This is a genomic window from Candidatus Poribacteria bacterium (assembly GCA_016866785.1).
Lineage (GTDB): Bacteria > Poribacteria > WGA-4E.
This window is the reverse complement of record VGLH01000003.1, coordinates 1-82,617: the sequence shown is the minus strand read 5'-3', so window position 1 is coordinate 82,617 and position 82,617 is coordinate 1. Positions and strand designations below refer to the sequence as shown.

Annotated in this window: 67 protein-coding genes and 1 pseudogene; 35 read left to right on the top strand and 33 right to left on the bottom strand. The window is 66.0% G+C overall.

The annotated features are described in order from the left end of the window. Nucleotides 1-917: 917 nt before the first annotated feature. From FJZ36_01190 to FJZ36_01135, 12 genes and pseudogenes are all read right to left on the bottom strand, one after another. Nucleotides 918-1,154 (bottom strand): annotated as a pseudogene (locus FJZ36_01190) (spore coat protein). A 571-nt stretch (nucleotides 1,155-1,725) separates the two neighbouring features. After that, entirely contained in the window at nucleotides 1,726-2,322 is a 597-nt protein-coding gene (locus FJZ36_01185; GenBank protein MBM3213524.1) for a 5-formyltetrahydrofolate cyclo-ligase, read from the bottom strand. Next, on the bottom strand, nucleotides 2,319-2,606 hold the full coding sequence (locus tag FJZ36_01180; GenBank protein MBM3213523.1) for an ethanolamine utilization protein EutN: 288 nt from the start codon (nucleotides 2,604-2,606) through the stop codon (nucleotides 2,319-2,321). The genes FJZ36_01185 and FJZ36_01180 overlap by 4 nt, the downstream gene beginning before the upstream one ends. Nucleotides 2,607-2,681: 75 nt before the next feature. After that, nucleotides 2,682-4,052, bottom strand: a complete 1,371-nt coding sequence (gene radA, locus FJZ36_01175; GenBank protein ID MBM3213522.1) for a DNA repair protein RadA — start codon at nucleotides 4,050-4,052, stop codon at nucleotides 2,682-2,684. A gap of 5 nt (nucleotides 4,053-4,057) precedes the next feature. Further along, entirely contained in the window at nucleotides 4,058-5,626 is a 1,569-nt protein-coding gene (locus FJZ36_01170; protein MBM3213521.1) for an MCE family protein, read from the bottom strand. A 45-nt stretch (nucleotides 5,627-5,671) separates the two neighbouring features. Beyond that, nucleotides 5,672-6,463 carry an ABC transporter ATP-binding protein gene (locus FJZ36_01165; protein ID MBM3213520.1) on the bottom strand — a complete coding sequence of 264 codons (792 nt, stop codon included), beginning with the start codon at nucleotides 6,461-6,463 and terminating at the stop codon, nucleotides 5,672-5,674. After that, on the bottom strand, nucleotides 6,460-7,338 hold the full coding sequence (locus FJZ36_01160) for an ABC transporter permease (GenBank protein ID MBM3213519.1): 879 nt from the start codon (nucleotides 7,336-7,338) through the stop codon (nucleotides 6,460-6,462). Before FJZ36_01160 ends, FJZ36_01165 begins: the two co-directional genes overlap by 4 nt. Then, nucleotides 7,335-8,681 carry a replicative DNA helicase gene (dnaB, locus tag FJZ36_01155; GenBank protein ID MBM3213518.1) on the bottom strand — a complete coding sequence of 449 codons (1,347 nt, stop codon included), beginning with the start codon at nucleotides 8,679-8,681 and terminating at the stop codon, nucleotides 7,335-7,337. Before dnaB ends, FJZ36_01160 begins: the two co-directional genes overlap by 4 nt. A 54-nt stretch (nucleotides 8,682-8,735) precedes the next feature. Then, nucleotides 8,736-9,191 carry a 50S ribosomal protein L9 gene (locus FJZ36_01150; GenBank protein MBM3213517.1) on the bottom strand — a complete coding sequence of 152 codons (456 nt, stop codon included), beginning with the start codon at nucleotides 9,189-9,191 and terminating at the stop codon, nucleotides 8,736-8,738. A gap of 95 nt (nucleotides 9,192-9,286) precedes the next feature. Further along, nucleotides 9,287-9,688, bottom strand: a complete 402-nt coding sequence (gene ssb / locus FJZ36_01145; GenBank protein ID MBM3213516.1) for a single-stranded DNA-binding protein — start codon at nucleotides 9,686-9,688, stop codon at nucleotides 9,287-9,289. A 29-nt stretch (nucleotides 9,689-9,717) separates the two neighbouring features. Beyond that, nucleotides 9,718-10,284, bottom strand: a complete 567-nt coding sequence (rpsF, locus tag FJZ36_01140; protein MBM3213515.1) for a 30S ribosomal protein S6 — start codon at nucleotides 10,282-10,284, stop codon at nucleotides 9,718-9,720. 199 nt (nucleotides 10,285-10,483) lie between these two features. Then, nucleotides 10,484-11,281 carry a phytanoyl-CoA dioxygenase family protein gene (locus tag FJZ36_01135; GenBank protein MBM3213514.1) on the bottom strand — a complete coding sequence of 266 codons (798 nt, stop codon included), beginning with the start codon at nucleotides 11,279-11,281 and terminating at the stop codon, nucleotides 10,484-10,486. A 466-nt stretch (nucleotides 11,282-11,747) separates the two neighbouring features. On the opposite strand from FJZ36_01135, the gene FJZ36_01130 reads away from it, so the two are divergent. From FJZ36_01130 to accC, 9 genes are all read left to right on the top strand, one after another. Continuing rightward, nucleotides 11,748-13,499 (top strand): hypothetical protein, encoded by a 1,752-nt coding sequence (locus tag FJZ36_01130; GenBank protein MBM3213513.1) that lies wholly within the window; start codon nucleotides 11,748-11,750, stop codon nucleotides 13,497-13,499. Beyond that, the gene (locus FJZ36_01125; protein MBM3213512.1) at nucleotides 13,496-14,752 is read left to right on the top strand and encodes a hypothetical protein; all 1,257 of its coding nucleotides are present in this window, start codon (nucleotides 13,496-13,498) and stop codon (nucleotides 14,750-14,752) included. Before FJZ36_01130 ends, FJZ36_01125 begins: the two co-directional genes overlap by 4 nt. Before the next feature lie 310 nt (nucleotides 14,753-15,062). Continuing rightward, nucleotides 15,063-16,490: a hypothetical protein gene (locus FJZ36_01120; GenBank protein MBM3213511.1), complete on the top strand. Its 1,428-nt coding sequence runs from the start codon at nucleotides 15,063-15,065 to the stop codon at nucleotides 16,488-16,490. 24 nt (nucleotides 16,491-16,514) lie between these two features. Further along, a complete protein-coding gene (aroC, locus tag FJZ36_01115; protein MBM3213510.1) occupies nucleotides 16,515-17,675 on the top strand; it encodes a chorismate synthase in 1,161 nt (386 codons plus the stop codon). Then, nucleotides 17,668-19,296: a 3-dehydroquinate synthase gene (locus tag FJZ36_01110; GenBank protein MBM3213509.1), complete on the top strand. Its 1,629-nt coding sequence runs from the start codon at nucleotides 17,668-17,670 to the stop codon at nucleotides 19,294-19,296. The genes aroC and FJZ36_01110 overlap by 8 nt, the downstream gene beginning before the upstream one ends. A gap of 23 nt (nucleotides 19,297-19,319) precedes the next feature. After that, nucleotides 19,320-19,766, top strand: coding sequence for a type II 3-dehydroquinate dehydratase (gene aroQ, locus FJZ36_01105; protein MBM3213508.1), 447 nt, complete (start codon nucleotides 19,320-19,322; stop codon nucleotides 19,764-19,766). Between the two features lie 55 nt (nucleotides 19,767-19,821). Then, nucleotides 19,822-20,379, top strand: coding sequence for an elongation factor P (gene efp / locus FJZ36_01100; GenBank protein ID MBM3213507.1), 558 nt, complete (start codon nucleotides 19,822-19,824; stop codon nucleotides 20,377-20,379). 75 nt (nucleotides 20,380-20,454) lie between these two features. After that, nucleotides 20,455-20,862, top strand: coding sequence for an acetyl-CoA carboxylase biotin carboxyl carrier protein (gene accB, locus FJZ36_01095; GenBank protein ID MBM3213506.1), 408 nt, complete (start codon nucleotides 20,455-20,457; stop codon nucleotides 20,860-20,862). Nucleotides 20,863-20,892: 30 nt separating this feature from the next. Next, nucleotides 20,893-22,266 (top strand): acetyl-CoA carboxylase biotin carboxylase subunit, encoded by a 1,374-nt coding sequence (gene accC / locus FJZ36_01090; GenBank protein MBM3213505.1) that lies wholly within the window; start codon nucleotides 20,893-20,895, stop codon nucleotides 22,264-22,266. 9 nt (nucleotides 22,267-22,275) lie between these two features. On the opposite strand, the gene FJZ36_01085 is transcribed toward accC, so the two are convergent. The 6 genes from FJZ36_01085 to FJZ36_01060 form a co-directional block, all read right to left on the bottom strand. Beyond that, a complete protein-coding gene (locus tag FJZ36_01085) occupies nucleotides 22,276-23,358 on the bottom strand; it encodes an Ldh family oxidoreductase (protein ID MBM3213504.1) in 1,083 nt (360 codons plus the stop codon). After that, nucleotides 23,303-26,440, bottom strand: a complete 3,138-nt coding sequence (locus FJZ36_01080; protein MBM3213503.1) for a hypothetical protein — start codon at nucleotides 26,438-26,440, stop codon at nucleotides 23,303-23,305. Before FJZ36_01080 ends, FJZ36_01085 begins: the two co-directional genes overlap by 56 nt. 140 nt (nucleotides 26,441-26,580) lie before the next feature. Further along, entirely contained in the window at nucleotides 26,581-27,945 is a 1,365-nt protein-coding gene (locus FJZ36_01075; protein ID MBM3213502.1) for a tetratricopeptide repeat protein, read from the bottom strand. Nucleotides 27,946-28,005: 60 nt separating this feature from the next. Next, entirely contained in the window at nucleotides 28,006-28,995 is a 990-nt protein-coding gene (gene rsmA, locus FJZ36_01070) for a ribosomal RNA small subunit methyltransferase A (protein ID MBM3213501.1), read from the bottom strand. Beyond that, on the bottom strand, nucleotides 28,913-30,055 hold the full coding sequence (locus tag FJZ36_01065) for a terpene cyclase/mutase family protein (protein ID MBM3213500.1): 1,143 nt from the start codon (nucleotides 30,053-30,055) through the stop codon (nucleotides 28,913-28,915). Before FJZ36_01065 ends, rsmA begins: the two co-directional genes overlap by 83 nt. Nucleotides 30,056-30,096: 41 nt before the next feature. Then, nucleotides 30,097-31,137 carry a TonB family protein gene (locus tag FJZ36_01060; protein MBM3213499.1) on the bottom strand — a complete coding sequence of 347 codons (1,041 nt, stop codon included), beginning with the start codon at nucleotides 31,135-31,137 and terminating at the stop codon, nucleotides 30,097-30,099. On the opposite strand from FJZ36_01060, the gene FJZ36_01055 reads away from it, so the two are divergent. From FJZ36_01055 to FJZ36_01040, 4 genes are all read left to right on the top strand, one after another. After that, nucleotides 31,022-32,542: a hypothetical protein gene (locus tag FJZ36_01055; protein ID MBM3213498.1), complete on the top strand. Its 1,521-nt coding sequence runs from the start codon at nucleotides 31,022-31,024 to the stop codon at nucleotides 32,540-32,542. The two genes, FJZ36_01060 and FJZ36_01055, sit on opposite strands and share 116 nt — an antisense overlap. 146 nt (nucleotides 32,543-32,688) lie before the next feature. Beyond that, nucleotides 32,689-32,901 (top strand): zinc ribbon domain-containing protein, encoded by a 213-nt coding sequence (locus FJZ36_01050; GenBank protein MBM3213497.1) that lies wholly within the window; start codon nucleotides 32,689-32,691, stop codon nucleotides 32,899-32,901. Between the two features lie 131 nt (nucleotides 32,902-33,032). Then, nucleotides 33,033-33,710, top strand: a complete 678-nt coding sequence (gene ftsE / locus FJZ36_01045; protein ID MBM3213496.1) for a cell division ATP-binding protein FtsE — start codon at nucleotides 33,033-33,035, stop codon at nucleotides 33,708-33,710. Then, nucleotides 33,707-34,564 (top strand): FtsX-like permease family protein, encoded by an 858-nt coding sequence (locus FJZ36_01040; protein MBM3213495.1) that lies wholly within the window; start codon nucleotides 33,707-33,709, stop codon nucleotides 34,562-34,564. Before ftsE ends, FJZ36_01040 begins: the two co-directional genes overlap by 4 nt. Here FJZ36_01040 and FJZ36_01035 read toward each other — a convergent pair. From FJZ36_01035 to uvrA, 6 genes are all read right to left on the bottom strand, one after another. Next, nucleotides 34,524-35,378 (bottom strand): aminoglycoside phosphotransferase family protein, encoded by an 855-nt coding sequence (locus tag FJZ36_01035; protein ID MBM3213494.1) that lies wholly within the window; start codon nucleotides 35,376-35,378, stop codon nucleotides 34,524-34,526. The two genes, FJZ36_01040 and FJZ36_01035, sit on opposite strands and share 41 nt — an antisense overlap. Beyond that, entirely contained in the window at nucleotides 35,378-36,592 is a 1,215-nt protein-coding gene (locus FJZ36_01030) for an acetate/propionate family kinase (protein MBM3213493.1), read from the bottom strand. The genes FJZ36_01035 and FJZ36_01030 overlap by 1 nt, the downstream gene beginning before the upstream one ends. Nucleotides 36,593-36,656: 64 nt before the next feature. After that, complete coding sequence (locus FJZ36_01025) at nucleotides 36,657-38,330, bottom strand: hypothetical protein (GenBank protein ID MBM3213492.1); 1,674 nt, start codon at nucleotides 38,328-38,330, stop codon at nucleotides 36,657-36,659. A gap of 26 nt (nucleotides 38,331-38,356) precedes the next feature. After that, complete coding sequence (locus tag FJZ36_01020) at nucleotides 38,357-40,072, bottom strand: CRTAC1 family protein (protein MBM3213491.1); 1,716 nt, start codon at nucleotides 40,070-40,072, stop codon at nucleotides 38,357-38,359. A 1-nt stretch (nucleotide 40,073) separates the two neighbouring features. After that, nucleotides 40,074-42,893 (bottom strand): DNA polymerase I, encoded by a 2,820-nt coding sequence (gene polA / locus FJZ36_01015; protein MBM3213490.1) that lies wholly within the window; start codon nucleotides 42,891-42,893, stop codon nucleotides 40,074-40,076. 20 nt (nucleotides 42,894-42,913) lie between these two features. Next, nucleotides 42,914-48,730, bottom strand: a complete 5,817-nt coding sequence (uvrA, locus tag FJZ36_01010) for an excinuclease ABC subunit UvrA (GenBank protein MBM3213489.1) — start codon at nucleotides 48,728-48,730, stop codon at nucleotides 42,914-42,916. A gap of 168 nt (nucleotides 48,731-48,898) precedes the next feature. Here uvrA and FJZ36_01005 point away from each other — a divergent pair, with 168 nt between their 5' ends. The 14 genes from FJZ36_01005 to FJZ36_00940 all read left to right on the top strand — a co-directional run bounded on the left by FJZ36_01005 (nucleotide 48,899) and on the right by FJZ36_00940 (nucleotide 60,222). Next, on the top strand, nucleotides 48,899-49,828 hold the full coding sequence (locus FJZ36_01005) for a fumarylacetoacetate hydrolase family protein (protein ID MBM3213488.1): 930 nt from the start codon (nucleotides 48,899-48,901) through the stop codon (nucleotides 49,826-49,828). Between the two features lie 9 nt (nucleotides 49,829-49,837). After that, entirely contained in the window at nucleotides 49,838-50,239 is a 402-nt protein-coding gene (locus FJZ36_01000) for a carboxymuconolactone decarboxylase family protein (GenBank protein MBM3213487.1), read from the top strand. A 24-nt stretch (nucleotides 50,240-50,263) separates the two neighbouring features. Then, on the top strand, nucleotides 50,264-50,632 hold the full coding sequence (locus FJZ36_00995) for a cupin domain-containing protein (protein MBM3213486.1): 369 nt from the start codon (nucleotides 50,264-50,266) through the stop codon (nucleotides 50,630-50,632). Between the two features lie 43 nt (nucleotides 50,633-50,675). Further along, nucleotides 50,676-51,371: a hypothetical protein gene (locus tag FJZ36_00990; protein MBM3213485.1), complete on the top strand. Its 696-nt coding sequence runs from the start codon at nucleotides 50,676-50,678 to the stop codon at nucleotides 51,369-51,371. A gap of 122 nt (nucleotides 51,372-51,493) precedes the next feature. Next, on the top strand, nucleotides 51,494-52,231 hold the full coding sequence (locus FJZ36_00985; protein ID MBM3213484.1) for a metallophosphoesterase family protein: 738 nt from the start codon (nucleotides 51,494-51,496) through the stop codon (nucleotides 52,229-52,231). 21 nt (nucleotides 52,232-52,252) lie between these two features. Next, nucleotides 52,253-52,909 (top strand): hypothetical protein, encoded by a 657-nt coding sequence (locus FJZ36_00980; protein MBM3213483.1) that lies wholly within the window; start codon nucleotides 52,253-52,255, stop codon nucleotides 52,907-52,909. Next, nucleotides 52,906-53,460 (top strand): ATP-dependent protease subunit HslV, encoded by a 555-nt coding sequence (gene hslV, locus FJZ36_00975; protein ID MBM3213482.1) that lies wholly within the window; start codon nucleotides 52,906-52,908, stop codon nucleotides 53,458-53,460. The genes FJZ36_00980 and hslV overlap by 4 nt, the downstream gene beginning before the upstream one ends. A 28-nt stretch (nucleotides 53,461-53,488) precedes the next feature. Continuing rightward, nucleotides 53,489-54,940, top strand: coding sequence for an ATP-dependent protease ATPase subunit HslU (gene hslU / locus FJZ36_00970; protein ID MBM3213481.1), 1,452 nt, complete (start codon nucleotides 53,489-53,491; stop codon nucleotides 54,938-54,940). Nucleotides 54,941-55,016: 76 nt separating this feature from the next. Beyond that, entirely contained in the window at nucleotides 55,017-55,562 is a 546-nt protein-coding gene (locus FJZ36_00965) for a hypothetical protein (GenBank protein ID MBM3213480.1), read from the top strand. A gap of 22 nt (nucleotides 55,563-55,584) precedes the next feature. Further along, the gene (locus FJZ36_00960) at nucleotides 55,585-56,727 is read left to right on the top strand and encodes an ABC transporter ATP-binding protein (protein ID MBM3213479.1); all 1,143 of its coding nucleotides are present in this window, start codon (nucleotides 55,585-55,587) and stop codon (nucleotides 56,725-56,727) included. Further along, the gene (locus tag FJZ36_00955; protein ID MBM3213478.1) at nucleotides 56,711-57,583 is read left to right on the top strand and encodes an ABC transporter permease; all 873 of its coding nucleotides are present in this window, start codon (nucleotides 56,711-56,713) and stop codon (nucleotides 57,581-57,583) included. Before FJZ36_00960 ends, FJZ36_00955 begins: the two co-directional genes overlap by 17 nt. An 84-nt stretch (nucleotides 57,584-57,667) precedes the next feature. Then, complete coding sequence (locus FJZ36_00950; GenBank protein ID MBM3213477.1) at nucleotides 57,668-58,282, top strand: RNA polymerase sigma factor; 615 nt, start codon at nucleotides 57,668-57,670, stop codon at nucleotides 58,280-58,282. A gap of 4 nt (nucleotides 58,283-58,286) precedes the next feature. After that, nucleotides 58,287-59,123, top strand: coding sequence for a zf-HC2 domain-containing protein (locus tag FJZ36_00945; protein MBM3213476.1), 837 nt, complete (start codon nucleotides 58,287-58,289; stop codon nucleotides 59,121-59,123). 34 nt (nucleotides 59,124-59,157) lie between these two features. Further along, on the top strand, nucleotides 59,158-60,222 hold the full coding sequence (locus FJZ36_00940) for a hypothetical protein (GenBank protein ID MBM3213475.1): 1,065 nt from the start codon (nucleotides 59,158-59,160) through the stop codon (nucleotides 60,220-60,222). A 118-nt stretch (nucleotides 60,223-60,340) separates the two neighbouring features. On the opposite strand, the gene FJZ36_00935 is transcribed toward FJZ36_00940, so the two are convergent. Continuing rightward, nucleotides 60,341-61,339 (bottom strand): Gfo/Idh/MocA family oxidoreductase, encoded by a 999-nt coding sequence (locus FJZ36_00935; GenBank protein ID MBM3213474.1) that lies wholly within the window; start codon nucleotides 61,337-61,339, stop codon nucleotides 60,341-60,343. Nucleotides 61,340-61,545: 206 nt separating this feature from the next. Between FJZ36_00935 and FJZ36_00930 the strand changes: the two genes are divergently transcribed. Beyond that, on the top strand, nucleotides 61,546-62,775 hold the full coding sequence (locus FJZ36_00930) for a hypothetical protein (protein ID MBM3213473.1): 1,230 nt from the start codon (nucleotides 61,546-61,548) through the stop codon (nucleotides 62,773-62,775). A 9-nt stretch (nucleotides 62,776-62,784) separates the two neighbouring features. Here the strand turns inward: FJZ36_00930 and FJZ36_00925 are convergent, their stop codons facing one another. The 7 genes from FJZ36_00925 to FJZ36_00895 all read right to left on the bottom strand — a co-directional run bounded on the left by FJZ36_00925 (nucleotide 62,785) and on the right by FJZ36_00895 (nucleotide 69,998). Beyond that, a complete protein-coding gene (locus FJZ36_00925) occupies nucleotides 62,785-63,771 on the bottom strand; it encodes a Gfo/Idh/MocA family oxidoreductase (GenBank protein ID MBM3213472.1) in 987 nt (328 codons plus the stop codon). 13 nt (nucleotides 63,772-63,784) lie between these two features. Then, complete coding sequence (locus FJZ36_00920) at nucleotides 63,785-64,981, bottom strand: ROK family protein (GenBank protein MBM3213471.1); 1,197 nt, start codon at nucleotides 64,979-64,981, stop codon at nucleotides 63,785-63,787. Beyond that, the gene (locus FJZ36_00915; protein ID MBM3213470.1) at nucleotides 64,981-66,204 is read right to left on the bottom strand and encodes an amidohydrolase family protein; all 1,224 of its coding nucleotides are present in this window, start codon (nucleotides 66,202-66,204) and stop codon (nucleotides 64,981-64,983) included. The genes FJZ36_00920 and FJZ36_00915 overlap by 1 nt, the downstream gene beginning before the upstream one ends. Nucleotides 66,205-66,281: 77 nt before the next feature. Further along, a complete protein-coding gene (locus FJZ36_00910) occupies nucleotides 66,282-67,031 on the bottom strand; it encodes a hypothetical protein (protein MBM3213469.1) in 750 nt (249 codons plus the stop codon). A gap of 98 nt (nucleotides 67,032-67,129) precedes the next feature. After that, complete coding sequence (locus FJZ36_00905; protein MBM3213468.1) at nucleotides 67,130-68,161, bottom strand: zinc-binding dehydrogenase; 1,032 nt, start codon at nucleotides 68,159-68,161, stop codon at nucleotides 67,130-67,132. Further along, nucleotides 68,158-68,928: a nitroreductase family protein gene (locus tag FJZ36_00900; GenBank protein ID MBM3213467.1), complete on the bottom strand. Its 771-nt coding sequence runs from the start codon at nucleotides 68,926-68,928 to the stop codon at nucleotides 68,158-68,160. Before FJZ36_00900 ends, FJZ36_00905 begins: the two co-directional genes overlap by 4 nt. 26 nt (nucleotides 68,929-68,954) lie before the next feature. Beyond that, the gene (locus tag FJZ36_00895; GenBank protein MBM3213466.1) at nucleotides 68,955-69,998 is read right to left on the bottom strand and encodes a formylglycine-generating enzyme family protein; all 1,044 of its coding nucleotides are present in this window, start codon (nucleotides 69,996-69,998) and stop codon (nucleotides 68,955-68,957) included. Here FJZ36_00895 and FJZ36_00890 point away from each other — a divergent pair. From FJZ36_00890 to FJZ36_00860, 7 genes are all read left to right on the top strand, one after another. Continuing rightward, entirely contained in the window at nucleotides 69,965-72,322 is a 2,358-nt protein-coding gene (locus FJZ36_00890; protein MBM3213465.1) for a hypothetical protein, read from the top strand. The two genes, FJZ36_00895 and FJZ36_00890, sit on opposite strands and share 34 nt — an antisense overlap. A 156-nt stretch (nucleotides 72,323-72,478) precedes the next feature. Then, nucleotides 72,479-73,189: a hypothetical protein gene (locus FJZ36_00885; protein MBM3213464.1), complete on the top strand. Its 711-nt coding sequence runs from the start codon at nucleotides 72,479-72,481 to the stop codon at nucleotides 73,187-73,189. Between the two features lie 6 nt (nucleotides 73,190-73,195). Then, complete coding sequence (locus FJZ36_00880) at nucleotides 73,196-73,951, top strand: hypothetical protein (protein ID MBM3213463.1); 756 nt, start codon at nucleotides 73,196-73,198, stop codon at nucleotides 73,949-73,951. Between the two features lie 14 nt (nucleotides 73,952-73,965). Beyond that, on the top strand, nucleotides 73,966-74,988 hold the full coding sequence (locus FJZ36_00875) for a hypothetical protein (GenBank protein MBM3213462.1): 1,023 nt from the start codon (nucleotides 73,966-73,968) through the stop codon (nucleotides 74,986-74,988). A 33-nt stretch (nucleotides 74,989-75,021) separates the two neighbouring features. Next, a complete protein-coding gene (locus FJZ36_00870) occupies nucleotides 75,022-75,738 on the top strand; it encodes a class I SAM-dependent methyltransferase (GenBank protein MBM3213461.1) in 717 nt (238 codons plus the stop codon). Further along, nucleotides 75,735-77,549: an ABC transporter ATP-binding protein gene (locus FJZ36_00865; protein ID MBM3213460.1), complete on the top strand. Its 1,815-nt coding sequence runs from the start codon at nucleotides 75,735-75,737 to the stop codon at nucleotides 77,547-77,549. Before FJZ36_00870 ends, FJZ36_00865 begins: the two co-directional genes overlap by 4 nt. A gap of 2 nt (nucleotides 77,550-77,551) precedes the next feature. Next, entirely contained in the window at nucleotides 77,552-78,691 is a 1,140-nt protein-coding gene (locus FJZ36_00860) for a hypothetical protein (protein ID MBM3213459.1), read from the top strand. 12 nt (nucleotides 78,692-78,703) lie between these two features. On the opposite strand, the gene FJZ36_00855 is transcribed toward FJZ36_00860, so the two are convergent. Further along, a complete protein-coding gene (locus FJZ36_00855) occupies nucleotides 78,704-82,603 on the bottom strand; it encodes a hypothetical protein (GenBank protein MBM3213458.1) in 3,900 nt (1,299 codons plus the stop codon). Between the last annotated feature and the right edge of the window lie 14 nt (nucleotides 82,604-82,617).

The window sequence follows — 82,617 nt, the reverse complement described above, 5'->3', positions numbered from 1 at the left end:
TGAATGTAGGGGTAGACGCCGTTCGACGCCGTGAACGCCTGGGAACCGCCTCGCCAGATGCTCAGCTCGAAGTCGGTCGGCGAGATGTTCCGGTTCCCGAGGCTGTAGACGTTGCGTAGCTCCGTGCCCCGAGTCGCGGTGTCCTTGATGACGACATAGCCGAGGAGTTCCCCTTCTTCGTCGATGATCCCGTCGCCGTTGTCGTCGAAGAAGACGTTCGCCGGGTCGCCGACCTTGCCGCCTCCGCCGCCGAGGTACTCGTACGCGACGACGATGGTCATGCGCGACGTGACGGTGCGGAGGAACTCGATGCGACCCGTCTGGTAGTCGATCGAGTAGTCTTCATTGGGGAACTGGCGGTTGAAGTAGCCGCGAGCGGTCTTTTGCCCGCCGACGTTGTTCGTACCGTCGTTGTCGTCGATGAAGACCTGTTCGCTGCCCTGTCGGATAGGCAGGTAGCCGTCGTGGAGCAGATTGTCGGTTCCCAGTTGGATCGCGTAATAGCGCTCCCGCAGGTAGCTCGTGTCGAGAATGGGCTGACCGATGCCCGCTCCGGCGCGTCTCGTCTCGCCGCGTGACCGCCACTTGCCGCGCAAGCCCTTCGTGCGCGACCCGAAGGTGGTGAACCGGACACCTGCGAGCTCCGCGATCAACTGCGCTCCGAACAGGTTGCGATTCACCTGCAGGAACCGCGCGTTCGGCAGTTCGAGTGTGATATCCCCGAACGCCGCCTTCTTGAGGATGTTCTCCTCGCCGCCCTCGTACCAGATGGCGATGCGCTGCTGCTTGTTGTCGAGCGCCGAGAAGTTCCCGCGATTGGCGTCGGTGTAGTCGACGGCGACGTGCGTGTGCTCGCCGACGCGCCCATTGATGCCGACCTGGAGCTCCTGCTGGATGTTGATGCCGTCGGCGCGGCTGCCGCCGTAGCCTCCGTACCCGCCATAGCTTCCGCCATAGCTGCTTCCGAAGCCGCCATAACCCCCGTATCCGCCGTACGACCCGAACGAGTCGCCGAAACCGCCGAGCCCACCGTAGGAGTCGTAGCCTCCGTACCCGCCGTAGGAATCGTAACTGTCGTAGGAGCCGTAGTCGTAGCCGGAATAGCCGGTGCTGAACCGCGTTCCGCCGAGGCTGGAGCCGTAATAGGGCGACAGCCCCGACCTGCCGAAGTACTTCGTCTGGTTGTACTGGAGCAGGAAGGACTTGTAGCCGGATATCTGCAGGTTCGAGTTCATCGGCAGATCGATGTTCTGCCCGCGCCGAGCGCCGCCGAAGGGCGTTTGAAGCCCTCTCAACGAGGTGTCGGCGGGTGTGAACGCAGCCGGCAGGTTGACGCCCTCGATAGGCTCCGAGGTCGATTCGGAGGTCTCCGGCGCTGCCGCGCCGTCGTTGGAGCCGGTGATCGAGCGAACTGTGTCGATGAGGGAGGAGGCGAGAGCGTTCTCAGTCGTTGGAGCCGGATGCGCGCTGGCGTTCGCTTCGGGTCGGGGCTGCCATGGGTTGACGCGAGGTCCAAACGCGACCTCTGTGGGCTCGGTTCCGTTGGTGGCTGGAGCCGTCGTCGGAGGGGCTGCGTACGACCCCGCAGCAAAGGCGATCAGGAACGAGCATGCGAGAACCGTTCGGGGTGTCGAGCCGCTGCCCACTGGAAAACTCCACATCCGCGCGCAGCTTGGCACCCGCCCACACGCGCTGAATCTGGAACGCGACGCCCATCGCGGTCGTTTACCGGCGATCCGGGAACGCCCGAACGCCGCTCTCCGTGACGAGACAGTCGAGCGGCTCGTCCCACTCTTGCGGGTGACAGCTCTCGATCCGCTGCATCTCGAACGCCAACCCGATGCGCCGCATCCGTCGATAGGCTCCCAGGAAGCGGTCGTAGTATCCCGCGCCGTGGCCTATCCGATAGCCGTCGTCGTCGAAAGCGACGAGGGGAACCAGCGCAGCGTCGATGTCATGCGGGTCTACGGCGGGGCATCGGGAGACGCGCGGCGTCGGGATGCCCCAGATGCCTCGCTTCAGGTCGCGCTCCGGGTCTTCGATCTCATGGCAGGTCATGTTCGGCGATCCCGTAGTCACGTAAGGCACGACAACGCGCCTGCCGCTTGACAGAAGATGATGCACGATTCCTAGCGTGGGAACCTCGTTCCCGAACGCGAGGTAGGTGAACACGGTCGTGGGGGATTCCTGCTCCAGGACGCGCTGGACGCAATCGGCGATCGCGTCGCCCCATCGTTCGACGTCTTCACGTGAGAGGGAGTCTCGCCGCGTTAGCGACGCCTGCCGTATCTCCGCGCGCCTCTGCTGGGCATCATGCGTCATTTGCGGTAGAGGACGACGCCACCGACTTCGAGCGTGTCGACGATCGCCATGATGACTGCGTCCACCGGTCGGTCCTTAGTCGCCTGCGTCAGCCGCGCGGAGCTCCCAGTGGCGACGAGAACGACCTCGCCTGTGCCGCACCCCACCGAATCGACGGCGACCGCGTAGCGCTCGAGCGGCTTGCCTTCCATGCTGAGCTCCTGGACGACCATCAACTTGCCGCCCGTGAGCTTCTCGTCCTTCTTCGTAGCGGTGATCGTGCCGACGACCTTGCCGAGCGTCATGGCGTCCGCTCCGTCTCGATGCGACCGTAGTGCGCCCAATCACAGGGTATCACGCGGAACCGGGCGGCGCACTGCCTAGATGAGAATGCCCAACGCCTGACCGACCGTATCGACGCCGACGACCTGTATGCCGCCCGATCCGTCGGAGGCTGACTTCGCCGCCTGGCTCTTCGGCACGACGGCGCGCTCGAAGCCGAGCTTTGCCGCTTCGGCAAGACGCTGCGGCAGGCGGCTGACCGCCCGCACCTCGCCCGCCAGACCGACCTCGCCGAGGAGCACCGTCTTGGGCGAGACTGGCGCATCTCGATAGTTCGACGCGATGGCGGCGACCATGCCCAGGTCGGCGGCGGGCTCGTCGAGCTCGACGCCGCCGGTCACGTTCACGAAGACATCCGCGTTCTGCAGGGCGATCCCGCCGCGCTTCTCGAGCACGGCGAGGAGCATCGCGACGCGGCTCCGGTCGAAGCCCGTCGAGACGCGCATGGGTGCTCCGTAACGCGCCGGCGCGACGAGGGCTTGCAGTTCCAGCAGCAGCGGGCGGGAACCCTCCATCGCGCAGACGACGACGGAGCCCGACACCCCCGCCGTTCGCTGGCTGAGAAAGAGCGCCGACGGGTTCGCGACCTCTGCGAGTCCGCGTTCCGTCATCTCGAAGACCGCGAGCTCGTTGGTCGAGCCGAAGCGGTTCTTCGTTGCGCGGATGAGCCGGTAGGCGTGGTGGAGATCGCCCTCAAACATCAGCACGGTATCGACCATGTGCTCCAGCACGCGCGGACCGGCGATGGTTCCCTCTTTGGTGACGTGACCCACGAGGAAGACCGGCGTCTCGGATGACTTGGCGAAGGCGATGAACGCCGCCGCGCTCTCGCGGATCTGCGCGACGCTTCCCGGCGCGGAGCGCACCGTCTCCACGCTCGCCGTCTGAATGGAGTCGATCACGACCGCGCGGGGCTGAGTCTCACGAAGGTGGGCGAGAATCGACTCGGTCTCCGACTCGCACAGGAGCAGCAGGTCGTCGGATCCGATGCCCAAGCGATCCGCGCGCAAGCGTATCTGCCGCGCGGACTCCTCGCCCGTCACGTAGAGCACTTTGCCCGCAGACGCGCCAATGGACGCGAGCGCCTGAAGCAGGAGCGTCGACTTGCCCATGCCGGGCTCGCCGCCCAGGAGCGCCACCGAGCCGCGAACGAGCCCGCCGCCGAGCACGCGGTCGAGTTCGGCGATGCCCGTTTGCAGGCGCGCCTGCTGGGTCGTCGATACGTCTGCCAGGCGAACCGGGGCATTCGAGTCGGGGTCGACGGCGCGGCTTCGACGTTCAGGAGCGGCTCGGGCGGGCTGAGCGCGCTCTTCGAGGGTGTTCCAAGCGCCGCACTCCCGGCATCGCCCCAGCCAGCGCGCCGAGACGGCTCCACAGTCGGTGCAGACGAACTCGGTGCGCGTCTTCATTGGGGTCAGTAGGGGGTTCGGACGCCGAACATGAACCCGACGTCGTCGTTGATGACGTTCTCAGCGCCGAAGACGACATAGGCTTGCGGCAGCGGCTTGATGATCGCCTTGGCGTCGATGCGCGGGAGGACCGTCTCGTTGTCGCGGAAGAGGCGGCGCGTGATGCCGATCGCTTCTGCGCGAAGCGTGAGGAACCGATGCGGAGTCCAGTCGGCGCCGAGGGCTCCCTTGGACTCGATGAAGCCCGCTCGTCCGACCACGGGACCGACTTTCTGCCCGACGACGACATTGTAGACGCGCTTGCCTTCGCGGCTGGAGACGCCCGCCAGCAACTCGCGGCGCTTGTCGGGACGGACCTGAACGCCCAGTTCGCTTTGGAGCCCTTCGACGGTGCTCCGATAGGTCAGTTCGAATCCCACGTTGGCGAGCGGCGGACGTTCCGGCGCGGCAAGCCGTTCGACCGATTCTGAGAGCGCGTTGAGCCGCCGGAGCGCTGCGGTCGTCTCGGTGAGCGTGTCTTCGACCTTCGGCAGGATCGTGTCCTCCTGGCTGAGGAGCCGGCTGATCGTGCCGTCGCCGTGTTCGACCCTGTCGGCGATGGTTCCCAGGCGCGCCGCGAGAGTGGTCGCCTGCGCGATGCCTTCATCCAGCTTGGCGAGCGTCTCGTTGAGACGCGCCTTCTCGTCGGTGATCGTCTGCGTCGTGGTTTGGGCGGCTTGCGAGACATCCTGCCGGAGCGACTTCGCCTCGTCTGAAAGCGTGTTCAGGAGATCGCGCGTCTCGCGGACGCCCTTTGAGACGTCGGCGAGCAGTTGGTTCGTGTCGCGTCGCGTGTCGCCGATCCATGCGCGCGCATCCGCCGCCAACTCGCGGGCGTCGCCGCCGATGGCGTCGATCTCGCCGTCGGTTCGCGTCAGCACTTGGTCGGCATGGTCGAGCACGGCGGGCAGACGCTTCTCCGCGAGGTCGGCGAGTCTCGCCGCACGGGTCAGGATGGGGTTCATCCGGGCGACGAAGCTGTCGAGATTCCTCAGTGTACCCCCGGTCATGTCACGGACGGCGGCGGCGGTCGATAGGAGCTCGGCGCGGCTGGTTTCGAGCGTCTCCTGGGCGGTCGCTACAAGCGCGCTCACTTGGCTCAGCGCCTGATCCACCTTCTCGATGAGACTGGCGATGGCGGCTGGCGACGTACCCTCGATGGGGTGCGACCAGTCGTATGGGGGATTGGTCGGGGGTCCATTGCGGAGCGCGATGTAGGCTTCTCCGATCATGCCCAGCATCGAAAGCTCCGCCGTGACGCCCTCCCGGATGACGACCGGGGCGTTCACGCGTCCCTTGACGACGGCTCCCAGCCCGTCTTCCCGTAGTTGAACGTCCGTCACTTTGCCGACGAACACGCCTGCCAGGTGGATCGCCGCGCCGCGCTTGAGGTCGTTCAGATTGTCGAAGTGGAAGGTCGCCTCCTCGCCGGGCGTGGCGATGTTCCAGTCCGAAGCCATCGTCAGCAGGATCGCCAAGATGATGATGGCTCCCACGACGAGGATGCCGACCTTCAGTTCCGACTGCCAGCGCATCGTGCCTCCTTCGAACCGGAATCCGCCGAACCGGTCGCTGCTCCGCTAGGCGCTCGCAGGAAGTTGGGATTCTTGGAAGAACTGCCGAGCCAGCGGAACGTCCGAGCCGCGAACCTCGTCGGGCGTGCCCTCGAGAACGATCTTGCCGTCCACCGTCATGGCGATCCGGCTGCCGACGTAGAGGGCGCTCTCGACATCGTGCGTGACGACGATGGAGGTGGTTCCCAGCCGCTGGTGCAGGTCGCGGATCAGGCGATTGATGCCGCGCGCCGTGATGGGGTCCAGTCCCGTCGTCGGCTCGTCGTAGAGGATCAAATCCGGGCGCATGACGATGGCTCGCGCCAGCCCGACGCGCTTGCGCATCCCGCCGCTGAGCTCCGCCGGCTTCAGGGCGTGAGTTCCGGGCAGCCCGACGAGCTCCAGCGCTTCGGAGACGGCGCGAGCCATCTCAGCGGGGCTCTGGCGCGTGTGCTGGCGGAGCATGAACGCCACGTTCTCCTCGACCGTCATCGAATCGAAGAGCGCCGACGACTGGAAGAGCATGCCCATGCGCTGCCGCAGGCGATTGAGCGCTCGTCGCTTGAGCCTTGGGACGTTCTCGCCGTCCACCCAGACGTTGCCGCGATCCGGGCGCATCAGACCGACGATCAGCTTGAGCAGCACGCTCTTGCCGCAGCCGCTGGGTCCCATGATGACCGTCGTCTCGCCGCGCGGGATGTCGAGCGACAGCCGATCGTGGACGAGTTTCTGTCCGAACCGGACTTCGACGCTCTCGATGCGCGCCTTCACGTCGCTCCACGAGGACCCGTCGCGGGTTGTGGCGTCCTGAGCCGTCATATCCCGAAGATCTCTTGCTTCACGAAGTTGATCAGGAAGTCGAACACGAGAATGAGAACGAGCGAGATGACCGCGCAGTTCGTCGTCGCTTTGCCGACGCCCTCCGCGCCCGTGGTCGGCGGCACGGAAAATCCCATGTAGCAGCCGATGGTGGCTATGACCATGCCGAAACTCGACGCCTTCACAAAGCCGGAGAGCAGGTCTTCCACATCGAAGCCGCGCGTCGAGCTGGCGATGGCGATGAAGTACTCGCCGTTCATCCCGCTGTGACCTCCCGCGACGTTGAGGAAGGTCACCGAAACCAGGTAGCCGCCGACGATGCCGAGGATGTTCGAGTAGGTCGTCAGGATCGGCAGCATGACGGCGCACGCGAGGAAGCGCGGCACGACGAGATACTGCACCGGGCTGGTGCCCATCGCCTCGATGGCGTCGATCTGCTCGGTGACCTTCATGGTTCCGAGCTCCGCAGTGATCGCCGCCCCGATGCGCCCTGAGAGGACGAACGCCGTCAGCATGACGCCCAGCTCCTTGACCGTCGAGCTGCTGACAAACGAGCCGATCATCCCTTCGGCTCCGAGGAGCTTGAGCTGCGCGTAGCCCTGCAACGCCAGCACCATGCCGACGAACACGCCCGTGATCGTCACGACGGGGAGCGAGTTCACGCCGACGTTGGCGAACTGCGTCATCAAGTTGTGAACGAAGAAGGGGCGCGCGAACGTGTACCGGATCGTAGACAGCACGAGGAGCGTCGCCGAGCCGATGTGGTTCAGGCGGTACACGATGCCGCCGCCGACTTCGCCCATGAAACGGGCGAGCCCGCTCGGCTGCGCAGCGGCTTCCGGCGCAGGGACTCCGTCTGGGATGGGAGTGCTCAAGAGTAGTCCGTCTTCACGTCCTCGTAAGATCGGAACAGCAGGTACTGAGGATGGAACGCCAGCGTGATGGTTCCCAAGGGCCCGTTGCGATGTTTGCGTACGATGAGCTCAGCCTGTCCCGCGTTCGACGCGTCCGGATTGTAGTACTCGTCGCGGTAGAGGAACATGACGATGTCGGCGTCCTGCTCGATGGCTCCTGACTCTCGGAGGTCCGCCAACTGCGGGCGCTTGTCCGGGCGGCTCTCGACGGCGCGGTTCAACTGGGAAAGCGCCAGGACGCTCACCTCCAGCTCGCGCGCCAGTTCCTTGAGCGACCGCGAGTACTCGGAAATCTCCTGTTCGCGGCTCTGAGCCGTCTTCGCCCCGCCCTGCATCAACTGCATGTAGTCGATGATGAGGACGCACAGGTCGGGATGGCGCATCTTGAGGCGACGGCTCTCCGCCCGGATCTCCATGAGCGTGATGCCCGGCGCGTCGTTCACGAAGAGCTTGCCGTGCTCCATCTTCCCGGCAGCTTCCGACAGTCGCCGCCAGTCATCCGTGTTGAGAGCCCCCGTGCGGACGCGCTGCATATCGATCCGCGCCTCGGTCGCCAACATGCGCGTCAGGATTTGCTCGCGATCCATTTCCAGCGTGAAGAGGGCGACGGACTTGCTCTCGCGGAAGGCGATGTGCCCGGCGATGTTGTGCGCAAGCGCGCTCTTACCCATCGACGGTCTGGCTGCCAGCACGATCAGGTCCGACGGATTGAGCCCGGACAGCAGCCGATCCATTTCCGGCAGACCCGTTGGAACGCCGAGAAGCGTGCCCTTCCGCTGGTAGAGCGATTCGATGTAGTCCATCGTCTCGCGGAGCATCTGGTCCATGTCCGCGAAGCCCCGGCGCGCCGGGTCGTGGTTCACATCGAAGATGAGCCGCTGCGCCTGGTCCACGACCTCTTCGACCGTGGCGTCGTCGCGGACAGCCCGCGATCCGATCTTCGCGGCGGCATCGACGAGTTCGCGACGCACCGACTTCTCGCGGACGATGGTCGCGTAGAACTCGACGTTCGCCGCCGAGGGCGTGCTCTCCTGCACCTCGTAGAGGTAGCGGACGGAGCCCGCTCGCTCCAGATCGTCGGAGCGCTTTAGTTCATTGGTGACCGTGTAGAGATCGATCGGGTCGCTGCGGCGAGACAGCCGCAGGATCGCATCGTAGATGACCTGATGGGCGACCTTGTAGAAGACGGTGGTCAGTTCGCCCAGGACGGGCAGAACCGCGTGGATCGCGTCGGGATCGAGCAGAAGCGAACCCAGGACGTGGCGCTCGGCGTCGAGGTCGTGAGGCATTGCGTCCGTCGCCACGGTACTCCTCCGATAGCGCGCCTCCGCTCCCGCCGAGCGCCGAGCCCACCACGACTACGCCTCGTTGGCGATGACCTCGACCTGGATCGTCGCGACGACCTCCGGGTGGAGGCGCACGGGAACCGGGTAGACGCCCAGCTCTCGGATGCTCTCGGTGAGCTCGATGCGCCGACGGTCGATCGTGATGCCCTTAGTCGCCAGGTTGTCGGCGATGTCGGCGGCGTTGACGGATCCAAAGAGCCTGCCGTTTTCGCCAGCGTTCGCGGCGATGATGCAGACGATACCTTCGAGACGGCGCGCGGAGTCTTGGGCTTCCTCGAGCTCCTGCGCCATCTGCGCGACGCGAACACGCAACTGCGCGTCGAGCCGACGGCGATTCGCCTCGGTGGCGTGGACAGCGAGATCGCGCGGCAGCAGGTAGTTGCGCGCGAATCCAGGCGCGACGCGCACCACCTCGCCCGCTCTGCCAAGTCCCTGAACGTTGTCGGTCAGAATCACCTCAACAGGCATGTCTTCGGTCCTCGTCGCCCTGGCGAGCGCCAGGGCTCACTGGAGATGGAATACGTCGTCCGGAGCCACGTCGGTACATCGTTCGCGGCAGTCCGTCAGAAGGGGATATCGTCATCGTCACTGACAGTCGCGTTCTGCGTCGTGCCCTGCTCAGCGGTGTCGCCACGGTCGAGGAACTGGACGGAGTTTGCGCTGATCTCGTGGACGCTGCGCTTGTCGCCGCTCTCCGTCTCCCATTGGCGGTAGATGAGACGACCCTCGATCAACACCAGTCTGCCCTTGGACAGGTACCGATGGCAGGTTTCGCCGAGGCGACCCCAGACATCGACGTTGACGAAGAGCACTTCCTCTTTGCGCTCGCCGGACTGGGAGTCGTTGTACGAGCGCGACGATGCGATGCCCAGCTTGGCGACTGCCGTGCCCGAATCGAGATAGCGCAGTTCCGGGTCTCGCGTCAGCCGTCCGAGAAGAATCACGCGGTTGAATTCCGCTGCCATACGCGTCCCCTTTCCCTCAGACGGGCGGGCTATTCGTCGTCGCCGTCAACGTCCGAATCGTCATCGTCGGCATCGTCATCATCGTCCGAGTCGTCGTCGTCATCATCGTCCGAGTCGTCGTCGTCATCCGCGTCGTCGCGCTGAGCGCGGGCGGCTGCCTCTCGCTCTTCGTCTTCGGTACGGGTGCGCTTGAAGTGCTTGGGCTTGCGCTCTTCACCGCGCCGATCATCGCCGGAATCTTCCAGGGTGAAGGTCGGGGCTCCCTCGACGGGCGCTTCGCACTTGATGGTGAGGAACCGGATGATGTCCTCATTGATGCGGTACCGCCGGTCCAGTTCCGTGATGAAGGACGGCTCGCCGGAGAAGAGGAAGAAGGCGTAGGTTCCCTCGGAAAAGCCTTCGATGGGATATGCCAGTCGGCGGCGTCCCCACATCTCGGTCTTGGCGATGGTGTTCCCGGACGACTCGATGAACGTCCGAATCGTCTCGACCTCTTCGCGCAACTCGCTCTCGGAGAGGTTGGGGCGGAAGATGATCACGGTCTCGTAGTGGCGCAGCGGGTCGTAGTGCTTCAACACGTGCCTCCCTGTGGACATGAGGCTCTCAGAGCCGCGCGAGGCGCCCTGCCACGTCAATGGAGACGCGGCGACGCGATGTAAAGCCGCGGTCGCGCCGCGGCTGGGCAGACCTCAGCCCTGAGAGCAGGGCATGGATGATGATAGCCCACGAGCGGCGCGCGATTCAAACGCGGATGCCCGTCGATCCGACTTCCATGAAGGTCTGTCGGAGCGCCCGCTACATCGGGATCGCCGGGTCGTAGCCGTGGTTGTAGCCCGTCGATGAGGTCGCGATGTAGTGGCAGATGAACGACATCCTGAACCGGTCGCGCGACGTGTTTGGCGGGGAGCCGTGGATCAGGTGCCCGTGGAAGAAGAGCGTGTCGCCCTTCGCCATATCGACGCCGAGGCGCTGGTACTGCGCAGGAGGAGTGACCGCCGTCTCGGTGAAGCTCTTGTTCACGTCGGTCGGGGTCATCTCGAGGATCGGCTCCTGCTGGGAACCGGGGAAGACGCCCATGCCGCCGTTCTCGTCGTCGATTGGCTCCAGCGCCGTCCATGCGGCGATGCACGCGCCGGGCTCCGTGCGGAGGTAGTAGTCATCCTGATGGAACGCCTGCCCGCGCGCGCCCGGCGGCTTCCAGTAGAACATGCTCTGCAGCGCGGTGACGCGGTCGCGCAGCAAGCCGCTGAGCACGGAACCGATGCGCGGATGCGTCAGGTAGTGTAGACAGCGTTCATCGACACGGTGCGGGTGCATCATGCGCGGGTACACGCGCAACGGGTCGCCGCCGGACTCCGACTCGTCGACGCGCGAGAAGCACCCGGGCACGTGCTTGCGTCGGTGGAGCTCGTGGGCGCGTGCGATGATCTCGTCGCACTCCTCGTCGGTCAGGCAGTTGGGAACCAGCAGGTAGCCATGTTCGTCGTAGTGCCGAAGCTGCTCGTCAGTCAGAGCGGTCGGGGGCATTCGCGTCACCTCGTTCGGAGTCGGTCCATGAAGCAGGATCGAGAACCAACGGCTGCATCTATGCATCGGTCTGCCGCCGAAGTCAAGGATCGAGCGGGTCTCCCTCGACAGGACAAGTTTGTACCGTTATCCTCGTTGTGCGACCTGACGTTGACGGCGAGCCCATCTCGCGGCTCGCCTGCGCCCTTGCCCATACCACGATAGGGGCGTCCATGGGAATCGACGCCTGGATCCACGGACTCTACACGCTGACCGCCGTCTTCGGAGTCGGCGTGACTGCGGTCGATATGCTGGGGTTGCTCGCTACGGACTCCGACACCGACGGCGACTCCGGCGATGGTGGAGACGACGGCTCGGGTCACGATGGCGGAGCCCACGACCATGGCGGCGATAGCAGCCATGACCACGCGAGTCACTCCGGCGTACTGTCCGTCCTCCGCTACCTGCGCACCCTGATCTACTTCTCGTTGGGCTTCGGTCCAACCGGGCTGGTCGCCGAACTGATGGGCAGAGGCGTCTTCGGCAGCCTGATATGGGCTGTGCCGGGAGGCGTTGCGTCCATGCTCTTGGCGCGAGCCTTCTTCAGGTTCCAGCAACGCGACGTCGATTCGAGCCTCAAACCCGAAGACTTGCTGTTCGAGCCGGCAACGGTACTCGTATCCCTGTCGCACAAGGACATGGGCAAGGTGCGAGTCCGTGCCGGGCAGATCATCGCCGAACGATACGCGCTCTCCTCGGACGCGGAAGACACGTTCCGCGTCGGCGAGGAAGTCGAGATCGTCGAAGTGACCGATCAATGCGTCTACGTGCGGCGACCCATGCCGCCGGAGCACGCGCTCGAGCCGACCCCTCCGGGCATCGACCCACCGAAGGAACCCCTCATATGAACCTCTCCAACTTGATCGGACCGGACGGTCTCTTGTCGCCGGTTGGCGGAGTCGTCGCGGTCATCGCGTTCGTGCTGGGTATTCGCCTTCTCAAGGCGCTCATCCGCGTGTGTCCGCCCAACCAGATTCTCGTCATCACGGGAACCAAGACCAAGACGCAGGGCAAGGAGTACGGCTTCCGAGTCAAGACCGGCGGGTGGACCTTCGTCCTGCCGTATTTCCAGCGCGTCCAGACCCTCGATCTGGGCATCATCCCGATCAACGTCCGCATCGAGGGCGTCAACTCCGCCAACGGCATCACCGTGGGAGCCGACGCGACCGCGTGCGTCTGCGTCGACGCGGACGACGAAGGGCTCCTCTACTCGGCGGTCGAACGCCTGATGGACAAGTCCCGCCTCGAGATCCAGGAGCAGATCCAGCAGACGATGGTGGGGAACTTCCGCGGTGCGCTCAACAAGACGACCCCGCTTCAGGCGATTGGGATGGTCGAGAGCGTGGACGACGCGGAGGCGCTTGGCGAAACGCAGCCGCCCGCCGTGCGGCAGCCTCAGGTTCCGGCGGAATCCGAGGACGAGGGCGAGCGCGCTCAGTTCCGACGCGAGCTGATCCGAGACAGCACGCAGGACTTGAGCACGTTCGGCATGGCGGTCGTGTCCGTCTCGCTTCAGAAGATCTGGGATACGTCGAACTACATCGCCAACCTGGCGAACAAGACGCTGTCTCGGAAGCGCCAGGAAGTGGAGATCGAGGAAGCTCGGCTTTACGCCCGGGCGGAACGCGCCGAGTCGGACGCCCAACGACGCGAGACGGTCGCCCAGAGCCAGGCGAACGAGAAGATCGTCGCTGCCCAGCAGGAACTGGAGATCATCCGCCGCCGCTGCGAGGCGGACGTAGAACGCGCGCGCTTGGAGGCGGACTCCGCCGTGATGAAGGCGAACAGTGAAGGCGAACGGGACGTCGAACAGGTGACCGTCGAGCTGCAACGCCTCAAGAACGCGTCGTACGTAACCGTGGAGGCAGAGGCGAAGCGCCGCGCCGCCGAGATCGTCGCCGAGGGCGAATCAGAAGCTGTCAACGTCGTCCAGCAGACGCGCAACGATCTGCTCAAGCAGAAGGCGGAGCTCGTCGCCCAAGCGGGCGGGCGGGGACGCGTCGCGCTCTTCGTGAACCAACAGCTCGCGACGCTCTTCGAGGCGTACCGCGAGCACGCGAAGGATCAGCGCATCGACACCGTTGTGGCGATGGACGACGACCGGGGGATCAACGGCGTCGTCAATCGCGGACCCGAGGCGATGGTGGATTTCCTGCGGCACTTGGAGCGTGGCTTCGGCATCAGCGTTCGCGATCTCCTGTCCACGTCCAAGCAGGGCGCAGCTTCCGAGGAGGCGGCGAAATGACAGGCTTCCTCTCTGTACTGCTCGTCCTGATCGTTCTGACGCTGCTGGTACAGCTCGTCACGAAGATGAAGATCGTCGGGGCGAATGAGCTCTCGGTCGTCGCCGGCAAAGGTCCCGATGGCTTCACGTCGCTGCGCGGTGGACGCGTGTTCGTCTGGCCACTCGTCCACCGGTTCTTCAAGATGGACCTTCGTCCGAGGACGACGTCGGTCAACGTCGAGTCTGCCATCGCGGCGGGGATCGTCCCGCTGACGGTCGTCGCGACGGTCAGCTTCGCCGTGTCGTCGTCTGGGCGCGGGATGCGCAACGCGATCCGACGCATCCTGACGATGATTCAGGACTGGGAAGAGCTGACGCACGTCGCGACGTCGATCATCGAGGGGCATCTGCGCGACTCCATCGCGACGATGACGCCCGAACAGGTGATGACGGACAAGGACATCCTCGTCCAGAACATGATCCGCGTCTGCAAGTCCGACCTCGACGGCATCGGTCTCGAGATCACGTCGATGAATATCGCGGACGTGGACGACCATCGGCTCGAAGGAGTGGCGGAACCGGAACTCTACATCGCTCTGCTCAAGCGCGTGCAGTCCGCCAACGCCGACACGCAGTCCCGCGAGGCGCAGGCGCTCGCGCGAGCGACCGCCAAGGAGCAGTCGGAGGCGCGCCGCGCCGAGGTGATCGTCCGCCAAGCCGAGAACGAGCGCGAGAGCCTGCAGGCGGAGACGCGCGTCCGCATCGCGTCCGAGAACCAGCGGGCAGCCATCGGTGTGCAGAAGGCAGTCCGAGACGCCGAAGCGCAGGTCGCGGGCGTTCGGGCGCAGATCGAAGCCGAGAAGCAACGCATCGAGATGCTGACGGCGCGGTACGAGGCGGACGTCATCACGCCGGCGCTCGCTGAGCGGGAGCGGCTCGTCCTGTCTGCCCGCGCGGAAGCGGCGACCATTCGAGGGCGAGCGCAGGCGGAGATCGACCAACTCCGACGCACCATCGACATCCTCGCCGAGGGCGGCGACTCGGCGCTCGATGCGTTCGTCATCGACAACTTCGAGCGGTTCATTAAGCCGCTGGCGCAGACGATGGACCTATTCCCGGTCGAGCACGCGACGGTGCTGACCGGCATGGGCGGTTCCCGCGCGCCGATATCCGGCATCCACCCGCACCCCATCGAGGAGGAGCGGGCCCGCCTGCTGCAGGAGGCGTTCGGCTCCATCGCGAGCGCGACGCGACGGGACGCCGACGCGACCTGATGTGAAGCGGATCCGGCGACCAGGGCAGTTTCATGAACGAGTCTCGCCGCCTGCTGCGCAGGTCCAACACTACCTGTCATTCCCGCGAGCCCCGCGAAGGCGGGGCTCGCGGGAATGACGGCGATAGAGGGTCAGCGCGTCGACGGATGCCGCAGCGCGCGGGCATCAGCCGGTTGCCTGGGGTGCAGAAGCGCGAGGCGAGGTGTGCTCATGAAACAGCCCTGATCCGGCGACCCGCGCGTTTGTTGCCTGGCGTCCCGGCGTGGTAGACTGGAACCGGTCCACCCCTGCTGTTGAGGTACTGTCGCCCTTGCCAGACCACGCTGTCCAGCGAGTCGCCGCCTGTTGCGCCGCCATTCTGTGGTGGATTGCGGGTGCGGCTACTGCCGAGCCGCGTGGCGGCGATATCGACGGGAAGGGCGTGCATGTCGTCGTGAGCGCAGCGGCTGACGGACAAGAGTTCCCGGTCGCCGTCCTCAAGGCGAACGGCGAGAGCTTCATCGTCTGGCACGACTTCCGCGCGGGCGACCGAGACATCTACGGTCAGCGGTTCGATGCCTCCGGGGCGCCGCTCTGGCAGCCGAACGGCAAGCCTTTGTGCGCGCTGGATGGTTCCCAGGGATGGCCCGACGTAGCGGACGACCCAAACGGCGGAGGCTTCTTCGTCGCGTGGGGCGACAGCCGTAACGGTTCCCAGGACATTTACGCGCAACGGTTCAGCGCCAATGGCGAGCCCCTCTGGGAGCCCACCGGTGTTCCCATCGCTGTGCACGCCACCGGCAAGGACGATCTGACGATCATCGCCGACGGCGAGGGTGGCTTCATCGCCGCATGGGAAGACTGGCGGAGCGGCGATCAGGATATCTACGGACAGCGCGTCGCGTCGACGGGCAAACCGCTGTGGGCTCCCAACGGGTCGCCAGTGTGCACGGCTCCGGCGCACCAGTACGACCCCATGATCGACCTCGATGGAACCGGCGGATGCGTCGTCACATGGTGGGACGTGTCGTCGCCCGAATGGCACGCGATGGCTCAGCGCATGTCGCCGTCGGGCGAGCGGCTCTGGGGACCGGAGGGAACCCGGATCAGCCTATCCGCCGGGAGCCAGGCGGGTCCGTTCGTCGTTGGCGATGGGGGCGGGGGAGCGCTGGTGTTCTGGACCGACTACCGGGACGACGACGGAACCTACTCGAACATAGACCTGTACGGGCAGCATGTGGCTCCAGATGGGTCGCGGCAGTGGGGGCACCTCGGGATGCCCATCTCGACCGCGCCGGGGAATCAGCAGAACGCGGTCGGTGCGAGCGACGGCAAGGGCGGAGCCGTTGTCTCGTGGGTCGATACCCGAGACGTCTTCGACGACATCTATGGTCAGCACGTGCTGCACGATGGGTCGATGGCATGGGAAGCCGACGGCAAGCATGTCTGCACCGCCGAGGGACGGCAGCGCGATCCGCGCATCGTGATCGACCGCGGAACCGTCGTCGTTGCCTGGCACGACTTCCGGCGCGAAACGGACGATGAGACACAGCAGGACATTTACCTCCAGCGGCTCGACCTGTCCGGCTCGCGTTTGGAACCGGGCGAGGGAATCGAGGTCCGCGTGGGAGCCGATCAGAGCTCGTGGCTTCGACTCCACGCCCGTCGTGGCGTGCTGCTTGCGGCGTGGATGGAATCCGGGACCGGAGACAGCGACGTACATGCATGGATCCGGCGCGTGGCAACGGACGCGCCATAGCGCATCGAAGGGGTTTTCGCTCGCATGTTCCGATGGATGACCGCTGGCGAATCGCACGGCAAGGGATTGACCGCCATCGTGATGGGCGTTCCGGCGGGGCTCCCGCTGGCGGCTGCCGACATCGACGTCGATCTGGCGCGCCGCCAGCTCGGATACGGGCGCGGCGGTCGGATGAAGATCGAGAAAGACGCCGTGCAGATCACGTCGGGCGTGCGGGCAGCCCGGACGCTGGGCAGTCCGGTCGCGCTCTACGTGCCGAACCGGGACTGGGAGAACTGGGAATCGGTCATGTCGCCCGACGCGGACGCGCAGACGGATCGACGGACCCTGACACGTCCGCGTCCGGGTCACGCGGACCTGCCGGGCGGCATCAAGTATGGGCACGATGACCTGCGGAACGTGCTCGAACGGGCGAGCGCGCGGGAAACGACCGTCCGCGTCGCGGTCGGAGCGGTCGCCAAGCGGCTGCTGGCGGAGTTTGGCGTTTCCATCTTCTCCGTCGTGACGCAGATCGGGCCCATCCGCGCCGACGTTGACGTGAACGCCCTCGACGGCAACGCAGCGTTCGACGAGTCGCCTCTGCGATGTCCCGACGCCGATGCCGAAGCCCGGATGATCGAGCACATCGACGCCGCACAGCGACGAGGCGACACCGTAGGCGGCGTTTTCACGGTCATCGCGCGCGGGCTGCCCATCGGACTGGGGAGCCACATCGCCTGGGACACGCGCCTCGACGCGCGGATCGCCGGAGCCATGATGAGCATCCAGGCGATGAAGGGCGTCTCCATCGGCTTGGGGTTCGACGCCGCCGGCATTCCCGGTTCCGAGGCGCACGACGAGATCTTCTACGACGCGGACGAATGCCGGTTCTACCGCGAGACGAACCGCGCCGGAGGGCTGGAGGGCGGCATCACGAACGGGATGCCCCTGGTCGTGAACGTCGCGATGAAGCCGATATCCACGCTCGGAAGACCGCTGCGGTCTGTAGACGTCCACACGAAGGAGCCCTTCGAGGCGCAGAAAGAACGCACCGATAGCTGTGCGGTTCCGGCGGGTGGCATCGTCGGCGAGGCGATGCTGGCGGTCGTGCTGGCGGAAGCGTGGCTGGAGAAGTTCGGCGGCGACAGCCTGTCCGAAGTGCGCCGGAACGTGGAAGGCTACTTGGAGTCCGTGCGTCGTGTCTGAGACTCGGTCTGACTCTCGCAACATCGTGCTGGTCGGCTTCATGGGCTCCGGCAAGAGCTCCGTCGGGGCGGAGCTCGCTCGACGGTTGGGACGCGAGTTGATCGACACGGACGAGATCATCGAGCGCTCCTCCGGGGCGACGATCCCGGAGCTCTTCGCGCAGCGCGGCGAGACGGCATTCCGCGACCTGGAGAGCGAGGCGGTACGCGAGGCTGCGGCGAGGCGCGGCGTGGTCATCTCGACGGGCGGCGGAGCGATCCTCCGGTTGGAGAATCTGCGGGCGCTGCGGGAGTCCGGGACGGTGGTCTATCTGCGCGCCACGCCGGAGTCGATCCACGACCGCGTGCGCGGCGAGACGCATCGTCCGCTCCTGCAGGTGGCGGACCCCACGGCGCGCATCCGCGAGCTGCTTCAGGCGCGGGAACCGTACTACGCCCAGGCAGATGCCATCGTCGATACGGACGGCAAGTCGATTGAAGCCCTAGCTGCCGAAGTCGCCAGCGCGACCGACTCGCGGGCAACCGCGCAGCCGCCCACGGAGATCGTCGTCCGGCTCGGATCGCGCTCGTACCCCATCGTGATCGGCAGAGGCGTTCTGGCTGAGTTGGCGTCGCGGCTATCGTTCGCGCGGCGCGGATCGAGAGTCGCGGTCGTCACGAGTGAGCGGCTCGCGGATCGTTATGGCGCTCGGATAGTCCGACACCTCGAAGACGCGGGATTCGCCGCGTGGCTCGCGTCGATTCCCGACGGCGAGGAGCACAAGAACCTGTCCACGGCGAGCCGCCTGTACGACCTGTGCGCGGAGCGCCGCATGGAGCGGCAGTCACCCATTGTCGCCGTGGGCGGGGGAACCGTGGGCGACATCGCGGGTTTCGTCGCGGCGACGTACATGCGGGGCGTGCCGTTCGTTCAGGTTCCGACGAGTCTGATCGCCCAGGTCGATGCGAGCGTCGGCGGCAAGGTGGCGGTCGATCATCCCAAGGGGAAGAACCTGATCGGCGCGTTCTACCAGCCGCGTCTGGTTCTCGCGGACATCGCGGCGCTGGCGACGCTGCCCGACCGCGAGTTCCGCGCCGGAATCGCGGAAGTGCTCCGATACGCCGTGATCGCTTCTCCGAGCCTGTTCGAGACGCTGGAACGGCGCATGCCGGAGGTCTTGGCGCGTGACGAGCGCCTGCTGACGGAGATCGTCGCGGCATCGTGCGCGATCAAGGCGCGGATCGTCGAAGAGGACGAGGACGAATCCGGCGTCCGCGCGACGCTGAACTACGGTCACACGTTTGGACACGCCATCGAGGCGGTCACTGGGTACCGCGACTTCCTCCACGGAGAAGCGGTCGCGTTGGGCGAGCTCTGCGCGGCGGAGCTGAGCCGCGCGCGCGGACTCGTCGATGGGTCGTTCTGCGACCGACAACGGGCGATCCTGACCTCGGCGGGGCTACCGACCGCTCTGCCGGCGCATATCGATCCTCGCGACGTGGCGGGGGCGATGTGGCATGATAAGAAGGTGGACGGCGGGCGGATCCGGTTCATTTTGCCGACCCGCATCGGCAACGTGGTGATTCGGGATGACTTCGCCGAGGACGAGATCGTGCGTTCCATCGAGGCAGCGCTGAGATGAGCGAATCGGCAACCGACGGAGCAATGAAGCACGTCTTGGTCCTGCACGGACCCAATCTGCACCTGCTGGGCAAGCGCGAACCCGCCATCTACGGAACGACGACGCTGGCGGACATCGACCGGGCTCTGGACGCGCAAGCGACTGGCTTGGGCATCCGATTGACGACGTTCCAGTCGAACCACGAAGGCGCGCTGGTCGATATCATCGGCGAGCACCTCGGGTCGGTGGACGGCGTTCTCATCAACCCGGCGGCGTTGACCCACACGAGCGTCGCCGTGCGCGATGCGCTCTCGATGCTCGGCGTTCCCGTGATCGAGGTGCATCTATCCAACATTGCCGCGCGAGAGTCTTTCCGCCATCATTCGTTCGTCGCTCCGATCGCGCTGGGAACCATCGCCGGCTTCGGCGCGGACAGCTACCGGCTCGCGCTCGACGCAATGGCAGCCGCTTTGGCGCGGCGCGGTCAGTGACTGGGACTCCGAGTTTCAGGATACGGCGCTTCTGATCGACTAGCGAAGGACCGACATGGCATCGACGGCGGATATTCGCAATGGGGTTGTGATTCGATTCAACGGGGACCTGCATCGCGTCGAGTGGTTCCAACACCACAAGCCCGGCAAGGGCGGCGCGTTCATGCGAACGAAGCTACGCCGCTTGTCTGACGGCGCGGTGTTCGAGAACACGTTCCGGTCCGGCGCCGACATCGAGCTCGTGCGGCTCGAGACGCGCGAGATGCAGTACCTGTACGCCGAGCAAGACCTCTACTACTTCATGGACAACCAGTCGTTCGAGCAGATGCCGATGCAGCGGGAGCTCCTCGGCGACGCCGCGCAGTTCCTCGCGGACAACATGCAGGTGAAAGTCCAGTTCGACGGCGAGACGGCGGTGACCGTCGAACTCCCGGCAGCCGTCGTGCTGACCATCGTAGAGACGGAACCGGGGTTCCGTGGCGATACCGTGAGCGGAGGCACGAAGCCAGCGAAGCTGGAGACTGGCATCACGATTCAGGTACCTCTGTTCGTCGACCAGGGCGCTCAGGTGAAGGTCGACACCCGGACGGGAGAGTACCTGGGAAGGGCGTGACCCGTGGTACGAGCCGCCGACGACAGACAGCGACGGCAACAGCTCGCGGCTGAGATCCGCGAGCTCGCCGACCTGATGCGCGAGTGCGGGCTCTCAGAGCTCGCCGTCGAGGAGGGGAAGGAGTCGCGCCGACTCTTGCTCCGGCTGCAGGGCGCTGTCGCTGCCCCGGCGCCGGTTCAGCCGATGGCGGCTCCTGCGGTTCCGGTGGTGGAACGCACACCGACGGAGATCGGCGGCGGCAACTTCGATGTCGTCGAAGCGCCGATGATCGGTACGTTCTACATCGCGCCGTCGCCGAGCGAGCCGCCGTTCGTCGCCGTCGGAGACCGCGTGACGATTGGCAAGACGCTCTGCATCATCGAGGCGATGAAGCTCCTGAACCAGATCGAGGCGGAGTTCGAGTGCGAGATCATCGAGGTGCTGGTGGCGAACGCGACCCCGGTCGAATACGGTCAGCCGCTGTTCCGCGTACGACGCGTTTAGGCTTCTCGCAGCCCGCAGACGAGTGACGCGATGTTCAAGAAAGTCCTGATCGCCAACCGTGGCGAGATCGCCCTGCGCGTGATCCGCGCGTGCCGGGAGATGGGGATTCGCACGGTCGCGGTCTTCTCCCAAGCCGACGCCGACTCGCTCCACGTCCGGCATGCGGACGAATCGGTCTGTATCGGTCCCGCGCCTTCCCCGAAGAGCTATCTGAACGTCCCATCGATCATCGCCGCCGCCGAAGTGACGAACGCGGACGCGATCCATCCGGGAACCGGGTTCCTTGCCGAGAGCGCCCACTTCGCGGAGGTGTGCCGCGAGTGCAAGATCGCGTTCATCGGGCCCAGCGTCGAAAACATCGCGACGATGGGCGACAAGGTTCAGGCGCGGCAGTCGGTCGGGAAGGCGGGGATCCCTCTTGTTCCCAGCGGAAGGCGTCGCCGTCGAGGCTTGCGCAGCCACCAGCACGAGCTTGCCGACACCGAGGACGAGGCGCTGGCGATTGCCCGTGAGATCGGCTATCCGGTGATGATCAAGGCGGCTGCCGGCGGCGGCGGTAGAGGCATCCGCGCGGCGCACAACGACGTCAGCCTGGTCGCCTTGTTCCGTACCACGCGGGCGGAGGCAAAGGCGGCATTCGGGCGAGAAGACGTCTACATCGAGAAGTTGGTCCAGGACGCGCGGCACATCGAGTTCCAGGTCATGGGCGACCAGCACGGGAACATCATCCACTTCGGCGAGCGCGACTGCTCGATCCAGCGCAAACACCAGAAGCTGGTCGAAGAGACGCCGTCGAACATCGATCCGAAAGTGCGCGACGAGATCGGGAGGCTCGTGCTGAGGGCGGCGCGGGCGATCCACTACGAGAACGCGGGGACGATGGAGTTCCTCGTGACGGATGACGGCGAGTTCTACTTCCTCGAAATGAACACGCGCATCCAGGTCGAGCACACGATCACGGAGCAGGTCTGCGGCGAGGACCTTGTCAAGTGGCAGATTCGAGTCGCCGCGGGAGAACGCCTGACCCTTGAGCAGAAGAACGTGACCCTCAAGGGACACGCGATCCAGTGCCGCATCAACGCGGAGGACCCGGACAAGGGGTTCATGCCGACTCCCGGCAGGATCGTCACCTATCAGACGCCCGGAGGACCGGGCGTCCGAATCGACAGCCACGCCTTCGCGGGGTACCTGATCCCGCCGTACTACGACTCGCTCATCTCGAAGCTCGTGACCTTCGGCGCGACGCGGGAAGAAGCCATCGCCCGGATGCGCCGCGCACTGGACGAGTACACGATTGCCGGCGTGAAGACGACCATCCCCTTCCATCGGCGCGTCATGGACGACACGGACTTCCTCGCCGGATGCGTCCACACGAGCTTCGTCGAGCGCCTCGGCATCGCCTGACGCCCTGCGTCACCACGGGCGCTCGATCCCGAGCTCATCCGCCAGCGCTTGCAGACGGCTCTGGTGATTCCTGCCGACCGGCACGCCCAGCTCACGATACTCGCGCTCCCTCACCGCCTCGATCCCGCCGGGCAGATACGACTCCGTGAATCCCTCGACGGGAGCCATCTGCCGCACCGCGCGGACGTACGCCGACGTCTCGCGCTCGAACTGCTCGACCGGCATGAACAAGTCGATTCGGAACATGATGACGAGCGACCCCTGGTTGGCTCCCGACCATGTCCGCGTGGCGCGGGACGGATCCAGCGGCACGCCTGCGAGAAGCGCCCCCCACGTCTGGCAGATCGCTCCAAGCCCGATGCTGCGGAACACGATGGCGGGAGCCAAGCGCGCGATTTCCTCGCGGTGCTGGTTCCCCATGTAGAGGTCGTGCATCGCGCCGAAGTCGAGGACGAACGGGTCTTGGTCGCCCGTCGGAAAGCTGAACGACATCGGCGAGCCTCCTCCGGCGTGGTAGATCGGGTTCCCCGGTGACAGACCGAGCTGGTGACCCGACGTGACGAACGCCAGCAACCCGTGCAGGAGCGCCTTCCGCGAGTAAATCCCTGCCGCCCCGAAATGCCCGTGGTTGCGGCTCAACCCGACCGCGATGCCGGACTGCTTCGCCAGTTCGATGACGCGCTCGGCGCTCCGCAGCGCCGGGAAGTATCCGAGCCCGCCGTCGCCGTCGACGATCACGCTGGTGGGCGTTTCGCGGACGATGTGGACGTTCGGCTTCGCGTTCAAGTGTCCGTCGCGCATCAGCGGCGCGTACCCTGCGATCTGCTGTGTACCGTGGCTGAAGACGCCGCGCAGATCGTTGGCGACCAGCGCGTCTGCCAGCACGGATGCTCTCTCTGGCGGCAAGCCGACCGCCTCGCCGGCGCGAGCGACAAAGGCGTGGAGCTTCTCGTGCGGAACTCGGATGAACTCGGTTGGCGGAGTGTTCAACGGGTCGTCCTTTCGATGGTTCTCAGACCACGTGTCGCGCCAGAAGTCAGTAGGGAACGGTCGCCCAGAGCCAAAATCGCGGCGTTCGTTCGTCGGTTCCACGAACCGGCAGCGCGATGTCCATCTGGAGCCGCTGGAACCCGAGGCGGCGCGTCAGCCTTGCGGCGGGCGGGCTCGCGTCGGAGGTCACGTCGATGCCCATTGAGATGCCAGCGTCGCCGTACCAATGCCGATCCCACTCGGGCTCGTCCGCCCACATGGTGGCGCCGGCATCTCCGAACGCGGCGAGGAACGCCGCTGCCCACGGCAGATGCCACGCGAGGTCCGCGCCGATGACGCCTCCGAGGTCGCCGACGAACTGCGATGTCTCGAACCCTCGGAGCGTCGCGGCTCCACCCAGCCACCATTGGCGCTGAATCGGCAGGCGTTGGCGCGTCCACTGACCCTGGCAACGGGCGGTGAGTTGGAGGCTGTCTCCCAGCGGCGCGTAGGCGGCGAGATTGCCCTGCACACGCACGAAGCGCATCGACGCTGCCCGGCGAAGCGAGCCGTCGTCCGGGAGCGCCGGAATGAATCGCGCGACTTCCGAGTGGACCTGCGCGAGAAGCCCGAGCCGCGTTCGTGGCGAGGGCTCGGGCTTCGGCTGGATCGCCATGTCGTCTTGCGTATCGACGTCGCGAAGGTCCAGCATGAAATCGAGCGACGCGTAGTGCGTCGTGCCGTCCGATGCGGGGCGGTTGGGTCGGATGCCTCCGCGCGTCAGAATGCTTCGGTCGAGCAGCGACCGGAGCGAGCGGTCGATGTCGGCGCTGATCCCCGCTTCGAGCTTGACGCGGCGATGCGGAGCGAACCACGTGAACGCTCGAACGCCGTCCGTCGTGTGGTAGTCCCCTGGCACGGAACCGTACGCGAGCGCTGTCAGGCTCGAAAGCACACCGGGGGAGCCCTGCCATAGCTGAGCGCGCGAGGCGCGTTCGGCGACACCCCCGATCACGAGCATGCCCTTCGTGTCGATGGCGTAGCGTGCTCCGACGCTGCCGTTCACGCGGTACGTTCGTCCGTCCGTTCTCTCCGCGTATTGGAGCCCGGACATGCGGATCGCCGTCAGCCATCGTCCGATGGGCTCATCGCGCAGCCTCAGAGTAGCTCCCAGTTCCCAGACGTGCACCTGCGTGAAGGCGACAATCGGCGCAACCGACACACCGACCCGGCTCCGCTCTTCCGCGATGACGGTCCAGACGACTCCGCCGTCCGCCCGTTCGGCGCCGCCGTCGCTCAATCCCATCAACTCGCGATGCCCGCGCGACAGTCGATCCGTTGCCGCTCGACAGTCGTCGACAGCGACCCATCGGTTGTAGGGCTGCCCTCGACTGGACGCGAGCTCCGATTCGATGTCGGCTCGCGGAACCGCGCGCGCGCCGACGACTCGGATCGCATCGATCCTGCCCTCGTCGACGATCAGGCGCAGACCGTCCGAGGACACGTCGGAGCGCACGGTCGCTAGCGCGTAGCCCTGCGCGCGGTAGGCGTTTTCCATGAGCCGCCGCCTCGACTCGATGGCGTCGTTGGCGATCCAGCCGTCGCGCCAATCGAAGGCGAATCGAAGATCGTCGGACTGCCAGACCGTCGCGCCATCGATTTCGGGAGAGTGCGTTCGCGTCGCCTGAAAGCCGGACGCCGAGAGGAGAGCGGTTTCTGTCTCGCCGTCCGACGTGAGCGACACGCCGACCTCGCGGAACCAGCCGAGACGCCGCGCGCGCGCTTCGACCGCCGGAAGATCGGACAGGCGGATCAGCCCATCGGCGGGCAGCCCGACCGCCTCCGTGATCTCATCTGCGGTGGCGTCGCCCTCTGCCTCGACCCGGATCGGAATGCGCTCTTCGCGTGGATCGCGTCGCTCGCCCAACACGAGGAGGATGTTCTGGTCGCCGGAACCGTCTTCTGTCCCGCCGCGCGACAGACGCACGGCTCCCGTGGTATCCGGCTCCAAGCCGTCGACGCGAACCGACATTTCGAGAACCCACCAGCCGGGCAGCAGTCGTATCGCGATCTCCAGACCATCGTCGTCCGGTTCGTCGTCGAGTCGGGTTCCCAGCGGGTTGACGATCAGTCCGAGGTGTCGCTCCAAGAGCGTGATGCCCCAACCGAGCTCATTGCCCGCGCCCTCGAAGTCAGGATCGTCCGGCAGAACCTTGAGCGCCAGCGACGCCCAGTCGCGCTGCTCGGCGGCAGCCGCGATGAAGAGATGCTCGTCATCCCACGCGAACTGGACGTGCGTCGATGGACCTGCTGTCGCGCTCTCGAAGCGCAAGTTGGGCGCATCGAGCCAGGGGGCTTCGAGCTCGCCGTCCACCGAGATGCCGCCCTCGATTCGGGGAGCGACGTACTGCGGAACCGTCGCTTCCGAGCTCTCCTCGTCATTGGCAGCGAGGACGTCGATACCGCCGTGGTCCGTCTGGAGCTCGACGAGAGGTCCGCCGGTTCCTAGCGTGCCGGCAACGCGGCGATTTCCGCCGCTCTCTTCGGGCGTCTGGATTCGTAGACCGATGGGCACTTCGATGTTGACGGCTCCGCCGTCGGCGCGGGCATCGAGCTCAGCGGCAAAGCCTGGCGGGATTCGCAGCGAGAGGTCTCCCTCGCCCGACTTGAGCACGAGCGGGAACGCGGCGGCGTCCAGCACGGCGATCTCGATGTCGCCTCGGTTGACCTGGAACTTCGAGGCATCGGCGAGGAACACGCGCGCGCTGACGTTTCCGCGATCGACCTGCACGTCGAAGCTGCCCACGGCTCTGTCGATTGTCAAGGAGCCGTCGACGAGTCGCAGACCCAGCGTTCCGTAGAGCCGCGTCACAATGACTTCGCCGCGCTCGACCGTCACATTGAGCCGGAGGTCTTCGGGACAGCGGATCTTCACGGCTCCGGCGTCGTCGGAACCGCCCTCCACGGCGATGGTTTCGTCGTCCCTCCCGACGGACAACGGCGAATCGGACTCGATCGACAACTCCGGCAGGTCGTGGCTGGTGATCCAGAGATCGACCGCGCCGAAGGTCATGCGCGCCGACCGGGCTCCCGTGGCGTCGATCCGACGGACGGGCTTGGCGGCTTTTGCAGGCGCGGAGTGCAGCGCCGGCAGAACGGTCACGAGGAAGGCGGTGATCGCTCGCAGGAGGGAGGAGGTCGCCATGCCCGCATTCTAGCGGGGGCACCGGCAGGCGACAACGCGCAGACACGACCGGTACAGCACGAAGGCTCCCTTGCGGGAGCCCTCCGCTGCGCCCTTAGGGGACGGGCGCTTTGTAACCGCCTCGTAGGTGGCGGCAGCCCTTACTTCGCCGTCGCCGTCACGCTGAACGAGGTGGCGTATTGCATGATGCCCCGCGCGATGGCTTCGGCGAGCGTCTCTCGGTAGCTGGGGGTGGCGAGCCTTCTGCCCTCTGTCGGGTTCGACAGGAACCCGAGCTCGACGAGCACGGACGGCACGCGAAGCCCCGCCAGAACGACGAATCCGGCTTCCTTGATCCCACGGTCGTTCGAGCCGGAGGCGTTCGCGAGCTCCTCCTGGACTCTCGCGGCGAGAGAGCGGCTCTCGGCGGTCTTGGCGGAGACGAGGATATCCGCCAGCAGGTCGTCGATATCGTGCATCTGGACGCTGCCCGCGTTTTCGCGCGCGGCGGCGCGTGCAGACCGCGCATCACGCGCCGGAGCGCATACCCACGTCTCCACGCCGTTGCCTGCGGGCGACTCGGCGGAGTTCACGTGGATGCTGACGAAAAGATCGGCGTTCCACTTCCGCGCCAACTCGTTGCGCTGGGCCAACGGGATGAAGGTGTCGTCCTTGCGCGTCATCAGAACGCGAAGACCTCGCTCTTCGAGAAGCGCGGCGAGGCGCGTCGATACGTCGAGATTGATCTCTTTCTCTGACGGCAGCCCGGGAGCCGTCGCGCCGTAGTCCTTCCCGCCGTGTCCTGGGTCGATGACGATCGTCGACACGCCCAATCCGAGCTGCTGCATCAGCGTCGGAGATGCCCCGATCTTAGGAGCCGTCTGCGTCGGCGGCTGAACGATAGGCTGTGACGGCGGCGTCACGACCACGGGCGTCGGCTCGCCTTTGGGAGGTGGGCTCACGTCGATCTTGGGCTTGGGCTTCGGGTCCTCGATGACGACGGTGCGAGCCGGCGCCACGGGCTTCGGTGGCGGCGGGGCGATGGCGTTCCACGCTTCAGCGGCATATGTGCTGGACGGGTAGTTGTTGACGAGCAACTGATAGTGACGGTGCGCCAGGGCTGGGTCGCCGAGCCTGCCATAGGCTCTGGCGGACCAGTAGAGCGCGTTCGGGGCGTGCGGCGATGTCGGGAACCGGTCGCGGAGCTCGCGGAACGCCTTGGTCGCTGCGGCGTTCGTCGCAGGGGTTCCCGCGTAGAAGTAGGAGACGCCCGCGCCGAACAACGCATCGTCCGCGTCGTCCGAGTCGGGGTTCTGCCGAACGAGTCCTGCAAAGTCGCGCGCCAGCGCCGTCCACTGATCCGGCGTCGCGCTGCCACGAGCGTAGGACTGCTGCACGGCGATCAGGTCGAGGAAACCTCGGTTCCCGGGCGCTCGAGACGCGCCCGCGCAGCCGAGGACGGCGGCGAGAGCGGCGACGGCAGCGAGGACGCGCGGACGCATCCATCCGAGGCGGGCTGAACGCATGTCCGCAGGTCCTCCGGCGGTTCGTTCCCTTGTCGTCAACTTCCGACGAGTAGAACGGCGTCAGGACTGCGCGGTTACGGGATTGGCTCCGAGCCGCGCGGCGAGCGCGTTCACGAGGCGGGCGAGCTCTTCCAGCGTCAGGGTCTCGCCCCGGCGCGATGAGTCGATACCGGCGAAGTCCAGCGCGGACGCGATCTCCGGGCGCGACGCCCCAAGCGATGACAACGCGTTGAGAAGCGTCTTGCGCCGTTGTCCGAATGCCGCGCGCGTCACGCGAGACAGTAGGAGCTCGTCGACGACGTGAACGGGCGGTGCGGAACGCGGGATGAGACGGATGACCGCCGACCGAACCCGCGGTGGCGGGTGGAACGCCCCGGCTCCGACGCGGAAGCAGTACTCGGCGACGCATCGATAGTGGATCCACACGGAGATCGAGCCGCAGCCGGGGCTTCCGGGCGGAACGGCGATGCGACGAGCTACCTCCTCTTGCACCATGAGCGTCGCGGCGGTCCAGGCGCGCGAGTCGTCGAGCAGGCGCTCGAGGATCGGGGTCGTGATGCTGTACGGAAGGTTGCCGACCACGGCGACAGGAGGCGCGACGCCGTTCGAGGCGAGGACGTCGGTCAGCGGCGCTGCAAGGAAATCGGTCGGCACCACCTGAACGGCGGGGAACCGTGTCGCGAGTTCCTCGATCTTCGGGATCAGGTCGCGGTCGATCTCGACGGCAAGGACTCGTCCGGATCCGCCCACGGCGGCGGCAAGCCGCTCGGTGAGCGCTCCGGGCCCGCTGCCGATCTCCAGCACCGTGTCGCCGGACTGAATCCCGGCAGCGGCGATGATGCGGTCGAGGACGCCCGGATCGTGCAGGAAGTGCTGGCTCAGCGCGCGCTTAGGACGCGGGCGCACCGGTTCCTTCACGTTCGATCCGGGCGTGGGCTCTCGGCGTCCGCGACGCGGCACGCGACTCCTACTTCGTCTTCGGGTAACCCGCCTCGAGGGCGAGAATGCTGTACGCCGTGACGAGCACCGGATCGCCCTCGTACCAGCGATCCGCTTCGTTGGGGGGCCACGCCCCGGTCGGCGTCTGAGACTTGATCAGTTGCTGCGACAGGGCTTGATACCAGTCGATCTTCTGCCCGGATGCCGTCGTGAAGGTCGGCGACCCGTAAGCGGCGAGCGCCTTCGCCATCGTCTGGTAGCCGTAGTAGAGTCCCTGCTTTCCGATGGGCTCGTTCTCTTCCAGGTTCCAGTGCTGGCTGAGCCACTTGACCGCCGCCTGAACGCGCGGATCGTCCCGTTTGACGTTGGCGTAGATCATGCTCATGACGCCCGCGTAGGTCATCGTCGCGTAGGAGCGGGGTCGTCCCTGGGCGTCGTTGCCCGCCTTGCTCTCCGGCGGCTCGTTCTTACCCAGCGCGTAGATGAACCCGCCGTCGTCGGTGGACCAGGACTCGTCGTTCGTCTCGCTGTTGTTCTGGAGACGGCTCAGGAACTTGATCGCCTTGTCCCAGACGGCGGCGTCCGCCGATGTGCCGCTGTCGCGCAGCGCCGTCAGCGCCATCGACAGGTTCGACAGGTCGTTTCGGTTCGGATTGCTGCCGTATCCGATCCCACCGTAGTTGGAATCCTCCGGCTGTGCGCCCTCTCCCTCATCGACTTGCGAGCGCATGATGTATTCCTGCGCGCGCCGGATCGCCGTGGCGTAGCGCGCGTTCTTGGAGGCAGCGAGCGCCATCAACGCCGTGGACGTGCTGTAGTTGGGCAGCGGGAGTTGGCTCTTGGCGTCGTAGATGGACCCGTCGGCGTTCTGGAGGCTGACGAACCAGTCGAGCGCGCGCTTCACCTGAGGGCTGTCCGCGGTGTACGTGCCCTTGGGATGGCGCAGGAACGCCGTTGCCACGAGCCCGGATACGCCCGGACCGTACTCGCTGCGCCAGATGCCCTTGGCGTCGCTCTGGGTCGCGAGCCACTTGAGCCCGTTGTCGATGGCGCGATCGACGGCGGCGAGATCGGCTCGGGTCTGCGCTTCGACGGGAACCAGCGACGCAACCGCGAACCAGGCGATGGCGGTCGCGATCCATTGCACGCGTTTCATCGGGTTCTCCCTCATGTGTTGGGTTCTCCCTCATGTGCAGGAGTAATGACCTCGCGTCAGGACCCGCGAGGTTCCTTCAGCTCGAACACGACCGGAATCAGGATTCGCAGCGAGTCCCCGGTTTGCTCGGCGGGGAACGCGGGGAACGGCGACGCCTCTCGGATCGCCGAAACGGCGGCATCGTCCAGCACCTTGGAGCCGGAGGACCCTTGCACCTCGACGCTGCTCACCGTCCCGTCGCGGCGGACGAGGAACAGGACGTTCGTTGTGCCCTCGAGCCCGGCTTCGCGCGCAAACCGTGGATACCGCTGGAACTTCTCGATGCGGCGTCGGATCGCGTCGAGATACTGGGGCGCGATGCGGTTCGCGGACGATTCGGGCGTTACCGCCGCCACCACGGACGAAAGCCCCGGAAACGCCTCGTCGATCCTCGCGGGCGCTGCCGAAACCGAGCGCGGAGCCCATGCCGGCGGTTGCGTGGCGATGGTCGCGACCGGACTCGTCGGAACGCGGGCGGGAGGTCGCATCGGCGACACGTCAGGAGCGCCCTGCGCGCGGACCAGCGCCGTCGGCGTATCGACCGACGCCGTGACGGCGGTGAAGACGGATCGAGTGTTGAAGATCGGCTGCCGACCGGGCGTCGGATCCGGCGTCGCGATGGATGACGTCTGTGCGACGAGGGGCGGCGGCGTCCGGCGATGGGTCATCATCCGCTTGACGACCTTGGGAGGCGTGGATGGCAGGACGTCCGCTGTGATCGCCGTGATGAGCTCAGACTTCTGGACGATGATCACGACGCTCAGCGCGAGGGCTCCCAGCAGGTGGAGGCACGCGGAGAGGACTGCCGCGATTGCCATGCGGCGCGAGCGTCGACGCACGAGGCTCTCCCAGTTCGGCGCACGGTCCGGCGCGTGCGCATCGACCGTATGATAGCCGGATGCCAGTGCCTGTAGAACCTCAGCCGCAGCGCTGTCGTTGACCATGATCCGAACACCTGTGCACAGATCGGGAACACGTTCCGAATGCGGCGAACACCGAGAACGAGGCGACGGCGCGTTCCCGCGCGATCCTTCGACCCGCCGTCCATCGGACAGCATTCAAGGAATGTGCCTGGCGCCAGGATCGGCTAATGTGTGGAGCACGGGGAAGTCGAACCGCCGCAATGGAGGAACCGACATGCGCGCCGCCGCGATCGTTCTGGGGATGACGTGCCTAGCGCCCGCTGCGATTTCCGCGCCGGACATCGTCTGGGACGTGGATTGGGCGAAGTCCGCGCCGCTGGAGGTCGAGGTGGCGTCCGAATCCGTGGAGCGTCACAACGACGTCGATCTCATCGTCCGTGAGCTGTCGTTCTTGTCTCACGAGTGGAACGGGACGGCGATCCGCATCGCCGGGCACCTGGCGGCTCCGGTGGCGGCGCGCACCACCCCGCTGCCCGCGATGGTCATGGTCACGGCGTCCCCGACGGACGCGCGGAACCTGGCGGCTTCGGGCGGCATCGTCGCGCTCGCCATCGACCGCGTTGGCGAAGGCGAATCGACGGGTCCGAAGGACATCTACGAGAACTGGCTCGATCTGGAGCCTGACAAGGACATCCGCAACAGTTGGATGTACCACTTCGTCATGTCGGCGATTCGGGCGGTGACCTATCTGACGACGCTGGACATGGTGGACACCGGGTCGATTGGGGTCACTGGCACATCGCGGGGCGGACTGTGCTCCCTCCTGACGAGCGCGGCGGATGACCGCATCGCGCTGGCAATGCCCGTCGCCGCGACCGGCGACTACGACCGGACGGTCAGCACGCAGGACAACTGGCTGGAGTCGCTGGTCATTCGCCCGACCGGGCGTACGCCCGAGTCCGTCGCGTGGAAGCGGTTCGTCGCGCAGTACGATCCGGCGCACTTCGTGGACCGGCTCCACGGGATGGTCTGGATCGTCAACGGAGCGCAAGACGAGTTCTTCCCCATCGGGTCTAACGTCCCGTTCGCGTCCGCGCCGCGCGTGCGGTTCGGCGTCATCTACGACGGCGATCATGGGTACTTCGGGCAAGCGTCGGGCATCTATGAGACGTATGACAACGGCAAGGCGATCTGGGTGCGCGTCGGGGCGAACCTGGCTCGTGGCGTCCATGCGGTGCTCCACGGGCGGGACGATCTTCCAGCGACTCCGGTGATCGAAGGCGCGCTGCGCGAATCGTCATCAGACGAACGCGTCCGCTTCGAGGTTCGCATCGACCGGAATGCTCGGGTCAGAGCGGCGCAGGGAATCTATAGCACGGACGGTTCGTGGACGTTCCGGCGCGTCCCTCTTGCGTTGGGAGACGACGGCTTGTGGCGTGCCGAGGGCGACGCGCCGGCGGGGTGTTCCATCGCGGCGTTCGTCGAGGTGGAGTACGGCGACGACGCCGGCTCGTACTACCTGACGTCCGTTCCGAAGCTGGTGCCTGGCGAGGGTGAGTCGGCGTATACGACGAGGATCCGTCCGGCGCCGACGTTCTAGTTGCCGTCAGCGCTCGGGCCCGCTGTCGCGCTAACCGCCGTGGAGACGCTTCGCCCGCAGGGAGCCGGTGTGATCGCGGCTCTGTCCGTCTGTCCTTGCGTGCGCTATCATGTAATCTGGTGATCAGCATTTGAAAGGGCATCCCTATGCCAATCTATGAGTACGAATGCGCGTCGTGCGGGAAGCATTTCTCACTGCTACGCCGTGTCTCGGATGACGACCGCACGATCGAGTGCCCCGAGTGCCAGACGGCTCACCCGAAGCGGCTGTACTCCACGTTCGCCGCTTCTGCCGGCGCTGCCAAACCGACGTGTTCGCTCTCGCCGAAGGGCTGCAGCCCAAGCGGGCCCTTCCGGTGAGCGTCCTGACCGTCGGGCGGTTCGCCTGACAGCACAAACCGGAAACACCGAGCTCACGCGCGTCGTTCGTACACGACGACGGCGGGTATCCCTCCCGGCGTCTGCACGCCGTCCGCCGGAGTGGATTCTGCATGAGCGCTCAGCCCATCATCCAGATCGAGCACGTCACGATGCGCTACGGACGGCATGAGCCCGTCCTGAACGACGTGTCGTGCGACATCCTGCCCGGAGAGTTCGTCTTCATCGTCGGCGCGAGCGGCGCGGGCAAGACGACGCTGCTTCGGCTCCTGTTCCGCGACCTGCTGCCCACGAAGGGGCGCGTCGTCATCGGCGGGCAGGACATTGATTCGCTCCGCCCCCGTCAGTTGGCGCACTTCCGTCGGCGCGTCGGGGTCGTGTTCCAGGACTTCAAGCTCCTGCCGCATCGAACGGTTCACCAAAACGTGTCCCTGGCGTTGCGCGTCGCCCGGAAGCCGCGCCGCGAGATACGGGAAGCCGTTGATCGCATGCTGACGCGGGTCAGCCTGACGCACCGGCGCGACGGCATACCGGAGGAGATCTCCGGCGGCGAGCAGCAGCGAGTCGCCATTGCTCGCGCCATGGTGGGGAACCCCGCCATCTTGTTGGCGGACGAGCCGACCGGGAACCTGGACCATCGGCTCGCGTCAGACATCTACGACCTGTTCGAGGGCTTCAACCTGCGCGGTACGACCGTTCTCATCGCGACGCATGACCTGTCGAGCGCCGTCGAACGGGGCAAGCGCGTCATCCGCATCGACCGCGGCACGCTCCGCGAGGGCTTGGCATGAGGTATCTCTTCGGCGAATCGCTCCTGAACATCCGGCACAGCGGCGCGGTCGGCGTGCTCGCAGTGTTCATCGTCGCGTTGACGACGGTGCTCTTCGGGGCGCTGAGCCTCATCCAGAACGTCGTGCGGGGCGAAGTGGCGCGGTTCGAAGACAATCCGGCGATGGTCGCGTTCATCGAGGACACGGTGCCGGACAGCGATGTGCAAGCGTTGGGAACCGCGCTGGAATCGCTGCCGGGCGTCGCGCGGATCGTCATCGTGTCGAAGGATCAGGCGCTTGCGCGCAGCCGCGACATCTTCGGTGAGCAGAGCGATCTGCTGCTCGAAGGCTTCGAGCGGGACAACCCGCTGCCACGATCCGTCGAAATCTACCCGCTGCCGCAGTCCCGGAGAACGCAGACGCTGGACGCCCTCGAAACACACTTGAAGACGCTGCCCGGCGTAGAGAGCGTTCTCTACGAACAACGCGACATCGCCATCATGCAGCAGGTGAAGGGCGTCGTGTTCCTTCTCGGCGTGCTCGTCGCGCTCATCTCGGTGGTGGTCATCTCGTTCTCGATCATGCTGACGATCTACGCGAGGCGCGATGAGCTGGCGATCTTGCAGCTCGTCGGCGCGACCATCGGCTTCATCCGCGCGCCCCTGGTGCTTCAGGGATGCTTCGAGGGGCTGATCGGCAGCGAGATCGGCATGGGGCTTTTCTACCTGCTGTTCCGCCGGTTCGGACCGGGCGTCGGCTTGGTCGAGTTCCTGTCGGCGGAGCAGATTCTCACAATCACCGGCGGAGCCACCGCCGTCGGGCTGATCGCCGCCCTCATCCCGCTGCGGAGCCATCTCCGACTCCAACCGAGCTAGCCTCGACCGCCTTGCGAACCATTCCCAGCAGGATGCCGCGCTCGACCTCGATGCGCTCGCTGAGTCTCCCTGCCGCAACGACGAGCCGCCAAGCCCCTACGTCTTGCGCTCCCACGCCGGTGGTTTCCATGTAGCGGCTCCGGTACTCTCGGATGAACCGCCGGATCGTCCGCGATACGACACTGGCGACGACTGGGGGTCGCCGATATCTCGCTGCGAGCTCCAGAATCAGGATCGACCTCGCCGCATCCGCCAGCCCGTTCCCCTGCGTGACACAATCGCAGTCGATGATCGTGGCTCCGGAGCGAGTCATCATCACGTTCTTGGGGTGGAAGTCGCCGTGGCAGAACACGTCGCCGGTCGGGAGGGCGGCGAGGGAGCAGAGGGCGGCGTCGCGCCACGCGTCGGGGAGCGCGTCGGCGTGCCGTATCTTCCGTTCAAGCAGGGGTCGCTGATCCGGGAGGCTGGGAGCCGACCGGGAGTGCATCTCGACGTGGAGATCGGCAAACGAGCGCGCGAGTCGTCGTACGTTCCAGGGCCGGATCGCCGCCGCCATCTCGCGACCGTGGACGCGCTCAAAGACGATACCGGCTCTGCCGCACGCCTCGACGACGCCGAGCGGCTGCGGCGTCGGGACGCCTGATTCCCACACCAACCGAGCGCGCCGCGCCTCGGACTCCGCTTCGTCCATGCCCCAGTCGGGGCGGAAGAGCTTGACGACGCGGCTCTCGTCAAGGGCAAACAGTTCCGCCATGCGGCCTTCGGCGATGCGCTTGCCGAGAACGACTTCGCCCAGCCCTCCGCCAGTGCCCATCAGCTTGCTGCCGCGATGAGCCGCGCGGTCTCGCGGGCGACGATCAGCTCTTCATTGGCGGGAACGACGAGGATCGGCACGCGGGAGTCGACGGAGGCGATGTTGCCTTCCCCCCGGAGGGCTCGGCTCTTGACCGCGTCGAGTTCAATGCCCAGGAACGCCAGACCGTCGCAGATCGCTTCGCGGTTCTCCCAGCCCTTCTCTCCGATCCCGCCGGTGAAGGCGAGAACGTCCACGCCGCCGAGCGCCGCCGCGTAGCCCCCGATGGTCTTCTTGACGCCGTAGTGGTAGGTGTCCAGCGCGAGCTTGGCGTCGGCGTTCCCCTCGTCGGCGGCTTTGATGATGTCGCGCATGTCGCTGCCGACCCCGGAGACGCCGGCAAGACCCGCGTCCTTCATCAGCGCGCGCTCGACCTCCTGGCGCGTCAGTCCGCCGACATCCATCACGTAGAGCGGCACGAACGGGTCCATGTCGCCGCAACGAGTTCCCTGGAGCACCCCGCTCTGGGCGCTGAATCCCATGCTCGTGTCGACCGACTTCCCGCCCCGGATGGCACAGAGCGACGAGCTCCCGCCGAGGTGGCACGAGATGACACGCAGACTCGCGGCGTCGTACGCGACGCCCTTTTCCGCCAGTATCTGCGGCACGCGCTGCGACACGAACCGATGGGACGCCCCGTGGAACCCGTACCGGCGGATGCCGAAGTCGCGCACCCAGGCTCGCGGGACGCCGAACTCGCGCGCGTAGTCGGGCATCGACTCGTGGAACCACGTCTCGAAGACGGCTCCGAGCGGCTTGCCCGGAGCGAGCTCTTGGAACGCCCGGATCGAGGCGATGTAGGCTGGGTTGTGGACGGGAACGACGGGGATGAGGGCTTCCATCGCTGCGATGACCGACTCGTCGATCAACGCCGAGGACGTGATGCCCTTGGCGAAGACAGTCTTGAACCCGACGCCGTCCACGTCGTCGAGGCTGGACAGGATGGGGTCGCCCTCAGACGCGTCGAGCAAGTAATCGACGGCGTGGCGGATCGCCGCGAGATGGTTTGGAGCGTCGATGGTTCCCTGGACTTCGGGCCCGCCCGAGTACTTGTACGCGGACGGCGCGTTTCCGATGCGCTCGACGCCGCCGCGCGCGAGGACGCGTTCCGTTGCCATGTCGAGAAGCTGGAACTTGTAGGACGAGCTGCCGACGTTCGAGACGAGGATCTTCATGGGGAGCCTCCGGGCGTTGGCGCGCGCCCGGATTGTATGCGATCCGGCGGGTCGGTCTCAACGATCACGAAGGCGGCGATGGCAGAGCGAGTTTCCTGCGGTAGAGCTGCATCATGCCGCGCTGAGGCGACGTGTAGATGAGCTCGTAGCCGTCGGCGAGCTGCTGGAGGATCGAGCGCGTGCAGTCGAGCTCCCGTTGATCCTCTCGCATGCCCCACAGGAGCACGTAGTCCACGTGCCCCTTCGTTCTCGTCGGGTACGTGGCGAAGTCGGCGCACGGCGGCTGCGCCTCCAGCCCTGGACCCACACCGATATGCCAGAAGGGGTTCACCTCGCCTCGGAACGTCAGCGGGAAGTAGCCCGTGTTCGCTTCGTAGTTGTCGAGCTCGACGATCCCGCGTTCTGCCGCGATATGCCCCGCTGCGTGCAGGAACAACCCGATCCGCGCCGACAGGACACGACCATCCGGCGAGACGCCCTGGTGCGAGAAGCAGAGCGGCAGCAGCGTCGAGTTCCGCTCGACCAGCGACTGACCGGACGTGTATTCGGCGAGGTAGTCGTTGAGCTCCGCGTACTTGCCGATGTGGAGCGTCACGAGCCCGAGCGCGATTGTACTGGCGGCGATCCGCGTCATCCACTTCGTCACGGCTCCTGCCCGACGAACCGCAAGCCAAAGCAGGAGCGTCAGGAACGGGTAGAGGTTCATCCGATGACTGATGAACCCGCCGCCCGACAAGCCATCCGGCGCCACGAAGTAGACCCACACGGACGCACCCACGACGACGGCAAGCCAGTCCCACCGCGACAGCCGATGCGCCCGCGCGAGCCGGTAGAGCGCCAGCGCCGTCAGACCGACGAGCACCCATACGAACGCTGCCGTCCACCCAAGCTCCGACTCTTGATAGGACACCAGCGATTCGAGCCGCCGCAGACGTATCCAGAGCGCCCCGCCCGGCGGCGACGGCGTCGTTCCTGCGCGGGCGACGAAGACTCCCGCCAGGATCGCTGTCGGGAGCAGGGCGTAGGCGGTCGTCAGCGTCCGCGAGACGATGGCAGGACGCGCCGCCCGCCAATCGTGGAAGCGGCGCAGGGCGATGCGTGCGGCGTCTCCTGCCGTCCATGCAATCGAAGGCGTCCCGATCAGCAGGACGAGCACGACGACCGAGACCAAGTGGCAGAAGTAGAGGAGCATCACCAGAAACGACAGAGCCACCGTCCGGCGCAACGTCAGTGCGTCGCCGTACCGGAACCAGTACCCAGCCGCGAAGAAGAACACGGGCAGGCTGAACGCGAAGTTGTAGAACCCCATGTGCAGCAGGTAGTTGTAGATGAAAGGGAACGCCAGCGCGGCGACGTAGCCGCTGTCGAGGTTGACCGCCCGCGCTGCGTACCGGACCGACCAGGGCAGGAGGAACACGTAGGCGCTCAAGAACACCTTCTCGGCGACGAGCGTCGGCAGGAGCAGCATCAATGCGCCGAGGACGATGTGCCCGAACCAGTTGGGGTCGGGCTGGCGGTTGATGACGTAGTACTCGCGGAAAACGGTCGCATCGGGGTCGTTGTAGTGGAAGAGCGCGTTGGCGTTGTTCAGGTGGGCAGGCCCGTCCTGCGCGGGGAAGTAGCGGAACCCCCAGATGGGGACTAGATGGATCGCCAGGAGCAGGATGAACAGGACGATGTCGGGGTCGCGAAGCCGAGGCTTGACCCCATGCCAGAGCGCGACGGCGTACGCTCGCACGCCTACCCTCCTCGACGTACCCCACGCTATCGTGTCTTGCGCCGAACCGCCCGCAGCTCCGTCACGCGCGAGCCGGCTCCGCGAACGAACTCGACCAGGTGACGCGACGGAACATCGGACGCCTGGGCAGTCGAGATATCGGGGAACCGGATGGCGACCGATGCCACGCGGTTGTCACCGAGACCGAAGAGCAGTCGGTCGTCGCGTGCCGATAGGTAGCTCCCTACGCCGCGGGCTTCTCGCGTCTGCGTGATGCCACCCGCCGTGACCGTCACACGCGCTCCATCTGCCGTTCGTTCCGCCGTGCCCACAACTCGGACCATCAGCCACTCGGACGCATCGGAGCCGTCGTTCCGCAGCAACGTCGGTGGCGCATTCGAGTTGACGACGAAGACGTCCGTGTCGCCGTCGTTGTCGTAGTCTCCGAGGGCGGCTCCTCTGCCGACCGTCGGCGGGAGCGCGAGCAGACCCGCCTCGCGCGCGACGTCCGAGAATGTCCCATCCCCTCGGTTCCGAAGCAAGGTCAGGCGCTGCGCGTACTGCTGATCCGTGAATTCCGCGATGTTGTCCTGCAGGTGGCCGTTCACGACGAGAATGTCGAGCCAGCCGTCCAGGTCGGCGTCGAACCACTCTGCAGACCACTTGAACCACGGCAGCGTCGCGACGGCGACCCCGGACTGCCAGCCCACGTCGGTGAACATGCCGTCACCGTCGTTGCGGTACAAGATCGCGGGCATCGACGACGCATTGCTGACCAGGAGATCGAGGTCACCGTCGTTGTCGTAGTCGCCGAACGATGCGCCCATGCCGCTACCGGGGATGCCGTTCTCGTCGTACCCCGTGCCGGCAGTCATTGTCATGTCGGCGAACGTGCCATCTCCGTTGTTGCGATAGAGCGTGTCGCGCTCCATGTCGTTGGCGACGGCGATGTCCGGGTCGTCGTCATTGTCGTAGTCGCCCACGGCGACGGCGAGCCCGATGCCCGGTCGGTTCACTCCCGCCGTGTCGGTCACGTCCGTGAAAGTTCCGTCGTGGTTGTTGCGGTAGAGAACCGGGGACTCCGGCACGAACTCGCTGCCGGGAAGCTGATCGACCGGGCTGCGATAGGTGGGCTGACCGGCGATCATCGCCGCTGCCGTGCCATGGAACTCGTACCGCATGTAGTTGACGACGAACAGGTCGAGCCATCCGTCGCCATCGTAGTCGCCAAAGGCGGCGCTCGTGCTCCACCGATCGTCCGCAACGCCGGCGAAGGACGAGACGTCCGAGAACGTCCCGTCGCCGTTGTTGCGATAGAGGACGTTCCGCCCCAAGTTGGTCACGTAGAGGTCGAGGTCGCCGTCGTTATCGTAGTCCGCGACGGCGCAGCCGAAGCCGTAGCCCGTGTCGCCCGTGCCGGAGGAGGCGGTCACGTCGGCGAAGGTTCCGTCGCCCAGGTTGCGGTAGAGGCGGTTCGTGGGAGGCGGGAACGTCGATGAGCCGGGCAGATCGGCTCCGTTGACGACGTAGAGGTCGAGCCACCCGTCGCCGTCGTAGTCGAAGAACGCCGCGCCGGAACCGAGTGTCTCCGGCAGGTACTTGCGCCCGGTTCTGCCGTCGAAATGGCGGAAATCGATGCCGCTCTCGTCCGTCGCGTCGACGAACGTCGGGAAGGACCGTGCGTCCGTTGGGACAGGGGAAACGCCGAGGAGCCAGAGAACGGAGAGCGCCGAGCTCAGCGAGTATCCGGCTGCGCGTCCCACGTCAGTGCGCGTCGAGCCAGTTGGCGCCGACTCCCATCTCGACGACGATGGGAACCGCCATCGGTATCGCCGACTTCATGCATCGTTCGACGAGTTCCATGACCTCGTCGCGCTCCGGCTCGTAGAGGTCGAACACGAGCTCGTCGTGGACTTGCAGAAGCATGAGCGTCCGCAGGTTCCGCTCTCGGAGTTCCCGGTGGATGTTCGCCATCGCAATCTTGATCATGTCGGCGGCGGTTCCTTGGATGGGCGTGTTGATGGCGTTCCGCTCCTCGCCGCTTCGCGCCGTGGCGTTCTTCGAGTTGATGTCGCGGAGGTAGCGGCGTCTTCCCAAAAGCGTTTCGACGTAGCCTTTTTCCCTTGCGAACTCGACGACGGATGTCATGTATCCTCGCACGCCAGGGTATTGAGCGAAGTACGCGTCGATGATCTCGCCTGCTTCCTTGCGCGGGATGTTGAGCCGCTGCCCCAAGCCGAACGCCGTCATGCCGTAGGTCACGCCGAAGTTGACCATCTTCGCTTTGCGTCGCTGCTCGGCGTTCACGTCGGACGTGGACACACCGAAGACGCGTGACGCTGTCTCGCTATGGATGTCCGCCTCGTTCCGGAACGCGGCGATCATCGCGTCGTCGTGGCTCAATTCGGCGACGATGCGGAGCTCGATCTGCGAGTAGTCCGCCGCGAGAATCCGATAACCGTCCTCGCGCGGAACGAACGCCCGCCGGATCTCCCTGCCGCGTTCCGTTCGAATGGGAATGTTCTGCAGGTTGGGCCCGTGGGATTGGATGCGACCGGTCGCCGTCACGAGCTGGTTGTAGTGCGTGTGGACGCGCCCCGTCTCCGGCGACACGCAGCCCGGAAGCATGTCCACGTAGGTCGACTTGAGCTTGCGGTACTCGCGGAACCGCAGCACCAACTCGACGATCTCATGCCGGTCGGCGAGGCGCGTCAGGATTTGCTCCCGCGTCGAATACTGACCCGTGCGCGTCTTTTTCGGCTTGTCTTCGAGCTTGAGGACATCGAAGAGCACTTCACCGAGCTGCTTCGGCGAGTCGATATGGAACTCCATGCCGGCGGCTTCGTAGATGCGCTTCTCCAGGTCGACGATCTCGACGGCGAGCGTCGCGGACAGGTCGCGCAGAGCCTGAACATCCAGACGGACGCCCGCGTGCTCCATCGAGACGAGCGCCGGCAGCAGCGGCGTCTCGACTTCGGCGAAGATGCGGCGCGCGTTCCTCTCGTCGATCAGCGGATCGAGCGAGCCCCGCAACTGGAACGTCACGTCGGCGTCCTCCGCCGCGTACTCCGCGACGGCGGGAATCGGCACGTCGCGCATCGACTTCTGCTCGGGACCTCGCTCTCCGATGAGCGACTCGATGGAGACCGGCTTGTAGCCGAGGTAGACCTGCGAGAGGTAGTCCATGCTGTGGCGCATCGACGGCTCGATGAGCGCGTGGGCGATCATCGTGTCGTAGAGCACCCCGGCGACCTCGATGCCTTGGCGTTTCAGCACCGCCAGGTCGAACTTGATGTTGTGACCCACCTTCTCGATGGCTGGGTTCTCGAAGACAGGGCGGAACGTCTCCAGTGTCGCCTGGATCGCCGACGGCTCAACGGGCAGTGGGACGTAGAAGCCGGTTTCCGGCGAATACGAAAACGCCAAGCCGATGGGTTCCGCCGACCGATGCAGACCCGTCGTCTCGATGTCGAAGCAGAAGCGCTCGCGGGTCGCCAGGTCATCGGCGAGCGCCCGACGCGCCTCGTGCGTGTCGACGACGGTGTACGTGTGGAGTGTGTCCTCGATGGTCCGCACGGGGCCCGTGATGGCGACCGCGTCTCCGGCTTCCTCATCGACGATCTCGTCTTCGCCCGCCTCATCGTCGCCGTTGGCGTCGTCCGCATCGTCGTCGGCTGCGGCAGCGGGAGCGGCGGTCGTGAGGGCGAGCTCGTAGGCGTCGCCGAAGACGCGCTTGCCCAGCGAGCGGAACTCGAGCTCATGGAAGAGCTCCAGGAGCGCATCGCGATTGGGTTCGCGAACCGTCAGATCGTCCATGCCGACAGTGACGGGCACATCGCAGTCGATGGTCACGAGCCGCTTGCAGAGCCGCGCCTGGTCGGCGAAGGCTTCGACATTCTCCTTCTGCTTGCCCTTCAGCTCGGCCGTGTTCGCCAGCAAGCCTTCGACGGAGCCGTACTTCGCGACGAGCGCCTTCGCCGTCTTCTCGCCGATGCCGGGAACGCCGGGGACGTTATCTGAGCTGTCGCCCCAGAGCGCGAGGACGTCGATCACCTGCTCGACGCGCTCGATGCCCCATTGCTCCAACACCTGTGGGATGCCGATGACCTCGGTTCCGTCGCCGGACTTGCCGGGCTTGAGCACGAACGTGTTCTCGTCGACGAGCTGGGCATAGTCCTTGTCGGGCGTGACCATGTAGGTCTGGAACCCGTCGCGTTCCGCGCGTCGGGCGAGCGTGCCGATGACGTCGTCTGCCTCGTAGCCCGGCATCCGCAGCGCGGGGATGTTGAACGCCTCGGTCAGCCGGAAGACGTAGGGCAGCGACGCGCTCAGGTCTTCGGGCATCGCCTCGCGCTGCGCCTTGTACTCGGGGTACTCGATGTGGCGCTGCGTCGGCTCGGGCGTGTCGAACGCGACAGCGATATGGGTCGGTTTCTCGTGTTCAAGCACCTGCAGGAGGGTCGTCGCGTAGCCGTGGATGGCGGCTGTGTTGAAGCCCTTCGAGTTGAGCATCGGGTTGCGGATGAACACGAAGTAGGCGCGGTAGGCGAGCGCCATGCCGTCGAGGAGATAGAGCTTTCTCATCCGCCGCAACCCTCCCGATGTCAGTGCCCGAGGATGGGTCGCAGGAACCGACCCGTGTGCGATGCGTCGATCCGCGCGATGTCCTCCGGCGTGCCGGTTCCGACGACGTAGCCTCCCGCGTCGCCGCCTTCGGGTCCAAGGTCGATGACGTGATCGCTTGCGGCGATGACGTTCATGTTGTGCTCGATGACGACGACGGTGCTCCCCTGATCGACGAGCCGGTGGAGCACTTCCAGCAGCTTGCGCACGTCGTCGAAGTGCAGACCCGTCGTCGGTTCGTCCATGACGTAGACGGTCCCCGCGCTCGACCGCCGGGCGAGTTCGCGGGCGAGCTTGACGCGCTGCGCCTCGCCGCCGGACAGCGTCGTTCCCGACTGCCCCAACTGGATGTAGTCGAGTCCGACATCGCAGAGCGTCTGGAGCTTCCGCGCGACCTTGGGGATCTTCGCGAAGTGCTCGCGCGCGTCGGCGGCGGTCATCTTGAGCACGTCGGCGATGCTCTTGTCGCGGTATCGCACCTGGAGCGTCGCCTTGTTGTAGCCGCTTCCGGCGCAGGCGTCGCACTCGATCCACACGTCGGGCAGGAACTGCATCTCGATCCGCGTGTAGCCGTTGCCCCGGCACGTCTCGCACTGACCTTCGGCGAGGTTCGCGCTGAACCGCCGCGAGTCGAAGCCCCTCGCTTGGGCGTCCGGCAGTTCCGCGTAGAGGTAACGGATGTCGGTGAAGACGTCCGTGTAGGTCGCCGGATTGCTCCGGGGGGTCTCGCCGATGGGCTTCTGATCGACGTTGATGACCTTGTCGAGATGCTCCATGCCCCGGATGGCGCGGTGCGCCCCTGCGTGCGTCGACGCCCCATTCAGCTTGCGCGCCAAGACCGGATAGAGCGTCTCCTCGATGAGCGACGACTTGCCGGAGCCCGACACGCCCGTGACGCAGGTGAGCGTTCCAAGCGGTATGGAGACGTCGACGTTCTTCAGGTTCCGATGGGTTGCGCCGATGATCTCCAGCGCCGCGTTCCTGCCGCGCCGACGCTTCGGGGGCTTGGGAATCGCCTCGACGCCGGACAGATACTGCCCGGTCAGCGACGACTTCGTGGACTCGAGGACCGACAGGGAGCCCTGTGCGACGATCTCGCCGCCGTGCGTGCCGGCTCGCGGTCCGAAGTCGAGGATGTGATCTGCCGTGCGGATCGTCTCCTCGTCGTGTTCTACCACCAGAACCGTGTTCCCCAGGTCGCGGAGCCGGTGCAGCGCCTTGATGAGCCGGTCGTTGTCGCGCGGATGCAGACCGATGGTCGGCTCGTCCAAGACATAGAGCACGCCAGTCAGCCCAGAACCCAACTGCGACGCCAGGCGAATCCGCTGCGCTTCGCCACCGGACAGGCTGGGAGCTGGGCGCGCGAGCGTCAGGTAGTCGAGCCCGACATCGCAGAGGAACCGCAGCCGGTTCGATATCTCCTCCCGCAAGTCGCGCGCCACGGCTTCGAGCTGACCCGTCAGCCGGAGCGACATCATCGCGTCGAGCGCCTCGCGGATCGTGATGCGCGTCCACTCGACGATCGTCTTGCCGCCCAACTGCACGCTCAGCGCAAAGGGCTGGAGCCGGGAACCCCGGCACGTCGGGCAGTCCACCTCGCGGAGAAACGGCCGGATATCCCGCGCGAAGGCGCCGCGCACGTGGACCCAGTCGGTTCCTCCGGCGGCTCCTCGGAACCGGGCTCTGCCGCCGTTTACGTCGAAGACCTCGCGCGAGCCGTAGAGGATGATCTCGCGGACTTCGTCCGGTAGCTTCTCGAAGGGCGTCGTCAGCGAGAAGCCCATCTTCTTGGCGAGCACGACCAGAAACGGCGACATCGGATGCTCCGACGTCACCTCGCCCCACACGAGGACGGCTCCCGCGCGGATCGACTTGCGAGGGTTCGGCACGATGAGGGATTGGTCGGCTCCGACGACCCGCCCGATGCCCTCGCAGCGCGGGCACATGCCCAACGGGCTGTTGAACGAGAAGTTCTTCGGCGTCAGCGGCTTGAAGCTCAGACCGCAGGGCACGCATGCGAAATGCTCGCTGAAGGACTCCGAGACGGGTGTCTCGTCGCCATCCTCGTTGGGCGACACGCCCACGATCCGCAGAACGCCCTTGCCCTCACGGAGCGCGACTTCGACGGCTTCCGAGAGCCGCGAACGCTCGTCTTTGCGCAGGATGACACGATCCACGACGATCCCGACGTCGTGCCGGATGCGCCGGTCGAGGACGACGGCAGTTGGGAGCTCCTCCACCTTACCATTGATCCAGACGCGGGCGAACCCGCGCTTTGCGGCGCGGTCGAAAACCTCGGCGTACTCCTCGCCGCGCGCCAACTGCACCGGCGCGAGGACGTGGAGCCGGCTCCCTTCGGGCAGGCGCAGGATGTTGTCGGCGATCTGCTGGACGGACTGGCTCCCGACGGGTCGATGGCACTCCGGGCAATGCGCCGTCCCCGCGCGGGCGAACAGCACGCGCAGGTAGTCGTAGACCTCGGTGACGGTTCCGACGGTCGAGCGCGGGCTCTTGCTGGGCTGCTTCTGGTCGATGGCGATGGCGGGAGAGAGCCCCTCGATGTGCTCGACGCGGGGCTTCTCCATCTGCCCCAAGAACTGCCGCGCGTAGGCGGAGAGTGACTCGACGTACCGCCGTTGACCTTCCGCGTAGATCGTGTCGATGGCGAGCGAGGTCTTTCCGGAACCGGACACGCCCGTGAACGCGACCATCTTGCCCTGGGGGATGTTGACGCTCACGTTTTGCAGGTTGTGCTCGCGCGCTCCGACGACGCGTATCTCGTCGATGAGCTCCGATCTTGGAGTCGAGTCGTCGGTGTGGTCGCTGAGCTCCGGTCGCGACTCGCCGTCGATGCCGAGAACCTGGCGCAGGATGCGCCCCGTCGCGGACGGGAGCTCTCCGACGACGACGCCGTGCGCGAGCTCTTCCGGCGTGCCGATCGCGACGAGATAGCCGCCTTCCTCGCCACCTTCGGGCCCCAGGTCGATGATGTGGTCGGCGGTCTTGATGACCTCCATGTTGTGCTCGATGACGATGACGGAGTTGCCCTTGTCCACCAGCTTGTGGAGGACTTCGAGCAGCTTGCGGACGTCCTCGAAGTGGAGCCCGGTCGTCGGTTCGTCGAGGATGTAGAGCGTGCGTCCCGTTGCGACGCGCGCGAGCTCCTTCGCGAGCTTGACGCGCTGGGCTTCGCCGCCGGAAAGCGTCGGAGCCGGCTGCCCCAGCTTGATGTAGTCGAGCCCGACATCGTGGAGCGTCTTCAGCACGCGCCGTATCTTCGGGATGTCGGCGAAGTGCGTCAACGCTTCCTGGACGTCCATGTCGAGGACTTCGGAGATGCTCTTGCCCTTGTAGAGGACGGCGAGCGTCTCGTCGTTGAACCGCGCGCCGTTGCATACTTCGCACTTCACCCACACGTCGGCGAGGAAGTGCATCTCGACGCGCTTGAGTCCGTTCCCTTCGCACGCCTCGCAGCGCCCGCCCTTCACGTTGAAACTGAATCGTCCGGGCTGGTAGCCGCGAACCCGGCTCTCCGGCAGCTCGGCGAAGAGATTGCGGATGTGATCGAACAGCTTCACGTAGGTCGCAGGATTTGAGCGGGGCGTCCGGCCGATAGGCGACTGGTCGATGACGATGGCTTTGTCGAGATGCTCGACGCCCTCGATGGCGTCGTAGTCGCCGGGCGTCTCCTCGGCGCGCATCAGGTCGCGCAGGAGCGCCTTCGCCAGGATGTCGTTGAGGAGCGACGACTTGCCGGAGCCCGAGACCCCCGTCACCGCCGTGAAGACGCCCAGCGGCAGGTCGATGTCGAGCGACTTGAGGTTGTTCTGCCGGGCGTTGCGGATCCCCAACCACTTACCGTTGGGAGCGCGACGGCTCTCCGGTATGGGAATCGCGCGCTGGTGAGCCAGGTACTGGCCCGTGATGCTCTCCGGCGTCGCAGCGACCTTGGCGGGAGAGCCTGAGACGACGAGATTACCCCCCTTGACGCCCGCTCCGGGACCGAAGTCGGCGATGAAGTCGGCGGCGCGCATCGTCTCCTCATCGTGCTCGACGACGATGATCGTGTTTCCGATGTCGCGCAGATGCTTGAGCGTGTCGAGCAGTTTCTTGTTGTCTCGCGCGTGAAGCCCGATGCTCGGCTCGTCCAGAATGTAGAGAACACCGACGAGCCCCGTTCCGATCTGGCTGGCGAGCCGGATGCGCTGAGCTTCGCCGCCGGAGAGCGTCGGAGCCGTGCGGTTCAGGCTGAGGTAGTGCAGTCCGACGTTCGACAGGAACCAGAGACGTCCCCGAATCTCCTTGAGCACTTGCTCCGCGATGGTCTCCTGACGCTTCGTCAGCGGCAGGTCGGTGAAGAACGCCCGCGCGTCCTGGACGCTCATCTCGGTCACGTCGAGGATCGTCTTGCCGGCGATGTGGACGGCGCGCGCTTCGGGTCGGAGCCTTGATCCGTGGCACTCCGGACACGACTGGGCGTCCATGAAGCGGGAGTACCACCGGCGGGCGTTCTCGTTGTCCGCGTCGAAGTAGTGGCGCTCCTCCGGCGGGATGACGCCTTCGTACCGGCTGTCATAGTGGAACTCGCGTCCCCGATGGTTCTTGTAGACGAAGTGGATGCGCTCGCGTCCGCAGCCGTACAGAACCGCCTCCCTCGTGGTCTCCGGGAGATCGCGCCACGGCGTGTCGAGCGAGAACTTCATGTGCACGGCTAGGCTCTCGGCGACGTGACGGACTCGGAGTGTTCCCAGATCGCCCCAGAAGGCGATCGCGCCTTGGCGGATCGACTTCGATGTGTCCGCGACGACTTTCGCTGGCGACATGCGGATCGTCTCGCCGAGACCGTTGCAGGCGGAGCACGCGCCCTTCGGGCTGTTGAAGGAGAACGCTTGTGGTGAGGGTTCCTCATAGCTGATGCCGCACTCGGCGCAGGCGTACTTCTGGCTGAAGAAGTGCTCCGTCCCGTCCATCAGGTCGGCGATCATCGTGCCGCCGGCGAGTTTCATCGCCGTCTCGATGGACTCGCTGAGCCGGTCGCGGATGCCTTCGCGGACCTGGATACGGTCGACGATGATCTCGATGTTGTGTCTCAGGCTGCGATCCAGATCGACCGTGTCGGTCAGCTCGAAGACCTGCCCGTCGATGCGGGCGCGAGCGAATCCCGCCTTGAGGGCGTCGGCGAGCTCCTCGCGGTACTCGCCCTTCCTGCCCTGAACGATGGGAGCCAGGATCTGGACGCGCTGACCGTCCGGGAGCTCCATCAACCGGTCGATGATCTCGTCGCGGGTCTGCATGCCGACGGGCTTGCCGCACTCGAGGCAGTGAAGCTCCCCGACGCGCGCGAAGAGGAGCCGCAGGTAGTCGTAGACCTCGGTGATCGTCGCGACGGTGGAACGCGGATTGTGACCCGTCGACTTCTGGTCGATGGAGATGGTCGGCGACAAGCCGCCGATGAAGTCGACGTCCGGCTTCTCCATCTGTCCCAGGAACTGCCGCGCGTAGGCGGAAAGGGATTCGACGTAGCGGCGCTGTCCCTCGGCGTAGAGCGTGTCGAACGCGAGGGACGACTTCCCGGAGCCGCTGACGCCCGTGAAGACGATCAGGGAGTTCTTCGGCAGGTCGAGGTCGATGTTCTGGAGGTTGTGAACCCGGGCGCCGCGCACGGAGACGACGTCGCGGTACTCGGTACGTCGGACGCTCAATGGGGTGCCCTCGGGAACGCCTGGCACAGCAGGCGCCGCAGTGATTCCTGTATTCGCGAGCGGATCGGTAGGGTTGCCGCTCGGGCCCCTCGGCACGCGAGATGCCCCTGTAAGTGTACACGGAAACGACCGATGTCAAGGCTCGGGTTCCACTTTTCCGAGTGCGCCGAGAGGCTTGGCGGCGCATTGTGACCGCACGCTCCGAGTGTTACCATGCATCCGAACCGATATGGAGGGTCGGAGGAGCACGTCAGGAGGCGACGCATGCGGCTCGTGAGCTTTCAGGGCAGATCAGGGACGCATCTGGGAATCGAGGTCGATGGGCGCGTTGTGGACGCGGCGCGGACATACCTCGCCAACATCGACGACGATGGTGGGCTCGCCCTGACGACGATGCAGACGCTGTTGGACGCCGGAGACGCCGGCATGGCTGCTGCCCGTCGAGTGCACGACCTGGCGGCTGCGTCACCCGCCAAGGCGCATTGGACGACGGCTCCCATCGCCGCGCCGGTTCCACGGGCTCCCAAGCTGCTCTGCCTCGCCGGCAACTACGCCGAACACATTCGAGAAGGCGGCGGCGAAGCGCCGGAGAAGAAGACCACGACGCCGCGCGTCTTCATGAAGCCGCCGGGAACGACGACCATCGCGCATGGCGAAGCCATCGTGATCCCTCGGTACGCCGGGTGGATCGACTGGGAAGGCGAGCTCGCGGTCGTCATCGGCAAGCGCGGCAAGTACATCGCGGCATCCGACGCCCTCGACTACGTCGCCGGTTACACGATCCTGAACGACGTCTCCGAGCGGAACCTGCTGCTCGACCGCGAACGCGAACCGCGCGAAGGCGATCGGTGGTTCGACTGGCTCAACGGCAAGTGGCTCGACACCTTCGCGCCGATGGGGCCCTGCCTCGTCACGCGAGATGAGGTTGCGAACCCGGATGACCTGCTGTTGACGCTCCGCGTGAACGGCGTCGAGAAACAGCGGGCGCGCACGAGCGAGATGATCTTCACCTGCGCCGAGCTGGTCGCCTGGATCACGCGCCATATTACCCTCGAACCAGGCGACGTCATCTCGACTGGTACCCCGTCTGGCGTCGGCAAGGCGCGCGGCGAGAAGCTGGCGCATGGCGACGTCGTCGACGTGGAAATCGAGGGGATCGGCGTGCTCTCCAACCCGGTCGTTCGCGAAGCATAGGACTTGCGCATGCCCACCGTGCGACTGGTTCCCGAATCGGAAGCGACCGGCAAGGTTCGCGAGGTGTTCGACGACATCAAGCGCACGCGGGGGCTGGATCGCGTGCCGAACATCTGGCGCGCGCTGGCGACCAATCCCACGCACCTGGAGACGAGTTGGGAGCGACTGAAGCTCATCATGGCGGATGGGGCGCTCGACCGCCGGACGAAGGAGATCATCGCGCTGGCGGTCTCGATCACCAACGGATGCGATTACTGCATCAACTCGCATACGGCGGCACTGCAGCGGCTGGGCTTGACGACCGAGGGGTTGGGCGAGCTGATCGCCGTCGTCGATCTGTTCAACGCGATGAACCGAGTCGCGGAAGCCTATCAGATCGAGCCCGACGTGCGACCCAAAGTCGATCCCTGAGGCGGTGTGAGAGAGGAGGCTTCGATGGCGGAAAGCCATGCGCTAGTGCGCGGTGATGAAGCGCTTGTGGTGCATCTCCCGCACACGGTGCTGCGTTGGCATTGCCACGCAGACAACACGCCGTCGCGGCATCTCGCGCTGGGAACGGCGACGTTCCCGGTGGGCGGGGGCCACGGGCGGCATCGGCATCCGAACGCCGAGGAGATCATCTACGTCGTGAAGGGCTCGGCACGCCAGGGTCTGGGAGACGATGAGTTCTCGATGGAGCCCGGCGACTGCATCCACATCCCGCAGAACGTCGTGCACTACACGAAGAACGTCGGCTCCGGCGAACTGGTCATCATGGTCGGGTTCAGCTCTTCGACGCCGGAGACCATCGAACTCGAGACATGATCGATCGGGCCCGTTCACGGCACGGCAACCCGGAGGACAGATCATGCTTCTCCATCTGATCGTCGCGGCAGCGGCGATGCTGTCGGTCGTTGCCTATGCGCAGAACATCACCATCGACGGGAAGATCGACGACTGGTCGAAAGTACCGGTCGCGGTGTCGGACCCCAAAGACATGACCGCCGCGAACATCCACGGCGACTACAAGGAGATCAAGGTCGCCAGCTCGGACACGACACTGTTCGTCCTCCAGACGGTCTACGGGACGGCGGCTCCCGGCGACGCGTTCCGCTACTACTACCATGTGCTGATCGATGCGGATAACAGCGCCGCCACCGGCATCAAGAACGACGCGTACGAAGGCACTCCGACGGGCGTGAAGGACGTCATCGGGTCCGAGTTCTATATCCAGATCGGACGACGCAACGGCGCAGACGACGGGATCGAGGTCTATCACCTCGAATCCGGCAAGGTCGTCTTCGCCGATTTCCCCCACGCCTACTCCGGCGACTCCATCGAGCTCTCGGTGGACTTCAACAAGTTCGTCGTGCCGCAGGGGTTCCAGCAGACCAAGATGTTCCAGAAAGGGCAGACGATCCGCATCGCCGCGTATCAGGAAGGCAACGCCGACGGGTGGGGCCCGATTGACTGGACGGAGCCGGCGTCCCATATCGTCGGCAAGCCCGCTGCGGTGGAACCGGGCGGCAAGCTGCCGCTGACGTGGGCTGTCCTCCGTCGATAGGCGATCCGCATCGGTGTTGGCTCATCTCGGCTGTAGCCCGCTGCGGAAGTGTCGCGCGGCGGGCTGCCACGATGTCTGTTCCGGTCGTCGCGGTCTGAACGGCGTGCGGTGAGGCGCTCTGCATGAGGGTCGGTATTCTCAGCGATATCCACGCCAACCTGCAGGCGCTCGATGCGGTGCTCCGGGACGCCGCCGCGAGGGATATCGACGGCTGGTGGGTTCTGGGCGACCTGGTGGGGTACGGAGGCGAGCCGACTGAGACGATCCGCCGAGTTGCCGAGTTGCCGATTCTCGCCTGCGTGCGCGGAAATCACGACAAAGTGATCGCGGGCATCGAGGAGCCAACGGGCTTCTCGGTGGACGCCCGAGAGGCGGCGTTGATGTCCCGCGAGCTCATCTCGCCCGAGTCATCGGACTTCCTGGCGTCGCTGCCGAAGGGCCCGGTCGCCGTCGGCGAGGGCGTGTCGATATGCCATGGCGGATGGCACGACGAGGACGCCTACCTGCTCCGCAAGGAGGAGATCGTTACGACGTTCGAGTCGATGCCGGACGACCTGCTGTTCTTCGGGCACACGCACCGGGCGTGCGTGTATGCCGAGTGGCGCGGTTCCATCGGCGAGCTGATCCCGGTTCCCGGTGAAGCCGTCGAGATCCGGTCGGATGCGCGGTATCTGGTGAACCCCGGATCCGTGGGTCAGCCGCGAGATCGGAACCCTCGCGCCGGCTACGCGGTCTACGATGACGAGACGCGGAAGATCGTGCTTCTGCGCGTTCCGTACGACATCGAGACCGCCCAACTGCGCATCTTCGAAGCCCAACTGCCCGCTACAAGCGCGCTCCGACTGGCGGAGGGCAGATAGCTCGTCATGTTCGTAAGACACGTGCCCGCTGTTGCAGGGGCGAGCCTCGTCGGTCTCGCGGCGATGTGGACCGGGAACCGGTGGGTCGTTCTCCTAGGGGCCCTCGTTGCGTGGGCGCTCCTGGGGCGCGTCGCGCTTGGGGCGATGCCACCGGTGCGGTCGGCGCTGGCGTCCGGCGTCGTCGCCGCCTGCATTGTCGCCATCGCTGACACGATGCTCGCGCAGAGCGGAGCGCTTTTCCACCTGAGACCGGAGGTTCCCGGAGCGCCCGTCGCCATCGGCGTCGAAGCCGTTCGGGGGGCGCTGCTCGCCGTGAGCCTGTTCGCCTACGTGACCGTGCGCGAGAAGTCGGGCGTCGCCGCCTCGTCGCTGACAGCCGGCGTCGTGGCGTTGGCGGCGGGAATCGCGTTCGAGGGGGTCGGTTCGCGCGTCGGGCTGTGGCACTGGAACGAATTCGGTGTGCCTGCGGGCTCCGGCATGGTTCCGATGTTCGCCGTGGGAGCGTGGGTCGTCAGCGGAGCGCTGGCGGGCTACCATCTGCGGGAGCCCCAGTGTTCGATCCCGTCTGCGGTTATACCCGTGCTGAGCGGGCTCCGGTCGGGCACGACCTTCGCCGCGTCGCTGCTCGTCCTTTGGGCAGCATTGATCCGATGGTCTGGAAGGGCTCTTTCGCTATGAGAACCGGCGTCGGCTCCGACCTCCGCGCCACGACGATCCTTGCCGTCCGGCGAGATGACCGAATCTCGCTCGGCGGCGACGGACAGGTGACGCTTGGGAGCACGATCGTCAAGGCGCAGAGCTCGAAGGTTCGTCGCATCCACGACGGCAAGGTGCTCGTGGGGTTCGCCGGTTCTGCCGCCGACGCGATGGCGCTCGTCGAGAAGCTGGAAGCCCGGCTCGAAGAGTACCGCGGAAGCCTTCGCCGCGCCGCCGTGGAGCTGGCGAAGGATTGGCGGAGCGACCGAGCCCTGCGCCGACTGGACGCCCAGGTGATTGCGTGCGACGAGAAGGAGTCGCTGCTCGTCTCGGGAACCGGCGACGTGATCGCTCCGGACGACGGCGTCCTCTCCATCGGCAGCGGCGCGCCCAGCGCGCTGGCGGCAGCCCGAGCTCTCGTGACGCACACGACGCTGCCGCCGGAGGAGATCGTCCGCGAAGCCCTACGGATCACGTCCGAAATCTGCGTCTACACGAACGGCAACCTGACGATTGAGAGCATTCCAGAGTGAGAGACCGGCATCCCTGGTGGACGACTCGATGATCGATGCCACACCGGCGACAACGCCTGCCAACCCGTCCGCCGACGAGGCGACGTTTCTCTCGTCGAGCTTGACCCCTCGCGAGATCGTCGCAGAGCTCGACCGATACATCGTGGGACAGGCGCGCGCGAAGCGGGCGGTCGCCATCGCGCTGCGGAACCGGTCGCGGCGCGCGATGCTGCCCGACGACATGCGCGACGAGGTGATGCCGAAAAATATCCTGATGATCGGACCCACGGGCGTCGGCAAGACGGAGATCGCCCGTCGACTGGCGCGTCTGGCGAATGCTCCGTTCGTCAAAGTCGAGGCGTCCAAATACACGGAGGTCGGCTACGTGGGTCGCGACGTCGAGTCGATGATCCGCGACCTGGTCGAGACCGCCGTCGTGCTCGTCAAGGCGTCGCATCGCGACGAGGTGCGGTCGCGCGCGGAGGCGGCTGTCGAGGATCGCCTGCTCGATGCCTTGTTCCCGACGCCGCCGTCCATCCGCGAGGAGATGGACTCGGAATCGGGATGGGAGAGCGACGACGCGGAGGGAGCGTCGGACGCCGACGCGGCGCGAAAGCGGTTCCAGCGGAGTCGTGAGCGGATGCGCGTCCGGCTCCGCAGCGGAGACCTCGAAGACCGGACCATCGACTTGGAGGTGCAGGTTCGACCGGCTCCGTTCATCGAGTTGCTGACCCCAGGCGGCGTCGAGGAGATGGACATCAACCTCAAGGAGCTCCTCGGCGGGATGATGCCCAAGCAGACGCGCCGACGGCGATTGACCGTCGCGGAGGCGCGCCCGATCCTGCTCGACGAGCTGTCCGACCAGTTGATCGACATGGACCGCGTCGTCTCCGAGGCGATCCAGCGGACGGAAGACCACGGCATCATCTTCCTCGATGAGATGGACAAGATCGCGGGCAGAGAGTCGCGGTCGGGTCCCGACGTGTCGCGGGAGGGCGTTCAGCGGGACATCCTGCCCATCGTCGAGGGATGCGCCGTGACGACGAAGTACGGCACGGTTCGGACGGACCACGTGCTCTTCATCGCGGCGGGAGCGTTCCATGTCGCGAAGCCGTCGGACCTGATCCCGGAGCTCCAGGGCAGGTTCCCGCTGCGCGTCGAACTGAATAGCCTGACCGAGCAGGATTTCTGCCGTATCCTGACGGAGCCCCGAAACGCGCTCGTGTCGCAGTACGTCGCGCTGATGGGGACCGAGGGCATCGACTGCACGATGACCCGCGACGCGGTAGAGGAGGTCGCCGCGTTGGCGTTTCAGGTGAACGAGCGCACGGAGAACATCGGCGCGCGCCGACTGCACACGATCATGGAGCGCCTCTTCGAGGAGGTCTCGTTCACCGCGCCGGAACGACGCGGCGAATCGGTCACCATCGACCGCGATTACGTGCGCCGCGAGCTATCGGACATCGTCCGAGACGAGGACCTGAGCCGGTATATCCTCTGACCCAGCGTGGACGCGTCCGCGCCAATCCAACCGGCTCCTGTCGGACGTACGGCGGCAGAGAGTAAGGAGGTGCGCCGTGGTTGTCGTTGGTGAACTGCTCGACTTCTGCGCCGACATAGAACTGCGCGTCGCCCGGCTTTACGCCGACTTCATGTTCCGCACCGGAACCGAAGACGACCGCGTCGCTCAGTTCTGGGAGACGATGAGCGTTCAGGAGTGGGGGCATCACATCGTCGTCCACTTCTCACGGTCTCTGTGCGAACGGGCAGAGATACTCCATGATGTCGTTCGTGGCATCGACCGCGACGCGCTCGCGCGAGTGGAACGGGACCTGGAAAGCTGCGAGGCGTCGGTCCGTGAGCCGGCGTTTAGCCTGGAGACGGCGTTCCGTGCTGCCATCGCCTTCGAGAGCGGAGAAGCCGACGCGATCTACCTGGGCTTGATCAGAACCGTGCGTCGAGCTGCCGAACGACTCGGCGAACGCCATGTGCTCGTGCGGATCGAGCGCACGGAAGACGGGATCGAGAAGCATGTCGAGAGCCTGGTGAAGGCGATCATCCGTCTGGGCGGGAGCCCGGAACTGGTTCGCCACGCCCGCCAGACGCTGAACGTGGTCGGCTGATGACCGCTGGATCGAGGTGTCCGTGAGTCGGGGTCGCGGCGAAGTCACGCTCGACGGCATCCGCAAGTCGTTCGGCACGGTCGCCGCCGCCGATGACGTATCCTTCCACGTCGAAGGCGGGCAATTCTTCTCGCTGCTGGGTCCCAGCGGCTGCGGCAAGACCACGATTCTGCGGATTATCGCCGGGTTCGAGCGCCCAGATTCGGGAAGCGTGCTGCTCGATGGTGTATCGGTCCAGGACACGCCGCCGTACCGCCGCGACGTGAACACCGTCTTTCAGCAGTACGCGCTCTTTCCCCATCTGACAGTCGTCGAGAACGTCGCGTTCGGCTTGGAGGTGAAGGGAACGCCTCGGCGCGAGGCGCGCACCCGCGCCGAATCCGCGCTAGAGCGAGTGAAACTGCCGGGGTACGGGTCGCGTCGGACGAGCCAACTGTCCGGCGGCGAGCAGCAGCGCGTCGCGCTGGCGCGCGCTCTGGTGAACCGACCCTCGCTCCTGCTCCTCGACGAGCCGCTCGCCGCCCTCGACCTGAAGCTCCGAAAGCAGATGCAGGAAGAGCTCAAGGCGCTCCAGCGCGATGTCGGTATCACGTTTCTCTACGTGACCCACGACCAGGAAGAGGCGATGACGCTCTCCGACCGCATCGCCGTCATGCGCGCGGGGAGAGTCCAGCAGATGGGCTCCGCCGAAGAGATCTATGCGATGCCTCGGAACCGATTCGTCGCCGACTTCATCGGAACGACCAACTTCGTCGAAGGCGACGTGGTCCGCCGCAACGGTCGGAGCGTGCTGCTCGCCGTCCCGAACGGCGAATCGCGTCACGAGCTGTGGGCGACGGCAGCGGCATCGACGGCTGACGGAGCGCGCGTTGCCGCAAGCCTTCGACCCGAGCGCATCGCCGTGCGAACGACAGGCAACGGCGACGCCGATCCTGCCGTCAACCGCGTCGACGGGACCGTAGCGGAAGCCGTCTACCTCGGCGCGTCGGTGCGCTACCGAATCGCGCTGGGTCCCGGCTTCTCCCTGCTGGCTCAGTCGAGCAGCGATCCTGGGACGTGTCGGTTCCCCGCTGGGACGCGCGTCAGCGTCGCCTGGTCGCCGGAGGACCTGCGAGTTCTGGAGGACGATGGGCTCTGGGAGCGGGACGATGCTACGGCTCCGTAGCGCGCACGAGCCGAATCCCTATCTGATCCTCCTAGCGCCAGCCGGCGTGTGGCTGGTCATCTTCTTTCTCGCGCCGATGGCGATCATGTTCGCGTATTCCTTCCTGACGCGCATGCCTTCGGGAGCCGTCGCGTGGGAGCTCCAGCTTGGGAACTACGCCCGTCTGGCGCGCCCCTTGGGAGACGAGTTCCCTCCCGCCTACGTTCTCATGGCGCTGCGTTCGGTCGGCATCTCGCTGCTGACGACGCTGCTCTGCCTTGCCATCGGCTACCCGTTCGCCTACGGCTTGGCGCGGTCCTTCCCTCGGCGGCGCGATGCCCTGCTGCTGCTCGTGGTTCTGCCCTTCTGGACGAACTTCCTCATCCGAACCTACGCCTGGCGGTTCATGCTCTGGAGGAACGGTCTGTTCGACGTGGTCGCCCAGACCCTGGGGTTTGGAAGCGCGGTTCTGCACGGCACCGAGACCGCCGTCGTTCTGGGGCTCGTCTATGGCTACCTGCCGTTCATGATCCTTCCGCTCTACGCGACGCTGGAACGCATGGACCCCTCGCTGGTACAGGCTGCGCTCGACCTGGGCGCGACGCCGGCGACGGCGTTCCGCCGCGTCACGCTGCCGTTGAGCCTGCCGGGGATCGTCGCGGGATCCGTCCTCGTGTTCGTTCCCAGCGCCAGCGCGTTCGTCACGCCGAAGCTCCTGGGCGGCGCGAAGACGATGATGCTCGGAGAGCTCGTCGAGCTCCAGTTCAAGACCATCCGTGACTGGCCCTTCGGTTCCGCTGTCGGCTTCGTGCTGATGCTCCTCGTTGTCCTGGCGACGGCGGCGTACTTCCGCGCCGTCGGCGCCGAAGACAACTGACGCCCGCCGTCGAGATTCTCCGAACCATTTTGCGTTCGCCGGTGTCACACCGTACGTCCACGGAAACGGCGCGCGGGAGGCGGGATGCGTCCATTGCGGAGCGCTCGACGAGCGACAGCCGACGACAGACGGATGCGCCGGCTCATGGAAGACGGCAGCGAGAAGGGCTTCGCCGCGCTGGTCGAGCGGTGGCGGGAGCCGATCCAGCGGCTCTGCGCGCGGATGGTCGGCGACTGGCATGTCGGCGAGGACCTGGCGCAGGACGTGTTTACGCAGCTCTATCTGTCGCGCTCGACGTTCCGAGGCGAGTCGAGTCTTTCGACGTTCGTCTGGCGGATCGCCGTGAACCGTTGCCGGAACGAGCTCCGTCGTGCCAGTCGCAGTGTCGTCGAACTGCCCGGGGACGAAGCTATCGAGGAACCTGCATCGGCGTCGGCGGCCCCCGACATGGCAGTCGTCGGGGCGGAACGGCAGCAGATCGTGCGCGACGCCCTGCAGCGGCTCCCGGAGCATCTGCGCGTTGTCGTCGTCCTGCGCCACTACGAAGACCTGAAGTGTCGCGAAGTCGCCGAAGTATTGGACATCCCGGAGGGAACCGTGAAGTCGCGCATGGCAGAAGCCCTGACGCGACTGGCGCGAATGCTGCCCGATCCCGCAGAACCACCGAGCCGGGGCGAGAGACAGTCAGAAGGAAGGTAACACCATGGAGCATCCGGCCCGCGAAACGCTCGTGTCCTATCTGTACGACGAGCTCGACGGATCGGCATCCGAGGACGTGAGGCATCACATCGCCGAGTGCGATGCCTGCCACGCCGAGATCGAGGGATGGCGGCGAGTCGTCGAGTTCCTCGGCGAGGATCAGGCGCCATCGATGCGGTCGCGTCCGGCAGTCGGGCTTTGGCGTGCCGCGCAGATCGCGGCTGCGGCGCTCATCGTCTTTGCGACGGGGCTCGTGATTGGCTGGAGCTCGCGGCATGACGCGCAGGCGCTGAATCAAGCTGTCGCGGGACTGCGCGAGGAGTTGGGCTCGTCGGTGCGCAACTCCGTGATCCGGTCGCTGGAACCCGAGCTCGCCCGTCGCATCGACGCGCGCGTGGCGGAACGCGTTCCGGAGGTCGTTTCGGCTCAGCTTGAAGGGACGCTTCCGGGAGCCGTCGATGCCCAGGTCCAGCAAGCCAGGTCGGAAGTCGAAGGAATCCTCCGCGACGGATACGCGCGAGACGTCCGGCGGCTGGCGAACTACACGATCCACGCCGCCGATCAGCGGACGAACGCGTCCCTCGTCGCGTTCGCCGAAGCGTTCAACGCGAGCCGCCTGGAGGATCGACAGGCGCTCATCGACTGGCTCCGACGCGCCGAGCAGGACCGAGCCGACGAACTGCAGATCGTCCGACAGGACATGACGGCGCTGGCAGCGCTCACCGGCGACGAACTCACCCGAACGCGGCAGCAGATCGCGCGCCTGATCGCCTACGCCGCCCCCTCAGAAGGCGCTGGGGAACCATCGTACCGTTCACACGATGCGCAGAAGGGACAATGACATGACGTTCAGATGCTGGTCAGTCGGAGCAGCCATGGCGGTGATCGCGTTCGCTGGATCGGGAACGGCTCACTCGGAGGAACCTTCGACATCGGAACCTGCGTCGGCGCGACCCGCCCCTGTTGTCGCAGCCCCCGCGCTGCCCGCTTCGACCGGGCGGATCGAGATCGTAGTCCCAGACGAGGTCATCGAGTCGATTCCGAGGATCGCCGCCGAGGTGAAGACGGCGGTCGGAGACGGCTTGCGTCAGGCAACGGTTGAGATCGAGAAGGCGCTTCGTGTGGCAGAAGACACCGTCGCGCAGGCAACATCCGGGGCGTCTGCGAGCGTCGCCGAAGCCGCCAGGGCGCTGCCGAACGTCAGGTTCCTATCCAACAGCAGCGGTGCCGGTTCTCAGTCCATCGTGAGATTCACGCCTGCTCCAGACTCCTTCATGGCAGACATGACGATGGACCTCGCCGTCTTGTCGAAGGTGGTCCAGAAATCGGTCGGCGATCAGCTCGGCGGCGGCATGGGAATGGGGACGTTTGTGTCCGCGTTGGGCGGCTCTTCGGGCAGCGTTCAAGCCACGTACGTCGAGGGGTTCGGCGTCTTGTGCTCTATGTCCGTTGTTTTCCCTCTCGCTCCGGGCGCTGTACCCGCTCCTGCACTGCAGCAGCCGGCTCCGCCGACGTCGCTTTGGGATCGCACGCTGCTGGAGCTCCGTTCAGCGGACGATCCGATGTCGCGCGAGCGTGAGATGCGTCTCATCGTTCCATCGCAACCTACCGAGCCCTACGATGCGGGCAAGGTCGAGTGGCTCAAGGCATCGCTGAGGACGATTCTCCAGGAGTCCGCGCGTCTACGTGGACTTGGGCCCGACGAGTGGATCGCCATCGTCGTTCGGGGAGTCGCATCACCGGGAGGGGACGTCGTCACGCGGTCCTCTAACGCCCGTATCGAGCATTACGGGACGACCTACTCGCTTGCGGGGAGAGTGGCCGAAGGGCCCTCGTCGGTCCTGACCATGCGGGTCCGCAAGCGGGAGCTCGACGAGTTCGCGGCGGGCAGGCTGACCGAGGACTTTCTGGAGGAGAGGATGCAGACGGCGGTCTACTGAGTGGTGCGGGCTCGCGTGAAGTGATCGTCTCGTAGGGGCGGGTCTCAGACCCGCCCCTACTGCGTCGTGCCGCTCGCGCGTGCGATGGCACCGCGCGGCAGACGACTGAGTTAGGTTCCTACGCGAGAACGAACGTGTCGTTTTGGACGAAAACGAGCTTGCCGGAGTCCATCGACCGCGTCGCGGCGATCATGATCTTCTGAGTCTGGACCGCGTCGGCGTAGGGGGCGCGGATTTTCGACCCGTCGCCGCTCTTCACGGCGTCGATGTAGATGCGATCTTCCTCGACGTACGGATTCACCGTGCTGGCGATCTCCTCGCGCTTGTCCGAGCCCGTCACGAAGACCGCCCTGCCTTGCGAGATGTCCGCTGACAGGTCTCGTCCGAACACCTCGATCTTGACGCGCGACCACCCCGACAGACAGCACGCCGACTGGATGTTGGCGATGGTTCCGTTGTCGAACGTGATGTTCACGAAGCTGATGTCTTCGATGTCGTAGTTGGGCACTTCCGCCATCCCGCCCTTCGCGGCGACGGCGTGGACGCTGACGGCATCGGCTTGGAGCAGGTACCGGCACACGTCGAACACGTGGGTCGTCTGCTCGACGTGCTGCCCGCCCGACTGCTTGCGGACGCGCCACCACGGCGTTCCGGGCATCCCGCCCATCCAGGCTCCCAGCGCACCGAGAACCTTGAAGCTCGTCAGGCGCTCGCGCGCCTGGTGGACGGCGTCGCTGTAACGCCAGTTGTAGCCGACGCTGGTGAGCAGACCCTTGCGGCCCACGGCGTCGCGGATGCGCAGGCAGGTGTCGATGTCGACGTCGATGGGCTTCTCGATGAAGAGCGGGATGCCCTTGTCGACGGCGATGAGCTCGGGCTCGCCGTGCGCGAACGGCGGCAGGCAGATGTAGACCGCGTCGAGCTGCTCCTTGTCGAGCATCTCTTGGTAGTTCGTGTAGGCGTTGCCGCCGAAGTCCTTCGCGCGGGATTCCGCGCGCTCCTTCTGCACGTCGCACATCGCGGCGAACTCGACGTCGTCGAAGCCCTTGAGGTTGCTCAGATGATTCCCGGCGATGCCGCCCGTCCCGATGAATCCGACTTTGACCTTGGCTGGCATGAGAGGCGTCTTCCCTTCTTCGCCATACGGTTGCGTCCCGGTCGCTGGAGTCGCATGCCTTGCGGCGTAGGAGCGATCTTAGCACCTCGCCGCATTGTGCGGAACCGACAGGTTCTCGCGCGACATTCGGAGGGCGGCTATAATGGTCATCGCGCGGCGGCGGGCGAGATCCGCGATGTCCACACACCAGGGAAGGGAGACCCACGATGCCTATCAGCCCGGAAGAGCGTACGTTGCTACGCGACCTTGCGCGTCGCGTCGCCGACGTCGCCGACCTGCCGATCATGGCGCAGCGCCGCGAGATGTGGAAGAAGCACAACAGCCTCCAGCGCGTCCGCCCGATGGTTCTTATCTTCCCGGAGGGCTCGTGGGGCGAGCTGCTGCCTCAGAGCGAGTTGAAGTGCTCGGACCCCCACGCCCGGAGCATCGAGTGGACGCTTCGGAGCCGTCTCTACTACCACGAGCATCTCGACGACGACACGGTCATCGAGAAGGAATGGATCGTTCCCAAGGTCACCCATCGCACTGGATGGGGCATGTCCGGCAAACGGGTTCCCAGCACGACGGCGCGCGGAGCCTGGGCGTTCGATCCCGTGATTCACGAACCGGCGGACCTCAAGAAGCTCACCTTTCCGGTCGTCACGTACGACGAGCCCGCCACGATGCAAGCGCTGGAGCAGGCGCGGGACCTTCTCGGCGACATCCTCAACATCCGGCTCAAAGGTGTCAGCCACGTCTCGTTCCACCTGTTCAACATCTACTGCGACCTGCGGGGTTTGGAGCAGGTGTTCTGGGACATGTCCGAGAACCCGAACATGCTCCACGACGCCATGGCGTTCCTGGAGGAGGGACACCACAACCTCATCCGGCAGTACGTCGATCAGAACCTGCTGAGCCTCAACAACGACGCGACGTACCACTCGACCGGCGGGAACGGCTACACGGACGAGCTGCCGCTGTCCGACTACGACCCGGAGCGGATCCGTCCCTGCGATATGTGGGCGTCCGCCGAGGCGCAGGAGCTCGACCCCGTCTCGCCGGAGATGCACGAGGAGTTCTCGCTGCAATATGAGAGACGCCTGCTCGCGCCGTTCGCGCTCAACGGCTACGGCTGCTGCGACGACCTCGTGAAGAAGCTGGACTACGTGTTCCAGATTCCTGGGATCCGCCGCATCTCCATCGCGCCGTTCGCGGATGTTGACGAGGCGGCTGAGCGGTTGGGGCCCAACTACATCTTCTCGTGGAAGCCGAAGCCGGCGTTCCTGGTGGGATCGTTCGATCCGGAGAAGGTCCGCGCCGACATCCGGCACACGCTCGATGTGTCGCGGGACTGCGTCGTCGAGATGGTGCTCAAAGACACGCACACGTGCGAGCACCACCCCGAGCGCTTCTGGGAGTGGACGCGCATCGCCAAAGAGCTCGCGGAGGAGTACTAGAGTCGGGAATCAGGACTCGCCCGGGTAGCGCAAGCCCCAGTCGCGGCGGAGCTCCGTCAGCGTCTGTATGATGGAAACCGTCTCGTCGAGCGGCATGATTTCGCTCTCAAGCCGCCCCTCGCGCAGGCACGACATGACCTCGGCAGCCTCGTAGTTGTACCCGTTGCCGACGTACGTGCACGGAATCTGCTCCGGTTCCCCGACGGACACGGTCAGCGACTTGGGAACCCACCATGGCTTGTCAACGCGGATCGACCCGTTCGCGCCGAGCACATACGCCTCCTGAGGCGTAGTCGTCCGGATGGACGTGTAGAGAACCGCCATGCGCGGGGCGTCGTAGCTCAGCACGATGCCGGCGTGCTCGTCCACTGCCGTCTCGCCGATGCACGCCAGCGACGTGGCGCGGCGCGGCGTCCCGAAGATCATCGACGCCAGCGATACGGGATAGACGCCCACATCCAGCAGCGCCCCGCCCCCGAGCTCCGGGTTGAACAGACGGCTCCGGGGGTTCGCGCTGCCTGCTCGGAACCCGAAGTCCGCCGTCAGCATCTGGAGCTCGCCGAGGACGCCTTCTGCCAGAAGCCGCCGTAGCTCGACGATGGCGGGCAGGAACCGCGACCACATCGCCTCCATGAGGAACACCTGGCGCTCGCGGGCGCAGGCGACCATCTCTCGCGCTTCGGCGTCGTTGATGGCGAAGGGCTTCTCGCACAGAACCGGCTTGCCCGCTTCGAGGCAGAGGATCGTGTTGTCGCGGTGCAGCGAGTGAGGTGTCGCGACGTAGATCGCATCGACGTCGGGGTCGTGCGCCAGCGCTTCGTAGGAGGCGTGTCGGTTCGGCGCGTCGTACTCGCGACCGAAGGCGTCCGCCGTCTCCTGCCGGCGCGACCCAACGGCGACGAGCCGCGCGTCGGGCAGCGCCCGAAGCCCTTGCGCGAACTTCCGCGCGATGCTGCCGGTTCCCAAGATGCCCCACCGGATCGTGTCCATGCTCATTCCTCCTTGGCAGTCAGTCGGACGCTCGCGTTGATCGGTAGAAGTCGGCGTGGACCGCCAAGTAGGCAGCCCCGTCAACGCCCGGCATGGGGCTGCGGTCCACGGCGACGGCGGTTCGCGCGACCCATTCACGAAGTCCGATTCGGCTCTCAGCCGCGAGCGGGAACTCGACCGGCTTGCCTCCGAAGTCGCGCCGGAAGTAGCGCAGGAACGGTTCCTCCAAGAGCGGCCAGTTCTGCGCGACGAGGCTGGCTCCCGACAGGACGACCGCGCGCGGCTTGTGCGCCTGCACGATGCCCTGAGCCAGCGCCGCGATGTGCGCTCCGAGGTGGACGAACGCCATCTGGCAGACGGAGCACCCGCGCCTTGCGTGCTCTGAGATGGCTCCGGGCACGTCGTGGGCGGCACGGATCGCCGTTGCAGCGTCGGGATCGGGAGCTCGCCCAGAGACCAGCAGGTACTCGTAGAAGATCGGGAGCCCAAGCGCGGAAACGTAACGTTCGACGTGCAACGGGTACCTCTCCGCATCGCGGCTGGAGCGGTACTTCTCCCAGAGCCAGTTCATGAACCCCAGATCGACGGGCGCGTAGAGCGTCCAGACCTCACCGCCTTCGCCAACGCGTCCATCCGGACCGATCACCTTGTATCCCGCGCCGGTTCCCAGCGAGACGACTGCTACGTCGCGGTTCAGAGAGTCGTCGCGCAGAGGATCGTCGGGATGCAGGGCGTTCCATGTAGAGACGGCGTTGGCGATCTGCGTGCGCACGTCAGGCGACAGACTGACGCCGAGGGCGCACGCCATCAGGTCGTTGGCGGCGATGACGTCTCCGAACGCGCCGGGGTGCTGCTCGCGGTAGCGCTCGACGACGTTGTGCTTGCCCCACGCGAAATGCGTCGAAGGATCGGTCATGCCGGTCGATGGATCCGTGGGTCCCTTGCAGCCCACGCCTAGAACGGGCTTCGCGTCCGATCCGAAGCGTTCCCGAACCCACGACAACGCGTCGCCGACGCCTAGATCGATGAGCCCGCGAGACCGGTCGTGCCGCACCGAACCGTGGCGGACACGACGCCAAACTCCCTCCAGGCGCGTGTAGACGGCGGTCCGCGCCGAAGTTCCGCCGTAGTCGTGCCCGATGGCGACGCGAGCAGAGCCGTCGTCGCCCCACGCGCCCAGCGGCGAGTCGTCGTCGATCCAGTCGATGGCAGGCATCACCGGATTCGCGGCAGGGCGTTGACGAGCGGGCTGCCTTCGACAAACACGGCGCGCGCGCGCCATTGAGCGTCGAACACGGCGACATCGGCGTCGAAGCCGGACGCGAGCCGACCTTTCGTCGTCAGTCCGAGGCTTTCGGCAGGAGTGAGCGTCGCCATGCGGACGGCGTCCGAGACAGACGTTCCCCAGTCGATGGCGCGCCGGACGGCGTCGCTGAGCGTCAGGCATCCGCCGGTGAGTTCCCTGCCCTCGCGATCGAGGTACAACGCTCCGTCGATCAGGAAGACGCGGCGACCGGTCCGCGTGACCAGGCGCCCCGATTGGGGGTCGGGCTCGAAGTAGGACTGGAGCTCATCTTCGGGGATCGCGGCGGCGGAACCCGCGTCGGTGATGAGGCTGGCGTTCCTGGGGCCCTTGAGCCGCGTTGCCATCCGGGACCACGTCGGGCTCACGTGGCGGCAGTCGCCGATGAGCTCGGCGTGGACGCGGTCATCGTCGAGCACGGCTTCCGCGACGCCCATGTCTCGGTGGTGGATGCCGCTCATCCCGTTGAAAAGGTGCGTCGCGCGACGGATGCCTGCGTCGATGGCGCGACAGGCAGTGTCGTAGTCGGCGTTCGTGTGGCCCATCGTCGGCACGACGCCGATCTCGGGGAACCGTTCGGAGAGGTAACGCGTCAAGGCGAATCCGGCGTCGTTCTCGACGGCGTAAGAGAAGACGCGGACGGTGTGGCGTGAGGCTTCCCAGAGATCGAGGAACGCTTCGATGGTCGGCGCGGCGAGGTGCTCCTCGGCGTGAGCTCCCCGTTTGGCGGAAGAGCCGAACTTCCCCTCGACGTAGGGTCCCAACACGCGAGCGCCGGAACCGTCCCAGTCGAGAGCCGCCTCGGCGACGGCTCGCAAGCCAACGCGCAGACGATCCATGGGCATCGCGAACGTGCCTCCGCAGATCGCCGTCGTGCCGTGTATGCCGTGGGCGCGCGCGACGGCTCGGACGTCCTCGACGCTACCGCTGAGGACGGGCTTGCCCCCGCCGCCGTGAACCAACGCGTCGATGAGCCCCGGCGATACGACGCAGCCCGTCCCGTCGTAGACCTCGTCCGCCGGTTCTGACGAGTCGCCGACAGCGACGATCCGGTTCCCCGCGAAGGTGATCTGCGTGGCGCGTGTCGGTTCGGGGCAGTAGAGCGTCGCGTTGATGATGCGGGTTCGCTTCGGCATGACCTCTCCGGTGCAGCACCCCGAGCACACGTGCGGCGCAAGGCGGATTCGCCCTGCGCCGTTAGGATACCCGAAGGCTACTGCGATTTCAGCCCAGCCCACGTCGACGCCGTCTTCCCGTCGGGGCGCACGGCCGTCGCGAGCTCCGGCGAATGGAAGTAGTCGAAGGCGGCTTTCTGCGCGACGGAGCCGCCCCAGTTCTTGAGGAAGAGCCCGATCTTGTAGGTACCCTTCTCGTAGTTGGGCCCCAGTTTCTTGTCGATGCCGGCGGACTTCCACTTGTCAGCAGGGCTGTCCTTGTAGAAGAACTCGAGCTCCGTACCGGACTTCACGATCTGCAAGTAGACGTCCTTGTCTGGCTTGGCATCGACTGCGATCTGGGCTTGGTCGCGCCAGCGGTAGTCGGCAGCGATGCAGTCCTCCAGACGCATGTCCTGGTTGTTGTAGGGACCCCACAGGGAGTACGCCCACTTGTCTTCGCGGAAGATGATGAGCCCGGCATGCGACGCCCCAGGCTGGGCTGCTTTGTCGAGAAGCGCATCAACGTTCGTCTCGATCGTGAACTTCTTGTCGTCCGCCGGTGGATTCATCAGAAGGAAGGGCGCCCCATCGACGCCCTGGCGGAACAGGTCCTGGTTTGCCTGGATGTCGAAGATGAACCAGCCGCCCTTGACTTCCCACTTGTCGTTGTTGCCTGCATTGCGGAACGTCCACATCGCGTTCAGCTTCGTGTCGTCGAACGAGTCGACGTACGGCTGCGCGACGGACACCGAGGACAGCGAAGCGAGGAGCGCGAGGCTGGACACGAACGTAGCGATGCGGCGCATCGGACGAGCCCTCCTAGCAGTGTCGAACGCGCCCCGAGCTCGGGCGCGACATCGTCGAATATAACGACGCGGCAGAGACGAGTCAACTCGCGCGGCGGTCACGCGGTCGCAGCTCGGCACTCCAGCACCGTCTTGATGCCGCGTCGATCCCTGGCAGAGCCCAACGCGGCATCCGCCTGTAACAGCCGATAGCGTTCCGTCACGAACGGCGACAGGTCGATGCTGCCGTCGGCGATCCAGTCGCGCGCCTGCGCCAGAGATGCCCGCGAGAACGCCCACGATGCTTGGATCCGATGCCCGCTGAAGTGGAGCTCCTCGAGGTCGAGCGTCAGGGTCCTCCCCTTGGGCGCGAGCCCGAACAGGTTGATTGCCCCGCCGCGACGCGCGCATCGGAACGCCAGACCCAGCGCCGATGGACTGTCGGACGCCATGATGACCGTGTCTGCGCCGCCTTCCGTGGCGTCGATCAGCTCGGACATGCTCTCATCGGAGTTGTCGAACGTCTGCTCTGCCCCGAGGCGTTCGGCGACTGCCCGGCGTTCTGCTAACGGCTCAATGACGTATGCGCGCAGTCCATGCAGGACCGCCGCCTGCACGAAGAGCAAGCCGATGGGACCCGCGCCGAGGATCGCGACGGTGTCGCGGAAGGGCGTCTCTGCCATCGCGTTCGCTACACAGCCCATCGGCTCCGTGAACAGGACGCGCTCCGGCTCCACGTCGGGCGGGTAGACGATCAGCCCGCCCTGGGACACGAGAGCGTCAGGAGCGAGCATGTATTCCGAGAACCCGCCATCGATGTCGTGTCCGATGCCGGTCAGCGATCGGCAGTACTTCGCCTCATCGCGGCGACAGGCACTGCAAACGCCACACGTCACCATGGGATTCACCGACACGAGGGCTCCGACGTCGATGCCGGTCGCACGCGAGGCGACAACGCGTCCGGCGATCTCGTGACCCAGGACGACCGGCGGGGAGTAGTCCGTCGCAAGCCCATCGACCGCCATAAGGTCGGACGCGCAGACGCCGCAGAGATCGACGCGGATGAGCACCTCGCCGTCTCCGGGCGTGGGTATCGGGCGGTCTTCGATCTCCAGCGGCGCGCCCGGAGCGCGGAACACGACGACTTTCATCCACCATCCTCCGGGTATCGGTTCCAGTGAACGAACCGTTCGGCGGGAAGCCTGACGGAAAGCTTGTTCTCCTGCGCGACATAACCCAATCGCAGGATGACGACCGGCTCGCGGGAGTGCGGCGCGTGTAGCAGGTCGCGCACGGCATCCCTGTCCTGCGGCGTCTCCAGTGGCGCGTTGACGAACTGAGCGCCGATGCCCAGCTCGGTCGCGGCAAGCAGGAGGTTCTGCAGCATCGCCCCGATGCCGAAACACGACCAGAGATCGCCGCTCTCGCCGGGGGACTTCCGGTCGCGGTTCCTCACAACGACGCAGACGAGCGGGGCGACCGCCAGCAGTCGTTCCGTCGAGCGGCCGGGAGCGTTGCCGGCTCCAGCCTTGCCCAGAACGCTCGCCTGCCGCGCATGGCGCAGCAGGTACGGCGCGAGGAACCGGGCGAGCGACGAATCGGGAAGCTGGTCTCCGAGTAGGACGCCATCGGCGCGCTGACGCCATTCGTCCTCGCTGACGCTCGTCCAGTCGGAGACGTCCTGAAGGAACTCGGCGCTCTTGAGTTGCTCGACGATGGCTTTGCGTGCGAGCCGTCCCAGCGCTGCCTTGGGTTCCGGTGCGTCGAGAAAGACGAGCTCCCACGGCTGGGTGTTGAACGGCGAGGGAGCCCATCGGGCGGCTTCGACGAGGACTGCGACATGCTCCGACGCGATGGGTTCGTCGCGGAACTCGACCCGCTGGCTGCGACGTCGGCGGATGAGGTCGAGGAGCTCCATCGTCCTCGCGGCTCCTCGAAGGCGGGTTAGAAAGCGCTCTTGGCGCACCGGAACCCGGTTACGGCGTTGGCTTCTGCCGGGTCCTGATGGCTCCGCTGGGATACTTCGAGCGCGGACGCATCGCTCGCGTAGGAACCCCCGCGCTGGACGCGCGTCGCGCCCGCCAGCGGACCGCGCGGGTCTTGATCCGGCGAGATGTTGTAGTAGGTCGCGTCGTAGTAGTCGGCGCACCACTCCCAGACGTTCCCGCCCATGTCGAAGATGCCCAGCGCATTCGGCGTGGTCGATTTGACATCTGCAGGGGTCGCGCGAGTCGCGCCGAAGATGGCGTTCGTCCCGGAGGGCGCGGCGTTGCCCCACGGATAGCGTGCGCCAGCGATGCCGCCGCGCGCCGCTTTCTCCCACTGGGCTTCGGTCGGCAGGGTCTTGCCCGCCCAGCGCGCGTACGCGCTCGCATCGGACCATGTGACGCCGACGACCGGCTGATTGGGCCCGTTGTAGCGGTCGTCGTTCCAGAACTTAGGGGCGGCGCGCTTCGTTGCTGTGAGGAAGGCTGCGTACTGGCTGTTCGTCACTTCGGCTTCGTCGATATAGAACGCGCTCAGAGCCACCGCGTGCGCGGGGCGGTTGTCTGCTCGAGCCGGGGCATCGGGGTCGCCCATCGTGAACACGCCCTCGTCGATGAGCACCATGATCGCGCCGTCGGATGAGCGAATCTTCGGATCCAGGGGAACATCGACGGGTCCCGGTCCGTTCGTGATGTCGTCGCCGCAACCGATCCAGATCGCCGCGAGCACCAAGGCGGCGAGAAACGGCAGGACAATGGGCAAGACTCGGCGGGCTCGTTTCACGGTTTCGCTGTCCTCATGGCTCGTCGCACGAACGTTGAGTAGAATACTGTGAGCTCCGACGACACGCAAAGCCGGCGTGGAGCATCTGGTGCGAGAGGGAGTGTATGTCTCCGGTGAAGGGTCGATGGACGGTTCTGGCGCTGGTGCTCCTGTGGTGCGCGTCCTTGGGAGCGACCGCCGAGCGCATGGAAACTCGATGCGCCCGGCAGCGGGACCCATGGTTCGTCGGGTCGGTCGATCCGCAGGTGGTTCCCAGCCTCGCCCGGGTCGGCGGGTATCTGCTGCGCGTACGCGCGATGACGGGAACGAGCACGGTTGCGCGGCTCGAATGGCGGGTTGGCAAGGGCGCTTCGGTGCTGTCCGCGCGGACAGAGATGGTGTACGTCCCGTCGGATGGCGAACTCGTGCGGAGCGTCGCGGTCGGCGTCAGCCGACCCGGGAACTACGACATCGTCGCCGCGCTGACTCCGGTCGGCGGAACCGGTTCCACGAAGCCGGAACCCGAGCTCTTCGTCCGCTACCTGCGCGTGCAGGCGTCCAGTTCCCAAGACAGCGCCACTCCATTCCCCATCGATGCATCCGGAGGACGGACACTCGACGCCCAGGTGAAACGCGCTCCAGCGGCGGTCGTCGCGCCCGGCGATGCCCGGTTCACCGGACGCGTCACGTACCACGACGACGTCGAGGGCATCGCGCTGCCGATTCGGGAGGTCACCGTCCAGCTCGCGGAACGAGTCGCTCGCGGAGCCTTTCTGATCGAGCAGGTGATCGAGACGGTCTTCACCGACGTCGATGGGCGCTTCGCCTTTGTGGACGTTCCGGCGAAGGGAGCCGACGGGACGGCTCGCACGTACCGCATCAATGTCTTGGTTCGCAACGCGCACCTCACGATGACGGATCACCGGGGAACCCTGTACCGCCGGAGCACGGACTGGGCTCCCGCTGCCGGCGGGACGACGACCGATCTGGCGGTACATTGGGGACTCGACGACGAACGGCACGCCATCGGTCGCATCTTCGGCGCGATGCTCGATGAGCGCGACTACCTTCGCCGCACGGTGGGCTTCGAACGGAAGAGCGTCACAGTCGAGTACCCATCTCTCGACGGCGGAACCTACTACAGCGTAGACGCCCGCATCGGCATCGTCTCGTTCGAGGTCATCCGCATCGGGTTCAACGACGGCATCCTGCGCGAAGCCGCGCTGCACGAGTACGGACATGCCGTGATGACATCAGCCTACGGCGACCGGTTCGACGCGATCCCCTTCGGCAACGGGGTGGACGGCGGTCACACGCTTCATACGGTCTCCGATTCGGAGTTCGCCGTCAGTGAGGGATGGGCGGAGTTCATGGAGGCGCTGGTGGACGACCGAGCGCTGAACGTCCGGTCCTACCGGAACGCGAACCTGCCCAACATCGAGACGAACGACTGGTGGACCGGCACGATCGACGGCAAGGGACGCAACTCGGACGGCAGCATCGTCGAAGGCGCGGTCGCCAGCGTCCTGTGGGACCTCTCCGACGGTTCCCAGAGCGTGGACACGACGCGCGATGTGGACGACGACGGGATCGCCAACCAGTTCCCGCGCGTGTGGGAGCTCTTCGTCGCCTATCGTCCCAAAACCGTCAAGAAGTTCCGCGACGGATGGATCGAACGCGGCTACCCGCAGCGAGCCGAGATGCTCTCCATCTTCGACGACCACGGCATGCCGTCGGTGTCCTTTACCGGCGACGTCAACCGCGACGGCGCGGTCGATATCCTGGACTTGGTGCTGGTCGCGCAGCGTTTCGGCGAGTCGGGTCCGTTCATCGGGCTGAACCCCGACCTGTCCGGCGACGGCGTCGTGGACATCGCCGATCTGGTCATCGTCGCCAAGCATTTCGGCGAGAAAAGCGTGCCGGCGGCTCCGCCCACGGCAACCGGAACGGTTCGTCTGCGGGCATTGCGCGAGCCCGACGGCGCATTTCTCATATCGCCGCCAGCCGCGATGCGCCTCTGGGCGGCGCGATTCCGATTTCCCACCGGAACCGTGTACGAGCTGGTTCCACCGACGGCGAATGTGCTGACGCTTCCCGACGCAACGGGCGTGTCGCTCGTGTCGGTCGCTGGGACGCCGCTGCCGGCGTCGGAGTACGCCTTGCGCGTGCGGGCTACGGGCGCATCGTCGATTCTCGGAGGCGAGCTCGTCGGCTCCGACCTGTCGGTGCATCCGATCTCGGCGCCGGGATGGGCTGACGATTCGCGCTCGAAGGCTCTTGAGCTTCTGTCCGCGTATCCGTCTCCGGCGAACCCGGAGGTGTGGATTCCCTTCCGGCTCGGACAGACGGCGACTCTCGACGCGCGGATCGTCGACGTTGCCGGGACACTGGTTCGTCGCTGGTCGCTGGGTGAACTCTCCGCAGGAGACTACACGACTCGGGCGACGGCGCTGCACTGGGACGGGCGCAACGAACGCGGCGAGCCGGTCGCGTCCGGGGTCTATTGGGTCGTGCTGGAAGGCTCAGGAATGCGGCAAACCCGTCGGTTGCTGATCGACCGGTGATTCGGTTGACGCGGGGGAGCCGACGCGTCAGAATGCCGATGGCGCGTGCGGTTGTCGAGGCTCTCAAGCCGCGTTCTGCACGACGTAGCACGTTGGTCGAGTGTCCGCCCACGATGCTGACCAGAGCGCAGGATGTGCAGTGCAAGGAGGCTGGATATGCGACCTCATCGGAACCATTGGCTCGTCCTGACGGCGTGTGCGCTCGTTCTTGCGGCGGGAGCCGTCACCCTCGCGCGCGCCGAAGTCGAGAAGCTGAGTCTGCACCTCTACGGCGGCATGACGAACCGCAGCCGTTGGCAGATCGAGAAGCTGCTGAGCCCGTACGTCGATCCGTCGAACATCGAGTTCAAGGCGGTTCGCGACAAAGACGGTCGCCGGAACCCCTGGCGCACCATCGTCGAGATCACGCCCGAAGGCGACTATCTCGACATCTACGACATCGTCCACAGCATCCGCGACACGCGCGGCGTCGAAGACGGGCGGCTGCTCTATCGCACTGATATCGAGGCGACAGGCGAGTTGCGCGCGCATCTGGGCTTCACGCGCCGAAGCTTCCGCTGGGTTCCCGGATGGGTGCAGGCGCGGGGTCTGGTGACTTCCGGGCTATGGCATCGCGTCTATGCCGACGGATCGGGCGAGGACCTGGTGTTCCACCCGAACGCGGTGTACGACGATCTGCGGGCGTCGCCGCCGCGCGATGAGCGTGTCCGCATCAAGGGTCGGATCGCTGGGTTCGACAGCGTTTATCCCGTTGTCGTCCTCGGCGAGTATTCCGGCGCCGACGAAGCCCCAGCCGACGACGGCAGGGAACCCTCGATGCTCCGCCGTCAGCGCCGCGTTGGCGGAGAGCGCACGGACGATAGGTAGGACGCGATGAGCCGATTGCGCCTCGACGAGCCCTTCCGCCGGTTCGTCGTCCTGGGAGAGAGCACCGTCCAAGGCGGACCGTGGGTCCCGGACGTCTCCGACCGTTTCGCCGACGTTCTCCATCGCCTGCTTCAGAGCGCCCAGTCCGAGCCCCTGGAGTACCTCAACCGGGGCATCGGGGCGAACGCCATCAGTCCGCGCAGTCCCGGCTACGCGCAGTCCGCGAAGCCCAGCGCCCTCGAACGATACCGCGACGACGTGATCGCGGCGGAGCCCGACCTGTTCGTCTTCTGCTACGGGCTCAACGACATGCGCGCCGGGATGGCGATTTCCGGGTTCATCGACGACTGTCGAACCATCCTGAGCGATGTGCGGGAAGCCTGCGATCCCGTCATGGTCGTCACGACGATCTATCACATGACGGGCTGGCGCAGCTTCCCGCCCTACGACAAGGGGAGCCGCGAGGCGACCATCCGCTACAACGACGCCCTGCGCGATCTGGCGCGCGAACAAGGCGCACTGCTGGCGGACGTTTGGGCAGCCCAGGGCGAAGCGGACTGGCTGATCCACCCAGACGGAGTTCACGCGAACCGAGTCGGCAACCTGATCATCGCGCACGCGATCTTCGCCGAGCTCTGTCGGCACTGCCCGCGCCTGACTCGCTCGACCCATGCCGCCGACGAAGCGACGGACTGGACGCGCATGACGACCCAAGCCCGGCGCGACGCTGGCGACCCGTTCCGCAACACCTGGACGAACTGAATCCCGGAGCGACTATGCCGATCCTCTCCTGGGAAGCCGTGGCGGAACCCTCCGAGCGGTTCCCTTCGTGCCACTGCTCCACGCTGGTCGAAACGCGTACGGGCGGTCTGCTGGTGGGATACTACGCCGGCGAGGGCGAGGCGCGACCCGACGCGGCGTGGGTCATCGCCCGGATGCCTCCCGGCGGCGAGTTCGGGCCCCTGTCCATCGTCGCGGACACGCCCGGCAAGCCCGAAGGGAACGGCATCCTCTACGAGAACGAGTCGGGCAGGATTCTCGTCATCTACGGGACGATGCACGGCAAGCTGGATGGACCCTACGGTCCCGGCGTCCGATGGGTGACGTGCGATCTACGGATGTGCCACTCGGACGACGGCGGCTCCTCGTGGTCGGATATCGAGTTCCTGACGCGAGATCTGGGGCATGTGCCCCACAGCAAGCCGATACGACTCTCCTCCGGTGATCTGATCTTCGGGACGGAGTTCATGGATGGGCACTCCCGCATGTGGCGGAGCTCCGACGACGGGGCGACGTGGAACCTGGTTGGCGCGGTGCCCGGCGAGCCGAACCAGCACCCATCGCTGATCGAGGCGGCTGATGGGCGGATCGTCGCGCTGCTGCGTCCGTCCGGCAGGCATCCCAACGTGCTCCGCAGCGTGTCTGCGGACGGCGGACGAACGTGGTCGCCAGCGGAGGTGACAGAGCTGGGATGTCCGCACGCGGCTCTGGACGCCGTGAAACTGGTGGACGGTCGCGTCGTGCTGGCGTTCAATCGCGATCCATCGCAGCGGAACCCGCTCTCGCTGGCGATCAGCGATGACGACGGCGAGACATGGTACACCACCCGCGACCTCATGACGGGGGAGGGGCGGTTCCACTATCCGGCGATCATCCAGTCGCGCGATGGGCTCCTGCACGTCTCGTTCACGAACAATCGCCGGACCATCGACCACGTCGCCCTGACGCCCGACTGGATCGAAGGAACCGGCGACGACCTGCCCGCCTGGACAGGCGAAGGCGCGACCCGCGCCCTTTGACGACTCGACCGAGCCGGTGCTACGCTTCCCGCCATGTGGGATGCGGAGTACGTGTCGGCGGAAATGCCCGGCGATGAGGCGACGCGCGACGAGGTCGATTTCCTCGTCGAGGCGCTCGATCTCCAGTCGGACGACCGCGTTCTGGACGTGGGATGCGGAGCCGGCAGGCACGCCATGCTTCTCGCCGAGTACGGATACCGCGTCGTCGGCGTCGATGCGTCCGAGCCGCTCATCCAAGCCGCTGCACACAGCCGAAAGCCGGACGGGCCCTGCTACGCCCTCGCCGACATGCGCGCGCTTCCCTTCGACGGGGCGTTCGACGTGGCGATCTGCATGTTCGCTTCGTTCGGACTGCTGGACGATTCAGGCAACCAGCGAGCTCTCGACGCGATGGCGGGAGCCCTGAATCCCGATGGGTACGCCCTCATCGAAACGTGGAACCCCTACGCCGCCGCGCACCTGGACGGCAGACGCAACTGGTGGCGCGCCGCCGATGCGATCCATCTGGCGAGCGCACGATTCGACGCCGTGACGGGAACCGTCCTCGACACGCGCGATGTGCTCGCGAACGGCGGCAAGTCGAATCGCCAGTGGGTGCGTTCGCTGCGGCTCTACACGCCGCCGGAGCTGACGGCGATGGCGTCGCGCGTGGGCATGGCTCCCGTGCGCTGGTACGGCGACTTCGACGGCAGCGACCTGTCAGCCGCCTCTCCGAGGCTCATCGTCGCCATGGAGCGTGTCCCGACATGACCGTGTGGACGCGCTACGCCCGCCTTCTGGCTCCCTACACGGCATCGATGCTGGGCGTGGTCGTGCTCGCCGGCGTCACGTCCGCCCTGTCGGGAGGCATCGTCCGCGCGCTATCGGATGCCATGGCGGTTCTCGCCTCCAGCGACGGACCGAACGTCTATCCGCTCGAGTTCCATCTGTTGCGCCTGAATCCCGTGTTCCCAGGATTCGCCGTCTCCGCCGCCGATGCGTCGGCAGCCCTTCGGACGATGGGCGCGGTGCTGGCGGGCGTTGTCGCGGCGCTCGTCGTCAAGGGTGTGATCGGGTACGGACACACGTATCTGATGCATCGCGTCACGTTCCGCGTGATGACATCGCTGCGGAACGGGCTCCACCGAAGCATCCTGGGTCTGCCGTTGGGAACGATCCAGCAGCAGCGGAGCGGCGACCTCATGTCGCGGACGGTGGACGACGTGAACGTGGTCGTCCAGAGCGTCCACGCCATCACGGGCGGCGTTCGCTCCGCGGCGACGTTGATGGTCTACCTGGCTCTGATGTTCTTGCAGAACTGGATTCTCGCGGCGGCGACGCTCCTCGTGGTCCCGGTGCTGGCGGGGCTGATTCGAGTGATCGGGTCGCGGGTGCGGAGCACGAGCCTGCTGGTGCAGCAGGAGCAGGCGGCGGTCGCGTCGGCGTTGCAGGAGAGCATCTTCGGGCTGAAAGTCATCAAGGCGTTCGGCGCCGAAGCCGGCGAGCAGACGCGATTTGAGAGACGGACACACGCCGTCTACCGGCTCGCGATGAAGCGCGTCCGGCTGTTCGCGTTCCAGTCCCCGGCAACGGAAATCGCGATGGGCATCGGTCTCGCGGGCGTGTTCGCCATCGGGGCGTGGCAGGCGGTCGGGGGCTCGCTGGGCTTGGGCGAGCTCTTGGCGCATCTGGGACTCGCCGCGTTGATGATGGAACCGGCGAAGAGCATCGGGAACTTCAGCGCGCTGGCGCATCAGGGGATCGCGTCGCTCGCGCGGGTCGACGCCATCCACGAGCTGCCGTCGGAGAAGATGGACGGCGGCGAACCGCTGGACGGCTTCTCGGGTTCCGTCGAGTTCCGCAACGTCTCGTTCAGCTTTGGCGGGGAGCCTGTGCTGCAGGACGTGTCGTTCACTGCGGAGCCCGGAACGACGGTGGCTCTTGTGGGTCGAAGCGGCGCGGGAAAGACGACGATTCTGCATCTGCTGGGACGGTTCTACGAGCCGACTTCGGGGGAAATTCTATTCGACGGCGTGCCAGTGCCCCGGATTCGGTTGAGCTCGCTGCGGTCGCAGATCGCCTTCGTACCGCAGGAAAGCGTTCTCTTCGCGGGAACCGTCGCTGACAACATCCGTCTGGCTGCTCCCGACGCGTCGGACGAGGCGGTGCGAGAGGCGGCGCGGCGCGCTCACGCGTTGGCGTTCATCGAGGCGATGCCCCAAGGCTTGGGAACGCCCATCGGCGAGCGAGGCGTGCGGCTGTCGGGGGGCGAGCAGCAGCGGATCGCCATCGCGCGCGCGTTCCTGAAGAACCCGCCGCTGTTTCTGCTAGACGAGGCGACTTCGTCGCTCGATTCCGAGTCGGAGGCGTCCATCCAGCGGTCGTTCGGTGAGCTGCTCCAGGGCAGAACGGCGTTCGTCGTCGCCCATCGATTGACGACGATCCAGAACGCCGACAAGATCCTCGTCATTCAGGATGGGCGGATCGTTCAGCAGGGCACGCATAAAGAGCTGCTGGCGCAAGGCGGAGCGTACGGTTCGCTCCACCGAACCCAGTTCAGACAGGAATCTGCGGGAGGATGAGAATGCGGCGTGTGTGGACGCACCGGTCGTCGAGGGCTCGGTGGATCGTTGCGGCGCTCGTGCTAGCGGCTGTGTCGCGTTCTTGGGCGGAACCGCCGGCTAGCCCGGCGGACGTCGGCGCGTTCCTGGCTGCCGATCCGCCAGAGAGCTCGGGAATCCTCGCACAGACAGCGCAAAAGCCGGCATACGCCAAGTTCCGATCCCTACTACAGGCGGATCGGAAGCACTTCCGAACCGCGACTGCAGACCCGATGCGTGGCTGGTCGAAGGCGAACATCCCGGCGGATGCGCCGGCAACCGTCCTCTACCCGTTCGCCGGGCCCGATTTCCTGAACGCCTATCTCATGTACCCGAACGCGGATACCTACGTGCTCATCGGGCTGGAGCACGGCGGCAAGGTTCCCGATCTGTCGGCAATGGATGCGCGCGGGAACCTCGCGGCGGGTCTGTCCACATTCCGCACCGCTCTGATGACGTTGATGTACGTGAATTTCTTCGTGACGAACCGGATGGAGGTCGAGATCGACGACGCGCCGATTCCCGGAGTCACGCCGGTTCTGCTCGCGATGATGCGCATGCTGGACCTGGAACCGATCCGCGTCGATCCCATCCAGATCGATGTGCGCGGAAAGATCGCGCTGGTGCCGGAGGATTCGCCTCGACGTCAGGCGCAGTGGGAGGGATATTCCAGCGTCCGAGTCGGGTTCCGACGCTCCGACGGACGCGAGAGGAGCGTCATCTATCTGTCGATGGACATCTCCAACGCAGGACTGGCGAAGCACTCCTACTGGGTCGGCTACCTGGAGTCGCTGGGGCAGGTCTCCTGCCTCATCAAGGCGGGCTCGTACCTGATGCACTCGGCGAACTTCACCACGATCCGGGACATCGTGCTCGATCAGGCGCAAATCGTCGCTCAGGACGACTCCGGCGTGCCGCTCAAGCGGTTCGACCGAGATCGCTGGAAGCTTCGCGCGTTTGGTGTCTACACGAAGCCCATCCAGCGGTTCACCAACAAGTTGCAGCCGGACCTGCGCGCGTTCTACGCGGAGGACGCGGAGCCGCTGCTCTTCCCGTGGGGCTACGGCAACGACGCGAAGAAGCCGAACCTGCTGCTCGCCGTCCGACGCGCAGATGCGCAGTAGCCTCTACGCCGGCTACCAGCGGAAGAAGCGATAGGGATCGTCCATCTCGACGGGCGTTTCCAGGTAGAGCCCGGTCAGCCAGCGCTGCTCTCCATCCTCACGCGGCGTCGAGAATCGCTCGACCAGCGGTGCCGTCGGCTGGACTCCCAGGTTCGACAGCAGGCGGCTCAGCAGGAAGCTCGTCCGCCGAAACGTGATCTTCACGTTGTACATCGCCTCGTGGTCGAACAGCCACGGAGCCAACTGGCAGAACGCGATGCGTCCGTCGATGGAACTCGCCAGGACGCCGCCTGCGAGCAAGTCCGCGCCGCTGGAGATCAGCGGGATCGTCCTCGGATCGCGGGTATGTACATCGGACGACGCAACGCCCGCGAACGGCGAATGCACGCCCGTCGGCGACAGCGGAACACCGAAATACTCCTCGCTGGAAGTGGTTACGGCTGTGGGGAGCACACGACTGGCTTCGTCGGCGTTCAGATCGATGGCGAGCGCCCTCCCTCCGTGGGCGAGCCAGTCAGAGAGCCCGTCCCGGTTCTTGGCGAACGCCGAGCTCGCGCCCTCGGCGACGACGAGCAGATCGCCCTTCCCAAGCGCCGAGGAGCCGTACGGCATGAGCTCGAAGCCAGCCTTGGACAGATGCGCCCTGCCCGACTCGCCTCCGGCGTAGACGAGGCGGCGACGCGGAGACGGTGCGAACGCATCGGCGAAGGCGATCAGGTTCCGCAGAAGCCGCGCCGCCGCCGGTTCCTGCGCTGTTCGACCGGTCACGTCCATCTGGCAGAACAGGATCGCGCCGTTTCCCTCACGGAACACCATCAGCGGGCTGTACTGCTGGTCGAACCCGCCATCGACGAGGGGCAGGAAGTCGCCCGTCGCCGGCTTCTCGATCATCACACTGGCGATGTTCCCACGGTTGCCGCATCGCCATGGGCGCGTCACCTCGATGCCGCACCACTCGACCGTGGGCCCGTGCATCGGACGCATCGTGTAGGTGAGACGCGGTGAGGTCAGCGTCGCCTCGCCGCGCCAGTCGTGAAGGTGTTCAACGCCGATTCCCGCGAGAACCGGATGGTTGGGGACGCGCGGGAAGGCGTTGCGCAGCCCGAACTCCTGCACGCGGAATCCGAGCCGGTTCTGCAGAACGTTCGCCTCCTGCTCGAACACGAGGACGCGCAGTCCGTCGCGCACGCGCGACAGGTCGGGAGCCGCGCCATCTTCCGTCAGCGCCTGCTTCCCGATGACCAGGACGTCGAATCCGCCCAGATCGCTACCGACGTCTACGGGGTCGTAAGCGAACCCAAGCCGGTCGAGCTCCGCCCGCGTCTCGCCTTTGGGGTCGAAGAGGGCGATGCGCGCGGATGTCGTCGGCGTCGTGGCAGCCGGCAGGATGTCGAGTGTGAACAAGTCCTCGCCGACCTCTCCGTTCTGGTACTCGATCCGCGCCCGAATCGTCACCGTATCGCCTGAGATCGACGCGGGGAGCTGGAACCGAAGCGGGATGCGCACCTGCTCGCCCGTCTCCACGTAGAAGGGCTTCTCGCCACGCACGCTGTCTGCGCCGTCGAGCGACCATCTCGCCATGCCCCGGACGGGCAGCCGTGAGTCGTTGATGACGACGATCTGCTTCTCGACCGCTTCGCCCGGAGCGAAGACGTGGCTCTTCTCGGTGAACGCGCCGGGCTTTCCTGCGATGTACGCCAAGAGGGGCCCGTTGTTTCGGAGGAACGCTCTGCCTGCGCTCGTGGGAATCCAGTCCGATCGCTCGAAGCCGAAGTCGAGTCGCTCGTACTGCGCGTCGATGAAGTCGGCGACGTAGCCGGGCGTCTGCTGGCGTTCCCAATCGACCGGAAGCGCCCGACGGCTCCGGTCGGCGTCGGGGTCGAGTAGCCAGAAATTGCCGTAACTCCACGCGTTCCTGCCGGAGACGCCCCACGTGCGGAACGCCCGCCAGTTGTCTTCGACGTAGAGCGCCCAGACCGCCTCCTGGTTCCCGTCGATCCGCGCGAAGGAGCCGATGATCGGCGTCGGGTAGTCCCACCGATGCCAGCGCTCGCCGTTGCGCCACTTGCCGGCTTCCCAGCGGAGGTTGCGCTTTTCGAGGTCGTTCAGGGCGTAGGCGTCGTCGCCCAGGAAGGGAGCGTTCCATTGCGCCGTCGTGAATTGCCAGGGGATGCTCGCGCCGCCGAAGTCGCGTTTGCCCTCGTACCAGCCGCGGTACATCGTCCAGTCGATGCCCCAGGGCTCGCCGTACTCGCAGAGGAATAGCGGCTTCACTCCGGTGGTCGCCCAGTGCTCGAACCAGTCGGATCGTTCCTGAACCGGCGTCCAGTTCAGGTAGAAGTTGCTCGTGTAGACCTCGCCGAGGTTGCCTCCCGCGTGGTGGTAGAGGACACGGGAACCGTCGATGCCCCGCGCGATGGTCTCCGCCCGCAGCGCCTTGCGCATGTTGCGCAGAGCCCAGCCGTCGCGGTCATCTTGGATGCCGTCGATCATGAAGGGGTTCATGTCTTCGCTGTAGCCGGTCGCGTTGTGGCTCATCGCGTACATGACGACGGAGGGATGGTTCTGCGCCATGCGGATGTAGGCTTCGGCGTGCTCGGCATAGCCGTTCGCCTGGTCGGCATCTTCGGCGTCCCAGTCGTACTGCGAGAAATGCGGGAGCGTGAACGAGACGAGCATGCCGACGTCGTCTGCCGCCCTCAGAATCTCCTCGAACGCGAGGTGCTCTCCAGGCTGGCAACTGTAGTTGTGGGTGTAGACGAGCCCGACGCCGATGGCTTGGAGCCGTTCGAGCGTCTCTCGGGCTCCGGCGTAGCTTGCGGCGGCTGCGCCGACCTGCGCGCTGTCGAGCGGCACAGCGAAGAAGTGGACCCGCGAGCCGTTCAGACGGAAGTCGCGTCCGTCGACCCAGAACTCGCGGAAGCCGAATCGCGTGTCCCAGAACACGTCGCGCACGCCGCCATCGTGGTCGTCGATCAGCGACAGGTTGAGGACGTACTGGTTCTCCGGCGTGTGCGTGTCCCAGAGCTTCGGCGGAACCCAATCCAGCGAAAAGGCGAACCTTCCGGCTTCGAGGTCGGAGGCGTTGAAGGGGGCGCTCGTGACATCGACGGCGGTCGAGTCACCATCTCGGACCTGCGCGCGCAGCAGGTACGTCCGCGCCGGTTCGAGATCATCCATCCGTACGCCGAACCCAAGCGTCCCGCGCCGGAACGACGGCTCGACGCGGACGTTTTTGATGCGCGCGGACACAGGCTCGGACACGAGGCTCACATCGCCGCACAAGCCTCGAAGCGCCACGGTTCCGCGCGTACGCCGCTCCTCTGCCGAGTTCGCATAGGATACGATGTCCTCGTGGAGCGGCAGCGCGGCGACGAACACGCTCAGTCGGTGCGTGCTTCCGGGACGGCACGCCGACGTGATATCCGCCTCGCCGCCCGGGAACGAGACATCGCCCGCGCGAACCCCGTCTACGTAGACGACGGCATAGGAACTCAGGTTCGAGAACGAAACGGCGATCCGCCTGCCCTTCCAGTCCGTGGGAACCATGATCTCGCGTTCGTACCACGCCATATCAGCGAGTCGGAGGTCATCGCTCGCCCAGTCGGGGTGCGGATAGCTGGTCTGCGAGTCGCGCCACATGTAGTTGCCGCGCGATCCGGGCCACGGCCCCGGCACGCGGCAGTATCCCCACGCCTCGGTCGGGATGGCGTCGGTAAGATTCTTGGCAGGCTGCCATCGCCACAGACCGTTGAGCGAGACTTCCCCGCGCGTGGAGGTTTCACGCCGATGGGCATCGGCGAGGTCCCACACGACTCGCACGCCAGGAGGAAGGACGTGGTCTTCGGAGCGGCTGACGGGATCGGTCGGGACAGCAGCCAGCACGGCGAGCGAGAGCAACCAACTGGACATTCTGCCTCTCCTCC

Bases quoted from the DNA above. Each gene is read 5' to 3' on its own strand.
- FJZ36_00995 (MBM3213486.1), top strand. From the start codon at position 50,264: ATGGCGGAAAGCCATGCGCTAGTGCGCGGTGATGAAGCGCTTGTGGTG.
- FJZ36_01035 (MBM3213494.1), bottom strand. From the start codon at position 35,378: ATGGGCACTGGCGGAGGGCTGGGCGAAGTCGTTCTCGGCAAGCGCATC.
- FJZ36_00870 (MBM3213461.1), top strand. From the start codon at position 75,022: ATGTGGGATGCGGAGTACGTGTCGGCGGAAATGCCCGGCGATGAGGCG.
- FJZ36_00905 (MBM3213468.1), bottom strand. From the start codon at position 68,161: ATGAAAGTCGTCGTGTTCCGCGCTCCGGGCGCGCCGCTGGAGATCGAA.
- FJZ36_01005 (MBM3213488.1), top strand. From the start codon at position 48,899: ATGCGGCTCGTGAGCTTTCAGGGCAGATCAGGGACGCATCTGGGAATC.
- polA (MBM3213490.1), bottom strand. From the start codon at position 42,893: ATGAGAAAGCTCTATCTCCTCGACGGCATGGCGCTCGCCTACCGCGCC.
- FJZ36_01075 (MBM3213502.1), bottom strand. From the start codon at position 27,945: ATGCGTTCAGCCCGCCTCGGATGGATGCGTCCGCGCGTCCTCGCTGCC.
- FJZ36_01000 (MBM3213487.1), top strand. From the start codon at position 49,838: ATGCCCACCGTGCGACTGGTTCCCGAATCGGAAGCGACCGGCAAGGTT.
- FJZ36_00855 (MBM3213458.1), bottom strand. From the start codon at position 82,603: ATGTCCAGTTGGTTGCTCTCGCTCGCCGTGCTGGCTGCTGTCCCGACC.
- FJZ36_00860 (MBM3213459.1), top strand. From the start codon at position 77,552: ATGCGGCGTGTGTGGACGCACCGGTCGTCGAGGGCTCGGTGGATCGTT.
- FJZ36_01180 (MBM3213523.1), bottom strand. From the start codon at position 2,606: ATGACGCTCGGCAAGGTCGTCGGCACGATCACCGCTACGAAGAAGGAC.
- FJZ36_01050 (MBM3213497.1), top strand. From the start codon at position 32,689: ATGCCAATCTATGAGTACGAATGCGCGTCGTGCGGGAAGCATTTCTCA.
- FJZ36_00865 (MBM3213460.1), top strand. From the start codon at position 75,735: ATGACCGTGTGGACGCGCTACGCCCGCCTTCTGGCTCCCTACACGGCA.
- FJZ36_00875 (MBM3213462.1), top strand. From the start codon at position 73,966: ATGCCGATCCTCTCCTGGGAAGCCGTGGCGGAACCCTCCGAGCGGTTC.
- FJZ36_01030 (MBM3213493.1), bottom strand. From the start codon at position 36,592: ATGAAGATCCTCGTCTCGAACGTCGGCAGCTCGTCCTACAAGTTCCAG.
- FJZ36_00895 (MBM3213466.1), bottom strand. From the start codon at position 69,998: ATGGGTCCCGCTGCCGGGCGCATCGAGTTTCCATGCGCTCGGCGGTCG.
- accB (MBM3213506.1), top strand. From the start codon at position 20,455: ATGCGCGAGTGCGGGCTCTCAGAGCTCGCCGTCGAGGAGGGGAAGGAG.
- FJZ36_01170 (MBM3213521.1), bottom strand. From the start codon at position 5,626: ATGCGCTGGCAGTCGGAACTGAAGGTCGGCATCCTCGTCGTGGGAGCC.
- FJZ36_00950 (MBM3213477.1), top strand. From the start codon at position 57,668: ATGCGTCCATTGCGGAGCGCTCGACGAGCGACAGCCGACGACAGACGG.
- FJZ36_01165 (MBM3213520.1), bottom strand. From the start codon at position 6,463: ATGACGGCTCAGGACGCCACAACCCGCGACGGGTCCTCGTGGAGCGAC.
- efp (MBM3213507.1), top strand. From the start codon at position 19,822: ATGGCATCGACGGCGGATATTCGCAATGGGGTTGTGATTCGATTCAAC.
- rpsF (MBM3213515.1), bottom strand. From the start codon at position 10,284: ATGTCCACAGGGAGGCACGTGTTGAAGCACTACGACCCGCTGCGCCAC.
- ssb (MBM3213516.1), bottom strand. From the start codon at position 9,688: ATGGCAGCGGAATTCAACCGCGTGATTCTTCTCGGACGGCTGACGCGA.
- FJZ36_00925 (MBM3213472.1), bottom strand. From the start codon at position 63,771: ATGAGCATGGACACGATCCGGTGGGGCATCTTGGGAACCGGCAGCATC.
- FJZ36_01065 (MBM3213500.1), bottom strand. From the start codon at position 30,055: ATGAGGGAGAACCCGATGAAACGCGTGCAATGGATCGCGACCGCCATC.
- FJZ36_01150 (MBM3213517.1), bottom strand. From the start codon at position 9,191: ATGCCTGTTGAGGTGATTCTGACCGACAACGTTCAGGGACTTGGCAGA.
- FJZ36_01185 (MBM3213524.1), bottom strand. From the start codon at position 2,322: ATGACGCATGATGCCCAGCAGAGGCGCGCGGAGATACGGCAGGCGTCG.
- FJZ36_00900 (MBM3213467.1), bottom strand. From the start codon at position 68,928: ATGGAGCTCCTCGACCTCATCCGCCGACGTCGCAGCCAGCGGGTCGAG.
- FJZ36_00885 (MBM3213464.1), top strand. From the start codon at position 72,479: ATGCGACCTCATCGGAACCATTGGCTCGTCCTGACGGCGTGTGCGCTC.
- FJZ36_01080 (MBM3213503.1), bottom strand. From the start codon at position 26,440: ATGGCGACCTCCTCCCTCCTGCGAGCGATCACCGCCTTCCTCGTGACC.
- hslV (MBM3213482.1), top strand. From the start codon at position 52,906: ATGAGAACCGGCGTCGGCTCCGACCTCCGCGCCACGACGATCCTTGCC.
- FJZ36_00930 (MBM3213473.1), top strand. From the start codon at position 61,546: ATGCCTATCAGCCCGGAAGAGCGTACGTTGCTACGCGACCTTGCGCGT.
- FJZ36_01135 (MBM3213514.1), bottom strand. From the start codon at position 11,281: ATGCATAGATGCAGCCGTTGGTTCTCGATCCTGCTTCATGGACCGACT.
- aroC (MBM3213510.1), top strand. From the start codon at position 16,515: ATGTTCCGATGGATGACCGCTGGCGAATCGCACGGCAAGGGATTGACC.
- FJZ36_01055 (MBM3213498.1), top strand. From the start codon at position 31,022: ATGATCCGAACACCTGTGCACAGATCGGGAACACGTTCCGAATGCGGC.
- FJZ36_00935 (MBM3213474.1), bottom strand. From the start codon at position 61,339: ATGCCAGCCAAGGTCAAAGTCGGATTCATCGGGACGGGCGGCATCGCC.
- FJZ36_01130 (MBM3213513.1), top strand. From the start codon at position 11,748: ATGGGCTGTGCCGGGAGGCGTTGCGTCCATGCTCTTGGCGCGAGCCTT.
- FJZ36_01060 (MBM3213499.1), bottom strand. From the start codon at position 31,137: ATGCTGTCCGATGGACGGCGGGTCGAAGGATCGCGCGGGAACGCGCCG.
- accC (MBM3213505.1), top strand. From the start codon at position 20,893: ATGTTCAAGAAAGTCCTGATCGCCAACCGTGGCGAGATCGCCCTGCGC.
- aroQ (MBM3213508.1), top strand. From the start codon at position 19,320: ATGAAGCACGTCTTGGTCCTGCACGGACCCAATCTGCACCTGCTGGGC.
- FJZ36_00985 (MBM3213484.1), top strand. From the start codon at position 51,494: ATGAGGGTCGGTATTCTCAGCGATATCCACGCCAACCTGCAGGCGCTC.
- FJZ36_01125 (MBM3213512.1), top strand. From the start codon at position 13,496: ATGACAGGCTTCCTCTCTGTACTGCTCGTCCTGATCGTTCTGACGCTG.
- FJZ36_00940 (MBM3213475.1), top strand. From the start codon at position 59,158: ATGGCGGTGATCGCGTTCGCTGGATCGGGAACGGCTCACTCGGAGGAA.
- FJZ36_00920 (MBM3213471.1), bottom strand. From the start codon at position 64,981: ATGCCTGCCATCGACTGGATCGACGACGACTCGCCGCTGGGCGCGTGG.
- FJZ36_00910 (MBM3213469.1), bottom strand. From the start codon at position 67,031: ATGCGCCGCATCGCTACGTTCGTGTCCAGCCTCGCGCTCCTCGCTTCG.
- FJZ36_00945 (MBM3213476.1), top strand. From the start codon at position 58,287: ATGGAGCATCCGGCCCGCGAAACGCTCGTGTCCTATCTGTACGACGAG.
- FJZ36_01040 (MBM3213495.1), top strand. From the start codon at position 33,707: ATGAGGTATCTCTTCGGCGAATCGCTCCTGAACATCCGGCACAGCGGC.
- hslU (MBM3213481.1), top strand. From the start codon at position 53,489: ATGATCGATGCCACACCGGCGACAACGCCTGCCAACCCGTCCGCCGAC.
- FJZ36_00880 (MBM3213463.1), top strand. From the start codon at position 73,196: ATGAGCCGATTGCGCCTCGACGAGCCCTTCCGCCGGTTCGTCGTCCTG.
- FJZ36_00955 (MBM3213478.1), top strand. From the start codon at position 56,711: ATGCTACGGCTCCGTAGCGCGCACGAGCCGAATCCCTATCTGATCCTC.
- ftsE (MBM3213496.1), top strand. From the start codon at position 33,033: ATGAGCGCTCAGCCCATCATCCAGATCGAGCACGTCACGATGCGCTAC.
- radA (MBM3213522.1), bottom strand. From the start codon at position 4,052: ATGAAGACGCGCACCGAGTTCGTCTGCACCGACTGTGGAGCCGTCTCG.
- FJZ36_00915 (MBM3213470.1), bottom strand. From the start codon at position 66,204: ATGCCGAAGCGAACCCGCATCATCAACGCGACGCTCTACTGCCCCGAA.
- FJZ36_00890 (MBM3213465.1), top strand. From the start codon at position 69,965: ATGGAAACTCGATGCGCCCGGCAGCGGGACCCATGGTTCGTCGGGTCG.
- FJZ36_00990 (MBM3213485.1), top strand. From the start codon at position 50,676: ATGCTTCTCCATCTGATCGTCGCGGCAGCGGCGATGCTGTCGGTCGTT.